This is a genomic window from Caulobacter sp. UC70_42 (genome assembly GCF_044056025.1).
In the GTDB taxonomy this organism is placed as follows: Bacteria; Pseudomonadota; Alphaproteobacteria; order Caulobacterales; family Caulobacteraceae; genus Caulobacter.
In genome coordinates this window covers 2252938-2360686 of the sequence record NZ_CP171994.1, presented here as the reverse complement: position 1 = coordinate 2360686, position 107749 = coordinate 2252938, and the positions used below count along the sequence as shown (strand labels likewise).

Annotated in this window: 109 protein-coding genes and 19 pseudogenes (2 of these 128 running past the window's edge); 49 read left to right on the top strand and 79 right to left on the bottom strand. The window is 68.4% G+C overall.

Going from position 1 to position 107749, the window contains the following annotated elements; all coding sequences use genetic code 11:
- Positions 1–1611, top strand: a pseudogene (locus tag ACHMW8_RS11965) (carboxyl transferase domain-containing protein); it begins 1577 nt to the left of the window's first position.
- 104 nt (positions 1612–1715) lie between these two features.
- The gene (locus ACHMW8_RS11960; protein ID WP_395445665.1) at positions 1716–2483 is read left to right on the top strand and encodes a hypothetical protein; all 768 of its coding nucleotides are present in this window, start codon (positions 1716–1718) and stop codon (positions 2481–2483) included.
- Between the two features lie 11 nt (positions 2484–2494).
- Here the strand turns inward: ACHMW8_RS11960 and ACHMW8_RS11955 are convergent, their stop codons facing one another.
- The 6 genes and pseudogenes from ACHMW8_RS11955 to ACHMW8_RS11930 form a co-directional block, all read right to left on the bottom strand.
- On the bottom strand, positions 2495–3301 hold the full coding sequence (locus ACHMW8_RS11955) for an FkbM family methyltransferase (protein WP_125159105.1): 807 nt from the start codon (positions 3299–3301) through the stop codon (positions 2495–2497).
- Between the two features lie 79 nt (positions 3302–3380).
- Entirely contained in the window at positions 3381–3782 is a 402-nt protein-coding gene (locus ACHMW8_RS11950; protein ID WP_395445664.1) for a VanZ family protein, read from the bottom strand.
- A gap of 123 nt (positions 3783–3905) precedes the next feature.
- Positions 3906–5486, bottom strand: coding sequence for a phosphoglycerate dehydrogenase (serA, locus tag ACHMW8_RS11945; RefSeq protein WP_395445663.1), 1581 nt, complete (start codon positions 5484–5486; stop codon positions 3906–3908).
- Positions 5487–5634: 148 nt separating this feature from the next.
- Entirely contained in the window at positions 5635–6807 is a 1173-nt protein-coding gene (locus ACHMW8_RS11940; RefSeq protein WP_125159107.1) for a phosphoserine transaminase, read from the bottom strand.
- A 231-nt stretch (positions 6808–7038) separates the two neighbouring features.
- Entirely contained in the window at positions 7039–7383 is a 345-nt protein-coding gene (locus ACHMW8_RS11935) for a hypothetical protein (protein WP_395445662.1), read from the bottom strand.
- A gap of 69 nt (positions 7384–7452) precedes the next feature.
- Positions 7453–7781, bottom strand: a pseudogene (locus ACHMW8_RS11930) (hypothetical protein).
- Positions 7782–7947: 166 nt separating this feature from the next.
- Between ACHMW8_RS11930 and ACHMW8_RS11925 the strand changes: the two are divergent.
- Together ACHMW8_RS11925 and ACHMW8_RS11920 are read left to right on the top strand one after the other, a co-directional pair.
- A pseudogene (locus ACHMW8_RS11925) lies at positions 7948–9853 on the top strand (ATP-binding protein).
- 133 nt (positions 9854–9986) lie between these two features.
- Positions 9987–10328: a hypothetical protein gene (locus ACHMW8_RS11920; RefSeq protein ID WP_395445661.1), complete on the top strand. Its 342-nt coding sequence runs from the start codon at positions 9987–9989 to the stop codon at positions 10326–10328.
- On the opposite strand, the gene ACHMW8_RS11915 is transcribed toward ACHMW8_RS11920, so the two are convergent.
- The 18 genes and pseudogenes from ACHMW8_RS11915 to ruvC all read right to left on the bottom strand — a co-directional run bounded on the left by ACHMW8_RS11915 (position 10325) and on the right by ruvC (position 25999).
- Positions 10325–11149: a PhzF family phenazine biosynthesis protein gene (locus tag ACHMW8_RS11915; protein ID WP_395445660.1), complete on the bottom strand. Its 825-nt coding sequence runs from the start codon at positions 11147–11149 to the stop codon at positions 10325–10327. The genes ACHMW8_RS11920 and ACHMW8_RS11915 overlap by 4 nt on opposite strands.
- A gap of 76 nt (positions 11150–11225) precedes the next feature.
- Entirely contained in the window at positions 11226–11810 is a 585-nt protein-coding gene (locus ACHMW8_RS11910; protein ID WP_125159113.1) for a nucleotidyltransferase family protein, read from the bottom strand.
- A complete protein-coding gene (gene thiD, locus ACHMW8_RS11905) occupies positions 11807–12622 on the bottom strand; it encodes a bifunctional hydroxymethylpyrimidine kinase/phosphomethylpyrimidine kinase (protein ID WP_395445659.1) in 816 nt (271 codons plus the stop codon). The genes ACHMW8_RS11910 and thiD overlap by 4 nt, the downstream gene beginning before the upstream one ends.
- A gap of 44 nt (positions 12623–12666) precedes the next feature.
- The gene (locus tag ACHMW8_RS11900) at positions 12667–13023 is read right to left on the bottom strand and encodes a response regulator (RefSeq protein ID WP_125159115.1); all 357 of its coding nucleotides are present in this window, start codon (positions 13021–13023) and stop codon (positions 12667–12669) included.
- Between the two features lie 77 nt (positions 13024–13100).
- Entirely contained in the window at positions 13101–13910 is an 810-nt protein-coding gene (folP, locus tag ACHMW8_RS11895) for a dihydropteroate synthase (protein WP_125159116.1), read from the bottom strand.
- 78 nt (positions 13911–13988) lie between these two features.
- On the bottom strand, positions 13989–15872 hold the full coding sequence (ftsH, locus tag ACHMW8_RS11890; protein ID WP_125159117.1) for an ATP-dependent zinc metalloprotease FtsH: 1884 nt from the start codon (positions 15870–15872) through the stop codon (positions 13989–13991).
- Between the two features lie 78 nt (positions 15873–15950).
- A pseudogene (tilS, locus tag ACHMW8_RS11885) lies at positions 15951–17169 on the bottom strand (tRNA lysidine(34) synthetase TilS).
- Entirely contained in the window at positions 17160–18044 is an 885-nt protein-coding gene (ybgF, locus tag ACHMW8_RS11880; RefSeq protein ID WP_125159119.1) for a tol-pal system protein YbgF, read from the bottom strand. The pseudogene tilS and the gene ybgF overlap by 10 nt, the downstream one beginning before the upstream one ends.
- A gap of 78 nt (positions 18045–18122) precedes the next feature.
- Positions 18123–18689, bottom strand: a complete 567-nt coding sequence (pal, locus tag ACHMW8_RS11875; protein ID WP_125159219.1) for a peptidoglycan-associated lipoprotein Pal — start codon at positions 18687–18689, stop codon at positions 18123–18125.
- Between the two features lie 193 nt (positions 18690–18882).
- A complete protein-coding gene (gene tolB, locus ACHMW8_RS11870) occupies positions 18883–20181 on the bottom strand; it encodes a Tol-Pal system beta propeller repeat protein TolB (RefSeq protein WP_125159120.1) in 1299 nt (432 codons plus the stop codon).
- A gap of 29 nt (positions 20182–20210) precedes the next feature.
- Entirely contained in the window at positions 20211–21026 is an 816-nt protein-coding gene (locus ACHMW8_RS11865) for an energy transducer TonB (protein WP_395445658.1), read from the bottom strand.
- Between the two features lie 7 nt (positions 21027–21033).
- Positions 21034–21552 (bottom strand): ExbD/TolR family protein, encoded by a 519-nt coding sequence (locus tag ACHMW8_RS11860; protein ID WP_395445657.1) that lies wholly within the window; start codon positions 21550–21552, stop codon positions 21034–21036.
- Between the two features lie 4 nt (positions 21553–21556).
- A complete protein-coding gene (gene tolQ, locus ACHMW8_RS11855; RefSeq protein ID WP_125159123.1) occupies positions 21557–22255 on the bottom strand; it encodes a protein TolQ in 699 nt (232 codons plus the stop codon).
- Between the two features lie 175 nt (positions 22256–22430).
- Entirely contained in the window at positions 22431–22898 is a 468-nt protein-coding gene (gene ybgC, locus ACHMW8_RS11850) for a tol-pal system-associated acyl-CoA thioesterase (RefSeq protein WP_395445656.1), read from the bottom strand.
- The gene (locus tag ACHMW8_RS11845; protein WP_395445655.1) at positions 22895–23719 is read right to left on the bottom strand and encodes an FtsW/RodA/SpoVE family cell cycle protein; all 825 of its coding nucleotides are present in this window, start codon (positions 23717–23719) and stop codon (positions 22895–22897) included. Before ACHMW8_RS11845 ends, ybgC begins: the two co-directional genes overlap by 4 nt.
- 7 nt (positions 23720–23726) lie before the next feature.
- A pseudogene (ruvB, locus tag ACHMW8_RS11840) lies at positions 23727–24762 on the bottom strand (Holliday junction branch migration DNA helicase RuvB).
- A 115-nt stretch (positions 24763–24877) separates the two neighbouring features.
- Positions 24878–25496, bottom strand: a pseudogene (ruvA, locus tag ACHMW8_RS11835) (Holliday junction branch migration protein RuvA).
- Positions 25493–25999, bottom strand: a complete 507-nt coding sequence (gene ruvC, locus ACHMW8_RS11830; protein WP_199743594.1) for a crossover junction endodeoxyribonuclease RuvC — start codon at positions 25997–25999, stop codon at positions 25493–25495. Before ruvC ends, ruvA begins: the two are co-directional and overlap by 4 nt.
- Positions 26000–26121: 122 nt before the next feature.
- Here ruvC and ACHMW8_RS11825 point away from each other — a divergent pair, with 122 nt between their 5' ends.
- The 3 genes from ACHMW8_RS11825 (at position 26122) to ACHMW8_RS11815 (ending at position 27892) form a co-directional block, all read left to right on the top strand.
- Complete coding sequence (locus tag ACHMW8_RS11825; protein WP_395445654.1) at positions 26122–27234, top strand: M20/M25/M40 family metallo-hydrolase; 1113 nt, start codon at positions 26122–26124, stop codon at positions 27232–27234.
- Positions 27156–27542 carry a M20/M25/M40 family metallo-hydrolase gene (locus tag ACHMW8_RS11820; protein ID WP_395445653.1) on the top strand — a complete coding sequence of 129 codons (387 nt, stop codon included), beginning with the start codon at positions 27156–27158 and terminating at the stop codon, positions 27540–27542. Before ACHMW8_RS11825 ends, ACHMW8_RS11820 begins: the two co-directional genes overlap by 79 nt.
- Positions 27543–27610: 68 nt before the next feature.
- Positions 27611–27892, top strand: a complete 282-nt coding sequence (locus ACHMW8_RS11815) for a hypothetical protein (RefSeq protein WP_125159130.1) — start codon at positions 27611–27613, stop codon at positions 27890–27892.
- On the opposite strand, the gene ACHMW8_RS11810 is transcribed toward ACHMW8_RS11815, so the two are convergent.
- From ACHMW8_RS11810 to ACHMW8_RS11800, 3 genes and pseudogenes are all read right to left on the bottom strand, one after another.
- Positions 27889–28821 (bottom strand): nucleoside hydrolase, encoded by a 933-nt coding sequence (locus ACHMW8_RS11810; protein ID WP_395445652.1) that lies wholly within the window; start codon positions 28819–28821, stop codon positions 27889–27891. The genes ACHMW8_RS11815 and ACHMW8_RS11810 overlap by 4 nt on opposite strands.
- Positions 28822–28880: 59 nt before the next feature.
- Positions 28881–29844, bottom strand: a pseudogene (locus ACHMW8_RS11805) (phosphoribosylaminoimidazolesuccinocarboxamide synthase).
- Between the two features lie 66 nt (positions 29845–29910).
- Complete coding sequence (locus ACHMW8_RS11800; protein ID WP_125159133.1) at positions 29911–30666, bottom strand: YebC/PmpR family DNA-binding transcriptional regulator; 756 nt, start codon at positions 30664–30666, stop codon at positions 29911–29913.
- 153 nt (positions 30667–30819) lie between these two features.
- Here ACHMW8_RS11800 and ACHMW8_RS11795 point away from each other — a divergent pair, with 153 nt between their 5' ends.
- Positions 30820–31485 (top strand): glutathione S-transferase family protein, encoded by a 666-nt coding sequence (locus ACHMW8_RS11795; RefSeq protein WP_395445651.1) that lies wholly within the window; start codon positions 30820–30822, stop codon positions 31483–31485.
- On the opposite strand, the gene ACHMW8_RS11790 is transcribed toward ACHMW8_RS11795, so the two are convergent.
- From ACHMW8_RS11790 to ACHMW8_RS11770, 5 genes are all read right to left on the bottom strand, one after another.
- On the bottom strand, positions 31482–32306 hold the full coding sequence (locus tag ACHMW8_RS11790) for a TIGR00282 family metallophosphoesterase (RefSeq protein ID WP_125159135.1): 825 nt from the start codon (positions 32304–32306) through the stop codon (positions 31482–31484). The two genes, ACHMW8_RS11795 and ACHMW8_RS11790, sit on opposite strands and share 4 nt — an antisense overlap.
- Positions 32307–32315: 9 nt before the next feature.
- Positions 32316–32936 carry a 5-formyltetrahydrofolate cyclo-ligase gene (locus tag ACHMW8_RS11785; protein WP_395445650.1) on the bottom strand — a complete coding sequence of 207 codons (621 nt, stop codon included), beginning with the start codon at positions 32934–32936 and terminating at the stop codon, positions 32316–32318.
- 253 nt (positions 32937–33189) lie between these two features.
- On the bottom strand, positions 33190–35160 hold the full coding sequence (locus ACHMW8_RS11780; protein ID WP_395445649.1) for an alpha/beta hydrolase family protein: 1971 nt from the start codon (positions 35158–35160) through the stop codon (positions 33190–33192).
- Between the two features lie 76 nt (positions 35161–35236).
- Positions 35237–35563, bottom strand: coding sequence for a cell division protein ZapA (locus ACHMW8_RS11775; protein WP_395445648.1), 327 nt, complete (start codon positions 35561–35563; stop codon positions 35237–35239).
- A 3-nt stretch (positions 35564–35566) separates the two neighbouring features.
- Positions 35567–36034: a hypothetical protein gene (locus ACHMW8_RS11770; RefSeq protein WP_395445647.1), complete on the bottom strand. Its 468-nt coding sequence runs from the start codon at positions 36032–36034 to the stop codon at positions 35567–35569.
- Between the two features lie 214 nt (positions 36035–36248).
- Here ACHMW8_RS11770 and gap point away from each other — a divergent pair, with 214 nt between their 5' ends.
- The 4 genes and pseudogenes from gap to fba all read left to right on the top strand — a co-directional run bounded on the left by gap (position 36249) and on the right by fba (position 40103).
- Positions 36249–37256: a type I glyceraldehyde-3-phosphate dehydrogenase gene (gap, locus tag ACHMW8_RS11765; RefSeq protein WP_125159140.1), complete on the top strand. Its 1008-nt coding sequence runs from the start codon at positions 36249–36251 to the stop codon at positions 37254–37256.
- An 88-nt stretch (positions 37257–37344) separates the two neighbouring features.
- A complete protein-coding gene (locus ACHMW8_RS11760; protein WP_395445646.1) occupies positions 37345–37644 on the top strand; it encodes a hypothetical protein in 300 nt (99 codons plus the stop codon).
- Positions 37645–37679: 35 nt separating this feature from the next.
- Positions 37680–38870, top strand: a complete 1191-nt coding sequence (locus ACHMW8_RS11755; protein WP_395445645.1) for a phosphoglycerate kinase — start codon at positions 37680–37682, stop codon at positions 38868–38870.
- Positions 38871–39010: 140 nt separating this feature from the next.
- Positions 39011–40103, top strand: a pseudogene (fba, locus tag ACHMW8_RS11750) (class II fructose-bisphosphate aldolase).
- Positions 40104–40175: 72 nt separating this feature from the next.
- Here fba and ACHMW8_RS11745 read toward each other — a convergent pair.
- From ACHMW8_RS11745 to ACHMW8_RS11730, 4 genes and pseudogenes are all read right to left on the bottom strand, one after another.
- A complete protein-coding gene (locus tag ACHMW8_RS11745) occupies positions 40176–40847 on the bottom strand; it encodes an NrsF family protein (protein ID WP_395445644.1) in 672 nt (223 codons plus the stop codon).
- A 173-nt stretch (positions 40848–41020) separates the two neighbouring features.
- On the bottom strand, positions 41021–41281 hold the full coding sequence (locus tag ACHMW8_RS11740) for an NrsF family protein (protein ID WP_395445953.1): 261 nt from the start codon (positions 41279–41281) through the stop codon (positions 41021–41023).
- Positions 41223–41585 (bottom strand): annotated as a pseudogene (locus ACHMW8_RS11735) (DUF1109 domain-containing protein); the annotation flags it as partial. The pseudogene ACHMW8_RS11735 and the gene ACHMW8_RS11740, both read right to left, overlap by 59 nt.
- Positions 41586–41661: 76 nt before the next feature.
- Complete coding sequence (locus tag ACHMW8_RS11730) at positions 41662–42201, bottom strand: sigma-70 family RNA polymerase sigma factor (RefSeq protein WP_125159146.1); 540 nt, start codon at positions 42199–42201, stop codon at positions 41662–41664.
- Positions 42202–42405: 204 nt separating this feature from the next.
- Between ACHMW8_RS11730 and ACHMW8_RS11725 the strand changes: the two genes are divergently transcribed.
- The 4 genes from ACHMW8_RS11725 to ACHMW8_RS11710 all read left to right on the top strand — a co-directional run bounded on the left by ACHMW8_RS11725 (position 42406) and on the right by ACHMW8_RS11710 (position 44811).
- Positions 42406–42690: a DUF2282 domain-containing protein gene (locus ACHMW8_RS11725; protein WP_125159147.1), complete on the top strand. Its 285-nt coding sequence runs from the start codon at positions 42406–42408 to the stop codon at positions 42688–42690.
- Between the two features lie 102 nt (positions 42691–42792).
- Positions 42793–43623: a DUF692 domain-containing protein gene (locus ACHMW8_RS11720; protein WP_125159148.1), complete on the top strand. Its 831-nt coding sequence runs from the start codon at positions 42793–42795 to the stop codon at positions 43621–43623.
- Complete coding sequence (locus ACHMW8_RS11715) at positions 43616–44368, top strand: DNA-binding domain-containing protein (RefSeq protein ID WP_125159149.1); 753 nt, start codon at positions 43616–43618, stop codon at positions 44366–44368. The genes ACHMW8_RS11720 and ACHMW8_RS11715 overlap by 8 nt, the downstream gene beginning before the upstream one ends.
- Positions 44365–44811, top strand: a complete 447-nt coding sequence (locus ACHMW8_RS11710; protein ID WP_125159150.1) for a DoxX family protein — start codon at positions 44365–44367, stop codon at positions 44809–44811. Before ACHMW8_RS11715 ends, ACHMW8_RS11710 begins: the two co-directional genes overlap by 4 nt.
- A gap of 149 nt (positions 44812–44960) precedes the next feature.
- On the opposite strand, the pseudogene ACHMW8_RS11705 reads toward ACHMW8_RS11710, so the two are convergent.
- From ACHMW8_RS11705 to ACHMW8_RS11695, 3 genes and pseudogenes are all read right to left on the bottom strand, one after another.
- Positions 44961–45537, bottom strand: a pseudogene (locus ACHMW8_RS11705) (tryptophan-rich sensory protein).
- A gap of 169 nt (positions 45538–45706) precedes the next feature.
- Positions 45707–46186, bottom strand: a complete 480-nt coding sequence (bfr, locus tag ACHMW8_RS11700) for a bacterioferritin (protein WP_125159220.1) — start codon at positions 46184–46186, stop codon at positions 45707–45709.
- Positions 46187–46332: 146 nt separating this feature from the next.
- Positions 46333–46518: a bacterioferritin-associated ferredoxin gene (locus ACHMW8_RS11695; RefSeq protein ID WP_099575957.1), complete on the bottom strand. Its 186-nt coding sequence runs from the start codon at positions 46516–46518 to the stop codon at positions 46333–46335.
- A gap of 131 nt (positions 46519–46649) precedes the next feature.
- Between ACHMW8_RS11695 and thiE the strand changes: the two genes are divergently transcribed.
- The 5 genes from thiE to ACHMW8_RS11670 all read left to right on the top strand — a co-directional run bounded on the left by thiE (position 46650) and on the right by ACHMW8_RS11670 (position 51363).
- Positions 46650–47294 (top strand): thiamine phosphate synthase, encoded by a 645-nt coding sequence (gene thiE, locus ACHMW8_RS11690; protein ID WP_395445643.1) that lies wholly within the window; start codon positions 46650–46652, stop codon positions 47292–47294.
- Between the two features lie 86 nt (positions 47295–47380).
- On the top strand, positions 47381–47803 hold the full coding sequence (locus ACHMW8_RS11685; RefSeq protein WP_125159153.1) for a hypothetical protein: 423 nt from the start codon (positions 47381–47383) through the stop codon (positions 47801–47803).
- Positions 47804–48041: 238 nt separating this feature from the next.
- The gene (locus tag ACHMW8_RS11680) at positions 48042–48842 is read left to right on the top strand and encodes an inositol monophosphatase family protein (protein ID WP_199743587.1); all 801 of its coding nucleotides are present in this window, start codon (positions 48042–48044) and stop codon (positions 48840–48842) included.
- A gap of 68 nt (positions 48843–48910) precedes the next feature.
- Positions 48911–49981, top strand: a complete 1071-nt coding sequence (locus ACHMW8_RS11675; RefSeq protein ID WP_395445642.1) for a glycerophosphodiester phosphodiesterase — start codon at positions 48911–48913, stop codon at positions 49979–49981.
- Positions 49982–50049: 68 nt separating this feature from the next.
- Positions 50050–51363, top strand: coding sequence for a hypothetical protein (locus tag ACHMW8_RS11670; RefSeq protein ID WP_395445641.1), 1314 nt, complete (start codon positions 50050–50052; stop codon positions 51361–51363).
- Between the two features lie 173 nt (positions 51364–51536).
- Here ACHMW8_RS11670 and ACHMW8_RS11665 read toward each other — a convergent pair whose 3' ends face one another.
- Positions 51537–51950, bottom strand: coding sequence for a hypothetical protein (locus ACHMW8_RS11665; RefSeq protein WP_395445640.1), 414 nt, complete (start codon positions 51948–51950; stop codon positions 51537–51539).
- 31 nt (positions 51951–51981) lie between these two features.
- On the opposite strand from ACHMW8_RS11665, the gene ACHMW8_RS11660 reads away from it, so the two are divergent.
- Together ACHMW8_RS11660 and ACHMW8_RS11655 are read left to right on the top strand one after the other, a co-directional pair.
- Complete coding sequence (locus tag ACHMW8_RS11660) at positions 51982–52452, top strand: iron-containing redox enzyme family protein (RefSeq protein ID WP_395445639.1); 471 nt, start codon at positions 51982–51984, stop codon at positions 52450–52452.
- Positions 52453–52457: 5 nt separating this feature from the next.
- Positions 52458–52697 (top strand): DUF2188 domain-containing protein, encoded by a 240-nt coding sequence (locus ACHMW8_RS11655; protein ID WP_395445638.1) that lies wholly within the window; start codon positions 52458–52460, stop codon positions 52695–52697.
- Here the strand turns inward: ACHMW8_RS11655 and ACHMW8_RS11650 are convergent.
- A pseudogene (locus tag ACHMW8_RS11650) lies at positions 52694–54548 on the bottom strand (ABC transporter transmembrane domain-containing protein). The gene ACHMW8_RS11655 and the pseudogene ACHMW8_RS11650 overlap by 4 nt on opposite strands.
- 124 nt (positions 54549–54672) lie before the next feature.
- Between ACHMW8_RS11650 and rpmE the strand changes: the two are divergent.
- The gene (gene rpmE, locus ACHMW8_RS11645) at positions 54673–54897 is read left to right on the top strand and encodes a 50S ribosomal protein L31 (RefSeq protein ID WP_125159158.1); all 225 of its coding nucleotides are present in this window, start codon (positions 54673–54675) and stop codon (positions 54895–54897) included.
- Positions 54898–54981: 84 nt separating this feature from the next.
- Here the strand turns inward: rpmE and ACHMW8_RS11640 are convergent, their stop codons facing one another.
- Positions 54982–55467 carry a YcgN family cysteine cluster protein gene (locus tag ACHMW8_RS11640; RefSeq protein ID WP_125159159.1) on the bottom strand — a complete coding sequence of 162 codons (486 nt, stop codon included), beginning with the start codon at positions 55465–55467 and terminating at the stop codon, positions 54982–54984.
- A gap of 54 nt (positions 55468–55521) precedes the next feature.
- Between ACHMW8_RS11640 and ACHMW8_RS11635 the strand changes: the two genes are divergently transcribed.
- Positions 55522–57741, top strand: a complete 2220-nt coding sequence (locus tag ACHMW8_RS11635; protein WP_395445637.1) for a PBP1A family penicillin-binding protein — start codon at positions 55522–55524, stop codon at positions 57739–57741.
- Here ACHMW8_RS11635 and ACHMW8_RS11630 read toward each other — a convergent pair.
- The 5 genes and pseudogenes from ACHMW8_RS11630 to ACHMW8_RS11610 form a co-directional block, all read right to left on the bottom strand.
- Positions 57733–57831, bottom strand: a pseudogene (locus ACHMW8_RS11630) (hypothetical protein); the annotation flags it as partial. The gene ACHMW8_RS11635 and the pseudogene ACHMW8_RS11630 overlap by 9 nt on opposite strands.
- Positions 57832–57840: 9 nt before the next feature.
- Complete coding sequence (locus ACHMW8_RS11625) at positions 57841–60186, bottom strand: GH92 family glycosyl hydrolase (RefSeq protein ID WP_395445636.1); 2346 nt, start codon at positions 60184–60186, stop codon at positions 57841–57843.
- Positions 60187–60239: 53 nt separating this feature from the next.
- Complete coding sequence (locus tag ACHMW8_RS11620) at positions 60240–60941, bottom strand: aspartate/glutamate racemase family protein (protein WP_395445635.1); 702 nt, start codon at positions 60939–60941, stop codon at positions 60240–60242.
- 48 nt (positions 60942–60989) lie between these two features.
- The gene (locus ACHMW8_RS11615) at positions 60990–61715 is read right to left on the bottom strand and encodes an ABC transporter permease (protein ID WP_395445634.1); all 726 of its coding nucleotides are present in this window, start codon (positions 61713–61715) and stop codon (positions 60990–60992) included.
- Positions 61715–62647 carry an ABC transporter ATP-binding protein gene (locus tag ACHMW8_RS11610; RefSeq protein WP_395445633.1) on the bottom strand — a complete coding sequence of 311 codons (933 nt, stop codon included), beginning with the start codon at positions 62645–62647 and terminating at the stop codon, positions 61715–61717. The genes ACHMW8_RS11615 and ACHMW8_RS11610 overlap by 1 nt, the downstream gene beginning before the upstream one ends.
- A gap of 94 nt (positions 62648–62741) precedes the next feature.
- Here ACHMW8_RS11610 and ACHMW8_RS11605 point away from each other — a divergent pair, with 94 nt between their 5' ends.
- Both ACHMW8_RS11605 and ACHMW8_RS11600 read left to right on the top strand, forming a co-directional pair.
- Positions 62742–63242, top strand: a complete 501-nt coding sequence (locus tag ACHMW8_RS11605; protein ID WP_125159165.1) for a DUF2975 domain-containing protein — start codon at positions 62742–62744, stop codon at positions 63240–63242.
- A complete protein-coding gene (locus ACHMW8_RS11600) occupies positions 63242–63481 on the top strand; it encodes a helix-turn-helix transcriptional regulator (protein WP_099581283.1) in 240 nt (79 codons plus the stop codon). Before ACHMW8_RS11605 ends, ACHMW8_RS11600 begins: the two co-directional genes overlap by 1 nt.
- Here ACHMW8_RS11600 and ACHMW8_RS11595 read toward each other — a convergent pair.
- From ACHMW8_RS11595 to purE, 3 genes are all read right to left on the bottom strand, one after another.
- Positions 63478–63996, bottom strand: coding sequence for a GNAT family N-acetyltransferase (locus ACHMW8_RS11595; RefSeq protein ID WP_395445632.1), 519 nt, complete (start codon positions 63994–63996; stop codon positions 63478–63480). The two genes, ACHMW8_RS11600 and ACHMW8_RS11595, sit on opposite strands and share 4 nt — an antisense overlap.
- Before the next feature lie 89 nt (positions 63997–64085).
- Positions 64086–65171, bottom strand: coding sequence for a 5-(carboxyamino)imidazole ribonucleotide synthase (locus ACHMW8_RS11590; protein ID WP_395445631.1), 1086 nt, complete (start codon positions 65169–65171; stop codon positions 64086–64088).
- A gap of 6 nt (positions 65172–65177) precedes the next feature.
- Positions 65178–65669, bottom strand: a complete 492-nt coding sequence (gene purE / locus ACHMW8_RS11585) for a 5-(carboxyamino)imidazole ribonucleotide mutase (protein WP_395445630.1) — start codon at positions 65667–65669, stop codon at positions 65178–65180.
- A 213-nt stretch (positions 65670–65882) separates the two neighbouring features.
- Between purE and ACHMW8_RS11580 the strand changes: the two genes are divergently transcribed.
- Positions 65883–66596, top strand: a complete 714-nt coding sequence (locus ACHMW8_RS11580) for a GGDEF domain-containing protein (RefSeq protein ID WP_125159169.1) — start codon at positions 65883–65885, stop codon at positions 66594–66596.
- 101 nt (positions 66597–66697) lie between these two features.
- A complete protein-coding gene (locus tag ACHMW8_RS11575) occupies positions 66698–67066 on the top strand; it encodes a response regulator (RefSeq protein WP_125159170.1) in 369 nt (122 codons plus the stop codon).
- A 60-nt stretch (positions 67067–67126) separates the two neighbouring features.
- Here ACHMW8_RS11575 and ACHMW8_RS11570 read toward each other — a convergent pair whose 3' ends face one another.
- The 3 genes and pseudogenes from ACHMW8_RS11570 to ACHMW8_RS11560 form a co-directional block, all read right to left on the bottom strand.
- Positions 67127–67354, bottom strand: coding sequence for a YdcH family protein (locus tag ACHMW8_RS11570; RefSeq protein ID WP_395445629.1), 228 nt, complete (start codon positions 67352–67354; stop codon positions 67127–67129).
- Between the two features lie 59 nt (positions 67355–67413).
- Positions 67414–67903, bottom strand: a pseudogene (locus tag ACHMW8_RS11565) (TIGR02444 family protein).
- Positions 67881–68522 (bottom strand): UbiX family flavin prenyltransferase, encoded by a 642-nt coding sequence (locus tag ACHMW8_RS11560; protein WP_395445628.1) that lies wholly within the window; start codon positions 68520–68522, stop codon positions 67881–67883. Before ACHMW8_RS11560 ends, ACHMW8_RS11565 begins: the two are co-directional and overlap by 23 nt.
- Positions 68523–68651: 129 nt before the next feature.
- Between ACHMW8_RS11560 and ACHMW8_RS11555 the strand changes: the two genes are divergently transcribed.
- The gene (locus tag ACHMW8_RS11555; RefSeq protein WP_125159173.1) at positions 68652–68825 is read left to right on the top strand and encodes a YdcH family protein; all 174 of its coding nucleotides are present in this window, start codon (positions 68652–68654) and stop codon (positions 68823–68825) included.
- A gap of 80 nt (positions 68826–68905) precedes the next feature.
- On the opposite strand, the gene ACHMW8_RS11550 is transcribed toward ACHMW8_RS11555, so the two are convergent.
- Both ACHMW8_RS11550 and ACHMW8_RS11545 read right to left on the bottom strand, forming a co-directional pair.
- On the bottom strand, positions 68906–69619 hold the full coding sequence (locus ACHMW8_RS11550; RefSeq protein WP_125159174.1) for a DUF1013 domain-containing protein: 714 nt from the start codon (positions 69617–69619) through the stop codon (positions 68906–68908).
- A 150-nt stretch (positions 69620–69769) separates the two neighbouring features.
- Positions 69770–70744 carry an NAD(P)H-quinone oxidoreductase gene (locus ACHMW8_RS11545; RefSeq protein ID WP_395445627.1) on the bottom strand — a complete coding sequence of 325 codons (975 nt, stop codon included), beginning with the start codon at positions 70742–70744 and terminating at the stop codon, positions 69770–69772.
- A 75-nt stretch (positions 70745–70819) separates the two neighbouring features.
- Between ACHMW8_RS11545 and ACHMW8_RS11540 the strand changes: the two genes are divergently transcribed.
- Complete coding sequence (locus ACHMW8_RS11540; RefSeq protein ID WP_125159176.1) at positions 70820–71026, top strand: DUF1192 domain-containing protein; 207 nt, start codon at positions 70820–70822, stop codon at positions 71024–71026.
- Positions 71027–71209: 183 nt separating this feature from the next.
- Positions 71210–71719 carry a DUF1465 family protein gene (locus ACHMW8_RS11535; RefSeq protein WP_395445626.1) on the top strand — a complete coding sequence of 170 codons (510 nt, stop codon included), beginning with the start codon at positions 71210–71212 and terminating at the stop codon, positions 71717–71719.
- 6 nt (positions 71720–71725) lie between these two features.
- On the opposite strand, the pseudogene ACHMW8_RS11530 reads toward ACHMW8_RS11535, so the two are convergent.
- Positions 71726–72413, bottom strand: a pseudogene (locus ACHMW8_RS11530) (COQ9 family protein).
- Positions 72414–72598: 185 nt separating this feature from the next.
- Between ACHMW8_RS11530 and rpsU the strand changes: the two are divergent.
- A complete protein-coding gene (gene rpsU, locus ACHMW8_RS11525) occupies positions 72599–72835 on the top strand; it encodes a 30S ribosomal protein S21 (protein ID WP_125159223.1) in 237 nt (78 codons plus the stop codon).
- Between the two features lie 79 nt (positions 72836–72914).
- On the opposite strand, the gene ACHMW8_RS11520 is transcribed toward rpsU, so the two are convergent.
- The 4 genes from ACHMW8_RS11520 to ACHMW8_RS11505 form a co-directional block, all read right to left on the bottom strand.
- The gene (locus ACHMW8_RS11520) at positions 72915–74345 is read right to left on the bottom strand and encodes an ABC transporter permease (RefSeq protein WP_395445625.1); all 1431 of its coding nucleotides are present in this window, start codon (positions 74343–74345) and stop codon (positions 72915–72917) included.
- Positions 74342–75259 carry an ABC transporter ATP-binding protein gene (locus ACHMW8_RS11515; protein WP_395445624.1) on the bottom strand — a complete coding sequence of 306 codons (918 nt, stop codon included), beginning with the start codon at positions 75257–75259 and terminating at the stop codon, positions 74342–74344. The genes ACHMW8_RS11520 and ACHMW8_RS11515 overlap by 4 nt, the downstream gene beginning before the upstream one ends.
- Positions 75260–75297: 38 nt before the next feature.
- Complete coding sequence (locus ACHMW8_RS11510; protein WP_125159181.1) at positions 75298–76254, bottom strand: alpha/beta fold hydrolase; 957 nt, start codon at positions 76252–76254, stop codon at positions 75298–75300.
- Positions 76255–76315: 61 nt separating this feature from the next.
- A complete protein-coding gene (locus ACHMW8_RS11505) occupies positions 76316–77068 on the bottom strand; it encodes a M23 family metallopeptidase (protein WP_395445952.1) in 753 nt (250 codons plus the stop codon).
- Between the two features lie 402 nt (positions 77069–77470).
- Here ACHMW8_RS11505 and ACHMW8_RS11500 point away from each other — a divergent pair, with 402 nt between their 5' ends.
- Positions 77471–77827, top strand: coding sequence for a UrcA family protein (locus ACHMW8_RS11500; RefSeq protein WP_125159182.1), 357 nt, complete (start codon positions 77471–77473; stop codon positions 77825–77827).
- Between the two features lie 159 nt (positions 77828–77986).
- Here the strand turns inward: ACHMW8_RS11500 and ACHMW8_RS11495 are convergent, their stop codons facing one another.
- The 7 genes and pseudogenes from ACHMW8_RS11495 to ACHMW8_RS11465 all read right to left on the bottom strand — a co-directional run bounded on the left by ACHMW8_RS11495 (position 77987) and on the right by ACHMW8_RS11465 (position 83741).
- Entirely contained in the window at positions 77987–79405 is a 1419-nt protein-coding gene (locus tag ACHMW8_RS11495; RefSeq protein WP_395445623.1) for an NAD(P)(+) transhydrogenase (Re/Si-specific) subunit beta, read from the bottom strand.
- A gap of 28 nt (positions 79406–79433) precedes the next feature.
- Positions 79434–79768: pseudogene (locus tag ACHMW8_RS11490) on the bottom strand (proton-translocating transhydrogenase family protein).
- Positions 79769–79795: 27 nt separating this feature from the next.
- Positions 79796–80938: a Re/Si-specific NAD(P)(+) transhydrogenase subunit alpha gene (locus ACHMW8_RS11485; RefSeq protein WP_395445622.1), complete on the bottom strand. Its 1143-nt coding sequence runs from the start codon at positions 80936–80938 to the stop codon at positions 79796–79798.
- A 119-nt stretch (positions 80939–81057) separates the two neighbouring features.
- The gene (locus ACHMW8_RS11480) at positions 81058–81288 is read right to left on the bottom strand and encodes an aa3-type cytochrome c oxidase subunit IV (protein ID WP_125159184.1); all 231 of its coding nucleotides are present in this window, start codon (positions 81286–81288) and stop codon (positions 81058–81060) included.
- Between the two features lie 64 nt (positions 81289–81352).
- The gene (locus ACHMW8_RS11475; RefSeq protein ID WP_395445621.1) at positions 81353–82288 is read right to left on the bottom strand and encodes a glycosyltransferase family 9 protein; all 936 of its coding nucleotides are present in this window, start codon (positions 82286–82288) and stop codon (positions 81353–81355) included.
- A 56-nt stretch (positions 82289–82344) separates the two neighbouring features.
- A pseudogene (locus ACHMW8_RS11470) lies at positions 82345–83269 on the bottom strand (alpha/beta fold hydrolase).
- Positions 83262–83741 (bottom strand): PaaI family thioesterase, encoded by a 480-nt coding sequence (locus ACHMW8_RS11465; protein ID WP_125159187.1) that lies wholly within the window; start codon positions 83739–83741, stop codon positions 83262–83264. The pseudogene ACHMW8_RS11470 and the gene ACHMW8_RS11465 overlap by 8 nt, the downstream one beginning before the upstream one ends.
- A 103-nt stretch (positions 83742–83844) precedes the next feature.
- Here ACHMW8_RS11465 and ACHMW8_RS11460 point away from each other — a divergent pair, with 103 nt between their 5' ends.
- Together ACHMW8_RS11460 and ACHMW8_RS11455 are read left to right on the top strand one after the other, a co-directional pair.
- The gene (locus tag ACHMW8_RS11460; RefSeq protein WP_395445951.1) at positions 83845–84354 is read left to right on the top strand and encodes an RNA polymerase sigma factor; all 510 of its coding nucleotides are present in this window, start codon (positions 83845–83847) and stop codon (positions 84352–84354) included.
- Complete coding sequence (locus ACHMW8_RS11455) at positions 84344–84934, top strand: hypothetical protein (protein ID WP_395445620.1); 591 nt, start codon at positions 84344–84346, stop codon at positions 84932–84934. The genes ACHMW8_RS11460 and ACHMW8_RS11455 overlap by 11 nt, the downstream gene beginning before the upstream one ends.
- Positions 84935–84981: 47 nt before the next feature.
- Here ACHMW8_RS11455 and ACHMW8_RS11450 read toward each other — a convergent pair whose 3' ends face one another.
- The 3 genes from ACHMW8_RS11450 to ACHMW8_RS11440 all read right to left on the bottom strand — a co-directional run bounded on the left by ACHMW8_RS11450 (position 84982) and on the right by ACHMW8_RS11440 (position 88856).
- The gene (locus ACHMW8_RS11450) at positions 84982–86337 is read right to left on the bottom strand and encodes an ABC1 kinase family protein (RefSeq protein ID WP_395445619.1); all 1356 of its coding nucleotides are present in this window, start codon (positions 86335–86337) and stop codon (positions 84982–84984) included.
- Positions 86337–88130, bottom strand: coding sequence for a M3 family oligoendopeptidase (locus ACHMW8_RS11445; RefSeq protein WP_395445618.1), 1794 nt, complete (start codon positions 88128–88130; stop codon positions 86337–86339). The genes ACHMW8_RS11450 and ACHMW8_RS11445 overlap by 1 nt, the downstream gene beginning before the upstream one ends.
- A gap of 63 nt (positions 88131–88193) precedes the next feature.
- Positions 88194–88856, bottom strand: a complete 663-nt coding sequence (locus ACHMW8_RS11440) for a hypothetical protein (RefSeq protein WP_395445617.1) — start codon at positions 88854–88856, stop codon at positions 88194–88196.
- Between the two features lie 306 nt (positions 88857–89162).
- Between ACHMW8_RS11440 and ACHMW8_RS11435 the strand changes: the two genes are divergently transcribed.
- Positions 89163–90635: a sigma-54-dependent transcriptional regulator gene (locus tag ACHMW8_RS11435; RefSeq protein WP_395445616.1), complete on the top strand. Its 1473-nt coding sequence runs from the start codon at positions 89163–89165 to the stop codon at positions 90633–90635.
- Positions 90636–90646: 11 nt separating this feature from the next.
- Complete coding sequence (locus ACHMW8_RS11430; RefSeq protein ID WP_370450253.1) at positions 90647–90739, top strand: hypothetical protein; 93 nt, start codon at positions 90647–90649, stop codon at positions 90737–90739.
- Positions 90740–90755: 16 nt separating this feature from the next.
- On the opposite strand, the gene ACHMW8_RS11425 is transcribed toward ACHMW8_RS11430, so the two are convergent.
- From ACHMW8_RS11425 to ykgO, 6 genes and pseudogenes are all read right to left on the bottom strand, one after another.
- On the bottom strand, positions 90756–91223 hold the full coding sequence (locus ACHMW8_RS11425; protein ID WP_395445615.1) for a hypothetical protein: 468 nt from the start codon (positions 91221–91223) through the stop codon (positions 90756–90758).
- A 300-nt stretch (positions 91224–91523) separates the two neighbouring features.
- Complete coding sequence (locus tag ACHMW8_RS11420) at positions 91524–91853, bottom strand: hypothetical protein (RefSeq protein ID WP_125159194.1); 330 nt, start codon at positions 91851–91853, stop codon at positions 91524–91526.
- 47 nt (positions 91854–91900) lie between these two features.
- Positions 91901–92170: a DUF2312 domain-containing protein gene (locus ACHMW8_RS11415; protein WP_125159195.1), complete on the bottom strand. Its 270-nt coding sequence runs from the start codon at positions 92168–92170 to the stop codon at positions 91901–91903.
- A 75-nt stretch (positions 92171–92245) separates the two neighbouring features.
- Positions 92246–93121 carry an NAD(P)-dependent oxidoreductase gene (locus tag ACHMW8_RS11410; RefSeq protein WP_395445614.1) on the bottom strand — a complete coding sequence of 292 codons (876 nt, stop codon included), beginning with the start codon at positions 93119–93121 and terminating at the stop codon, positions 92246–92248.
- Between the two features lie 23 nt (positions 93122–93144).
- Positions 93145–93763: pseudogene (locus tag ACHMW8_RS11405) on the bottom strand (HAD family hydrolase).
- Entirely contained in the window at positions 93763–93888 is a 126-nt protein-coding gene (gene ykgO, locus ACHMW8_RS11400) for a type B 50S ribosomal protein L36 (protein ID WP_004616427.1), read from the bottom strand. The pseudogene ACHMW8_RS11405 and the gene ykgO overlap by 1 nt, the downstream one beginning before the upstream one ends.
- Before the next feature lie 218 nt (positions 93889–94106).
- Between ykgO and ACHMW8_RS11395 the strand changes: the two genes are divergently transcribed.
- Positions 94107–95405: a lytic murein transglycosylase gene (locus tag ACHMW8_RS11395; RefSeq protein WP_395445613.1), complete on the top strand. Its 1299-nt coding sequence runs from the start codon at positions 94107–94109 to the stop codon at positions 95403–95405.
- Here ACHMW8_RS11395 and ACHMW8_RS11390 read toward each other — a convergent pair.
- Positions 95395–96240: an aldose 1-epimerase gene (locus ACHMW8_RS11390; RefSeq protein ID WP_395445612.1), complete on the bottom strand. Its 846-nt coding sequence runs from the start codon at positions 96238–96240 to the stop codon at positions 95395–95397. The two genes, ACHMW8_RS11395 and ACHMW8_RS11390, sit on opposite strands and share 11 nt — an antisense overlap.
- A 73-nt stretch (positions 96241–96313) precedes the next feature.
- On the opposite strand from ACHMW8_RS11390, the pseudogene ACHMW8_RS11385 reads away from it, so the two are divergent.
- The 4 genes and pseudogenes from ACHMW8_RS11385 (at position 96314) to ACHMW8_RS11370 (ending at position 102058) form a co-directional block, all read left to right on the top strand.
- Positions 96314–97523 (top strand): annotated as a pseudogene (locus ACHMW8_RS11385) (winged helix-turn-helix domain-containing protein).
- Between the two features lie 78 nt (positions 97524–97601).
- Positions 97602–98414, top strand: coding sequence for a response regulator transcription factor (locus ACHMW8_RS11380; protein WP_199743591.1), 813 nt, complete (start codon positions 97602–97604; stop codon positions 98412–98414).
- 2 nt (positions 98415–98416) lie between these two features.
- Positions 98417–99758: pseudogene (locus tag ACHMW8_RS11375) on the top strand (FecR domain-containing protein).
- Positions 99755–102058 carry a CHASE2 domain-containing protein gene (locus ACHMW8_RS11370; protein ID WP_395445611.1) on the top strand — a complete coding sequence of 768 codons (2304 nt, stop codon included), beginning with the start codon at positions 99755–99757 and terminating at the stop codon, positions 102056–102058. The pseudogene ACHMW8_RS11375 and the gene ACHMW8_RS11370 overlap by 4 nt, the downstream one beginning before the upstream one ends.
- On the opposite strand, the gene ACHMW8_RS11365 is transcribed toward ACHMW8_RS11370, so the two are convergent.
- Complete coding sequence (locus tag ACHMW8_RS11365) at positions 102055–102546, bottom strand: hypothetical protein (RefSeq protein WP_125159203.1); 492 nt, start codon at positions 102544–102546, stop codon at positions 102055–102057. The two genes, ACHMW8_RS11370 and ACHMW8_RS11365, sit on opposite strands and share 4 nt — an antisense overlap.
- A 56-nt stretch (positions 102547–102602) precedes the next feature.
- Positions 102603–102752, bottom strand: a complete 150-nt coding sequence (locus tag ACHMW8_RS11360) for a hypothetical protein (protein ID WP_395445610.1) — start codon at positions 102750–102752, stop codon at positions 102603–102605.
- A gap of 566 nt (positions 102753–103318) precedes the next feature.
- On the opposite strand from ACHMW8_RS11360, the gene ACHMW8_RS11355 reads away from it, so the two are divergent.
- From ACHMW8_RS11355 to ACHMW8_RS11330, 6 genes are all read left to right on the top strand, one after another.
- Complete coding sequence (locus ACHMW8_RS11355; RefSeq protein WP_395445609.1) at positions 103319–103699, top strand: RNA polymerase sigma factor; 381 nt, start codon at positions 103319–103321, stop codon at positions 103697–103699.
- Positions 103641–103841, top strand: coding sequence for a sigma factor-like helix-turn-helix DNA-binding protein (locus ACHMW8_RS11350; RefSeq protein WP_395445608.1), 201 nt, complete (start codon positions 103641–103643; stop codon positions 103839–103841). Before ACHMW8_RS11355 ends, ACHMW8_RS11350 begins: the two co-directional genes overlap by 59 nt.
- An 85-nt stretch (positions 103842–103926) precedes the next feature.
- A complete protein-coding gene (locus ACHMW8_RS11345) occupies positions 103927–104751 on the top strand; it encodes a FecR family protein (RefSeq protein WP_395445607.1) in 825 nt (274 codons plus the stop codon).
- Positions 104717–104905 carry a hypothetical protein gene (locus ACHMW8_RS11340; protein ID WP_395445606.1) on the top strand — a complete coding sequence of 63 codons (189 nt, stop codon included), beginning with the start codon at positions 104717–104719 and terminating at the stop codon, positions 104903–104905. The genes ACHMW8_RS11345 and ACHMW8_RS11340 overlap by 35 nt, the downstream gene beginning before the upstream one ends.
- Before the next feature lie 165 nt (positions 104906–105070).
- Positions 105071–107326: a TonB-dependent receptor gene (locus ACHMW8_RS11335; RefSeq protein ID WP_395445605.1), complete on the top strand. Its 2256-nt coding sequence runs from the start codon at positions 105071–105073 to the stop codon at positions 107324–107326.
- Positions 107327–107468: 142 nt separating this feature from the next.
- Positions 107469–107749, top strand: the beginning of a protein-coding gene (locus ACHMW8_RS11330; RefSeq protein ID WP_395445604.1) for a glycosyltransferase family 2 protein. Its footprint extends 559 nt past the window's final position; only the first 281 of its 840 coding nucleotides appear in the window; the start codon lies at positions 107469–107471; its stop codon lies beyond the right edge, outside the window.

The window sequence follows — 107749 nt, the reverse complement described above, 5'->3', positions numbered from 1 at the left end:
TGGAGCCGATGGAGGTCGCGGGCGACCAGGCCGTCGAAGCCGTCGCCGAGGACCTCGAACACGATCCGCCCCGATCTGGCCGACGTGATCGCCCGCCACCGACACACCCTGGACGAGGCCCGCCCCGACGCCGTCGCCAAGCGCCGCAAGACCGGCCACCGGACAGCGCGGGAGAACATCCACGATCTGGTCGATCCGGGCAGTTTCCTGGAGTACGGCGCCCTGGCCATCGCGGCGCAGAAGCGGCGGCGCTCGACCGAGGACCTGATCGCCAACACGCCCGCCGACGGGTTGATCACCGGCGTCGGAACCGTCAATGGCGGCCTCTTCCCGCCCGACAAGGCGCGGACGGCGGCGCTGGCCTACGACTTCACGGTGCTGGCCGGCACGCAAGGCGCGATGAACCACCGCAAGTCCGACCGGCTGATGGCGATCATCGCCGACCAGAAGCTGCCGGTCGTGTGGTTCGCCGAGGGCGGCGGCGGGCGGCCGGGCGACACCGACACGACGGCGGTGGCCGGGCTTGATGTCCCAACCTTCCGCAGCTTCGCCCAGCTATCGGGCCTGGTTCCCAAGATCGCCATCGTCGCCGGCCGCTGCTTCGCCGGCAACGCCGCCATCGCGGGCCTGTCGGAGATCATCATCGCCACCCGTGACAGCAATCTGGGCATGGGCGGACCCGCGATGATCGAGGGCGGTGGCCTGGGCGTCTTCAAGCCCGAGCAGATCGGCCCTTCAGCGCACCAGTGGAAGAATGGCGTCATCGACATCCTGGCCGACGACGAGGTCCACGCCACTGGGCTGGCCAAGCAGGCCCTGTCCTACTTCCAGGGAACGCTACCGAGCTGGACCGCGCCGGATCAGCGGCGGCTGCGGGGCGCGATCCCGGAGAACCGGCTGCGGGTCTATGACGTGCGGGCGCTGATCCATGGCCTGGTCGACGAGGGTTCGTTCCTGGAGCTGCGCGGCGGCTTCGCGGCGGGCATGGTCACCGGCCTGATCCGCATCGAGGGCCGGCCGATGGGGCTGATCGCCAACGATCCGCGGCATCTGGGCGGAGCGATCGACTGCGAAGGCGCCGAGAAAGCCGCGCGGTTCCTGCAGCTGTGCGACGCCTTCGCCCTGCCGGTGCTCAGTCTCTGCGACACCCCCGGCTTCATGGTCGGTCCCGACAGCGAGGACGCCGCCGCCGTGCGCCGGGTCAGCCGCCAGTTCATCGCCGGCGCCAAGCTGCGTGCTCCGCTCTTCACCGTGGTGACCCGCAAGGGCTACGGCCTCGGCGCCCAGGCCATGGCCGGCGGCAGCTTCCATTCGCCGGCCTTCATCGCCGCCTGGCCGACCGGCGAGTTTGGCGGCATGGGCCTGGAGGGCGCGGTCAAGCTGGGCTACCGCAAGGAGCTGGAAGCCGAAACCGATCCCGCCAAGCAGAAGGCGCTCTACGACCAGCTCGTGGCGCGGCTCTACGCGGCCGGCAAGGCGACCAGCATGGCCGCCGCCCTGGAGATCGACGCGGTCATCGACCCCGCCGACACCCGGCGCTGGATCGTGGGCGGACTGGACGCGGCGGCGGGGGTGTCCAAGCCGTGGAGCGTGCGCGTGGACAGCTTCTAGGCTCGCGCCGCGACGAAGTCCGAGCGGAGACGCGCCAGGCGGCCAAGTCTTCAGACCGGTCAAGTTATGCAAGACTGCGGGCTCTCACGATTCGGCGGAGCGGCATGAAGCCGGTACTCATCTTTCAGCCTGGCATGGTCGGGGATCTGCTCTTCGTCCAGAAGATCGCCAAGACCTACGCCGCGACCGGGCGCCGCGTGATCATGCCGGTCCTGCAGAAGCACAGTTGGGTCTATGACGCCCTGGTCATGCCCGCGAACATCGAGACGCCGATCCTCGACACCGAGGCCTTCGACTTCCGCGACGAGCTGCTGTTCCTGAGCGACAAGATCGCCCTCAGCCCGATCGAGGGGCCGAACTATACGTTCCTGTCGCTGTTCTTCAGCTGGCGCTACGCGCCCGAGCAGACGATGGACCTGAAGTATCAGGTGGCCGGAATGGATATGGCCGACTGGGCCGACCATGTGGAGCTGCGCCGCGACCTCGCCAAGGAAGAGGCGCTGTTCAAGCTTCTGGGCCTGGACGATGGCGAGCCCTATGCGCTGCTGAACGAGCATGGCAGCAACAGCCAGATCCAGTTCACCCACAAGGCGCCCGAAAAGGAAGTCCGCCTCCGCCCGATCGAGGGCTACAGCCTGTTCGACTGGAGCACGGTGATCGAGCGGGCGGCGCGCATCGCCACGATCGACACGTCGCTGGTGCTGCTGGTCGAGATCCTGAAGATTCGCGACAAGCCCCTCAGCGTGGTGTCGCGCTATGAACCGCCCAGCTTCCGCATCCAGAACATCCTGAGGCTGGACTGGCTGTTCTATTTCCGCGCCGAGCACCTGACCTTTTCAGAGGGCGCGCCAGGATTAAGCGCACGCGATTGAGCCGCCCGGGCTCAGCCGCCCGCCATCCCCTTGATCTGTTCCGACATCGGATCGTCCTGGTGAACGGCCAGGATGTTGATGCCCATGTAGTAGACGCCGTAACCCAGGCCGATCAGGAACTCGCGCAGCTCGGACTCGTCGGACTTGATCCGCTCGATCATCATCATCGGCTTGCAGGTCGCGATGGTGCGCCGAGCGCCCCGCAGGGCCTCCATCTCCATGCCCTCGATGTCGATCTTGACGAAGTCCAGCCGCGTGAGAGCCAGATCGTCGATCGCCATCATCTGGGTGCTCTGGGCGTTCTCCGCGGAATAGTCGATCTCCTGGCCGATGAATTCGGTGCGCTCGGTCTGGCGGATCTCGAGACTGCCAAAGCTGGCGGGCTTGAAGTAGTCGGGGACCGGGACGTCGATCACCCCGCGCTCGGCGCCGACCGCCGCCCAGATCGCCCGGGCATTGAAGCAGTTGTTCAGCGTGATGTTGCCGGCCAGGGCGTAGAAGATCCGCTCCTGCGCCTCGAAGGCGATGACCTTGCCCCAGCCGGTCATCAGCTGAGCCCACTCGACGGTATGGACGCCGATATTGGCGCCGCAGTCGATGGCCACCACGCCGTCGCCGAAATGGGCGCGACGCATTTCCAGCAGCCTGACGGCGGCGTCCACCTCGTCCTGGTCGAACGACGAGGTCTCCAACAGTTGGTAGCCCACGCCGTAAGCGCCGTTCTGGACGATCCTGTAGTCGTGACGATTGACCAACAGGGAGCCGTGGTTGGTCGACACCAGCACGAAGGCCGTCGGGCGGAGGTTTGACTTTCGCATTCGGCCCCAGGGATAGCCGCCGCGCCGCGATGACGGCGCCGGAATCGACGCCTGACGATAGGCCGAGAATCCTCGGCGTCTAGGGCAGTTGGACTTCGAGCTTGACGGCTTGATCCGGGGCGGGCGACGGCCTGGCGGTCAGGTCACGCAGGATGATCGGTCCAAACAGCGCGCCGATCCCGCAGGCGTCCGCCAGCACGTCGCCCCAAGCCGCGTCTCGGCCGACGAACGCCTGCAGCACCTCGATCATGCCGCCAAAGGCCAGCAGCACCAGGCCGATGCGCCAGAAGCGGCTGGCGGGCAAGGCGGTGATCGCCAGGGCGGTCAGCACATAGAAGACGATGAAGTGCTTGGCCTTGTCCCAGGGGATCAGGCCCATGCCGCCATCGTCGGGCAGCAGGGCCCGCCACAGGGCGAAGGCCGCCGCCGCGACGAAGACCACGAAGGCCAGGACGTTGATCTTGCGATTACGAAACAACATGAGCGGCCTATCGAACGAAAAAGGGGCGTCATCCAGGCGATGCAAGGCTGAAGCCACCTTGGCCAGTCCAGACGCCCCAGTCCTGTCCCGGATCGGTCATCCGGGACAGGCAGGTCGAAGCGCCTAGAACGTCAGCGCGCGCGCTTCCTTCACGTGCGGCAGGGCCTGGATCTTGGCCAGCAGTTCCGCGGCCGGAGCCTGGTCGACGCCCACGAGGGCGATGGCGTCGGCGTCGGCCGATAGGCGGCCCAGGTTGAAGGTGGCGATGTTGACGCCCGCCTCGCCCAGCAGCATGCCCAGCGCGCCGATGAAGCCCGGCTTGTCCAGGTTGTTGATGTAGAGCATGGCCGGCGAGAAGGCCGCGTCCAGCTCCATGCCCTTGACCTCGACGACGCGCGGGGCGCCGGCGATCACCGTGCCGGCGAAGCTGCGCTTGCCCTTCTCGGTGGTGATGGTCACGCGCATCAGGCTGTCATAGGTGGGGCTGACTTCCTGACGGCTCTCCGAGACGGTGATGCCGCGCTCCTTGGCGATGGCCGGGGCCGAGACCATGTTGATCTCGGCCAGCATCGGCTTCAGCACGCCGGCCAGGGCCGCCGAGGTCATCGGCTTGACGTTGAGGTTGGAGACCTCGCCCTCGAAGGCGATGTCGATCGCGGTGATGCCGAAGTCGACCATCTGGCCGGCCAGGGCGCCGATCTTCTCGGCCAGGGCCACGAAAGGCTTCAGCTTCGGCGCTTCCTCGGCCGTGATCGAGGGGCTGTTGAGGGCGTTGGTGACCGCGCCGGTCAGCAGGTAGTCGCTGACCTGCTCGGCGACCTGCAGGGCCACGTTCTCCTGCGCTTCCGAGGTGCTGGCGCCCAGGTGGGGGGTGGCCACGACCTTGTCCGAGCCGAACAGCGGGTTTTCCTTGGCCGGCTCGGTGACGAAGACGTCGAAGCCGGCGCCGCCGACATGACCGCTGTCGAGCAGGGCGCGCAGGGCGACCTCATCGACCAGGCCGCCACGGGCGCAGTTGACGATCAGCACGCCCTTCTTGGTCTTGGCCAGGTTCTCGGCCGACAGGATGTTGCGGGTCTTGTCGGTCAGCGGGGTGTGCAGGGTGATGACGTCGGCGCGGGCCAGCAGGTCTTCGAGCTCGACCTTCTCGACGCCCATCTCGACGGCGCGCTCGGGGCTCAGGAAGGGGTCATAGGCCACGACCTTCATCTTCAGGCCCAGGGCGCGGTCGGCGACGATCGAGCCGATGTTGCCGGCGCCGATCAGGCCCAGGGTCTTGGCGTACAGCTCCACGCCCATGAAGCGGTTCTTCTCCCACCTGCCGGCCTGGGTCGAGACGTCGGCGGCGGGGATCTGGCGGGCCAGGGCGAACATCATGGCGATGGCGTGTTCGGCCGTGGTGATCGAGTTGCCGAAGGGCGTGTTCATCACGACGATGCCCTTGGCCGTGGCGGCCGGGATGTCGACATCGTCGACGCCGATACCGGCGCGGGCGATGACGCGCAGCTTGTGGGCGGCGGCGATGACGTCCTTGTCGAGCTTGGCGCCCGAGCGGATGGCGACGCCGTCATAGTCGCCGATCACGGCGATCAGCTCGTCCTTCGACAGGCCGACCTTGATGTCGAAATCGACGCCGCGGTTCTTGAAGATGTCGACGGCGGCGGGGCTGAGCTTGTCAGCGATGAGAACGCGGGGAGCGGTCATGGAGGATTTCCTTGCGGAGAATGTTTGCGAAAGCCCCCTCCACCGCCGTTCGGCGGTCCCCTTCCCCCAGAGGGGGAGGAAGGATCCTATTCCGCCCCCTTCCGGGGGCGGACGGCCGCGCAGCGGCCAGGTGGGGGCAAGCGTTGTCTTAAGCGGCGGCCAGTTCGGCCGAGACGGTGGCGAAGGCCCAGTCGAGCCAGGGCGTCAGAGCTTCCAGGTCGGAAGCCTCCACCGTGGCCCCGCACCAGATGCGCAAACCGGCCGGGGCGTCGCGATAGCCGCCGATGTCGAGGGCCGCGCCCTCCTTCTCGAGCAGGCTGGCCAGCTTCTTGGCGAAGTCGGCCTGGGCGTCTTCCGGCAGGGCGGCGATCCGGGGATCGACCACCTTCAGGCACACCGAGGTGTTGGAGCGAATCTCCGGCGTGGCGGCCAGGAAATCGACCCAGTCGGTCTTGGCGACCCACTCGGCCAGCACGGCCAGATTCTGGTCGGCGCGGCCCCGCATGGCTTCCAGACCACCGATCGAGGCGGCCCACTTCAGCGCGTCCAGGGCGTCTTCCACGCAGAGCATCGACGGCGTGTTGATCGTCGCGCCCTCGAAGATGTCGGCGGCGATCTTGCCGTTCTTGGTCATGCGGAACAGCTTCGGCATCGGCCAGGCCGGCGTGTAGCTTTCCAGACGGGCCACGGCGCGCGGCGACAGGATCAGGATCCCGTGCGCCCCTTCGCCGCCCAGCGCCTTCTGCCAGGAGAAGGTCACGACATCCAGCTTCTCCCAGTCGAGTTCCTGAGCGAAGGCGGCGCTGGTCGCGTCGCAGATGGTGATGCCTTCACGGTCGGCCGAGATGAAGTCGGCGTTCGGGACGCGCACGCCCGAGGTCGTGCCGTTCCAGGTGAAGACCAGATCCTTGGTCGGATCGACCTTGGACGTGTCGGGCAACTGGCCGTACGGGGCGCTCAGCACCTCGACGTCGGGCAGCTTGAGTTGTTTGGTGACGTCCGTGACCCAGTCCTTGCCGAAGGACTCGAAGGCCAGCAGTTGCACGGGGCGGGCGCCGAGCATCGACCACATGGCCATCTCGACCGCGCCAGTGTCCGAACCGGCGACGATGCCGATCAGGAAGTCGGCCGGGACCTCCAGCACTTCGCGCGTCTGGTCGATGGCGGCCTTCAGGCGCGCCTTGCCCAGCTTGGAGCGGTGCGAGCGGCCCAGGACGGCGTTTCTGAGATTTTCGGGGGTCCAGCCGGGGCGCTTGGCGCAGGGGCCGGAAGAGAACTCGGGGCGAGCCGGGCGGATCGCCGGCTTGGCGAGGGTCGTCATATCGATGTCTCCCATCCTTACAGATGGACTGCATCCCGTTGGGGGGATGTGGCCCGCCGGCGAAGAACCGCGTTTCGGGGCAGATTGCAAGGGGAGATTTTTGCGAGGCGCGCGGCGTTTCGTCCGGTCGCGGCAATTATTTTGCGGCGGCGTCCGAGGCCTTACGCCAACGCCGCGCCAGGATCGAGCCGGCCAGCAGGCACAGCAGGACGCCCAGGCTGACCAGGTTATTCACCAGGGCGTAGAGGTTGTCGTATTTCCGAGCGGCCACGAGATAGAGGCATGCAGGCTGAACTGCACGCCTTGCAGCAGCACCGCAACGCCCAGCCAGCGAGTCGCGTGGCGCACCGCCAGCATCAGCAGGCCTAGGGCCAGCACGCCGTCCAGCAGCAGATAAACCGCCCGGGTGACGCTCTTGTCCGTGATGGAGCCCGCCAGGGCGAAACCGAGGGTGATCGCCAGCACCAAGGCCGCGCCGCTGCGTTCGGGTCGCCCGCCACAGCGCCACGCGACAAAACACGTGGTCGCAAGAAGCAGCCAGCCGAAAAGGACTAACGGTTGCAGGTGCGAGAGCATGATCTGGGCCTCTAACCTAGATTAGAGGCCCAAAGGTATTAAACTATTGCAATGTGCTTTTAACGAGACTTAGACCGCCTCACGGAGGCCCGTCGGAGAAACCAGTTGTTCCTCCTTGATGAAGCCGCCCATGCGCGTGCGGATGCCGACGCGCAGACGAGTTCATCCAGTTGCTTGTGGGCGTCGACGATCGCCGTCCGCGCCGTCGCCAGAGCCTGGACGGCTTCAGCGAACTTGGCGCTGGCGCCGTTCCCGACCGTGGCCGACAGGCCCAGGTCCTTACGAGCCTGGATCAGTTCGGCCATCATTTCCATGACTTCCACCGTGGCCGCGTCCACCGCGGCTTCGGTCGCATACAGCTTGTTGGCCACTCGTTGAGCGACAAAGACCTTTTCCAAACCCGCCTCCTTAACGAAACACTAAGAAGAAAGGTAAATAGAATGTTAAAGCAAAAGCAATGACGAAAATGCGCCCTAGCGTTGTTTTGTCGCGCTACTAGCCCCGGCCCTGGCTCGCGTTGGAAGCGAACCGTTAGGAACCTTGCGGCACACTGTCGCTACGTTGATGAATACCTGGACGTGGGATGAGCAGCATCCGCAATCATAGCGGGTACACACACGCACCGTTGCAAGCGCGCATCGCCGGCGTGGCCCTGGCCACGACCGTGCTGGCGCTGGTGGCGGCATGCCTGTGTTTCATGCTGCAGCAGTGGAGCGTCGCGCGACAGGAAGCCCGCGCCAATCACGAGATCCTGGCCCAGATGGCCGCCGCCGGCGCCGCCGCGCCGCTGGCCGATCACAATATGGTCGGCGTCTATCGCGCCCTGGAAGCCGTCGCCAAGGCCCCCAGCGTGGCGGGCGTGCGCATCACCGACGCCAAGGGGCGCGTCGTCGCCCAACTGGGCGCGGCCAATCCGGCCGACACCGACACCTTGACCCGCCCCATCAAACTCGCCTCGCAGGATGTCGGCACGCTGGTGCTGCTGGCCGAGCATCCGGGCCTGGGTCAGACCCTGGCCCGCGACCTGGCCCTGACCGGCGCCCTGTTCTTCGGCGCGGCCGGTTTGGCGATTCTCCTGGCCAACAGCCTGGCGCGCCGCCTGGCGCGGCCGATGGAGCGCCTGTCGGAAGCCATGCACGAAACCGCCGTCGGGGGGCGCTTCAAGGCCGTCGAGCAGACTGCCGACGACGATGTCTTCCAGAGCCTGACCGACAGCTTCAACCATCTGGTCAGCCGCCTCGAGGCCAACGACCACGACCTGCGCGGCGCCATGGCCGAACTGGTCAGGGCGCGCGACGACGCCAATGCCGCCAACGTCCTGAAGTCGCACTTCCTGGCCAATATGAGCCACGAGATCCGTACGCCGCTTAACGGCGTTCTGGCCATGGCCGAGCTGATGGCCATGGACAAGATGAGCGACACCCAGCGCGAACGCCTGAAGGTGATCCGCGAATCGGGCGCGGTGCTGCTGGGCGTGCTGAACGACGTGCTGGACCTCTCCAAGATCGAGGCGGGGCGCCTAGAGATCACGGACCGCCCGTTCGACATCGCCCAACTGGCCCAGTCGATCCGCGAAACCTACGCGCCCCAGGCCCGCGACAAGGGCCTGGCCTTCGAGGTCGCCGTCGCGCCCGAGGCTCAAGGACTGTGGCGCGGCGACGCCGACCGCCTGCGCCAGATCCTGGGCAACCTGATCGCCAACGCCCTGAAGTTCACCCTGGAAGGCGCGGTCGCCGTCAGGTTCGCCTCGGCCGAGGACGGCTCGGGCCTGCGGATCGACGTGGCCGACACCGGTATCGGCATCTCGCCCGAGATTCTGCCGCGCCTGTTCGACAAGTTCGTCCAGGCCGACAGCTCGACCACTCGCCGTTTCGGCGGCTCGGGCCTGGGCCTGGCCATCTGCCGCGAGCTGGCGGTGCTGATGGACGGCTCGATCAAGGTCCAGAGCCGCGAGGGCCGCGGCTCGACCTTCACCGTCCTGGTCGCCCTGCCCCGCGAGGAGGCCATCACCGACGTCCACTATATCGACGACGATCACGTCCCCGCGCCGGACGCCGCGCCAGCCGAGACGGCCCGCCTGCGCGTACTGGCGGCCGATGACAATCCGACCAACCAGAAGGTCGTCGCCGCCGTCCTGACCCCGCTGAACGCCGAAGTGACCCTGGTCGCCGACGGTCAGGCCTGCGTCGAGGCCTGGCGAACCGGCGCCTTCGACATCGTGCTGATGGACATCCACATGCCCGTCATGGACGGCGTCGAGGCCGCCCGGGTCATCCGGGCCCTGGAAGCCGAACAGGGCCGCGCGCGCACCCCGATCATCGCCGTCACCGCCAACGCCCTGGCCCACCAGGTCGAGGACTATCTGGCCGCCGGCATGGACGGCCACGTGGCCAAGCCGATCGAGGTCACCAAGCTCTATGACGCGATCGAAGCGGCCATGACCGCCGCCCGCCCGGCCCAGGCGGCTTAGGTCGATCCCTCGACACAAGATGAACGGAACATAACGAGCGGCTCAGAACCGCTTCAGGCTCCGCGTGTTTCTCTTAGCTCAACGTCGCTTCCCTCCGGAGCGACGGGACAAGTTTCAGAGAGGAACCGAACCAATGAAAAAGATCCTGATCTCGATCGCCGCGGTCTCGGCCCTGTCGGCCGCCGCCCTTCCCGCCATCGCCTCGGCCCAGCCGATCAACGACCGCCAGGCTCAGCTCGATCGCCGCATCGACATCGGCGTGCGCAACGGCTCGCTGACCCGCGGCGAGGCCTATCGCCTGCGCGCCGAATTGCGCGAGACCGAGCGCCTGGAGCACCGCTATCGTCGCGGCGGCCTGAGCGGCTGGGAACGCGCCGACCTGGATCGCCGCTTCGACCGCATCAGCGCCCAGATCCGCTACGAGCGTCACGACCGTGACTACGGCTATGGCTACGGCCACGGCCCCCGTCGCTAAGAGTTAGGCTCCACCCGGAGCCGGCTTTCCAAGACCGTGAAGCCGCGGCCGCGCAACAGAACGCGCGCGCCGCGGCTTTCGCATTCCAGGTCCCCGCCCCGCCCCGGGTAGGCCTGGTGGAACTTCAGCGGACTGGCGCCCAGCTTGCCCTCGTAGAGCGGCGTCAGGATGCAGTGAGCCGAGCCCGTGGTCGGGTCCTCCGGGATGCCAAAGCCCGGCGCGAAGAACCGGCTGACCACGGCGTAGGGCCTGCCAGGATCGGCGGACGCCACGACCACGACCTGGCCGGGTCCGCCCCTCGCCTCGCCCGCGATCGTCTTGATCAGCCCCAGGTCGGGCTTGAGGCCGCGGACCGTGGCCTCGCTGTCCATCACCGCGACCAGATAGGCCCCAGCCCACACCTCGACGGGTTCCGCGCCCAGAGCCTCTGCCAGTCCGGCCGAGACCTCGGTCCGGCGCGGCGGATCGGCCGGGAAATCCATCTCCAGCCCCTCGCCCGTCCGCCTGACCGTCAAGGCCCCCGAAAGGGTGTCGAAGGTCAGCAATGGAACGTCGACGGAGAGTTCCTCGAACAGGGCGTACGCCGCCGCCAGGGTGGCGTGACCGCACAGCGGCGCTTCCAGGGCCGGCGTGAACCAACGCAGGCCGTAGCGGGCCGGGTCGGCGGTCTTCAGCAGATAGGCCGTCTCGGCCTGGTTGTTCTCGGCCGCCAGGGCCTGCATCCAGTCGGCCGAGGGCCAGGCCTCGAACGGCTCGACCACGCAGGCCGGGTTGCCCTTGAACGGTCCGGCGGCGAAGGCGTCGATGGTCCACTGGCGCATAGCGATCTCCCAAGCTGGACATCGCTGTTATGCGCGGAGAACGCAGGCGGCAAAGGCTTTATTGTCCTCGTGACAATCAGCCTTCGACGGTGATCTCCGGCCAGCGCGCCTTGGCCGAACCCGTCGTGCGCTCCCAGCCGCCCGCGCCCTTCACCCTGAGCGGATTGGGCCGCAGGCGCATAGCGAAGAGGTCGTCCAGACCGAACGGCGCCCAGACGCTCAGGGAGTCGTCACGCTCCAGCCGCACGCCGACGCAGAAGGCGGTGGCCACGAAGCGCTTCAGGGCCGCGGCGCTGTCCTCCAGCGGCGGATAGGGCTCGTCGGCGCCGAACTTCTTCTCGAACCAGAGATGAACCCTCGCCTGGTTACGGACCTCGACCAGGTCACGCAGCGGCGGCTCGAAGGCGGCGGCGACGCGCTGGATGACCACGTCCTCGGCCTCGTAGCTGGTGTCGCTGTCGTCGTGATAGGCGACGTCGTAGTCCTTGATGCCGTAGGCGAGATCGCGGCCGGTCAGGGCGTTCCAGACCGGCTGATAGATCGCGCCGGAGAAGATCATCCAGTCGGGCAGATCGAGCTCCCGGACGGTGCGCAGCACCTCCCAGGTGGTGGGCGTGGCGCGGACGATCTCGCGCAGGCGGTCTTCGAGCGTGTCGGTCATCGGCGCAGCGTCCAGCCGTGGTCGAGGGGTCCGTGGCCGGCGCCGAAGCCGGGCGCGCGCAGCATGGCCTCGTGGACATAGTTCCAGGCCCGGGCGACGGCCGCGTTCAGCGACAGCCCCTGGGCCAGGCCCGTGGCGCAGGCGCTGGCCAAGGTGCAGCCGGTGCCGTGGGTGTGACGGGTCTCGATCCGCTCGCCCTCGAAGGTGGTCTCGCCCTCGGCGGTCATCAGCACGTCGACGACGCGCTCACCCGGCACGTGGCCGCCCTTCATCAGCACGGCCTTGGCGCCCAGGGTCAACAGCGCCTCGCCCGCCCGGCGCAGGTCGTCGGTGGTCTCGACCGACAGGCCCGTCAGGGCGGCGGCCTCGGGGGCGTTGGGGGTCAGCAGGGCCGCGCGCGGAATCATCAGGCTCTTCACCGCGCCGATGGCGGCCTCGGCCAGCAGCGGCGCGCCGCCCTTGGCGATCATCACGGGATCGACGACGACCGGGATCTGGCCCGCGTGATCGATCGCGGAGGCCACGGTCTCGACCACCCCGACGTCGCCCAGCATGCCGGTCTTGATCGCGTCGGCGCCGATGTCGTCCAGCACCGCCCGGGCCTGAGCGGCGATGACCTCCAGGGGGATCGGGTGAACGCCGGTGACGCCCAGGGTGTTCTGCACCGTCACGGCGGTGATCGCGGTGGCCGCGTAGCCGCCCAAGGCGGTGACGGTCTTGATGTCGGCCTGGATCCCCGCGCCGCCGCCGGAATCCGATCCGGCGATGACGAGGACCCGGCCCCGGAAGAGTGTGGGAGGAGCGTCTGACATCCCCGGTGTTTAGGCGGGAAATCGGAAGGATGGGGAGAGGCCCGCTACGCGGCCTGCAATGCGTGCCGCCAAGCTCCCGCCAGCGCCAGCGGCAGGATCGGCTTCTGGACCACGAGGTCGTCGTTCTGCTCGGCCAGGGCCGTGGCGTGGCCAGTGACATAGACCACCGGGATCGGCCCCAGGTGGGCCATGATCATCTTCACCGCCTCGACCCCGGTGCCGTCGACGATGCGGTAATCGGCGGTGATCAGGTCCGGCTTACGGCGGAGGGCCTTGTCGAGCGCCTCCAGCGGGCTGTCGGCGATGTCGACCGTGGCGAAGCCCTGCGTCTTGAGCAGGTCCTCGATCTCCATGGCGATCAGGATCTCATCCTCGATGACCAGGGCGTGACGGGAGCGCATAGCCGCGAAACCTTCGATGAACCGTCCCCGGAATATTTAAGCGCGGTGATTCCCCGACCGGCAAGCGAGACCTGGCCTCAAGCGCCGGCGATCGCCGCCTGGACGTCCAGGGCCTGGACCGTCTCGCGCACGTCGTGGACCCGCACCGCCGCCACGCCGGCCGCCGCGCCGGCCAGGTGCGCGGCCAGGGAGCCGCCGAGGCGGTCCGTGGCCTCGCCCGCCGACGGATCGATCCCGGCGATGAAGCGCTTGCGGCTGGCTCCCAGCAGGATCGGATAGCCCAGGGCCACGAAGCGCGGCAGGGCGGCCAGCAGGGCCAGGTTGTGGGCCACGGTCTTGCCGAAGCCGATGCCGGGATCCAGCCAGATCTTTTCCTTGGCGACCCCCGCGGCCATGGCCGTGAAGGCCCGCGCCAACAGGAAGGCCTCGACCTCGGCGACCACGTCGTCATATCGCGGGTCGTTCTGCATGGTCCCCGGCTCGCCCAGCATGTGCATCAGCACGACCTCGCAGCCCAGTTCGGCGGCGACCTCGGGCGCCTCGGGCGACAGGCGCAGGGCGGCCACGTCGTTCCAGATGGTCGCCCCCGCCCTCATCGCCGCGCGCGCCACGCCGGGCTTCATGGTGTCGATCGAGATCGGGATGTCGCTGGCCTGGCGGATCGCCTCGATGATCGGGACCACGCGCAGGATCTCGTCGAACTCCGAGACCGGGGCCGCGCCCGGGCGCGTGCTCTCGCCGCCTATGTCGAGGATGTCGGCGCCCTGGGCGATCAGACGCCGCGCATGCTCGATCCCATCGGCGGCGCCGAGATACTTGCCGCCGTCGGAGAAGCTGTCGGGCGTGACGTTGACGATCCCCATGACGCGGGGGCGGGCCTGGTTCATGGCGCGGTTCTAGACCTCGCGCGGCCAAGAAAAAGCCGGCCCTTTCGAGCCGGCTTTGATCGTCGAGGTTCGGTCCGCCTAGGCCGTGACGCTGGCGCCCGCGCCCGGGGACAGCGGCACCAGGGACGGCGCGCTGACCGTCTCCTTGTTGCTCTCGTCCTCGTCGCGCTTGGGGGTCTCGCCCTTCATGACGCCGATGATCTCGTCGCCGCTCAAGGTCTCGAACTCCAGCAGGGCCTTGGCCACCGCGTGCAGGTGGTCCAGTTCCTCGGTGAGGATCCGGCGAGCCTCGTCCTCGCCGCCCTTGACCAGGCGACGGACCTCGCTGTCGATCTTGACCATCGTCTCGGGCGAGACGTTCTGGGTGCGGGCGACCGAGTGCCCCAGGAACACCTCGTCCTGGTTGTCGCCATAGGCCACCGTGCCCAGTTCGTCGGAGAAGCCCCAACGGGTGACCATGTTGCGGGCCAGGCTGGTGGCGGCGCTGATGTCGCTGGACGCGCCCGAGGTGATCTTCTCCTTGCCGAAGATCAGCTCCTCGGCGACCCGGCCCGCCATCATGATGGCCAGGCGCGAGGTCATCATGTCGTAGCTCATCGAGTAGCGGTCGCCCTCGGGAAGCTGCATGACCATGCCCAGGGCCCGGCCGCGCGGCACGATCGTGGCCTTGTGGACCGGATCGGCGACGGGGACGCGCAGGGCCACCAGGGCGTGGCCGCCCTCGTGATAGGCGGTCAGCTTTTTCTCGGCGTCGCTCATGGCCATCGAGCGGCGCTCGGCGCCCATCATGACCTTGTCCTTGGCGTGTTCGAAGTCGTGCATGGTGACCATGCGACGGTTCTTGCGCGCTGCGGTCAGGGCGGCTTCGTTGACCAGGTTGGCCAGGTCCGCGCCCGAGAAGCCCGGGGTGCCGCGCGCCAGGGTCTTGACGTCGACATCGGCGGCCAGTGGCACGTTCTTCATGTGCACGCGGATGATCTTCTCGCGGCCGGCGACGTCCGGGTTCGGCACCACGACCTGGCGGTCGAAGCGGCCCGGACGCAGCAGGGCCGGATCCAGCACGTCAGGACGGTTGGTGGCGGCGATCAGGATGATGCCTTCGTTGGCCTCGAAGCCGTCCATCTCGACCAGCAGCTGGTTGAGGGTCTGCTCGCGCTCGTCGTTGCCGCCGCCCAGGCCGGCGCCGCGATGGCGGCCGACGGCGTCGATTTCGTCGATGAAGATGATGCAGGGGGCGTTCTTCTTGGCCTGCTCGAACATGTCGCGCACGCGGCTGGCGCCGACGCCGACGAACATCTCGACGAAGTCGGAACCGGAAATGGTGAAGAACGGCACGCCCGCCTCACCCGCGACGGCGCGGGCGATCAGGGTCTTACCCGTACCGGGAGGACCGACCAGCAGGGCGCCCTTGGGGATCTTGCCGCCCAGGCGCTGGAACTTGGCCGGATCCTTCAGGAAGTCGACGACCTCCTGCAGCTCCTCCTTGGCCTCGTCGACGCCCGCGACATCCTCGAAGGTGATGCGGTTCTTGTTTTCGGTCAGCAGGCGGGCCTTGGACTTGCCGAAGCCCATGGCGCCCTTCGCCCCGCCCTGCATCTGGCGCATGAAGAACAACCAGACGCCCACGACCAGCAGGATCGGCAGCAGCTGGACCACGATGGCCAGGAAGCTGATCGAGCCGCTCTTGAACTTCACGTCGGCGTTCTTGGCCACCATGCGGTTGACCAGTTCGTCGGAGTTCAGCGGCGCGTTGACCGTGAGCACCTTGCCGTCGGCGCCCTTGGCCATGACGGTCTGGCCGGCGATCTCGGCGGACTTGATCTTGCCCGCGTCGACGTCCTTGAGGAGCTGCGAATAGCTTATCTCGCCGCCGCCCTTCGTGCGGGCGTTCTGACTGACGACGAACACGCCCGCCAGCACCGCGACGATCACCAGCCAGATGGCCAGGTTCCGGAAATTCATACGCTTCGTCTTCCCAACGAATAGGTTCTTGACCTCCCAAGATAGGAGGTCACGCGCGCTTGCGCCATGGACGTGACATCAGGTCACGGATTCTTGGTCGATTAGGCCGATCGCGGCCTTGAAACGATCCAGAACGAGCGGACGCGCGCGCGCCCTTCCTTCGGCTGCAAGGTCCGGGCCGTCAAGCGCGGGGCAATACGGCGCCGCGCCAAGGGGGGCGATCAAAGGCAGGCCAGGACGGGCCGGCGTCGGGATGGCGGACAGCGCGGCGCGCTGATCGGGCGAAAGATGGGAGGCTCCGCCCTTCAAGGCGCCGACGGTCAGCGCCTCGGTCCCGGCGGTGACGTCCCAGCGGCCGTCCCAGACGCGGGTCTGGCCCGGAGCGAGGTCCAGCGGGGCAAGGCCGCCGCGCGCGATCTCGCCGGCGTCGCGGCAGATCAGGACGTCGTCCCCCGCCTCGATCCGCGCGCCGGACAGGGTGGCGGCGAAGCTTTCGTCAGAGCCTAGACGCTCTACCAACCGCGCCAGCCGCTCGCCCCTCGGCGGCCTTTCGGTTCCTGCGGCGCACAGCAATGCGGCGGCCAGATGGGCGGCGGCGACGTCGCGCGGCAGGCGAATGGCTCCGGCGCGGTCGACGTGGAAGGTCGGCGGACGGCGCGAAACGGCCTGGGCCGGCGCGGCCTCGGCGACGCCCGACGCCCTGGCCCGCGCCCGGGCATAGCGGAGATCCTCGTTGGCGGGGTCGTCCAGCCAGGTCTCGCCCTGCTCGGCCAGGGCCAGCCGGATCGCGTCGCGGGTCAGGCCCAGCAGCGGCCGCAACAGGAAAACGCCCCGCCCCTCCGGCCAGACCGGCGACGGCGCCCATTCGCGGGGATCGGAGACGGTCGAACCCTCGGCCCGCATCGCTGCGCCCTCAGCCAGATCGCTGGCGGTGTGGCCCAGCAGCAGGACCTTGGCCCCGGCCTCGCGGGCGGCAGTAGCCAGCAGGGCGTGACGCGCGCGGCGGGCCGCGGCGGGCAATCCCGTCGAGGGCTTGTCGCCGGTCCAGGCGAGCGCTGTCGCCGCCGCGCCCAGCGCCCGCGCCTTGGCGACGGCTTCGGCGGTCCAGCGGGCGCTGTCGGGCTGAAGCCGATGATCGACCACCAGCGCCAGCACGGGCCGATCGCCGGCCCAATCCAGAACCGCCTTCAACAGGAAGAGAGAGTCGCCGCCGCCGGAAAATCCGACGGCGATCGGCGCGGAGGAGCCGCGATCGAGCCGCCTGTTCGAGGGCGGCTCGGACCGTCTCTAGGCGCACTTGGCCGCGACGCGGGTCGAGGCCGCGCGCGAAGTGATCTGGGCCGAAGCCTTCGGGTAGCGCTTGGCCAGCTCGTCCAGCGTGCGGCAGGCCTCGGTGGTCTTTCTCAGGGCCACCATCGAACGAGCCAGCTTCAGCGTCGCGTCGGGCGCCCAGCTGGTCTGCGGCCAGCCGCGGATCGCGCCGATATAGGCGCCGGCGGCGTCCGTATAGGCCTCGCGCACGAACAGGGTCTCGCCCTGCCAATAGCGGGCTTCCGGCGCCTTGGCGCTGTCCGGATAGTTGTTCACATAGGCCGCGAAGGCCTGTTCTGCGTTGGCGTAATCTCCGGCCAGCAGCAGATCCTTGGCCTGCTTGAAAGCCACCGCCGGATCGGCCGGCGGCGCCGGCGGCGGCGGGGTTCCACCGGCAAGGGCCATTCCTCCGGTTCCTTGGGCGCCGACCTGGGCCGCCGCGGCGGCCTGCATGTCGGCGATCGACTTCTCCAGCGCGGCCAGGCGCTGCTCCAGCAGATCGGCGCGCGCCTTCTGGTCGGCGGCGGCGCGATTGGCCTTGGTCAGCTCGAAATTGGCGGCCTCGTTCTGGCCGTTCAGCCGGGTCAGGGTCTTCTCCAGATCGCTGACCCGGTCGTTCAGGGCGGCGATCTGGGCGTCGGTCTCGGCCGGCTGGACGACGACGGGCTTGCCGGTGTCGCGCCCCTGGAAGACGATCGACCGCAGCTCGCGCACCACCTTCTCCATGCGCTCGACGCGCTTGACCGAGCGATCGTCAAGCGGATCCTCGGCGGGCAGCGGAGTCTGGGCGACGGCCACGGCGGCGCCGATGGGGCAAGTGGTGGCCAACAGGACGGCGAGCAGAGCGGGTTTCAGCTTCATGACCGTGATCTACCGGTAGGGACTGGACAAAACTAGGGCGGCCTTGCGTTCGCAGGGCCGCCCCGTTGTAGCGCGATGTTAGCGGGCGCCGTCCGTGATGGCCGTGTGGCCGTTACGGTTCTTGGCCCAGGCCTCTTCGCTCGAGCCGGCGTCGATCGGGCGTTCCTTGCCGAACGAAATGGTCTCGATGCGGGCGGCGGCGACGCCTTGGCCGATCAGGAAGTCACGCACGGCGTTCGCGCGGCGGGCGCCGAGCGCCAGGTTGTACTCGCGGGTGCCGCGTTCGTCGGCGTTGCCTTCGATGCGGACGCGGACCTGCGGGTAGCGGTTCAGCCACTGAGCCTGGCCGGCCAGAACCGGCTGGGCGTCGGCGCGGACCGAATATTCGTCGGTGTCGAAATAGACGCGATCGCCGACATTGACGACGAAGTCCTGGACCGAGCCCGGCAGCACGCCGCTCGACACCGGCGGCTGCGGCGGCGGGGTGTAAGGATTGCTCGGCGCGGCCGGCGTCGGCTCTGGCGCCGGCGCGGCGGGCTGGGGCTTCGGACGCGAAGCGCAGGCGGCGAGCGAGGCGGCTGCCACGCCGACGAGCGCCAGTCTAATGGCGCGCTGGGTGTCGAAGCTCATCCAGTTTCTCCTCAGTCTACGAACTCTGGACCTGATCCATACCTGCGCAACGCTTGGAATGGACCCATGAAATGCCTGACCAAGCCTCACAATGATGTCAGATGCTCGTCGGACGATGATGATTCACTTCCGGCGCGAACAGTCCACGGGCCGGAACCTGCGCCTTGAACGCCTGTGCGGCGTTCAGGTTGCCCCATGGATGTGTCAATTAGTCGAGCAGCGGAGACCAAGCCGGATCCGAGCCCGAGCCTCCATAGGCCGCCGGCCGCAGGATCCGTCCGGTGATGTCCACCGTCCAGAGCTTGGGATTGCCGGCCGAGGCCTCGCGGAAGAACATCAGCACCCGGCCGTTCGGCGCCCAGGTCGGGCCCTCGTCCAGATAGCTGGTGGTCAGCAGGCGCTCATCGCTTCCGTCGGGGCGCATGACGCCGATATGGAACTCGCCGCCCGTCTGCTTGGTGAAGGCGATGAAGTCGCCGCGCGGGCTCCAGACCGGAGTGGTGTAGCGGCCGCCGCCATACGAAATGCGACGCACGCCCGAGCCGTCGGTATTCATCACATAAAGCTGGGCCTGGCCGCCGCGGTCGGAGTTGAAGGCGATCTTGGTTCCGTCCGGCGAGAATGACGGCGAGGTGTCGATGGCCGGGTCGGTGGTGATGCGGGTGGTGACGCGGCTGCGCAGGTCCATCAGATAGATGTCGCTATTGCCGGCCTTCTCGACCGAGAAGGCCACCTTGCTGCCGTCGGGCGAGAAGCGCGGGGCGAACACCATGCCCGGGAACTTGCCGACCGTTTCCTGGCGGCTGGTCTCGAGATTCAGCAGGTAGATCGACGAGCCGGTCGGCCGCAGGGCCATATAGGTCAGTTCCTGGCTGGTCGACGAGAAGCGCGGCGTCATCACGATGTACGAGCCGTCCGTCAGGTACTGCGGGTTGGCGCCGTCCTGGTCCATGATCGCCAGGCGCTTGACGCGCGCCAGCTTCGGACCGCTTTCGGCGACGAAGGCCACGCGGGTGTCGAAATAGCCCTTCTCGCCGGTCAGGCGCTCATAGACGGCGTCGCTGATCTTGTGGGCGACCCGGCGCCAGTTGTCGGGCGTCGAGCTGAACTGCAGGCCCAGCAGCTGCTGCTGGCTGAACACGTCCCACAGGCGGAAGTCGACGCGCAGGCCGCCGTCGGCGCCGACCGTGACCTGGCCGTTGATCAGGGCCTGGGCCCCGGTCGCCTGCCAGTCGGGGAAGCGCGGCTGAACGTTGACGTCCTGCAGCTTGTCCGGCACGCCCGTCACGTTCAGCGGCTGGAACAGACCCGAACGCTCGAGATTGCCGGTGATGACCTGGGCGATCTCGGCCCCGCGCGTCGTGCCGGAGAAGGCGGGAACCGCGATCGGCAGCGGCTTGACCGCGCCGGCGTTGATGTCGACCTCGATCTGCGCGGCGGCCGGCGTGACGAAGGCCGCGCCGCCCAACAGGACGGCGGCCATGAGCACCAGGGCTTTCAAGCGCATCGAGGTCTCCTTCTTGATCCTTCCCGGCATCAACGCGAACAGGCCTGTTTTGCGTTGAAGTTCAGGGCGATTTTCTGACCGTACAGGTCGGACGGCAGGTAGGCGAACGGCGAGGCGGCGAACAGCGCGCGGATGGCGCGGTCCGAAGCCGCCTTCACCACGGGATCGGGCGAGGACGTGCCCGGCGACTCCGGCTGACCGACGACCCGGCCGCCCGGTCCGATCACGAACACCACGCGGACATTGACGTTGGCGCCGCCTTCGACCTCGCAGTTGGGGTTCCAGCGGTCCTGGACCTCGCCCTGCAGGCGGCCCAGGGCCGCGGCCGAGAGGCCGGTGGCCGCGCCCATGGCCGGACGGGCCGAGACCGAGGTCTCCGCGCGCGCCGGCCCCTTGGGCGCGTTGGCCGTCGGCTTGCCGGTCGCCTTCTTGGACTTGGCGATCGAGGCCTCAAGCGAGGCGAAGAAGTCGGTGTCGGGCTTCTTCTGAGTCGGGGTCGGCTTGGCCGGCGTCGGAGTCGGCGCGGGCTTGGGCGTCGGGGTCGGCTTGGGCGGCGGAGCCGGCGCCGGGGTCGGGGTCGGCGCGGGCGTCGGGGCCGGCGGCTGCGGCGTGGCTTCCGGAACCGGATCCGGCGTCTGGGCCGTCTGCTCCTCCGGCGCTTCCTCGGCGGGTCGCACATTGGTCGGGCCGTTGGTGACGATGGTCACCGGCACGGACTCGCCGATAGTGATCGGCTTGGATTGCTTCCACGGCAGGCCAAACACGATCAGCGCCGCCACGGCTCCGTGCAGCGCGATCGAGGCCAGCAGGCCCGGAGAGATCTGGGGTTCGCGGCGAGCGCTCATGCCGATCCTACTGAGCCGGCCGCAGGTCGCCCGAGCCCTCCGGCTGAGCGTCCTTCGGGGCCGCGCCCGTGGAGGGACCGCCCGTCTCGGTGATCAGGTTGATCTTGCTGAAGCCCGCGTTCGACAGGCCCGCCATCACCTGGGCGACGACCGCATAGGTCGCTCCGCCGTCCGCGCGGACGAAGATTGGCTTGCTGTAGCCGCTGCCGGCGATGGCGGTCAGGCGCGGCGCCAGGTTCTGGAACGGGATCTCGGTCTCGCCGACGAAGATCTTGCCTTCGCGGTTGATCGACACCGTGATCGGCTCGTCCTGGTTCTGCAGGGCGGCGGCTTCGGTCTTGGGCAGCTCCAGCGGCACGCCGGCGGTCAGCAGCGGCGCGCTGATCATGAAGATGATCAGCAGCACCAGCATCACGTCGACCAGCGGGGTGACGTTGATCTCGGACAGGGCCCCGCGCGAGCGACGGCCGCGACGACGACGGCCCCTGCCGCCGGTCGCGAAGGCGTCGTTGGACGACATCGCCATCGGTCTAGACCCGGTCCGACAGGCGACGCTGGATCGCGGTCGACAGATCGTCGGCGAAGCCTTCCAGGCGACCGGCGTACTTGCCCGCGTCGGTCGAGAACTTGTTGTAGGCGATATAGGCCGGGATGGCGGCGATCAGGCCCACGGCCGTGGCGAACAGCGCCTCGGCGATCGACGGGGCCACGACGGCCAGCGAAGTGTTCTTCGAGATCGCGATGTTCTGGAAGGCGTGCATGATGCCCCAGACGGTGCCGAACAGGCCGATGAACGGGCTGGCGGTGGCGACAATGGCCAGGCTGCCGAGGCCTTCCTCGACCTTGGCGTTCTCGCGGGCGATCTGGGCGTCCAGAATGCGGTCGATGCGGGCGATCAGGAAACCGGCCTGGTTCTCGCTCATCGCGCCCTTGGTCTTGGCGTCGCGCCATTCCTTCAGGGCCGCCTGCAGCATGCGCGGCAGGGCGTGGCGCGGATTGGCGCCGGCCTCGCCCGCGACGTCCTCCAGCGAACGCCCGCCCGAAACCTGCTCCTCGAAACGATCGGCGGCGCGGTTCAGGCCGGCGAAGCGAACCAGCTTGTCCAGGATCACGGCCCACGAGCCCAGAGACGCCAGGATCAGACCGATCATGACGGCCTTCACGACCCAGTCGGCTTGCATGAACAAGGCGAAGAACGAGAAATTCGGGGCGGCTGCCGAGGCGTCCATGCGGGTTTGGCTCCGTTGGGGCGTCTAGAAGAACAATTCTACATTTGGAGCGTGACGGTCGCCAAAACCGGTGTCCACTTTTGGCTGTCACGCTCTAGCACGCGCCGTATGGCATGAAGCGACGCTTGGGTGAAACTATGACAATCGCCGAGCGATCCCGAAAAACGATGTTTGTTTATTCGCCGTCGCGGACCAGCCAGGGCGCCAGCTGGGCCAGCATCTCGGCGGTGGGCCGGCGCGGACGGCCGTCCAGGGTGATGCAGACCGCCTCGGCCCGGGCCTCGATCAGCACCGCGTCGCCGCGTGTCACCTTCTGGGTGACGTACAGCCGCGCGCCCTTCACCCGGTCATAGGTCGTCCGCACCACAAGGGCGTCATCGATCCGCGCCGAGCGCTTGAAGTCCAGGGTCATGTGGATGATCGCGAACGCCGTGTCGGCCTTGGCCAGCGCCGTGTGCGAGATACCGACCATGCGGAAGAAGTCGCTGCGCCCCCGCTCCAGATAGCGCAGGTAGTTGGCGTGATAGACGATCCCCGAGAAGTCGGTGTCTTCGTAGTAGATCCGCACGGGCAACTGATGCTCGCGGCCGGAGAACACGCCGGCCGTCGGTTCAAGGGCGGTGGGTTCGGGCGGGGTGGTCATGGGGACTGCTTAACCGCTGGCGTCGCGAACGTCAGCCCCACGGACATCAACCACCCCAGCACTGGGGCCGCTCCCGCGCCGATCACCGGCGCCGGGTAGTTGGCGATCAGGTTGGCGAGGACGAAGCCCGCCCAGGCGGCGGCGAGGGCCAGGGCGGCGGGGGCGCGGCGGCTCCAAAGCATGGCCATCGGCACTGCGATCAGGGCGACCGTCGCGAGCGAGCCCATCGTGGGCGAGGCCTCGAAGGCCCGGCGGACGACCAGCTCGACGTGATCGACGGCCGGTAGGGGATCGGGCCGGCTCAGCGCCCAGGCGACACCGGCCGCGCCAAGAATGACAAGCATACCGGCGATCCGGCGCTTGGACCTGTCGACCAGGGCCACGGCGCCGAGCGCCAGGGTCAGGGCCAGCACGGACGCCGCATCGGGCTGGGCGGCGAGGACCGCCAGGGTCGCGGCCAGAAGCACGGCGGCGATAGCGTCGAGGCGCTGAGCGGCGGTCCAGGCAGCCAGCGGGACCAGCAGCGAGGCGGCGTGCAGTTGCAGCGGTCCGAGGGCCACCCAGCGGCGGACGCCTTCCATCGAGACGCCGGCGACCAGGATATAGGCCTCGATGGCCAGCGTCAGCGCGAGCACGATCACGGCGGCGACGCGCCCCGGCGGCCGGACGCGCCAGGCGACAACGAGCGCCAGGAGCGCCCCGGCTAAGCCGGCGGCGACCTGGAGGACCATCGCCGAGGACGATCCGCCGGCGGCGCGGATCGCCAGGACCGAGATGGCCAGGGTGGCCACGACCTGCAGCGTGACGGCGGCCTTGCGCATGGCGGTTCTACTCGTCGAACAGGCCGCCCTGCCCCGTCGGGGCCGGCGGCGCTTTCAGGCCAAGGTGCAGATAGGCCTTGCCGCAGGCGACACGGCCGCGCGGGGTGCGCTGGATGAAGCCCTGCTGCATCAGATACGGCTCGATGACGTCCTCGACGGCGTCGCGGGCCTCGGCGATGGCGTAGGCGATGGTCTCGACCCCGGCCGGGCCGCCGCCATAGTGCTCGATCAGGGCGCGCAGATAGCGGCGATCGAGGCTGTCGAGGCCGACCTCGTCGACCTCCAGGCGGGCCAGGGCCAGGCCGGCGGCCTTGCGGTCGATGACGGCCGCGCCGTCGGCGGTGGCGAAGTCGCGGACCCGGCGCAGCAGGCGGCCGGCGACGCGCGGGGTGCCGCGCGCCCGCTTGGCGATCTCGTCGGCGCCATCCTCGGACAGCGGCGCGCCCATCTTGCGAGCCGCGCCCAGCAGCACGTGGCGCAGCTCGGCGGGGGTGTAGAACTCCAGCCGGATCGGGATGCCGAAGCGGTCGCGCAGCGGCGTCGCCAGCATCCCCGCCCGGGTCGTCGCGGCCACCAGGGTGAAGGGCGCCAGATCGATGCGGATAGAGCGCGCCGACGGTCCCTCGCCGATCACCAGGTCCAGCACATGGTCCTCCATGGCCGGATAGAGGATCTCCTCGAACGTTCGACGACAGGCGGTGGATCTCGTCGATGAACAGGACGTCGTTCGGCTCGAGATTGGTCAGGATCGCGGCCAGGTCGCCGGGCTTATTCAGCACCGGGCCGGAGGTGGCGCGGAAATTGACGCCCAGTTCGCGCGCGATGATCTGGGCCAGGGTGGTCTTGCCCAGGCCCGGCGGGCCGAACAGCAGGACGTGGTCCAGGGATTCGGCGCGGCCCTTGGCCGCCTCGATGAAGATGCGGAGATTGCCCTTGGCCTGCTCCTGGCCGACGAACTCGGCGAGGGTCTGCGGGCGCAGGGCGCGGTCGGTGGCCGGAACCTGATCGCCGTGCTGCGGCTCGCCGGAGATGACGCGGGTCATTGACCGGCCCCCTCCGCGCCTTCGGCGCTCCTCCCCCGGAGGGGGATGAAGGATCGGACGCCTTCCGCCCGCCTTCGGTGGCGGACGACCGCAAAGCGGTCAGGTGGGGGGAGCCTCATCGTCCAAGCTCCTGCAGGCCGGCCTTGATCAGAGCCTGGACAGTCGCCTCTTCGCCCAGGCGATCGGCGGCGGCCTCGACGACGCGGCGGGCGTTCACCTCGGCGACGCCCAGGCCCATCAGGGCGGCGACGGCGTCACCGGTCGGCGCGGGCTTGGCGGGCGCGGACGGCGAGCCCGAAGCCGGCGCGCTCGTCAGCACAGGTCCGTCGGTGATCGGCTTGTCCTTGAGCTCGGTGACGATGCGCAGGGCGAGCTTGGGCCCCACGCCGTTGGCGCGGCCGACAGCGGCCTTGTCCTCGCGAGCCACCGCCGACGCCAGCTCGGCTGGCGACAGCACGTCCAGCACCGCCATGGCGGCCTTGGGCCCGACGCCCTGGATCGCCTGCAGCAGCACGAAGGCCTTGCGGTCCTCGCGGGTGGCGAAACCGTAGAGCCGCAGGCCCGCGCTCTCGCTCCACTGGCTTTCGATGTGCAGCAGAAGTCTCCTCGCCCAGGGCCGGCAGGCGCTGCAGCGTGCGGTGGCCGCAGCGGACGACATAGCCGACGCCCATGACGTCGATTAGGGCCTCTTCCTCGCCGACCTCGGCGACGGCGCCGCGCAGACGCCCAATCATGCGACTCTCCGGGCGGTGCGGGCGTGGGCGTGGGCGATGGCCACGGCGAGCGCGTCGGCGGCGTCGGCCGTCGGCGAGCCGGCCGTCGGCAGCAGGCGGGCGATCATGAAGGCGATCTGGGCCTTGTCGGCGCCGCCGGTTCCCACCACCGCCTTCTTGACCATGGCGTTGGAATATTCGGCCACGAGCAGCCCGGCCCGGGCCGGCGCGATCATGGCGGCGGCGCGGGCGTGGCCCAGCTTCAGCGTCGACTGGGCGTTGGTGTTGACGAAGGTCTCCTCGACCGCCGCCTCGTCGGGCCTGTACTGCTCGATCACCGCGCAGATGCCCTCGAACAGGTGCAGCAGACGGTCGGAAAAGGCGGCCTTGTCGTCCGGGGCGATCACGCCGTGAGCCACATGCGTCACCCGCGAACCCAGCACGCTGACGACGCCCCAGCCCGTGCGGCGGAGGCCCGGATCGAGACCGAGGATGCGAATCGCGTTCATCATGTGTTCTCGCACCATCGTCGTTTCCGCCCTTCAGGAAAAGCCCCAGCATTCCTAACGAGCGGTAAACGCCGGCCCTTGCGCGCGGCCGTCAGGCAAGCTCTGTTCGCGCCCAAGCTTCATTGGGGAGAGTACGGATGAAACGGTCGGTCTGGATGATGACGGCGGCGCTTCTGGCCGCGCCGGTCCTGGCGAACGCACAGGTGGCCGAACCGCCCAAGACCGTCCGCCCCGATCAGCTGGCCTTCCGCGACCTCTACAAGGAGCTGGTCGAGATCAACACCACCCTGTCGGTCGGCTCCTGCACCCAAGCGGCCGAGGCCATGGGCGCGCGGCTGAAGGCGGCGGGCTTCCCGGCCGAGGACGTCAAGGTCGTGGTCGCCGACGGCCATCCCAAGGAGGGCAGCCTGGTGGCGATCCTTCACGGGACCGATCCGAAATCCAAGCCCATTCTGCTGCTGGCCCACATCGACGTGGTCGAGGCCAACCGCGCCGACTGGACCCGCGACCCGTTCAAGCTGGTCGAGGAGAACGGCTACTTCTTCGGACGCGGAACGTCGGACGACAAGGCCCAGGCGGCCATCTGGGTCGACAGCCTGGTCCGCCTGAAGCAGGCCGGCTTCAAGCCCAGGCGCGACATCAAGATGGCCCTGACCTGCGGCGAGGAGAGCGAGGCCTATAACGGCATCGAGGACCTGGTGAAGAACCACCGCCCTCTGGTCGACGCCGAATTCGCCCTGAACGAGGGCGCCGACGGCCTGCTGGACGAGCATGACAAGCCGGTCGTGCTGGAGGTCCAGGGCGGCGAAAAGGTCTATCAGGACTTCACCCTCACCGTGACCAATCCGGGCGGCCACTCCAGCCGTCCCGTCCCGGCGAACGCCATCTACCAGTTGTCAGCGGGGCTGGACCGGATCGGCGCCTACGGCTTCCCGCCGCGCTTCAACGACGCCACGCGCGGCTACTTCACCAAGATGCAGGCCCGCGTGCCGGCCGAGCAGGCCGCCGCGATGAAGGCGCTGGTCGCCGACATCAACGACCCGGCGGCGTTGAAGGTCGTGACCGCCGACCCGATGTGGAACTCGATGCTGCGCACCACCTGCGTGGCGACCATGGTCAGCGCGGGTCACGCGCCCAACGCCCTGCCTCAGCGCGCCACGGCCAACGTCAATTGCCGCATCCTGCCGGGCACGCCGGTCGAGGAGGTACGGGCCAAGCTGGCCGAACTGGCGGGGCGCCCGTCGCCGTGACCCTGGCGCACGAGCCCAACAGCGTCTCGCCGCCGCCGCCCCTGACACCGGCCATCATGGGCCCGATCGAGAAGGAAGCCGCCAAGCTGTGGCCCGGCGTTCCCATCGTGCCGATCCTGCTGACCGGCGCCACCGACGGCGTCCACACCAACGCCGCCGGCATCCCGACCTACGGCGTCTCAGGCCTGTTCGGCAGCTCGGACGGCGACGGCATCCACGGCCTGAACGAGCGCATCCGGGTCAAATCGCTCTATGACGGCCGCGACTTCCTCTACGCCCTGGTCAAGGACTACGCGGGCGGGAAATAGACGCCCTCCGCCTCTGGAACCGTCGTCCGATCTCCCTATCTCCGCTCCAGCGTAAAGGGAGACGGACGATGGTCGAGACATCGGACGACGGCATCCTGGCCGAGTACATGGTCAGCTACTGGTCGATGAAGCACGAGAAGCTCGACCGCCCGACCAAGCTTCTCGAGACCCTCTACATAACCGAGCGCTACCAGGCCGGCGAAAACCTTCGCGAGGCGCGTTCGGCCTATGACCACGCGATCTGGAACGGCGTGCCGGTGAGCGAGATGGATCGCCGCCTGGCCGAGCTCGACCAGTTCATGCGCGATCTCGTGCGCGAGCGCGCCGCCCAGTGGGGCCAGCCGCACTAAGCGGCTTCGACGGCGCTCCAGCCGAACAGGCCGCCCAGGATCAGGCGCCTGACGGCGGCGACATCGAGGCTGGTGCAGACCTCGGCGTTGGGCGCGCCGTCGATGCGGTCGACGCGACCCAGGCGATCGCCGTCGACGGCCACCCGCAGGCGCGCGGGCTGGAAGCTGAAGAGCTCGGGCGCCACCAGGCTGGCGGCGGCCACCGCGTCGTGCGGCCGGCAGCCCTCGCCGCCCCAGACCTGTTGATGAAAGGCGATATAGGGCCCTGCCGCCTTGGTCAGGCGCTGGGACAGCGGCGAGCCGCAACAGACCGCTCCCTTGGCCAGATCCTCGGCGGTGATCGACACCTGGTGGGTGACGTCCATCGGCATCAGACGCGGCATGACCCCGGCCTCCAGCGTCCGCTGCAGGGCTTCCGGATCGCTCCAGCTGTTGAAGTCGGCGCCGCCGGCGGCTTTGCCGGCCACCTCGAAGGCGCCGGCCATGATCGTAGGACGCCAGTCGCGGAAGGCGGCGGGATCTTCCAGCAGGCCCTTGGCCAGGTTGGTCAGGGGACCGAGGAACAGGCCCGTAACCTTGCGGCGGGCGGCGAAGGCCAGGAAGTTGGCCGAATGGCCCCGCTCCAGTTCGGGCAGCTTCCAGCGCTGCGAGAAGCCCGCGCCATTCAAGCCGTCGATCCCGTGGGCCGGCCGCATCCGCTCCACCCGGCGTCGAGCCAGGCCCGAGCCGGCGCCGATATAGACCTCGGCCCCGCAGCCGGCGAGACGCAGCACGCCCCGGGCGTTGGCGGCGGCCTGGTCGACATAGGTGTTGCCGAACACGGCCGAGACCGAGACCACGTCCACGGCCTGTCGCGCGCGGGCCAACAGCGCCAGCGCCAGGGCGTCGTCCACGCCGCAATCAGTATCGATGTGAACCCGCAGGACCATGCGACGCAGTCTAGCCGCGCGCCGTGACGAGGAGAAGGCGGCGGAGCGTAGTGAGCTCGCTACCCCGCCAGGTACCGGTCCAAATTCCGCTTCAGCCGCGCCATGACCGGCTCATCGGCCGCCGGGCGCTGGAACGTCTGGCCGGTGATCGTCTCGAAGGCCTCGATATAGACGTCCGAGGTCTGGCGGATCAGCGCCTCGGGAATCTCCGGGATCGGGTCGTTGTAGGGATCGCAGCGCTGCGCCACCCAGGCGCGAACGAAGTCCTTGTCGAAGCTGTCGGGGCGCTCGCCCGCCTCGAACTTGGCCGCGTAGGTCGCGGCCTTCCAGAACCGGCTGCTGTCGGGGGTGTGGATTTCGTCGGCCAGGACGATGGCGCCGTCGGCGTCGAGCCCGAACTCGTACTTGGTGTCGGCCAGGATCAGGCCGCGCTCGGCCGCCAGCGCCTGGCCTCGCGCGAACATGGCAAGGGCGTAGGCGCTGAGCTGCTCCCATTGCGCGGCGGTCAGCAGGCCCTGTTCCAGGATCTGGGCGGGCGAGAGCGGCGCGTCGTGGTCACCGTCGGCGGCTTTGCTGGTGGGCGTGAGGATCGGCTCGGGCAGGCGCTGGTTGGCGCGCAGCCCGTCGGGCAGGGTTACGCCGTACATCTGGCGCTCACCCTTGTTGTAGAGCGTCAGGATCGAGGTCGAGGTGGTTCCGGCCAGGTAGCCCCGCACCACCAGCTCGACCGGCAGCATCTCCAGCCGACGGCCGATCAGCACGTTCGGGTCCCGGATAGGCCAGGACGTGGTTGGGGCAGATGTCGGCGGTGGCGTCGAACCAGTAGCGCGCCGTCTGGGTCAGCACCTGGCCCTTGCACGGCACGGCGCACAGGATCCGATCGAAAGCGCTTAGACGATCGGACGCGACGATCACCCGACGGCCGTCCGGCAGGTCGTAATTGTCCCGCACCTTGCCGCGATAGTGGTTGGGCAGTCCGGGCAGCTCGACTTCAGCCAGGGCGTTTGGGGCGGAAAAGGTCACCGGGGCCTCGTCGCTAGCAATACAAAGCAAGACGGGGGGAGGCCCATCGGACCTCCCCCGGAAACATCAACCCAGCTTGGCCAGGTCTTCGTCGCTGATGTCCTCGTTCGAGTAGACGTTCTGGACGTCGTCGTCGTCGTCCAGCAGGTCGAGCAGCTTCATCAGGGTGGCCGCCGAGTCGCCCGTGACCGGCACCTGCATCTTCGGACGCCAGGCGATCTTGGTGTTCGACGCCGCGCCGAACTTGGCTTCCAGGGCGGCGGCCACTTCGTTCAGGCTCTCGAAAGCGGTGTAGATGGTGTGGCCTTCGCCTTCCTCGCCCATGTCGGAGGTGACGTCGTCGGCGCCGGCCTCGATGGCGGCTTCCATCATGTCGTCTTCCGACGCGGCCTTGGCCGGGTAGGTGATCTGGCCGACGTGATCGAAGTTGAAGGTCACCGAGCCGGTGGCGCCCATGTTGCCGCCGACCTTGGTGAAGTACGAGCGGACATTGGCCGCGGCGCGGTTCTTGTTGTCGGTCAGCACCTCGACGATGATGCCGACGCCGCCGGCGGCGACGCCTTCGTAGCGGATTTCCGAGTAGTCGGCCGCGTCGCCCATCTGCGACTTCTTGATCGCGCGATCGATGACGTCCTTGGGAAGGCTTTCGGCCTTGGCGTTGTTCACGGCCAGACGCAGGCGCGGGTTCATGGCCGGATCGGGCAGCCCGGTCTTGGCCGCGACGGTGATTTCCCGCGACAGCTTGGAGAACAGCTTGGAGCGCGCGGCGTCGGCGCGGCCCTTGCGGTGCATGATGTTCTTGAATTTCGAGTGGCCGGCCATTCGGAGGCTCTGTCTCTGGTCTGAAAAATGAAGTGTGGGCGCTTTGAGCCCCCAGGGGCGGGTTTTGTCACCCCCAAGGGCGCCGGGCCGGGCTTGCGCCTCGTCCCGCCTCGATGATAGTTAGGCCATAACTTAAGTATTAGAGAGCGACCGATGAGCCTGACGCTACACGCCCACCCGCTGTCCTCGTTCTGCTGGAAGGTGCTGATCGGCCTCTACGAGAACGACATCGCCTTCGAGAACGTGATGGTCAACCTGGGCGATCCGGCCGGGCGCGAGGCGTTCCTGAAGCTGTCGCCGATGGGCAAGATGCCCGCGCTGCGCGATCACCTCCGCGACGAGACGGTGCTGGAGACCAGCGTCATCCTCGACTATCTGGACCTGCGCTATCCGGGCCGCGTGCGGTTCGTGCCTCAGGACCCGGACCTGGCCTGGCGCACGCGGTTCTGGGATCGCTTCTTCGACCACTACATCCATCACCCGATGCAGCGCATCGTCGCCGATCGCATCCGGCCGGCGGAGGCGGGCAAGGACCCGTATGGCGTCCGAGAGTCCCACGCCCAGTTGGCCACGGCCTGCGATCACTTGGAAAAGCAACTGGCCGACGGCCCGAACTGGATGTGCGGCGACTTCGGCCTGGCCGACTGCGCGGCCATGCCGGCGCTGTTCTACGCCGACAAGGTCCAGCCGCCAGAAGCCCCATTCGGGGACCGCTGGCCGCTGGGCCTGGCCTATCTGGAGCGCCTGAAGAGCCGCCCCTCGGTCCAGCGCGTGCTGGCCGAGGCCGAGCCATTCTTCCGGTATTTTCCAGAGGCTTAGGCGACTTCCGGGATCGACGGCTGGAGCCGTCCGCCGACGCGGATCGGCTCGACACGCACCGCCAGGCCCGTGCGGTCGTCGGTCTCGACGAACACGCCGCACACCGTCGCCGGCCCCGAGGCCGGCGTGTAGCGCCCGCCGCTGATCTTGGTGGTGAACCGGCGCAGAGGCTCTTCCTTCTGGTTGCCGATCACGCTGTCGTAGTCGGCGCAGGCGCCGGCGTCGGTCTGATAGGCCGTGCCGCCCGGCAGGACCTGGCAGTCGGCCGTCGGGACATGGGTGTGGGTGCCGACCACCAGCGAGGCGCGGCCGTCGCAATAGTGGCCCATGGCCATCTTCTCGGACGTCGCCTCGCAATGCATGTCGACGATCACCGCGTCGGCCACCTGGCCCAGCGGAGCCTTGTCCAGCTCGCGGTCGGCGGCGGCGAACGGGTCGTCCATGGCGTCCATGTGGACACGGCCCAGCAGGTTGACGACGAACACGGTCTTGCCCGAATCCGTCTGGAACAGATGGCTGCCGCGCCCCGGGGCGTCCGACAGGATCGGATAGTTGGCCGGACGGATCAGACGCGGTTCGCGGACGATATAGGTCAGGGCCTCGCGCTGGTCCCAGCTGTGATTGCCCAGGGTCAGGCAGTCGGCGCCGGCCTCGAACAGCTCGCGAGCGGTGTTCTCGGTGATACCGAAGCCGGCGGCGGCGTTCTCGGCGTTGATGATCACGAACTCGAGCCCGAGACGGCGGCGAAGGTCGGGCAGATGGTCGGCCAGGCCGTCGCGGCCCGACTTGCCGACGACATCGCCGAAGAAGGCGAAACGCATCGAAAGTCCTTAAGGAGGGCCTGCGCGGCCCATGTCATTGACCGCGATATACTCTTTTTCGGTGAGAATGGCGTCCAACCTTTGATCGTGGGCCTCGTGCGGCAAATTCTCCACCTGCTGACCGCTGTAGGCGAGGCCTAGGACCATGACCCGCTTGCGGGCCCTGAGCGCCTCCAGCGCCCGGTCGTAGTAGCCGCCGCCTTGCCCCAGCCGCGTCCCGTCCAGCTGGAAAGCCAGCAGCGGGGTGACGACCAGGTCCGGCTGCAGCGCCGGCTGCGTCGGCGGCGGACCGCGCAGGCCGATGGCGTCATGGACCAGCGGCTGTTTCGGATCCCAGAGGCGGAATACCATGCGGCCGGTGTCGGCGTCCTCGACGGCCGGCAGGGCCAGGGTCCAGCCGGCCTCGCGCATCTGGTCGGCCAGGAGGCGTGGCGACACCTCCGAACCGAGGCCGTGATAGAGCGCGGCCACCTTGCCGGCGGGATCGGGAAACAGCTTGGCCAGGGGCTCGCGGGCCACCTCGGCGATCATCCAATCGGCTTCGGGATGCTCGCGCGCCAGCTGCTTGCGCTGATTGCGAAGAAATACGCGCAGGGCCGTCTTGGCGGCGACGGGGTCGACGATGGTCATCGGCCGTTTATAGGGGAGAAAGGTGGCGGCGCCGCGAAGAACCGTGAAGACGTTTCAATCCACTCGAACCTGTCAGTAACAGGTGGGCCCCGTGTTCCCGCAGCCACGGCCACGGGAGGGAACAGGTCCCGATAGAGAGATTAAGGTCCCTGGGAATAGAAATCTTCGACGAGAGCCACAGCAAGACCCGCCGTGGATCAATATAGGGGGTCGGGCGCCCCAGCGATAGAGGCGCCCGCGTCGCAGGCGACGATCAGAGGCCCAGCGACGCCTTCAGGAAGGCGTCGGCCTTGGTCAGCATCTCGGTTCGCGCCGCACTGTCGTCCAGCTGATGGTCCAGCCCCTTGAACTCGACCAACTCGGCCTTGCGTCCCGCGTCGCGCAGCTTGCGCTCCATCAGCCGCGACTCGCCGATGCCGACATTGGCGTCGAGGTCGCCGTGGAACAGCAGCACCGGCGCCTTGATGCGCGCGGCGTTCTGGGCGGGCGAACCCTCGACCACGTGCGGGCCCTTGCCGATGAATTCACTGACCTGGAGGTAGTTGGTGAAGTTCAGGGACTCCGCGCGCAGGGTCTCCAGATCGGTGACCGGCGCGATCGCCACGATGGCCTTGAAGAGGTCCGGATCCAGCACCGCCGACTGCAGCGCCGCGTATCCTCCGTACGACCAGCCGACGATGGCCAGCTTGCCCGGCGCGGCGATGCCCTGCTGGACGAGCCACCGGCCGCCGTCGTTCACGTCGCCGATCGCCGTGCGCCAGGACTGGAAGCCGTTCTTCTGGAACCAGTCCGCGCCATAGCCGCTGGAGCCGCGATAGTTGGGCTGCAGCACGGCGTAGCCTTGGTGCGCGAAGAACTGAGCCAGCCAGTCGAAGCCCCATTCGTCGCGTGCGCTCGGGCCGCCGTGCGGCATGACGATCGCCGGCAGGTTCTTGCCCTCGCCGCCCGGCGGCAAGGTCAGGTAGCCGGGGATCTGCGTTCCGTCGGCGGCCGGGTAGGTCACCGGCTTCACCGTGGCCAGCTTGAACGTCTCAAGCTGGGGCCGGGCGGCGATCAGCTCCCGCAGGCTCCGCGTCGCCTTGTCATAGAGATAGTAGAGGCCCGGATCGCTGTCGCCGCCGGCGAACAGCAGCAGCTTCGACTCGTCGGCCGAGGCGTCGACGAAGGTGACGAGCCGCTCCGGCAACGCCTTGCCCAGCGCCAGGCCCAGCTTGCGCAGCTCGGGGTCGAAGAATTCCGTCTCGCGCTTGTCGGTGACGTAGGAGACCCCGACCACGCGGTTCTGGCGGCCGATCCGCACCAGCCCCGCGACATCGACATCCGGTCGCGCCAGCACCAGCTCGCGGTTCAGCGTCTCATCGAGCGTGATCTTGTAGAGCGCCTGGCGGCCGTCCTTGGCGTCGAAGCCATAGACGACGTTGAGCTCGGGATCGACGGCGTGGGGATTGAAGCCGCTATAGCCGGAGCCGCTCAGCGTCAGCTGGCCCAAGGGCGACCAGTCGCGGCGTTCGGGCTGGCGATAGAAATAGAGGATCTTGTCGCTGGCGTAGCCCGACGACCGCGTCGGCCGAACGCCCATCACCCGGACGGTCCCGCGCCCATCGCCGATATATTCGATGGCGTTGAGGTTTGGCTTCTCGACGGACCGGCGGGCCAGGGTCGTGGTGTCGATGCGATCGACGCCCAGCCCATCGTCCTCGTTGGCCAGATGGGTGCCGGTGGAGCGCTCCGGTACATAATCGCGGGTGATCAGAATTCCGCCTGGCGCGTCGTCGGTCGCCCAGTCGATCACCACGCCGCCGTTCTGCGACATCCGCAGCGATCGGTCGTTGGTCTGGGCGCTGAGCACCTTCAGGTCGCCGCCGTCGCTGTTGATCGCGATCAGGCGCGTGAAGCCCAGCCGATTCTGCGCGTCCCTCACGACGACATAGATCTGGCAGACCAGACGCGTGTTGGTCGACCAGCGGCAACCGGTCAGCCGTTCGGGGCTGCCATTGGAGGCGAGGATCGCCTTGGGCGGGCCGGAAGCGGCCGTGTCGACAATCTCCAGGCGAACGCCGCGCCCGGCGGCCGGCACGACCATCGCCACCTTCTGTCCGTCCGGTGAAAGGCTGATCTGCTGGATGTACTCGCGCGCGCCGAACGCGGCGGGCGTATCGTCCGCCGCACGGGTTTGCCCGCTCAGGATCAGGCCAAGCAGCCCGAACACCGGAACCCATTTCATCGAAGCGCCTCGCAATCGTGCGCTCGACGATAGGCTAGGCATTGCGGATAGGACAACCTTGAGTGTGACGCGCGCCTTACTCGGCCGCCAGCTTCTCGATCTTCTCCGCCGCCGCGTCGAGCGCGCGGATGGCCGCGATCTCGGCCTTCGTGCCCTCCTGATTCAGGCGGGCGATCTCGGCGTTGGCGTGGGCCAGGCGCAGCTTCATGTCCGACAACTCGTCGGCCAGCAGCAGGGCCCCCATCAGGAATAGGCGCGTCTCGCCCAGCTGGCCGACGTCGGAACTGACCTGGCGAACCTGGCGGTCGAACAGCCGCGCCAGTTCCGAGAGATGCGGCTCCTGGCCGTCCTCGCAGCCGACCATGTAGGGCCGGCCGTTCACGTGGATGGTCACCTGGGCCATGTGTCAGGCCTCCCCCCGATCGCGGACTTTGGGATCGCTGACTTTGGGATCGTCCGCCTCGGGCGTGTCGAACAGGTCATCGTCCGGCTCGGGGGTGAGCGTGAGCTCCTCCTGATGTCCGGCCTCGTCATGCGCGTGGTCGTCATTGGCCACGAACTCGTCGCCCAGGGCAGAACGGATCTCCGCGATCGCGCGCCCCAGCGCCGCCGAGGCCTGCTCGCCGGCTTCCTCAAGCGCCTTTTCGCGCTCGCGGGCGGCTTCCAGGTCGGCGACCAGCCGAATGCGCTCTTCATCGTCGAAGAGGCTGGGCTCGGGGGGCGACGAAGACGGGACGGAAGCGACCGCCGCGGCAGCGGCGATCGCGCGCTCGGCCTCGGCCGCCCTGGCCGCCTGGCGCTGCTCAAGCTGAGCCACCGCGCGCTCCAGACGGCGCACGGCCAGGTCGAGGGCCGTACCGTCGGCCGGGATCATCGGCGATTTCCAATCATGCGACGCAACATATAGATGAGCCCCGTCTATGCCAGTCGTCAGGGCGACATTTGGGCGGCGCGGAGCCCATAGCAGCATTTACCGCGGCCGTGTCAGTTTCTAGGCCTTGACTCAGCGCCTTTCCCCCGCAAAACGCGCACCCAAATAGGGAACGCCGATCGAACTCGATCGCGCGGTCATAACAGGAGAACGACCCATGGCTATTCGCGTCGCCATCAACGGCTTCGGCCGCATCGGACGTCTGGTCCTGCGCTCCATTGCCGAGCATGGCCGCCGCGACATCGAGGTCGTCTCCATCAACGACCTCGGCCCGGTCGAGACCAACGCCCACCTGCTGCGCTACGACAGCGTTCACGGCCGCTTCCCGGGCGTGGTCACCTCGGGCGAGGACTGGATCGATGTCGGCATGGGCAAGATCAAGGTCACGGCGATCCGTGATCCCAAGGACCTGCCGCACAAGGAACTCAACGTCGACATCGCGTTCGAGTGCACCGGCATCTTCACCGCCCGCGACAAGGCCGCCCTGCACCTGGAAGCCGGCGCCAAGCGCGTGCTGGTCTCGGCTCCCGCCGACGGCGCCGACAAGACCATCGTCTACAAGGTCAACCACGAGACCCTGACCGCCGACGACATCGTCGTCTCGAACGGCTCGTGCACCACCAACGCCCTGGCCCCGGTGGCCAAGGTCCTGCACGACCTGGTCGGCATCGAGCGTGGCTACATGACCACGATCCACAGCTATACCGGCGACCAGCCGACGCTGGACACCATGCACAAGGACCTCTACCGCGCCCGCGCCGCGGCCCTCAGCATGATCCCGACCTCGACCGGCGCCGCCAAGGCCCTGGGCCTGGTCCTGCCGGCCCTGAAGGGCAAGCTGGACGGCAGCTCGATCCGCGTCCCGACCCCGAACGTCTCGGTCATCGACCTGAAGGTCGTGCCGACGCGCGACACCACGGCCGCCGAGGTCAACGCCGCCCTGCAGGCCGCCGCCGACGGTCCGATGAAGGGCGTGCTGTTCACCACGACCGACCCGCTGGTCTCGTCGGACCTGAACCACATCGCCGCCAGCTCGACGGCCGCCCTGCCCCAGACCCAGGTCATCGAGGGCAAGCTGGTCCGCGTGCTCAGCTGGTACGACAACGAATGGGGCTTCGCGACCCGCATGAGCGACACCGCTCTCGAGATGGCGAAGTTCCTGTAAGCGCTAAAAGACCCCCGCCCTTCCTGAAGGGCGGGGGTTTTGCTTGATGGCGGAAGCTTCGATCGAAATGCCCGCGAGGCCTTGGCTCATGCCACTGACCCTCGCAATAACTGTCTGGCCGGCAGGCTGGGCGGGCGGTCACAGTCTGTTCAAGATCGTCGCCTTCATCGCTCACCAGCAAGGATGCGAGATTTGCTTTCGTCCGACCGACACGACGCCGACACTCTGGAGCTTGATGGCCGGGATCGCATTGCTCGGCGCGGCGATCGTCTGGCTTGTCCTGCTGGGGCGTTGCGTGTTCGCCGCGCTGCGCCGAAGAACTCACAGCTTGGCCCACGTGACGCTTGCTCTAGCGTTGCTTGGCCTCTTCGCCTGGGCTAGCCGCTAGCCCGAACCTTTCGTCCGCCGACCAGGACCAGATCCATGACCTTCCGCACCCTCGACACCGCCGATCTCGCCGGCAAGCGCGCCCTGGTCCGGGTGGACTTCAACGTGCCGGTCGACGGGGGCGCGATCACCGACGACACCCGCCTGCGCGCGGCCCTGCCGACCATCCGCTACCTGTCCCAGCAAGGCGTCAAGGTCGTGCTGCTGGCCCACTTCGACCGGCCCAAGGGCAAGGTCGTTCCGGAGATGAGCCTGGCCTTCGTGGCCGAGCCGCTGTCGGCGCTGCTGGAGCAGCCGGTCGCCTTCGCCTCGGACGCCATCGGCCCCGAAGCGGCCAAGGTCGTCGACGGTCTGGAAAACGGCGGCGTGGCGCTGCTGGAGAACGTCCGCTTCCACGCCGGCGAAGAGAAGAACGATCCCGCGTTCGCCAAGGCCCTCGCGGCCAATGGCGACGTCTATGTCAATGACGCCTTCAGCGCCGCCCACCGCGCCCACGCCTCGACGGAGGGCCTGGCCCACCTGCTGCCGGCCTATCCGGGCCTGGCGATGCAGCGCGAACTGGAAGCCCTGGACGCCGCCTTGGGCAATCCCAAGAAGCCGGTCATCGGCATCGTCGGTGGCTCCAAGGTCTCGACCAAGCTCGATTTGCTGCGCAATCTGGTGACCAAGCTGGACTATCTGGCCATCGGCGGCGGCATGGCCAACACCTTCCTTCACGCGGCCAAGATCGATGTCGGCGCCTCGCTGTGCGAGCCCGACCTGGCCGACACCGCCCTGGAGATCATCGACCTGGCCGGCGCGGCCGGCTGCAAGCTGCTGCTGCCGACCGACGTGGTCGTGGCCAAGAGCGTCAAGCCGGGCGTCCACGCCGAGACCCGCAACGTCTATGACGTCCGCCCCGACGACCTGATCCTGGACGCCGGTCCCGAGACCGTGAAGACCCTGCTGGCGGCCATGGACGCCAGCAAGACCCTGATCTGGAACGGCCCGCTGGGCGTCTTTGAAGTCCCTCCGTTCGACGAAGCGACCGTTTCGGCGGCAAAGCACGCAGCGCAGCTGGCGAAATCGGGTAAGATCGTGGCCGTGGCCGGCGGCGGTGATACGGTGTCGGCTCTGAACCACGCGGGTGTGTCGGCCGACATGACGTTCGTCTCGACCGCCGGCGGCGCGTTCCTGGAATGGATGGAGGGCAAGACGCTTCCGGGCGTCGCGGCTCTGGAACAATAGGACGACGACTTCGTTTGGCGCGGATCATGCAGATCCGCGTCGATCTGACGACGGAATGCCCCGGGCAGAGAACGCAAAAGCGTCACGGCCCCAAGAACAAGAAACGATCCAACCACTTAACGCTTGCAGGAGAGAACTACGTGGCTCGCATCACGCTGCGCCAGCTGTTGGACCATGCCGCCGAGCATGAGTACGGCTTGCCCGCCTTCAACATCAACAACATGGAACAGGGCCTGGCGATCATGGAGGCGGCCGACGCCGTCAACTCGCCGGTCATCATCCAGGCGTCGCGCGGGGCGCGGAACTACGCCAACGACATCATGCTGGCCAGGATGATCGACGCTCTGGTCGACATCTATCCGCACATCCCGGTCTGCATGCACCAGGACCACGGCAACGGCCCGGCGACCTGCGCCACGGCGATCCAGTACGGCTTCACCTCGGTGATGATGGACGGCTCGCTGATGGAGGACGCCAAGACCCCGGCCTCCTACGAGTACAACGTTCGAGGTCACCCGCAAGGTGGTGCAGATGGCCCACAGCTGCGGCGTCTCGGTCGAAGGCGAACTGGGCGTGCTGGGTTCGCTTGAGACCGGCATGGGCGAGGCCGAGGACGGCCACGGCTTCGAGGGCAAGCTCAGCCACGACGAGCTGCTGACCGATCCGGACCAGGCGGTCGACTTCGTCGCCCAGACCGGCGTCGACGCCCTGGCCATCGCCATGGGCACCAGCCACGGCGCCTACAAGTTCACGCGCAAGCCGGACGGCGACGTCCTGGCCATGAACGTGATCGAGGAGATCCACCGCCGCCTGCCCAACACCCACCTGGTGATGCACGGCTCGTCGTCGGTCCCGCAGGACCTGCAGGACGTCATCAACCAGTACGGCGGCGAGATGCCCCAGACCTGGGGCGTGCCCGTCGAGGAGATCCAGCGCGGCATCAAGCACGGCGTGCGCAAGATCAATGTCGACACCGACAACCGCATGGCCATCACCGGCGCGATCCGCAAAATCCTGGTCGAGAAGCCGGGCGAGTTCGACCCGCGCGCCTATCTGAAGCCCGCCAAGGAAGCCATGCGCAAGGTCTGCCAGGCCCGCTTCGTCGAGTTCGGCTCGGCCGGCCACGCCGACAAGATCAAGGCGCTGTCGACGGCGACCATGGCCAAGCGCTACGCCTCCGGCGAGCTGCACGCCAAGTTCGGCGGCGACGCGGCCAAGGCCGCCGCCGAATAGGCGTCGCCGCCTGAAGACGAAGAGGCCTCCCGGATCGCTCCGGGAGGCCTTTTTCGTGTCGGCTGTTGGCCGCTATTCCGCGGCCGCGAGAAAGCGGCGGCGACGGGCGAGCAGCTTGACCGCGCCGGCCCCGACCGCGCCGCTGAGCAGCATGGCCAGGGTGAACCAGAGCCCCACGAACGTGTAAGTCCCCTGCCAGCAGTGCAGGCCGTCGACCGTCGCCGCCACGCCCCCGCAGAACAGGCCGCAGGCGAAGCCGGTGGGCGCGGGCCGCTCCAGGTCGACATCGCGCAGCCCGGCCGCCACCAGCGCCAGCATCGGCGCGGCGATGACTAGGATGTCGCCGAGACAGGCGGCGGCGCTGGGCCAGTCGGGGGCGGTGAGCGCCTCGGCGTCCGCGCCGGACGCCTGGACAGCCGCGGCGATCAGCATGGCGCAGGCCAGGGCCCCCGCCCCGGCCATGGCCCGAAACCCGCCACGGCGCGCGCGCGCCAACAGCGTCGCGGCGGCCAGGGCGCAGAGGGCGACGGCGGCGGGATAGACCGCCTTGATCCAGAAGAAGGTCTGTGTGGCGGCGAGGGGCAAGTCCGGCCGCAGGTCCAGCCAGACCAGGATCATCAGCACGCCGGCCAGGGCGCCGGCGGCGGCGGCCTCGGCCAGTCGCCATGGCAGGGTCGCGGCCGACCAGATAGGCGCGCCGCCTCCCACGCCGCCTATCGGAGCGACAGTGTCATCGATCGTCACGCGCCTCTCCCCACAGAGCCGTATGGCGGTTGCGCCAACGCCTATCGCGTCTCATTCGCGAAAGGCGGGCGCACTTCAGTGGCGGAACGTCGGTTTGTCAATCGACTGGAGGGCGACGACACGAAACTTGATCGTCGCTAGATCTGGCGACGGCGCGCCAAGGCTCGCCCGGCCTACCAACGCAGCGCCCAACGCCCGACCGCCGCGCCGAGGGCGGCTAGGGAAAGCACCCCGAGGCTGTACCAGAGGGCCACGAAGGTGAAGGTGTTCTCGGCGCAGTGCAGCCCATAGACCGTCGCCGCCACGCCGCCCGCGAACAATCCCGTCGCCAGACCCGCCAGGGTTAGCCGGGGTCGGGGCCATGCCGCGCACGACCCACAGGCCCAAGACCAGCATCGGCAGGCCCAGGACCAGGATATTGCGGCTGCAGACATGCCAGGAATGGCCGCGGAGCATGTGCAGCGTCATCTGGATGTCGGGGCTCATCATCGCCTGGACGACGCCCGCGACCACGAACGCCGCCAGGACGGACAGGCCCAGGATCCAGCCGCGACGGCCCGAGCCGCCCGGCCGCGACAGCCGCTCGACGGCGAGATAGCCGGCCACGCCGAGCAGGGCGGTGTAGAGCGCCTTCATCCAGAACATGCCGCCGCGCATGGCGAGCATCAGGTCGTGGCGAGTGTGCAGCCAGGTGAGCACCAGCGCCAGCGCCGCCAGCGCGCCCAGGCCGGCGACCATGGCCAGTCGGCGGGACGGGGCGCGCGTCGCTCCAACATCCGTGGCCCGGGCGTCCGAGACCAGGGCGTCGATCAGGTCATCGGTCCGCACGGCGCATCCTTTCGGCCAGGGCCTTCAACGCCCGGTGCAGGGCGACCTTGGCCGCCCCCTCGGACATGCCGGCCTTGGCGCCCGCCTCGGCCAGGGACAGGCCCGTCAGCTTGACGTCGGAGACCAGGGTCCGCTGCTTGTCGGGCAGGGTCGCCAGGGCGCGGTCCAGTTCGAGGCCGACGCCAGGATCGGGCTCGTCCGCGGCCAGGAACTCGATGTGATCCTCGATCGGCAGGGTCTGTCGGACCTTTCGCCGCCGCCAGTGGTCGATCAGCTTGTAGCGCGCCACCGCATGCGCCCAGGCGGTGAACGACAGGGACGTGTCCCAGGTCGACCGCTTGAGATGCACCGCCAGCAGCGTCTCCTGCACAAGATCCTCCACATCGCCGGGCGCGCCGGACATCCGCCGCGCAAAATAGGCGCGCAGCCGGACGCCGAGAACGGCCAGACACTCGCGATAGGCGGCGGCGTCGCCGTCCAGCCCGCGCAGCATCAGCGCCTTCAAACGGGTCTCGGTATCCGTCACGCCTGCCCCTATTCGCGCGCCATGGACGGATGGTTACACGGTGTCGCGCCGCGCCGGAACCGACCGAAAATAGGCCGCGCCGAAATTTTGTTCGCCGACCGGTGTAACCTCGTCCGGTGTCGCTTCGTATCTCCCCTCGACCGGGCGGCGACAGGCCGCGCCGGCGAGAAACGCCCCTCTAGAAACGCTTCAAGGAGAAACCCCATGAACCGCACCACCGCCACCGCCGCCCTCGCCGCCGTCCTGGCCCTGTCGGCCGGCGTCTCGATGGCCTCGGCCGACGACCATATGAAGGCCAAGGGCGACCAGGAAAAGTGCTACGGCGTCGCCAAGGCCGGCGAGAACGACTGCAAGGCGGGCGCGGGCACCTCGTGCGCCGGCACCTCGAAGGTCGACTATCAGGGCGACGCCTGGAAGATGGTCAAGAAGGGCACGTGCGTCACGATCAAGACCCCGACCGGCATGGGCTCGCTGACGCCGAAGGCGTAAGCGCCACGATCACTTGCCCCCTCCGGATCCACGGCCCTCTTCCCCCTCCGGGGAGGAGCGCGAAGCGCGGAGGGGGTAGGTAAGCCGCTATCGGAAACGCCCATGATCACCGCCGGCCTCGGCCTCAAGCCCCAGCACTACGACGAAGCCCTGACGTGCGACGCCGAGGGGCTGTGGTTCGAGGTCCATCCCGAGAACTACATGTCGGCCGGCGGCCCGCGTCTGGCGGCGCTGGAAGCCATCCGCGAACGCCGTCCGCTGTCGCTGCACGGGGTGGGCCTGTCCCTGGCCGCCGACGCCGATCCGGACCGCGAGCACCTGGCCGCCCTCAAGCGGCTGGTCGACCGGTTCGAGCCGTTCGTCGTCTCCGAGCACCTGGCCTGGTCGACGCATCGGGGCCAGCACCAGCCCGATCTCCTGCCCTTTCCGCGCACCCACGCCGCCCTCGCCCGCATCGCCGCCAATGTCGGCCGCATGCAGGACGCCCTGGGCCGCAAGGTGCTGATCGAGAACCCGTCGCTCTATCTGCCCCTGACCGGCCACGACCTTGACGAGGTCGACTTCCTGAAGGCCCTGGTCGCCCAAACCGGCTGCGGCCTGCTGGTCGACGTCAACAACGTCTTCGTCAGCGCCAGCAACCTCGGCTACCGCGCCGAAACCTATCTGGACGCCCTGCCGGCCGAAGCGATCGGCGAGATTCACCTGGCCGGCCACGCGCCCGATGAAGGCGGCTCTGATCTGCTGATCGACACCCACGGCGCGCCGGTGGCCGAGCCCGTCTGGACGCTCTATCGCCGGCTGATCGACCGAATCGGCCCGCGCCCGACCCTGATCGAGCGCGACGATGATATACCCGACTTCGCGACGCTGATGGCCGAGCGCGACCGCGCCGCCGCCATGCTGGAGCCTGTCCTGGAGAAGGCTCATGCCTGAGCTGCTGGACTTCCAGGACGCCTTCGTCGCGGCCCTCGGTGGCGAGCGCTCGGCGCTGTCGCCCTGGCTCGCGCCCGACGCCGGCGAGGCCGGGCTGTCGGTCTATCGCAACACCATCGCCAAGGGCTGCGTCGACGCCCTGGCCGCCAATTTCCCGACCGTGCTGTCGATGGTCGGCGAGGACTGGTTCCGCGCCGCCGCCGCGCTTTTTGCGCGTGAGGCGCCGCCGACCGGCGCGACCCTCCTGGACTATGGCAAGGACTTTCCCGCCTGGCTCGAACGCTTCCCGCCGGCCCAGGACCTGCCCTATCTGGTCGGCGTCGCCCATCTGGACCGCCTGTGGACCGAGGCCCTGTTCGCCGCCGAGGCGGCGGCCCTGACCGCCGGGGCGCTGGCCGCCTTGCCGCCCGAGGCCCTGGCCGAGACGCGGCTCGCCCTGCACCCCAGCGTCCGCTTCGCCGCCTTCGATGCCGGCCTGCCCAGCCTGTGGTCATCGGCGCGCGCGGGCCATGACGGCCTCGAACTCTCCGACCAAGCCGAAGCGCTGCTCTGCGTCCGCGCCCACGGCGCGGTCCGGCATCGCGTAATCGGTGAGGCCGAAACCGAATTCCTTCGCGCCTGTCGCGAAGGCCAGACCACCGCCCAGGCCGCCGAACGCGTCCTGACCGCCCATCCCGCCGCCGACCTCGCCCCGCTGTTCGCGGGCCTGATCGCCGACGGCGTCTTCCTGGATATCGACCGATGACCGCTGTCGCCCTCCGCGCGCCTTTCGACGCCTTCGCCCGGATCGCCGGCAAGGTTCTGACCGAGGACGTCCTGGCCCTTGTCGCCCGCCTCGGCGTGGCGGCGATCTTCTTTCAGTCTGGCCGCACCAAGGTCGACGGGCTGCTGCACATCAAGGACAGCACCTATTCCCTGTTCGAGACCGAATATCACGTGCCGCTGCTGTCGCCCGACGTGGCGGCGCACGCGGCGACCTATTCGGAGCACCTGTTCTCGATCCTGCTGGTTGTGGGGTTGTTCACCCGACTGTCGGCCCTGGCCTTCCTGGGCATGACGGCGGTGATCGAGATCTTCGTCTATCCCGACGCCTGGCCGACCCACCTGTCGTGGGCGGGCCTGCTGCTGCTCCTGATCGCGCGCGGCGGCGGGCGGTTCAGCCTGGACCAAGCGCTGAAGATCGCTTGAGCTTCCTCGCACCCGATCTTCCCGGCGAAAGCCTGGACCCAGATCGCAGGGCTGTGAGGCGCATGCAAAAACGCCCGCGATCCTCTCCGGAACGCGGGCGCTCTTGCATCTGGGCCCCCGCTTTCGCGAGGGAGAACGGATGCTGGGGCTCAATGAATCGTCGGCATGCGCGGCACGGGCTTGCGCCACAGCTGCGAGGTCAGGGCGTTGGCGATGCCGATCCAGCCGAAGTCGGGGGGCGACCCCGCCGCCGACCTTGCGGGCCTCGATCGCATAGGCCGCCGAAGCCGCCAGAGAGGCCGTCGCCGCGCCCAGCTGTCCGCCGACGCGCTTGGCGCCCAGGCCCAACCACAGGGCGTTGAAGCCCTGCACCAGGCTCCAGATCGTCAGGGCGCGGGTGCGGGCGGGGCTGGCCGGGGCGTTCCAGGTGCGCAGGCCCGACAGGGTCATGGCGATGAACAGCGGCGGCAGAAGCAGGCTGGTCAGCGGCTTGGGCTGGTGAGCCACCGGTTCGTGCATCTCGGCGAACTCGACGGCGTACATCTCGTCGTCCAGCACCCGCTCATGACGGCGGCCCATCACCATGGCCGCGATGATCGCGCCGCCGGCCAGGGCCGCGCCGACGCCGATCTGCGCCGCAGGATGAAGGCCTTCCCGCCTTTCCAGCTCGAACGCCTCGCGTCCAGCCAGGGCGCGTTCCCGCGACTTTCCGTTGGCGACATGCATGGCGGGACTCCCTCGTGAACTCGCAAGGTCAAACAGCCCAGCTGAACCTTGGTTCCAGCGCAACCGGGACCCCGACCCATGATGGCCTGATCCGCGCCGCGCGCCAGCTAAAACCCGTTCGGGTCTCGTGCGACCGATTGTCGTCCGAGACCCGAACGCGAACAGGGGTTTAGGCCGGCAGCTCTCCCACCGCCGACTGCAGGTAGTTCTGCTCGCCCAGCGCCTTGACCAGGCCCAGCTGCATCTCGAGGAAGTCGATATGCTCCTCGGTGTCGCTGAGGATTTCGCGCAGCAGTTCGCGGCTGACATAGTCGCGGGCCTGCTCGCACTGGACAATGCCGGGGATCAGGGTCTCGCGGCCGCCGACCTCCACGGCCAGATCGCTGGCCAGGCATTCCGGCACGGTCTCGCCGATCTTCAGCTTGTGCAGGTCCTGGAGGTTCGGCAGCCCTTCCAGGAACAGGATGCGGTTGATCAGCTTGTCGGCGTGCTTCATCTCGCCGATCGATTCGTCATAGGTGATCTTGCCGAGGCGCTTGAAGCCCCAGTTGTCGTACATCCGCGCGTGCAGGAAGTACTGGTTGACCGCCGTCAGCTCGTTGGTGAGCACCGCGTTGAGCAGTCGGATAATGCCGGGATCGCCCTGCATGGCGGCCTCCTTGAAGTTCACATGTTCGGCCGGAACCTGGGCAAGCCGAAACCGGCTTCAACCTGAATATGTGCGAGTGTCTCGCGCTCTCACGGAAATCCGCGTGAACGCCGGGCGGATCCCTGAATTTGCTGGCGTTCAGGCCGTTACTCGGCCGCGAAGGCGAGCGCTTCGCGATTGTCCTGGATCATCTGGCGCATCTCGCAGACGCACTTGGCGCACTGGGCCTGGCAACCCTTGTGACGGAAGATGTCCGCCGGGCGCGTGGCGCCAGCGTCGATGGCGGCGCGCACTTCGCGCTCGCGGATGCCGTTACAGTTGCAGACGTACAAGGAAGAACGCCCTACCCGATTGAGTGTCATTCTCATCTAGACGCTCACAGCATGTTTTGCAACTGACTCTCACTACGGTTAGCGGTGGCGAGGTGTCGCGGGGCGGCCCGAATTGGCTTAAAGCCCAGCCCATGACGCTCGCCTGCCGCCTCTATCTGATCACCCCGCCCTCCCTGGCCGACCTGACCGCCTTCGGCCGCCAGCTGGCCAAGGCCCTGGAAGGCGGCGATGTCGCCGCCCTGCAGATCCGCCTGAAGGACGCCCCGGACGAGGTTATCGCCGCCGCCGTCGAGACCCTGTCGCCGATCGCCCAGGCCCACGACGTCGCCGTAATCCTCAACGACCGCCCCGATCTCGCCGCCCGCCTGCCGGTCGACGGCGTCCACGTCGGCCAGTCGGACATGGCCCTGAAGGACGCGCGCAAGCTGATGGGCCAGCGGATGGTCGGCGTCACCTGCCATGACAGCCGGCACCTGGCCATGGAAGCCTCGGAGGCCGGGGCCGACTATGTGGCGTTCGGGGCCTTTTTCCCGACGACGACCAAGGACGCCCCAACCACCGCCGAACCCGAGATCCTGACCATCTGGCAGGAGACCATGGAGACCCCGTGCGTGGCCATCGGCGGGATCACCGCCGCCAACGCCGCGCCCCTGGCCACGGCCGGCGCCGACTTCCTGGCCGTCTCGGCCGGGGTCTGGGCCTATCCGGAAGGTCCGGACGCGGCCGTCGCCGCGCTGAACGGCGCCATCGCCAAGGGTCTCGCCGAGCGCGAATAAGGCGAAATAACGACGTTCGCTTGTGACGCGCCGCACACAGGCATAGCTTCCCCGTTAGCGAACAACGATAAATGGGGAGGACGCCGATGAAGCGACTCGAAGTGTGTTTGCTTAGCGTTACGGCCCTGGCCCTTTCGACGGCCCTGCTCTCGACGGGCGCGACCGCCGAGACCTGGAAGCAGGCGCCGGGAGACACAAAATCCTACTACGACGCGGACTTCACCCGCGTGGACCAGGCCACCGGGCTGATCGTGACCCGCGTCGCCGAGGGCAAGCCCAACGGCCCCTACAAGAACTGGCCGCCCACCAAGGGTCCGATCCTGGTCTTCGCGCTCGACTGCGCGGCCGACAAGTGGATGGACCTCGGCATGGACTTCGACGGCTCTCAGGGCTTGCCCAAGGGCTGGCGCAAGGAAGCCAAGATCGACGACATCTCCGGCGCCGTCGGCAAGGCCGGCAAGCTGCTCTGCGAAACCAAGGACACCCTGCCGAAGGTCGAGCTGCCCTAGGCGATCAGAAGGCTTGCCATACCGGCGCCGCAGGCCGGCCCAGGATGGCGAGAAATCGCGTTCGGACGGACGCCAGACGCCCGCCGCGCGACGCTTAACCCTGTCGAATCAACGGCGCCTTGCCTTCGGGCCTGTGGACGACTAGGTTCCGCGCCCGTTCTTTCACACCGTCGACCTACCGCTCCGCCGCCGGACCTTCCGGCAGGCGTCGACGGCATTGCATGAGGATTACACGCCCGTGGCTACGCCTTCCGCCCTCCTGAACGTCATGATCGACGCGGCCCGGAAGGCCGCCCGTGGCCTGGCCCGCGACTTCGGCGAAGTCACGGAACTGCAGGTCTCGAAAAAGGGCGCGGCGGACTTCGTCACCAACGCCGACATCAAGGCCGAACAGACCCTGTTCGAGATCCTGACCAAGGCTCGCCCGGGCTACGGCTTCCTGGGCGAAGAGCGCGGCATGATCGAGGGCACCGACAAGACCCACACCTGGATCGTCGACCCGCTGGACGGCACCACCAACTTCATGCACGCCATCCCGCACTTCGCGGTCAACATCGCCCTGCAGCGCGAGGGCGAGGGCGTCGTCGCCGGCGTCACCTACAACCCCATCACCAACGACCTGTTCTGGGTCGAAAAGGGCAAGGGCGCCTTCCTGGGCGCTGAGAAGCGCCTGCGCGTCGCCGCCCGCCGGAACCTGGACGAGAGCGTCCTGGCCACGGGCGTGCCGTTCGCCGGCAAGCCGGGCCACGGCCAGTTCCTGAAAGAGCTGCACCAGGTCAGCCAGAAGGTCGCCGGCGTCCGCCGCTTCGGCGCCGCCGCCCTGGACCTGGCCTGGGTCGCCGCCGGTCGCTTCGACGCCTACTGGGAGCGCAACCTCAACCCGTGGGACGTCGCCGCCGGCGTGCTGATGGTCCAGGAGTCGGGCGGCAAGGTCACCACGATCGACGACAACGACCACGACGTCGTGCAGGGCAAGTCGATCCTGGCCAGCAACCAGGACCTCTATCCGCAGATCCTCGAGCGGCTGCGGGCGGCGTAGCTTTTCGTGATGGCGAGGGCGTCAAACCCCTCGCCAAACCGTCACATCCCGGCGCTAAATCGCGCGCCATGACCCTGCTCACCCGTCGCGCCATGACCACCGCCGCACTCGCCGGCACGCTGCTTCCCGGCTTCGCCCGCGCCCAAGCCCGGAAGCCCATCGTCATCGGCCACCGCGGCTGCAGCGGCGAGCGCCCCGAGCACACCGCCCTGGCCTACGAGCGCGCCATCGAGCAGGGCGCCGACTTCATCGAGCCGGACCTGGTCCCGACCAAGGATGGCCATCTAGTGGCCCGCCACGAGAACGAGATCGGCGGCACGACCGACGTCGCCAGCCGCCCCGAGTTCGCCGCCCGCAAGGCGACCAAGACCATCGACGGCGCGCAGGTCACCGGCTGGTTCGTCGAGGACTTCACCCTGGCCGAGATCAAGACCCTGCGCGCTCGCGAGCGGCTGCCGCAGCTGCGCCCGGCCAGCGCCGCCTTCGACGGCCAGGCCCAGATCCTGACCTTCGAGGAGGTCGTGGCCATCGCCAAGGCAGGAACCAAGCGCGCCGGCCGCACGATCGGCGTCTATCCCGAGCTGAAGCACCCGACCTATTTCGCCTCGATCGGCCTGCCGACCGAAGACCGCCTGGTCAGCAAGCTGAAGGCGCTGGACCTGAACTCGGCCAGCGCGCCGGTCTATGTGCAGTGCTTCGAGGTCGGGACGCTGAAGAAGCTCCGCGCCAAGACGCCGGCGCGCCTGGTGTTCCTGGTCGACGGCGAGGGCGGCCCGGCTGACCTGCCGAACGTCAAATACGCCGACCTGATCACCGCCCAGGGCCTGAAGGACGTCGCGGTCTATGCCGACGGTCTGGGGCCGAACTGGAGCCTGGTCGTTCCCAACGACAAGCAGATCCTGTTGCCGGCCACCGACATGGTCAAGAACGCCCACGCCGCGGGCCTGCAGGTCCACCCCTGGACCGTGCGGGCCGAGAACTACTTCCTGCCCGCCAGCTTGCGGAAAGGCGCTCCTGCGGACCCGGCCTTCCTCGCCATGCACGGCGACGTCGCGCCAGTGTTCAAGGCGCTTTACGCGGCGGGCGTCGACGGCGTGTTCAGCGACTTCCCGGGACTGGCGGCCGCCGCGCGGGGTTAGCCTGACGCCTCTTGCGGAGACGGCCCTGACCGGTGCAGCGTGCCGGCCGAACGCCCAAGGGAAGCCTCATGAAGATCCGTCACATCGTCTCCACGGCCGCCCTCGCCGCCGCGCTCATGCTGGGCTCGACCGCCGCCGCCCAGCCCGCCCGGACGGCGTCCAGCGAATTGCTGGACCGCGTCGCCGAGGACTTCGTGCGCATGACCCTGGAGGCCGGCGAGCGGGAGCCCGGCTATGTCGACGCCTATTACGGCCCGGTCCACCTGATGGACACCGCCAAGGCCGCCCCGCGCCCGGTCTCCGTGCTGCGCAAGGAGGCCGACCGCCTGATGACTCTGGTGGTCGCCGCCAAGGACAAGCAGCTGTCGCCCGACGAGCGCCGCCGCAAGCTGTTCCTGAAGGGCCAGATCAAGGCCGCTCAGACCCGGCTGGCCATGATCGCCGGCGACAAGTTCAGCTTCGAGGACGAGGCGCAGGGCCTGTTCGGCGTCCGCCCGGTGATCAAGCCGCTGAAGAGCTACGACCCGATCCTGGCCCGCATCGACAAGCTGGTCCCGGGCAAGGGGGATCTGGCCGCCCGTGTCGACGCCTTCCAGAACCGCTACGTGATCCCGACCGACAAGGTGGAAGCGGTGATGCAGGCCGGCATCGCCGCCTGCAAGGCCAAGACCGAGGAGCACGTCAAGCTGCCGGCCAGCGAGCGCTTCGATCTGGAGTTCGTGACCAAGAAGCCCTGGAGCGGCTACAACTGGTACAAGGGCGACGCCCACAGCCTGATCCAGATCAACACCGACCTGCCGATCTACATCAGCCGCGCGCTCGATCTGGGCTGCCACGAGGGCTATCCCGGCCACCACGTGCTGAACACCCTGCTGGAAGAGAAGCTGACCAAGGGCAAGGGCTGGGTGGAGTTCTCGGTCTATCCGCTGTTCTCGCCGCAGTCGTTCATCGCCGAGGGCAGCGCCAATTTCGGCATCGAGCTGGCGTTCCCGGGTAAGGCCAAGACCGATTTCGAGCGCGACAAGCTCTATCCGCTGGCGGGCCTGGATCCGAAGACGGCCGAAGCCTATGGCGCGTTGCAGGACGCCAAGGCGGCGCTGTCCAGCAGCGGCAACACCATCGCGGCCCTGTACCTCTCCGGCAAGATGACCAAGGAACAGGCCGTCCAGGCGCTGATGAAGTACACCCTCTATTCGCGCGGGGGGGCCGAGAAGCGGGTGTCGTTCATCGAGACGTATCGCTCGTACGTGATCAATTACAACATCGGCCAGGACATGGTTCGCGACTACGTCTATCGGGCCGGCAAGACCCAGGACGCGCGCTGGAAGGCCATGGAGCGCGTGATCAGCGAGCCGACCGTTCCGGCGGATCTGCGCAAATAGCCAAGCCTGTGCAATAGCTTGGCGCTCGGCCGCGTCGCTTTGTCGACACAGGAACGCAACCGCCTGGCCGCCGTTTGCCCCCTCGCCGCCGTCTGTTGGCGGCGTAGGGGTCGCCTCGCCGGGCGATCTCTCCTTTACGATCAAGGAGTGTGTCCGTGTACGGTGGCGAACGACTATCCCGCCTGGGCGCGTTCAGCCCACGGTTCCCCGACGCCGAGGCTCTGCACAAGGGCCTGGCCCATTGGAACCACGTCCGCCTGTCCCCGGCCGCGCCTTCCGAGGGCTGGCGCGAGGAGCTGGATGAAGAAATCAGGATGCGCCGCATCGAGGGCGCGTTCATCGAGGCCTTCCGCCGTCACGTGGCGCCGCTGGTCGAGGACGTCCCGCAAGATCCCGACGGCTTCATCGCCTGGTTCGAGGCGCTGAAGGACCACGGCCCTGGTCAGTGGGATCCGCTGTTCGACTGGCTGGAAGGCGAGGCCTCGCTGGAAGACCTCAAATGGTTTCTGACCCAGGAAGCGGCCGGCGAGGCCGGCTTTGACGACCTGGTGGCCCTGACCCAGGTCAAGGTCCCCCGACCGCGCCAAGCTCGAGCTGGCCCGCAACTACTGGGACGAGATGGGCCGCGGCGGCGCCAAGGGCATGCATGGCCCGATGCTGACGCGGACCACCGCGACCCTGGGCCTGACCCCGACCATCGACACCACCCTGTGGCAGTCGCTGTGCCTGGCCAACGTCATGACCGCCTTCGCCACCACCCGCCGCTATGTCTGGCAGTCGATCGGCGCCCTGGGCGTGGTCGAGCTGACCGCCCCGACCCGCGTGGCCTGCGTCGACGCCGGCCTCAAGCGGGTCGGCGTCGCGGCCGAGGCCCGCAAGTACTTCGCCCTGCACGCCCAGCTGGACATCGAGCACTCCAAGGCCTGGAACGCCGAGGCCCTGGTCCCGCTGGTGTCGGAGGATCCGTCGCGCGCCAAGTACATCGCCGAGGGTGCGGTCATGCGCCTGATCTGCGGCGAGCAGTGCTTCGACACCTACCGCGCCCACCTGTGGGCCCACGCCCATCCTCTGGTCTACGCGGCGGAGTAAGATCGATGGCCTGCCTGTTCGAGGTCTCGCCCTATGACGGCGGCTGGTGCGTGAAGATCGGCGACACCGGCGAGGTGCTGTTCTTCACCGGCCGCCGTCGCGCCGTGGCCGAAGCCCACGACCTGGCCCGCGCCTGGCCGACCGGAGCCGAGGTCCGGATCCATGGCCGCTCGGTTGAGGCGCGGTCGTTCGAAGCGTGGTTCGAGGATCCGGCGCAGCCTCTCGGAGCCGTAGCCGGCGCCTAAGCCGCCTCCACCCCGAACTGCAGCCTGGCCAGCCGCGCATAGAGACCGCCCTTGGCGAAGAGCTCGGTGTGCGTGCCCTGTTCGACCACGCGCCCCTCTTCCATCACCACGATCCGGTCGGCCTTCAGCACGGTGGCCAGGCGGTGGGCGATGACCAGGGTGGTGCGCCCTTCCATGGCGGCGGCGAGGGCCTGCTGGACAAGGCGTTCGCTTTCGGCGTCGAGCGCGCTGGTGGCTTCGTCGAGCAGCAGGATCGGCGCCTGGCGGACCAGGGCGCGGGCGATGGCCAGGCGTTGGCGTTGACCGCCCGACAGGGTCTTGGCGCGCTCGCCGACCGGGGTGTCGAAGCCCTGTGGCAGGGCGGACAAGAAACCAGCGGCCTGGGCGGCCTCGGCGGCGGCCCTGACCTCGGCCTCGGTGGCGTCGGCGCGGCCGAAGCGGATGTTATCCATGGCCGAACCCGAAAAGAGCGGCGAATCCTGCCCCACCAAGGCCATGCGGGCGCGAACCTCCGAGGGCTCGGCGTCGCGCAGGTCGACGCCGTCCAGGCGGATCGCCCCGGACTGAGGGTCATAGAACCTCAAGAGAAGCCGCAGGACCGTGCTCTTGCCGGCGCCCGAGGGGCCGACCAGGGCGACCGTCTCGCCGGGCTTCACCGCCAGATCGAAGCCGTTCAGGGCCGGCAGATCGGGACGACCGGGATAGGCGAAGATCACGTTCTCGAAGGCGATCGCCCCCTGGGCCGGAACCGGCAGGGCCTTGGGCGCGGGCGGGGCGGCGATGTCGGGCTTGGCGTTCAACAGTTCGGAGATGCGGTCCATCGCCCCGGAGGCCTTCTGGACGTCGCCCCAGACCTCGCCCAGGGCGCCGATCGCGCCGGCGGCCATCACCGCCAGCATGGCGAACTGGGCGAGGGTGCCGCCGGTCATCTCACCGGCGAGGACCAGGCGCGCGCCGGTCCACAGCAGCAGGGTGACGCCGCCGAAGGCCAGGGTGATGACCATGGCGGTCATGCTGGCCCGGGTGGTGATCCGGCGCACCGAGGCCTTGTAGGCCTCTTCTACCGCGCCGCCGAAGCGCAGCGAGGAGGCCTGCTCGCGGCCAAAGGCCTGCACCGTCTCCAGAGCGTCCAGGCTCTCGCCGGCATAACCGACGGCGTCGGCGAAGCGGTCCTGGGCGGTGACGGTCAGCTTGCGCACGCGGCGACCGACCAGGAACATCGGGGCCAGGATCACCGGCACCATCAGCACGATGAAGCCCGCCAGCTTCGGCGAGACCACCGCCATGTAGCCGAGGCCGCCGACCAGGCTGAGGATGTTGCGCAGGGCGATCGAGGCCGAGGCGCCGACCAGTTGCTCGATCAGCGAGACGTCGGTGGTCAGGCGCGACAGCACCTCGCCCGTGCGGGTCTTCAGGAAATATTCCTGGTCCAGGCCCAGGGTGTGACCGTAGAGCGCGCGGCGCACATCGGCCACGACCCGCTCGCCCAGGCGAGTGATGAAAAAAGAATCGCAAGGCCGTGGCGATCGCCAGCACCATGGCCACCGCGCCCAGGCCCACGAAGGCGCTGTTGATCTCGCTGCCCTCGCCCCTGGCGAACCCATGGTCGATCACCTCCTTGAAGGCGGCGGTCAGGCCCAGGGTCGCGGCCGTCGAGAACAGCAGAAAGAAGCCCGCCGCGATCCCGTCGCCCTTGTGGGCCTTGACGAAAGGCAGCAGGTGGGCGAGCGGGCGGATGTCCTTGCGGCGCGGTCGCCGGGCCTTGGCCTCGGCCATGCCCTGGACCAGTTCAGCCCCCGCGCCGGGGCGGCCTTCGGCCTTTTGGTCGCCGCCGTTCGCGTCAGTCATCAACAGTCCCTTGCCAAAATCGCGCGGGTTCTTTATAGCCGCCCGTCTTCGAGGGCCACCCCGCGCGTGCGCGGAGGGCGCTTAACCCAATTCACACTCGCCGGCTTAGTCGGACTGGATCGCCGCCATGAAACAAGACATTCACCCCGACTACCACTTCATCACCGTCACCCTGACGGATGGCTCGAACTATCAAACCCGTTCGACCTACGGCAAGGAAGGCGCGACGCTGGCGCTCGACATCGATCCGCGCACCCACCCGGCGTGGACCGGCGGCAACGCCCAGTTGATGGACCGCGGCGGCCGCGTTTCGCGTTTCAACGCGAAGTTCGCCGGCTTCACCAAGAAGTAAGAAGCTTAGAGCTTCTCGCCGTAAGGGCGACGAAAAGCCGGCGCCGCGTTTGCGGGCCGGCTTTTTCCGTATCTGGACGGCCCCTCAGTCCTCCGGATCGTAAGGATCATCCCCGCGATCGCGCATCAGGTCGGTCGCCACGAAATCCATGGCGTCCTCGGCGTCCTTGAAGCTCAGCTCCGACACCGTCTGGTCGCGCACCGAGACGCCCGCCTTGTGGGGACTGTCCGGATCGCCGGTGATCAGCGGGTGCCAGCGCGGCAGGTCCTTGCCCTCGTGGATCCGGCGATAGCCGCAGGACAGCGGCATCCACTCCAGATCCTCGATATTGTAGGGCGTCAGCTTGATGCAGTCCGGCACCGTCTTCTTGCGGTTCGGATAGTCCTTGCAGCGGCAGAGATGCGCGTCGAGGAGCTGGCAGTGCACCCGCGTGGGGATGATTTCGCCAGTATCTTCGTCTTCGAAGCGAACGAGGCAGCAAAGGCCGCACCCATCGCATAGGCTCTCCCACTCGGGGACGGTCATCTCGGAGAGCGTCTTCGTCTCCCAGAAAGGTTTGCGTGGCGTCATGGCGCCGTCCTAAACCCGATTTACCTGGCGACCAAATAGAGCCTGACTCAGACCGTGAACGACTGGACCCTTCCGCCGTACAAATTCGACGACAAGGATCCGTCCAAACGCCGGCCGGAGCCGGCCGTCGGCGCGCCTCCCGAGCCGCCCCACGACCCGTGGGCGCAGCCCGAACCGCTGCGGGATCCGTTCCAGCTGTCCCCGCCCCCGCCGCCGTCCCATCAGCCGCCGCCGCCCCCTCCGCCGCCGGAGGAGCCCTTCCGCGCCGATCTTCAGCACCGCGCCGCCAAGAAGAAGGCCCGCAAGTGGGGCTGGATCTGGGGTGTGCTGCTGGTCTCGTTCCTGGTTGGCGTGCTCGCCGCCGGCGGCGGCGCGGCCTATGTCTGGCAGAAGTACCTCAAGGACACCCCGCCCCTGCCCTCGCGCTCGGCGCTGTTCGCGGTCAACCGCGCGCCCGGCATCCGCTTCGAGGACCGCAACGGCCAGGTGATCGCCACGCGCGGTCCGCGCTATGGCCAGCGCATCACCCTGGGGGCGGTGCCCAACTACGTGCCCCAGGCCTTCCTGGCGGCCGAGGACCGGCGTTTCTACCAACATGGCCCGATCGACGCCCAGGGCATCGTCCGAGCCGCCTGGGTCAACTGGCGCGGCGGCAAGACCAAGCAGGGCGCCTCGACCCTGACCCAGCAGCTGGCCAAGGGCCTGTTCCTCACTCCGGATCGGGTGGTCAAGCGTAAGCTGCAAGAGATGCTGCTGGCCTGGAGGCTGGAGCAGGTCCTGACCAAGGACGAGATTCTCGAGCTCTATCTGAACCGCATCTATTTCGGGGCCGGCACCTACGGCGTTGACGGCGCGGCCCAGACCTATTTCGGCAAGCCCGCCAGCCAGCTCACCCTGTCCGAGGCGGCCCTGCTGGCCAGTCTGCCCAAGGCTCCTTCGCGCCTGGCCCTGACCAACGACATGGAGCGCGCCCTGACCCGCTCGCGGCTGATCCTGGCCAACATGCGCAAGGAAGGCTGGATCACCGCCGAGCAGGAAAGCCGCGCGCTGGATGACACCCCGCGCCTGTCGCCGATGGCCCTGCAGGACGAGGGCGACTACGGCTGGGTGCTGGATTACGCGACCACCGAGGCCGTGAAGATCGCCGGCCAGAACGCGCCGGACCTGGTGGTGCGCCTGACCATCGACCCGCTGCTGCAGCGCGAGGGCGCCGAGGTCGTGCGCCAGACCATGGCCACCGAAACCACCCGTTCGGGCGCGCGCCAGGCGGCCCTGCTGTCGCTGTCCGCCGACGGCGCCATCCGGGCCATGGTCGGCGGCACGGACTATGGCGAAAGCCCGTTCAACCGAGCCGTCCAGGCCCGCCGCCAGCCGGGTTCGACCTTCAAGCCGTTCGTCTACGCCGCCGCCGTCGAGAAGGGCGTGCTGCCCACCGACATCCGCGTCGACGAGCCGGTCAGGTTCGGCGACTGGAGCCCCGAGAACTACAGCGGCGGCTATCGCGGTCCGATGACCGTCGAGCGAGCGCTGATCAACTCGATCAACACCGTGGCCGTGAAGCTGGGCCAGGAGGCCGGCGGCGCGGCGATCGGCGACCTGGTCCGCCGCTTCGGCATCACCACCCTGCCGCCCGTCCCCGACCTGTCGGTGGCCCTGGGCTCGTACGAGGTGAGCCTGCTGCAGCTGACCTCGGGCTTCCAGGTCTTCCAGCAGGGCGGCGTCCGGATCGAGCCCTATGTCATCGAAACGGTCACCACCCAGGACGGCCAGGCGCTATTCCAGCATCAGCCTCCCCAGGCCGAGCGCCGCGTCTACGACGTCGGCCACGCCAGCATCATGGTCAAGATGATGAAGAAGGTGGTCACCGAGGGCACGGCCAAGCGCGCCGCCTTCGGCCGTCCGGCGGCGGGCAAGACCGGCACCAGCCAGAACTGGCGCGACGCCTGGTTCGTCGGCTTCACGCCCGACTATGTGACCGGCGTCTGGGTCGGAAATGACGACGAGAAGCCAATGAACAAGGTGGTCGGCGGCGACATCCCGGCCAGCATCTGGCGCCGCTTCATGATGACCGCCCACCAGACCCTGGCGGTCCGCGATTTCGCCTGGCTGCTGCCCGACCCCGCGCCGCAGACCGAGCCGGATCCGCGCAACGGCTACTACGAGACCCTGTCGGCCGAGTTCGCCCGCGCGGCCTCGGAACTGGACGCGGCGGCGAAAGCGGCGGAGACCATGGCGCCGACCGCCCCGCCGCCGCCGGAGCGGCTGCCTTACTAGTTCCAATTCTTGTCCGGGACCCAGGGGTCGGCGCGGTGCGGTCGCCCCTGGGTCCCGGCTCTCCGCTTCGCCACGGCCGGGATGAAAAGCTGGGTTTAACTACCGATACGCCGTCAGCGACGTCGGCCGATCCGCCACCTTCGTCGCCCAGCTCTTGTTCGGCGTGGCGCTCATCGTGAAGACCAGCTCGCCGCCGGCCACGATCTCGTCGTGCTTCAGGAACGCCCGGGTCAGCGGCTTGCCGTTCAGCGTCACCTTCGACACGTACGGCTTGTCGTCCGCCGTGCCCTCGGCGCGCACCGTGAAGCGCTTGCCGTTCGGCAGGTTCAGCGCCGCCTTGTCCACGAACGGCCGGCCGATGGCGTATTCGTTCGAGGCCGGGGTCACCGGATAGAAGCCCAGGCTGGTGAACATCAACCAGGCCGACATCTGGCCCAGGTCGTCATTGCCCGACAGGCCGTCGGGCGTCGGCCTGTACTGGGTCTTGATGATCTGGGTCAGGCGGGCCTGGGTGCGCCATGGGGCGCCGGCGTAGTTGTACATATAGGCCACATGGTGGCTGGGCTCGTTGCCGTGGATGTACTGGCCGATCAGGCCGGCGATGTCCTCGGCGTGCGAATAGTCGATCTTCGAATTGTCGAAGTCGAACATGGCGTCCAGCTTCTTGACCGTCGCCGCGTCGCCGCCCAGGGTCTTGACGATCCCGCCCAGGTCCTGCGGCGCGAACCAGGAATATTGCCAGGCGTTGCCCTCGGTATAGTCCGAGCCGTAGTTGATGGCGGTCGGGTTGAACGGCTCGCGGAAGGTCCCGTCGCTCTTGCGAGCCCGCAGGAAGCCGGTCTTCGTATCGAAGCTGTTGCGCCAGTAGGACGCCCGCTTCTCGAAGGTCTTGGCGACATCGTCCTGGCCCATGTCCTTGGCCATGCGGGCGATGGTCCAGTCGTCATAGGCGTATTCGACCGTCTTGGAGGCGGCTTCCGGCTCCTTGTCGATCGGCGCGTAGCCCAGCTTCATGTAGTCGCCGAGGCCGCCATAGGGGGCGTAGGTGGCGCTCTTGACCATGGCGTCCAGGGCCGCCTTGCCGTCATAGCCGCGGATGCCCTTCATCCAGGCGTCGGCGATGACCGGCACGGCGTGGTAGCCGATCATCGTCCAGGTTTCCTGGCCGTGGAACTGCCAGACCGGCAGGATCCCGTACGGGCTCTCCTTCTGCGAGGCGATCAGCGAGTTGACCACGTCATTGGTGTAGTCGGCCGGCTGGATGAGGGTCAGCAACGGATGCTCGGCCCGGAAGGTGTCCCACAGCGAGAAGGTCGAGTGGAAGGTGAACGGGCGGCCGTCCAGCTTGCCCTCGTGCACCTGGTCGTCGGGGCCCCTGTAACGGCCGTCGGCGTCGGCATAGACGCTGGGGGCCAGCAGGGTGTGGTAGAGCGCCGTGTAGAGCGTCTTCTTCATCGGGGCCGGGGCCTCGATGTCGACCGCGCCCAGGGCCTTTTCCCAGGCGGTCCTGGCGCGGGCGCGCTGGGCGTCGAAGTCGAAGCCCGGCTCGTCGCTGGCCAGGTTGGCGATCGCCCCGTCCTCGCTGACCGACGACAGCGCCACCTTCACGGTCAGCGGCCCGTCGATCTGGCCGAAGTCGAACACCCCGACCAGGGCGCGGCCCTGGACCTGGGCCCGGTCCTCCGGCGTGCGCCCCGGCTGGGCGAAGCCGTTATAGGGCACGTCCTTCTCGGTGTTGCGGAACGACTGCCCGACCAGCGGGCGGTCGAACCTGACGGCGAAGAACAGCTTGCGGCCCGGCGCCCAGCCGCGCGTCTCGCGATAGCCGGTGACCACGCCGTCCGGCGACACCCGCAGACGCGACCACAGCACCTTGCCCGGATAGTTGTAGATCGAGCTGCGCAGGTCGATCAGCACCTGGGCGCGGTCGCCCTTCTGGAAGGTGTAGCGGTGCAGGCCGGTGCGCAGGCCGGCGGTCAGTTCGGCCCGCACGCGGCTGTCGTTGAGGGTCACCGCGTAATAGCCCGGCTGGGCGACCTCGGTGTCGTGGCTGTAGCGCGAACGGTAGCCCGAGCCCGGCTTGTCGGCCTCGCCCGGCTCCAGCTTGGCCTCGCCGGCGACCGGGGTCAGCAGGATGTCGCCGAGGTCCGAGTGGCCCGCGCCCGAGAAGTGGGTGTGCGAGAAGCCCAGGATGGTCGGGTCGCCGAACCGGTAACCGGCCGCGCGGGCATAGCTCTGCTTGAACGGCAGGATGTCGGTGTCGGGGCTCAGCTGCACCATGCCGAACGGCACGACCGCGCCGGGGAAGGTGTGGCCATCGCCGCCCGTGCCGATAAAGGGGTCTATCGAGTCGTAGGATGTTGTGGTCTGGGCCAGGACGGGCGTCGCCGCCAGGATCGAGAGGCTGGCGAGCAGGGCGAGGCCCGACACTGAACAGGGGCGCATTCGGGAAACTCCGCAACTTGAGCGGGGGCACCGTAGCAGCGCATCTCAACTTGTCATCCCAACGCCCGCTCCACCGCCGCCATCGCATGCAGGGCCGTGGTGTCGAACACCGGGACCGGACTGTCGGCCTGGCCGATCAGCAGCATGATCTCGGTGCAGCCCAGGATGATCGCCTGGGCGCCCTGCGCCGCCAGTCGCGCGATCACCGCCTTATAGACCTCGCGCGAGGCGTCGATCACCTGCCCGGCGACCAGCTCCTCGTAGATGATCCGGTGTACGGCGGCGCGGTCTTCGGTCTCCGGGGTCAGCACCGTCAGGCCGTGCTTCTGCTCGAGCCGGCCGCGATAGAAGTCGTGCTCCATGGTGAAGGCCGTGCCCAGCAGGCCCACGGTCGAGAGGCCGGCGGCCTTGATCGCCTCGCCCGTCGGGTCGGCGATGTGCAGCAGCGGGATCCGCACCGCCGCCTCGATGGCGTCGGCCTCGCGGTGCATGGTGTTGGTGCAGAGCACCAGGAAATCGGCCCCGCCCGCCTCCAGCGCCCGGGCGGCGTCGGCCAGGCGGCGCGACAGCTCGGGCCAGCGGCCGGCGTGCTGCAGGCGCTCGATCTCGGCGAAGTCGAACGACCACATCAGCGTCCGGGCCGAGGCGACACCGCCCACGCGCTCGCGCACGGCCTCGTTGATCAGCCGGTAGTACTGGGCCGAGCTTTCCCAGCTCATGCCGCCGATCAATCCGATGAGCGCCTGTTCGGTCATGCGGTCCACCTCCTCGTCTGGAGAGGACCTAGAGAGCCTGGCGCGGGGTTACAACACCTCGCGTCGCGCAAGATGGGCGATGGCCGCGATCAGGGCGACCAGGCCGAGTCCGCCGCCCAGCGCCAGGGCCGTGTCGATGCGCCACGCCTCCCTGGCCAGCATGTTGACCGGCATCTGCCAGGGGAAGAACACCCCCTCCTTGGCCGAGGTCGCCACCACCGAGAAGAAGGTCCCGCCGATGCCCAGCGCCAGGGTCGGCACGAAGCTGGAAAAGCGCACGGCGGTCCAGAACTGAATGGCGATCAGCAGCAGGGCCGCCGCCACGACCTTGGCGTTCAGCAGGGCCAAGCGGGAAAGATCCGGATCGCCGATCGGCGCCACCGCCGGCTTGATGGTCCCGGCCAGGGACATCGCGCCGAAGGTCAGCACCAGGTTCAGGGCGGTCATGATGACGACAATCCCGATCACGCAGACCGCCTTGGCCGCGTAGAGTCGCCAGCGCGGGACCGGCAAGGCGCGCAGATGATCCCAGCTGCGCGGTCCGTGCTCCATATGGGCGACCAGGGCGGTCAGGGCCGTCACGCTCATCGGCAGCATGAAATAGGCCCAGATGCCCGTCGAGGCCTGCAGGAACATCGCCCAGGGCGGGGCCTTGTCGGCGCGCAGCAGGTTGAAGAAGGCGAAGATTGCGATCAGCGACGGCGCGGCCACGGCCAGCACGGCGGCCAGCGAGCGGTTCAGCTTGCGCAATTCGACGGACAGGGCGGCGAGCATCAGGCGGCCTCGACTTGACGGGGGGCAGGAACGGCGACGCGGCGATAGATATCCTCCAGCGACTGGGCGCGGGGACCGATGGCGAAGACCGGGACGGCGGCCTCGACCAGCAGGGCGGTAAGCCCGGCCACGGCCGGGTCGACGGCGTCGCCGGGGTCCAGGGCGACGGTCAGGCTGTCGGCGACGCGGACGTTCAGACCATGGCCGCGCAGCAGCGCTGCGGCTCGCGCATCGTCGCCGGTGCGCAACACGATCTCCGGCGCGAGGTCGGCCTTGAGCCGCGAAAGCTCGCCCTCCAGCACCAGCCGACCGTCATTGACGACGCCGACGTGGGTGGCGGTCTGCTCGATCTCGCCCAGCAGGTGGCTGGACAGCAGCACGGTGGCGCCGGTGCGCTCGGGCAGGCTCTTGAGGAAGCGGCGCATGTCGGTGATGCCGTCGGGGTCCAGCCCATTGGTCGGTTCGTCCAGCACCAGCACCGGCGGCGCGCCCAGCATGGCGCGGGCCAGGCCCAGGCGCTGGCGCATCCCCAGGGAGTATCCGGCGACCTTGCGGCCGGCGTCGGGGCGCATTTCGACGACCTCCAGCACCCTATCGATCTCGCGGGTCGGGCAGCCCAGCGAGGTCGCGGTCAAGGCCAGGTTCTCCCGGCCGGTCAGGTTGCCGTAAAAGCCGTGCGCCTCCAGCAAGGCTCCGACCTTGCGCGCCGCGCCGATCCGGTCACGGGCGACGTCCAGGCCACAAACCCTGGCCGCACCGAATGTCGGACGGATCAGGCCCAGCACCATCTTCAGCGTCGTGGTCTTGCCCGCGCCGTTGCGGCCCAGGAAACCGTACACGGCCCGCTCGGGCACGGTCATAGCGACGCCGTCGACCGCCAGGCGGGGGCCGAAACGACGGGACAGGCCTTCGGTCTCGATGGCGACGGACATGCGGCGGCGCTCACTTTCGTTTAAGTCAGATATAAAGTTGCGAAGCGGTCGCCTTTAAGTCAAGATTAAAGATGCGACAGGTTGGGAGGCCGCCATGAACGCCAAGGACGTCGAGAAATTCCGCCGCATGTGCCGCCAGTTCCGCTGGCTGGCGGTGTTCATGGTCGTCAGCGTCGGCCTGCTGCTGGCCCTGATGGCCTGGGGCTTTCCGCTCCTCTACGCGCTGGTGAAGCACAGGCCGCTGCGGCCGGACATCATGCTGGCGGTGACGATCCAGAACGCGCCGGCCGTCTGCTACCTGTTCGGCGTGTGGTCGATCGGCCGGGCGATGGGCCAGATCGCCAAGGGACGACTGATCCAAGCCGCCCTACCCTCGGCCCTGCGCCGGGTGGGCCTGGCTCTCGGCGTCGGCGGCGTGGCCAGCGTCTTCATCGTCAGCAACCTGATGCGACTGGTCGGCTTCACCAAGGGCAGCTATCTGAACTTCGACGTGGCCGGCATGACGCTGGGCATGATCGGCGGCGCCCTCTTCCTGCTGGGCCGGGTCATGGACCAGGCCCTGGCGGCGCAGGCCGAACTCGACGAGATGATCTGATGCCCGTTCGCGTCACCCTGGACGCCCTGATCGTCGCCAAGGGCCTCAAAGCCCGCGACCTTGCCCAGGAGGTCGGCCTCAGCGAGACCCAGCTGTCCCTGTTCCGCTCGGGAAAGGTCAAGGGCATCCGCTTCCGCACCCTGGCCCGGCTGTGCGCGGCCCTCGGCTGCAAGCCGGGCGACCTGCTGGACTACGCGTTCGACCCGTCCGACCTGACCGCGCCCGACGACGGGGACTAAGGCGCGTCCTGGCCCCACATCTGGGTCGGGCCGGCCACGTCCATCGGCGGCGGCAGGTCGACCATGCGGATCAGCCGAGAGCCCAGTCGGGCGGCGACGGCCTGAGAGCCGAGATCGTCCGGGTGGATCATGTGGGCCACCGACGTCCAGCCCAGATCCTCGAACACGAACTTCAGGCAGGCGCCGGCCGCCTCGGTGGCGTAACCCCGACCCCAGGCCGATCGGTGCAGCATCCAGCCGACCTCCCGCGCCGGCCAGCCCTCCGGCTGCCAGGGACCGGAGCGACCGACCCAGCGACCGGTCGCCTTCTCGATCACCGAAAAAGTCCCGAACCCGCGCAGCGGCCACATGCCGACCACCTGGGCCATGGCGCGCCAGGCGATGCTGCGCGGCACGGTGCCGCCCAGATAGCGCATGCACTCGGGATCGCCGTGGAACTCGGCCCAGCCGGCGTCGAAGTCGTCCTGGACCGGGACGCGCAGGATCAGGCGTTCGGTTTCGAGCGTGGGCGACATGGCGTATCCCCAAGGCCAAGTTTCGTCACTCGACCTTAGGCGCTTCCCGGCGACCGCCAAGCCCCGCAAGGGCGGCGCGCCGCCGCCACCTAGTCCCGCAGCGGCCGCAGCCGGTTCACATGCCCCATTTTCCGCCCCGGCCGAGCTTCGCCCTTGCCGTAGAGGTGGACGCGGGTCTCCGGTTCGGCGGCAAGCTTGCGCCAGGCCTCGACGTCGCCGCCCAGCAGGTTGGTCATCTCGACATGGTGGTGCGGGGCGGTCGGGCCCAGCGGCCAGCCGGCGACGGCGCGGATATGCTGCTCGAACTGGTCGACCTCGCAGCCGTCCTGGGTCCAGTGGCCCGTATTGTGGACCCGCGGGGCGAACTCGTTCACCAGCAGCTTGCCGCCGGCCAGCTCGAACAGCTCCACCCCGATCACCCCGACATAGTCGAGCGCCGTGAGGATCTTGATGGCGATGGTCTCGGCCTGGTCGCGGGTCGCCGGCGTGACCTTGGCGGGGGCCACGGTGCGCTTGAGCACGCCGCCCTCGTGGTGGTTCTCCGACAGGGGATAGCAGGCGATCTCGCCATCGCGGCCGCGGGCGGCGATCACGGAAAGCTCGCGGCCGAAGTCGGCGGGGGCCTCGAGGATGGCCGCGCGCCGGCCGATCTTCTCGAACGCCGCCTCGGCGTCGACCGCCTTCTGGATCCAGGCCTGGCCCTTGCCGTCATAGCCATCGCGGCGGGTCTTCAGCAGCGACGGCGCGCCGATCTTGGCGACCGCGGCGGCCAGGCTCTCGCCGTCCTGAACCGGGGCGAAGGCCACGGTGGGCACGCCGATCTCGGCCAGGAAGCTCTTCTCGACCACGCGGTCCTGGGCGGCGGCCAGGGCCTTGGCGCCCGGCGAGACTATCGCGCCCAGGGCGGCCAGTTCCGCCACCGTGTCGGCCGGAACGTTCTCAAACTCGTAGGTGACGACGTCGCAGGCCTCGGCCAGACGCTTCAGCGCCCAGCGGTCGTCATAGGCGGCGACGATCTGGCGGGCGGCGACCCGGCCGGCGGGCGAATTCTCTTCCGGATCCTGGATGACGACATCGAAACCCAGCCGGGCGGCGGCCTGGGCGAGCATGCGGCCCAGTTGGCCCCCGCCGAGGATGCCGATGGTCGAACCGGGAACGAGGGGAAACTCAGCCATAGGGTCCTAGTCCTCGACGCTCTCGGCGACGCTGTCGGTCTGGGCGGCGCGGAAGGCCGACAGGCGCTGATTCAAGGCCGAGTCCGACAGGGCCAGGATCTGGGCGGCCAGCAGGCCCGCGTTCTTGGCTCCGGCCTCGCCGATCGCCAGGGTGGCCACCGGCACGCCGCCCGGCATCTGGACGATCGACAGCAAGGAATCGAGGCCGCTGAGCGCCTTGGATTGCACCGGCACGCCCAGCACCGGCAGGTTGGTCATCGAGGCCGCCATGCCCGGCAGATGCGCCGCGCCGCCGGCGCCGGCGATGATCACCTTGTAGCCGGCGGCTTCCGCCCCGGTGGCGAAGTCGAACAGGCGCTGGGGGGTGCGGTGGGCCGAGACGACCTTAGCCTCGTAAGCCACGCCCAGGGCGTCGAGCGCGTCGGCGGCGCCCTTCATAGTCGGCCAGTCCGAGCGGCTGCCCATGATGATGGCGACGGGCGGGGGGGTCTGGGTCATCGGCGTCGTCTCTTTTTCGGCGAGCGTCGGAAAGCCGCCCCGTATGCGCCTCCGCCGGCGCCGGCAAGCCCAAAACGACACAAAACGTTCCGTGGCCGCCTTTAGAGTGGGCGCGTCCTTTCGCGCCTGCGGCTTATCGGCGCCCCCAATTGCGTCGAACGGCGTTCCCGTTAACCTTGCTGTAGCTGTGCCTTAACGATTCCCTGTGAAGTCATGAAGATCTCCGGCGCCCGGACCGAACCTTTCGCCGCCATCCGCAAGCGCGCCCTCGCGCGCGCCGGGGCTCAGGTCACGGCGCGCGAGGTGACGGCTCCGGACAGCGCCGCCTTCCTGGGCCTGACGGAAGCCGACATGACTCCGAAGGTCATCGAGGCCCTGCAGACCCTGATGACCGAAATCGACGACCTGCGGAACGAGGTCGCGATGCTGAAGCTGCGTCTCAACGAGGCTCAGGCTCAGGCCGACATGGACGTGCTGACGCCGGTGCTGAACCGCCGGGCGTTCCTGCGCGAGATGAAGCGCGTCTCCGCCTTCGCCCAGCGCTACGGTTCGCCGGCCAGCGTGGTGTTCTTCGACCTCGACAACTTCAAGGCCGTCAACGACCGCTTCGGCCACGCCGCTGGCGACGAGGCCCTGAAGGCGGTGGCCAAGCGCCTGCTGGCCAATGTCCGCGAGAGCGACGTGGTGGGCCGCATGGGCGGCGACGAGTTCGCCGTGCTGCTGGCCCAAGCCGACAAGGAGACTGCGGTGTCCAAGGCCCAGAGCCTGGCCGACGCCGTTCGTTCCGCGCCGGTCGAATTCGGCGAGTGGTCGGCCCCGCTGCACATCTCCTACGGCGTGCGCGAGATCGAGCCCGGCGCGGATCCCGAAGAAGCCCTCGCCGAAGCCGACGCGGCCATGTTCGTCCGCAAGCGGAAGCAAGCCTGACGACAACTCCAGGGAATGCGACCTTATCGCACGGCGACGACCCCCGTCGGTCGCGGTAACAGATCTTCATAGTCTGTTAAGCATGACTGGGCGTGGGACGGATGCAGCGTATTCTGATCGCCGAGGATGACCCTGTCCTCTCGCTGATCTACGAAATCACCCTGACCGAGGCGGGGTTTGACGTCCTGCTGTGTCGGGACGGCCAGGAAGCCTATGAGGCCTTGGACCGGTTCAAGCCCGACCTGGTGATCACCGATCACGCGATGCCGCGCATGAGCGGCGGCGAGTTGGTCAGCGCCGTGCGCAAGGCCCGCCCCGGCGCCATGACCTTGATGGCCTCGGCCGTGGACGCGCGTCTGCTGAAGGACGATCAGCACGCTGACGCGCGGCTGGAAAAGCCGATTACCCCGGGTCGCCTGCTGCGGACCGTCCGCGAGCTGGAAGCGACCGAGACCGAGATCGCCGCCTGACGCGTTCGAGACCGAGGGTCGCCAGACGCGCTCCGGATTTCGAGGCGGCCTGTCCGACCTCTACGCGATGATGTCCGGGGTCAGTTGGTCTTCCAGACGGCCAATCTCGTCCTTGAGCGCCAGCTTCTTGCGCTTCAGCCGGGCGATCTGCAGCATGTCGGGCTGGTAGCGCTCTTCCAAGGCCCGGATAGCGTCGTCGAGATCCTTGTGATCCTCGCGCAGGTCGGCGAGGCGACGTTCGATCGCGATGTCGGTGTCTTCCGACGGATCATCGTCGTTCATGAACATATCTCAGGTGGGCCCCAATAGGGATTTAGATAGCAAAGGCTGACGAGCCGTAAAGGCGCTCAGCACGTGGACTTTTCAAGCGCGGCCGCCAGCTTTTCCAAAGCGGCGCGGCGAGGCGGGTCGCCGGAGGCCGCGGCGGCCGCGACGAGACCGTCCAGCACCGGGACTGACGCGCCCGGAGGACCGCTCAGAGCCTCCAGGCTTTCCATCAGCACCCGCTCGCCCTTGAGCTCGACGGCCTTCACGGCGTCTCGCAAGGCCTCCCTGGCGACGTCATCGACCGGAGGCCGCGAGGGCTTCAGCGCCCGGCGCACGCCGCGCAGGGGCGCGCCGACCTCGGCGTCCCAGGTCCGCATCATCCTGGCGGCGTCCTTCAGGTCGGCCGTCCGCCCCTCCCCGGCCATCCAGGCGGCCCAGAGCAGGTAGGGTACGTTCTGACCGTGGGCGTCCTGCAGGTGCAGACAGGCCTCCGCGACAGGTTGACGCGCATAGACCTCCAGAGCCCAGTCCCACAGCCGCATCGGCGTTAACCCTCCTCGCCTTGAGCATCCTTGCCGGAGAGGGTCTCCCGGATGGTCTCCAGGTCCTCGCCCCAGCGCTTCACCGGCCGCCAGGAGAGGTCGAACAGATCCAGCGCCCGGCCCACCGACTGGTCGACCATCTCGGCGATCGAGGCGGGCTTGGCGTAGAAGGCCGGCAGCGGCGGAGCGATCACCGCGCCCATCTCGGCCAGCTTGGTCATGGTCCGAAGATGACCCAGGTGCAGCGGCGTCTCGCGCACCATCAGCACCAGGGTCCGCCGCTCCTTCAGGGTGACGTCGGCGGCCCGGGTCAGCAGCGAGGACGTTACGCCGGTGGCGATCTCGCTCATCGTCCGCACCGAGCAGGGCGCGATGACCATCCCCAGGGTCCGGAACGAGCCCGAGGCGATGGCCGCCCCAATGTCGCTCACGCGATGGACAAAATCCGCCCGCTCGTTGAGCTCGGCGACCGACTGGCCGGTCTCCTGCTGCAGGGTCAGCACCGCCGACCTGGAGACGACGAGGTGGCTCTCGACGCCCAGTTCGCGGCACGCATCCAGGGTCCGGACGCCGTAGACCACGCCGGAAGCTCCTGAAATTCCAACGACCAGCCTGGGGCGATCCGCGGCCTTCAAAACGTCCGTCATGGTAAATTTTCGTCCGTCTTGGGAGCAAACTCGGCCACGTCAAGCGGAGCCGCTTGCAATCATATGTGATCTGACAGCGCCGCGCAGCGGGTGTTCACTTTCTTCTCCAACAGCAAGGAGCCGAGAGCCATGGCCATCGAATCCCGTATCCGCGAGCTTGGGACCCGTCACGAGGGGCTCGATCGCAAGATCCAGGAGGAGACCAATCGACCCGGTTGTGACGGTACGATGCTTAGGGAGCTTAAGCGGCAGAAGCTTCGGCTGAAGGAGGAGATCGAGGGCCTTAGGGCGCGACTTCACTAGCTGCTGAGAAGCAGCCGAAAAACGAGAGGCCCCGTTCCGGAAGGAGCGGGGCCTCTGCTTTTTCAGCTCGGAAGCGAGGCTTAGTCCTCGTCTTCCTCGTCCACATAGCCCGACGACTGGCCGAACACGTCCTCGGCCTTGAGGTCGCCGCGCTTGGCGCGGAAGTCTTCTTCCTCTTCCTCGACCTCGGGCTCGAACTGGCCGGCCTCCGAGGCGGGGCGCAGGGTCGGGTCTTCCGGCAGGATCCCCTTCTTCAGGTCGTCCTTGGCCTTCTTCTCGGCCGCCTTCTTGACCAGGGCGTCCAGCTCCAGCTGGCCCACCAGGCCCAGGGTCACCGGGTCGATCGGCTTGATGTTGGCGGCGTTCCAGTGCGTGCGGCCGCGGACCTGCTCGATCGTAGCCTTGGTGGTGCCGAGGATCTTCGAGATCTGGGCGTCGGTCACTTCCGGGTGGTGGCGCAGGAACCAGGCGATGGCGTCAGGACGGTCCTGACGACGCGACACCGGGGTGTAGCGCGGCGCCTTCTTCTGGGGCTTCAGCAGCTCGGCGTGGCGGCTGACCTGGGCCTTCATGCGATAGGCGTCGTTGGCCTGGGCCTTGTCCAGCTCTTCGCGGGTCAGCTGGCCGTTGCCGATGGGATCGGCGCCGCGGATGTCGCGCGCCACTTCACCGTCGGCGATGCCACGCACTTCCAGCGGGTGAAGGCCGCAGAAATCGGCGATCTGCTCGAAGCTCAGCGACGTGTTGTCCACCAGCCAGACGGCGGTCGCCTTGGGCATCAGAATGTCGGACATGCGGTCCTCCAGAAATGACGGCGCCCGGCCTTTCGGCCGGGCGGGATGTTGACGAACGCTATAATCCGGTTCTCGGAAAAAGGGAACGGGGATCAAGCAAACGAAAGCAAAGCCAGAGCTTTGCGTGAATCCGCAGTCTAGATTCCGGCGCTAGACCGTCAGCACGACCTTGCCCACGTGCTCCCCGGCTTCGAGGTGGGCGTGCGCCTTGGCGGCGTCCGCGAGCGGGAAGGTCGCGTCGATCAGCGGCCTGACCTGCCCTGCCTCGATCCAGGGCCAGACCACGCGCTCGACCTCGGCCGCCAGGCGCGCCTTTTCGTCGACCGAGCGGGGCCGCAGGGTCGAGCCGGTGATCACCGCCCGCTTCTGCATGATCTTCATCACCGGCACTTCCAGCACGGGGCCGCCGAGGCTGGCGATGTAGACGATGCGGCCGCCCACGTTCAGGGCCTCGAGGTTCTTGTCGAAATAGCTGGCCCCGACCATGTCGAGCACCACGTCGGCGCCGCCGGCCGCCTTGACGATCGCGGCGAAGTCCTCGGCCTTGGCGTCGATGGCGATATCGGCGCCCAGCTCCAGGGCCTTGGCCTTCTTGTCGGCGCCGCGTCCCGTGGCGATGACCTTGGCGCCGGCCGCCTTGGCCATGGCGATCGCGGTTGTTCCGATTCCGGACGTTCCACCGTGAACCAGCAGCGTCTCGCCGGCCTTGAGGGAGCCATGCTCGAACACATTGGCGAAGACGGTGAAGACGGTCTCGGGCAGGGCCGCGGCGTGGACGAGATCCAGGCCTTTGGGGATCGGCAGGGCGTGGCGAGCATCGACCACCGCGTATTGGGCATAGCCGCCGCCGCCCAGCAGGGCGCAGACCTTGTCGCCGACCTTCCAGCGGCCGGAACCGGTCACGACCTCGCCCGCGACCTCCAGACCCAAGGTCTCGGGCGCGCCAGGCGGCGGCGGGTAGAACCCCATGCGTTGCAGGAGGTCGGGGCGGTTCACGCCCGCGGCCGCGACCTTGATCAGGATCTGCCCAGCCCCGGCCTCGGGGCGCTGGACTTCCACCGGCTTCAGCGCCTCGGCCGCGCCCTTGCCGCCTTCGATCGCGATCGCGGTCATCGTTCCGGCCATGCCCGGGGTCCCTCTCATGCTTGCCTTGGACCCTAGGTAGGCGTCAGATGGCCGACGGAAAAGGGAGATAAGCCGATGTTCGAAGAGCCCGCCGAACCTCGCGCCTTCAACGGACACGCCTTGAGCGAGACGACTCACGAGGACCTGGAGGTCTACGGCGTCGCCGAACTGGAGGAGCGCATCGCGGCCCTGCAGGCCGAAATCGAGCGCACCAAGACCCAGCTCGCCAAGAAAAAGGCCGGCCGCGACGCCGCCAATGCGCTGTTTGGTCGCCTGGACTAAGGCTTATTTTAAGGTTTCGGTGAGGTTACTGACGTCTTAAGCGGTCATCCGCCTTCTGACGCTCGTGAGTATGGTCGATCGAAGGGGGTGGGTCGCAACGGGACGGCGCGTTCTGGCACGGGGGTTGCACTCCCTCCGCCAAGCGAGACGTCCTCGCGGCCTTTCGAGGGGCATTGGGTAGCTATGACCGAAGTGAACGCGTTCGCGGACACGCCTTGGCGTGCTGGAGTGATCCAGGACTTCGCGCGATCGGAACTGTTCGACCGCACGTTCGAGGAAGGCATGCAGCTGGTCGAGGAGACCGCCGCCTATCTCGATGGCGCCGGCCGGCATGACAGCAAGATCCTCTCCCGCAACGCCGCCCTGGGCTACGCCACCGAGAGCATGCGCCTGACCACCCGTCTGATGCAGGTGGCCTCGTGGCTGCTGGTGCAGCGCGCGGTGCGCGAGGGCGAGATGCCGCCGGAAGCCGCATGCGCCGAAAGCTATCGCCTGGGCGAGGAGGCCGCGGGCGAACCGCCGGCCGTCGAGGAACTGCCCTTCGGCCTTATGAACCTGCTGCAGCGCTCCGAGCGCCTGTATGAGCGGGTCCGCCACCTGGACCGTCGCATGTACGTGGAATCGCCGAACGAAGAGGCGCCGCGCCCGGTGCAAGCCCACTTCGAACGCCTGGCGGCGGCGTTCGGGGGCTGAGCCCCCCTATTTTCCGTACCGCATCCGAGCCAGGGCCGAGACCATCTCGCTGGCTAGGTCCATTGGCTTGAGACCCGCCTTCCACTTCTCAAAGGCCATGACGTTGTCGATGCGCGCGTCCAGGTGCGACAGCGCCGAGGCGCGGCCAGAGGCCATGTCGACCGCCAGGGTCGAGATCAGGACGCCCGAGAGAATCGCCCGCTTCGAATAGTGGTTCTCGTCGGTCGCCACATCGCCGGCCCACCGCCAGATCACGTCGGCCGACTCCCAGGTCAGCCGCAGGGCCAGCGGCAGGTTGGTGGGAAAAGCCATGAAGGCGGCCAGCGGGCGCAGCACATCGGCATTCTCCTGGGCCGCGTTCGAGGCGGGCGATGACGCCCTCGCGAATCCTCTGGCGTATCTTCAACGTGGCCAGATCGAACGTTCGCAACTTGCCTAGCGCGACCGCGTCATGGCGTCGCGACAGCAGGGCGGCCAGGTCGCGCGGGCCTTCGGGCAGCAGGAGCTGGCCCTCGGCGTCGCTGAAACCCGCCGCCGCAAGGGCGCGACTGACCAGACCGGCGTTCCAGCCGGCCCTCGGGGCCAGGCGAAGGGTCTCGTCCAGCACGCGCTGCTCGGCGGCGTCGGCCCACGAAGAAGCCGTTTGATCGGAAGCTTGGCCGGCGGTCTCGCCGGAGGTCTGAGCGGTTTGCATCATGAATCCGAGTTTATACCGGTGTTTAGGCCGCGTCGCGCATGGACAGCGGCCCTTCGCTCTGCTATCAGCCCCGCCTCATCGCCTGGGAGAACCCCTCTCAGGTTACCCGGTTTTGTTCGCCCGCCCGGCCCCTCAAGAGGGACTTGGGAATATTGGTCGGGCTGTCGAATGGAGAGATACCCCTGGTCCAGATTTTCGTCCGCGACAACAACGTCGATCAGGCCCTGAAGGCTCTGAAGAAGAAGATGCAACGCGAAGGCTCGTTCCGCGAAATGAAGCGGCACGTGCACTATGAGAAGCCGTCGGAAAAGCGCGCGCGCCAAAAGGCCGAAGCCGTCCGTCGCGCCCGCAAGCTGGCCCGCAAGCGCGCCCAGCGCGAAGGTCTGCTGCCGATGCCGAAGAAGCCGGCTGGTCGTTAAGACCAGGCCTCTTCAGCTTCGAAGATTTCGAAAGCCGCGCGGCGATCCGCGCGGCTTTCGTCGTTTTGGGGTCCAGGCCCTACCCCGCCTGCTTCCCCAGGATCAGGCCGATCAGGGTCTTCAGGTTCACCTTTCCCGTCGCCAGGGCCCCCACATGGAAGGCGCGCGTCGAGAAGGCGATGATCGCCGCCACGGTCGCGGCCATCAGAACCGTGGTCCCGACCACCTGAACCAGCGGCGGATCACTGGCGATGCGCGCCGGCATCAGGAACGGCGTGAAGGGCGGAAACCAGGACAGTGCGCTCAGGATCGGCGCGTCTGGCGAGCGGATGGCCTGGCTCATGAACACCACCGGGATGGTCATCACCATCATGATCGGCCCCAGCAGGGTCTGGGCGTCGCGCTGGCTCTCGCAGAAGGCCCCGATGCCCGCGAACAGCGCCGCGTACATCAGATAGCCGCCGACCAGATAGGCGCCGAAATAGAACACCAGGCCCTTGCCCAGCAGCACGGCCGCGAGGTCTCCGGCCAATCCGGGCGCGAAGTTGATCAGAGCCAGCCAGCCGGCCATGGCCCAGATTCCCAGCACGGTCAGGGTCAGGCCCGCCACGCCCAGAATCTTGCCGCCCATGATCTCGGGCACGGAGGCCGACGACAGAAGCACCTCGAGGATCTTGGATGACTTTTCCTCGATCACGCTGTTGAGCAGGATGCTGGCCCCGGTCAGCACCATCGACCACAGCAGCATCCCGGCCGCGAAGCCGACAATGGCTGGCAGACGGTCGCGCAGACTGACCTTCTCGCCCGAAGCGGCCTTGGGCGACAGGCTGTTGAAGGCCGGCTTGAGACCGTCCGCGGCCTTCAGAACCTGGGCCGAGACCCCGGCGCGGGCCAGGGCGCGCTCGCGCATGAGTCCGCTCACGGCCTGGCGCAGGTCGTTCTCCAGCACCGGCGCGCCCAGGTTGCGGCTCCACAGGTCCATGACGATGGCGTCGTCGCGACCGCTGAGGATCAGCACCGAATCGAGGCGCTTGTCGGCGACGTCGCGACGCGCGACCAGCCCCGCCTCACGCGGCGTCGCTGCGGCCTGGGCCTGGGGAGACGCCGGCAGGACGATCGCCTTGGCGCGCGGCGGCTTGAAGCGCGCCGCGGCGGTTGGGTTGAAGGCGGCCAGGGCCTCCCGTCCCGCCGCCTCGCCGCCCCTGGCCTGGGCCTTGCCGACCGCCTCCTGGGCCTTGGGACCAGCCGCCGACAGGGCCGCCGCGCGGAGGGCGCGGGCCGAGGCGCGGCTCTGGTCCTCGACGATCGCCTTGGCGACGGCGGGCCCCAGGTTCTGGCCCGTCAGATCGATGATGGCCAATCGTTCGGGCTTGGCGGTCTTCATCATCATCAGGGGCGCGGTGGCGCTGACGCCGATGACCAGCGGCAGGGCGATGATCGACAGCCAGAAGCCGACGGTGCGGACATAGGCCAGGTATTCCCGGCGGGCGATCTTCAGCAGGCGGCTCATGCCCGGTCTCCCGTCAGGACGATGAAGGCGTCATGCAGGCTGGGCTCCTTGAGCTCGAACCGGCGCAGGGCCAGGTCCCGGGCGAAGGCGGCCTTCAGGGTGTCCTGGCCGGCGCTCGTCTCCGGCAGAACCGCCACGTGACGCCACCCGCCGTCCGGCAGCGGCTCGGACGTCACCGCGCCCAGCCCCGGCAAGGCCATGACCTGCTCGGTCGACAGCTCACCCTCGAGGACCAGCGCCCGGGGCGCGGCGCGGCGGGCCGTCGCCACATCGCCGTCGAACACCTTGCGCCCCCGCGCCATCAGCACGACCTTGTCGCAAAGGCGCTCGGCGTGCTGCATCACGTGGGTGGAAAACAGCACCGTGGCTCCGCGCGCGGCGATGTCGCGGATCATCGTCTCCAGGGCCTGCTGGTTGACGGGATCGAGACCCGAGAACGGCTCGTCCAGCACCACCAGTTCGGGCTCGTGGGCCAGGGCCGAGATCAGTTGGACCTTCTGGGCCATGCCCTTTGACAGGTCCTTGATCGGCCGCTTCATGGCGAAGCCCAGGCCCTGCGCCTCCAGCATCGCCCTGGCCCGCTTGCGGCCCTCGGCCTCCGGCACGCCCTTCAGCCCCGCGAAGAAGGCGATCGCATCGATCGGGGTCATCCGCTTGTAGAGGCCACGCTCCTCGGGGAGGAATCCGATCCGCTCATGGACCCTGGTGGCGTCGCCGGCGCCCAGCACCGTGATCCTGCCCGCGCTGACCGGCAACAGGCCCAGGATCATGCGAATGGTCGAGGTCTTGCCCGCGCCATTGGGGCCCAGGAAGCCGGTGATCCGGCCGGCGGGGACCTCGAAACTGACGTCCTGGACAGCGTGGAAATCGTCATAGGTCTTGCTGACGCCCTCCAGGCTGACGGCGCTGACCATGATGACGACCTCCCCGAATCGACTTCGTGGAAGTTGTATCAGCCCTTCTGGCGAGCGTCGGCCACGAAGGCGACGGCCCGGACGATATGGTCGGCGAAGCGGCGGCCGATCAGCAGGGTGTGGGTGGCGGCCTCGACGTGGTCGATCATGCCATGCTGGGAGGCGCGGGCCGGGGCGGCCTGCAGGTCCTTCCAGCTTTCACGCCCCTTCACAGGTCCGGCGGTCAGCACGGCGACCGGCCACTTCGGATCATAGGCCGGCTGCTCGCCGGCCTGCTGCGAGGCCTCATGCCACAGTCCGACCTCCTCGGCGGAGGTGCGGTTGTGGCGGCCATTGGCGAAGGCCCAGCCCTTCTCGGCCTTGGCGGCTGGAGGCAGGTCGATCTTGTCGCCCAGGCGGGTGTGCACCAGCGGCTTGTAGAGGCCGATCGAAGCGCCGCGCGCGGCCCATTTGGAGATGCTGGCGAAGGCCTCGATGAAGCCCTTCATGCGTGGGTTCTGGGCGGCCTCGGGCGTAGCGGCGTCGATCAGCACGAGGCCGGCGATCTTGTCCGGATTGCGCCCGGCGTACTGGCGCAGGCGCAGGCCGGCCATCGAGTGGCCGACCAGGATGTAGGGGCCCGGCTCGCCCGAGGCGGCGACCAGCTTCTCGAAGTCGGCGACAATGGCGATGCCGTCGCGCGGGCTGGGGCCCTTCGGCGAATAGCCCATGCCGGCGCGGTCATAGGCGCATGACCGCCAGCCAGCGGCGGTCAGGGCCTCCTGCGCGGCGCCCCAGTCGGCGGCGAAGCCGAAGGCGCCGGCCTCCAGCCAGACCACCGGGCGGTCGCTTCGAGGCCCCTCGCAGACCAGCCGCAGCTTGCGTCCAGGCTCGATCTCGACCAGTTGGCCGCGCGGCTTGGTCGCCCCCGAGGCGCTCATCAGCCCGCCGACCGCGACATAGGATAAGAGCAGGAGCGCGAAGCCCGCGACGCCACGGCCGAGAAACTGGATCATGGCGTTCTATGTAGTAACGCTTTGTGACGCGTCGAGAACACGATGCTCTCTGAGCGGAGTTTTATCCCGCGACGCTGGGAATCGAGCCGCCGACCACCGGGATCGTGGCGCGCACGCGCCCGCCCTTGACGCGGGTGACGGTGATCCCGTTCTTGCCGGCCTGGGTCACGCCCTTCGGCCACTTGGAGACGGTGGCGAGGCGCACTTTCCTGGACACCCGACTGGCGGCCTTCAGCGGCAGGTCGTCAGCCTCAGCGAAGCTGCGTCCCAGGAAGAAGCTGGGGTTGAGAGCCTTGTCGCCGTTGCGGATCTCGAAATGCAGGTGCGAACCGGTGGAGCGGCCCGAATTGCCGACATAGGCGACGGTCTCGCCGCGACGCAGATAGACGCCGCGCTTGACGCCCTTCGCCGGCCCGGCGAGGTGGGCGTACATCGTGGTCAGCCCGCCCTTGTGCATGACCTGGACATAACGGCCGTAGGTCGGCGACAGGCCCGTGGCCTTGACCACGCCGTCGGCCGCGACCTTGACCGCCGCGCCGCTGGGAGCGGCGATATCGACGCCCTGATGCAGGCGACCATTCTCTTCCCAGGGCAGTTGGCGCAGGCCGAACGGCGAGTTGACGACCCGGCCGGGCAGCGGCGCGTCGAACCGGTAGGCTGGCGGAGGGGGCTCTACTGCCGGCTCCTCCTCGACGGTCGGCGCGGTGGGAACGATGGCGGGCTTCGGATTCGAGACGGGGGCCGCACGGGACACCCACTCGCCCAGCGCCGCCGCGCCGTTCAGCGCCCCCGCCATCGCCGCGACGCCCAGCATGGTGAAGAAGGCGACGCGCGCGTGCGGCGACTGAACAACCAGGCTCTTGGGGATCAAACCGCTTTCCTCTCGGACATTCGGTCAAGGAGAGGACCGCGCCTCGCGCGTCTAGCTCTCATGCTTGACCTTTCGGGATGGTGAATGGCCGGGGTGTATGAATGTCGCATGGGGCGAAAACAGGGCGCGGCTTAACCATTCGCTAACCATGCCGCGATCGCATCGACATTCAATCAACAAGCGTCATGTAATCGTAAAATATTACAGAAACTTCATTTCATTAAACTCAGGACACTTCTTTAATTGCGCGTCATGAATGAGACGTAACGAGACTTCGCGAACCCTCAGCAATAAACAGTATTCATCGGCGCAGCGAATAGCGCCCAGCCAGAGGGAATACTTCAAATGCGCAAGTTCATCATGAGCCTGACCACCGTCGCCAGCCTGAGCCTCGCCGCCGTGCCGGTGCTGGGCCTGACCCAAGCCGCCAACGCCGCCGAGCGCGAACCGGTCGTCACCGTCTCGTTCGCCGACCTGGATCTGTCGAGCCCGTCGCAAGCCGCGATCTTCAAGGCCCGCATCGACACCGCCGGTCAGGCCCTGTGCCACGCCAAGCAACGCAGCAGCCAAGGCCTGGAAGTTTCGCTGGGCGCCTGTGTCGCCGACGTCCATCGCGAAGTGAACGCTCAACTGCCCAAGCAGCAACGCAAGGCCCTGGCCTTCGCCGCCCGCAGCAACGCGGTCGAGCTGGCCGCCAAGTGAGCTTGAGCACGACCAACCAAAACACCCACTCCCCCACACCCCGCGACAGAGGCTCCAGGTAACCCTGGGGCCTTTGTTTCGTTCGGGAACCGGAAAGAGCGCACGAAAAAGGCCCCAGCGTCACCGCCAGGGCCTTCGTCGTTTCCAACGGTGAGAAGCCTAAAGCCCCTTCACGATGCCTTCGACCATCTTCTTGGCGTCGCCGAACAGCATCATGGTGTTGTCGCGGAAGAACAGTTCGTTCTCGACGCCGGCATAGCCCGAGGCCATGCCGCGCTTGACGAAAAGGACGGTGCGGGCCTTCTCGACGTCCAGGATCGGCATCCCGAAGATGGCGCTAGTCGGGTCGGTCTTGGCGGCCGGATTGGTGACGTCGTTGGCGCCGATCACGAAGGCCACGTCGGCCGTCGAGAACTCGCTGTTGATGTCCTCCAGTTCGAAGACCTCGTCATAGGGGACATTGGCCTCGGCCAGCAGCACGTTCATGTGGCCCGGCATCCGACCCGCGACGGGGTGGATGGCGTACTTCACCTCGACGCCCTCCTCCTTCAGCTTGTCGGCCATTTCGCGCAGGGCGTGCTGGGCCTGGGAAACGGCCATGCCGTAGCCCGGGACGATGATGACCTTGCTGGCGTTCTTCATGATGAAGGCCGCGTCGTCGGCGCTGCCCTGCTTGACGGGACGGCTCTCGACCTTGCCGCCCGGGCCGGCCGCCGCGGCGTCGGCGCCGAAGCCGCCCAGGATCACCGAGACGAACGAGCGGTTCATGCCCTTGCACATGATGTAGGACAGGATCGCACCCGACGACCCGACGAGCGCGCCGGTGATGATCAGGGTGGTGTTTTCCAGCGTGAAGCCCAGGGCCGCCGCCGCCCAGCCGGAATAGCTGTTCAGCATCGACACGACGACCGGCATGTCCGCGCCGCCGATCGGGATGATCAGGGTGACGCCGATCAGCAGGGACAGGGCGAAGATGCCCCAGAAGGCCCAGATGGCCGCGCCGCCGCTGACCACCAGCACCACGACCAGGGCCACGATGGCCAGGGCGATGACGATGTTCAGCAGGTGACGGGCCGGCAGCAGGATCGGCGCGCCGCCCATGTTGCCGTTCAGCTTGGCGAAGGCGATGACCGAACCGGTGAAGGTGATGGCGCCGATGGCCAGGCCCAGCGACAGCTCGATCAGGCTGTTGAGGTGGATATGCCCGTCCTCGCCCACGATGCCGTAGGCGGCGGGCGTATAGATGGCGGCCACAGCCACGAGGCAGGCGGCCATGCCGACCAGCGAGTGGAAGGCGGCGACCAGCTGCGGCATCGAGGTCATGGCGACCTTGCGGGCGATGACCGCCCCGACCGCGCCCCCGACGGCGACGCCGCCCAGGATCAGGCCCAGGGTCACGACGTCCAGCGCGCCCTGGCTCCACAGGGTGGCCAGGGTGGTGCCGACGGCGATGGCCATGCCGATCATGCCGTTACGGTTGCCCGTCTGGCTGGTCACGGGACTGGAAAGGCCACGCAGCGCGAGGATGAACAGCACCCCGGAGACGATGTAGAGAATGGCGGCGAGATTGGCGTTCATGATGTGAGTTCCCCCTGATCCCGTCCGCTCACTTCTTCTCTTTCTTCTTGTACATCGCCAGCATGCGCTGGGTGACCAAGAAGCCGCCGAAGATGTTGACCGCCGCGAAGGCCGCGGCGAGCGTGCCGGCCCCCTTGGAGATCCAGGTCGAGCCGGCGACGGCGCCCCGGCCAGGTCGCTGTTGGCGCCGTGGGCCGCGGCGGCCAGCAGGGCGCCGACGATGATCACCGACGAGATGGCGTTGGTGACGGCCATCAGCGGCGTGTGCAGCGCGGGCGTCACGCTCCAGACGACGTAGTAGCCCACGAAGATGGCGAGCACGAAGATCGCCAGACGGAACACGGTGGGGTCGACGGCTTCCATGGGAGCCTCCCTTCTGTTGCTGTGCGCTTAGGCGGTCTTCAGGTTCGGGTGGACGATCGCGCCGCCGCGGGTGACGACGGCGGCCCGCAGGATCTCGTCCTCGAAATTGGGCTCGAACGCGCCCTCCTTCGTCGTGAACAGGGTCGCCAGCGCCACCAGATTGCGGGCGTAGAGCGCGCTGGCGTCCGTGGCGATGCGGCCGGGCAGGTTGGCGTGGCCGAGGATCTTCACGCCGTTCGACGTGACGACGACCTCGTTCAGCTTGGCGCCCTCGACATTGCCGCCCTGCTCGATGGCCAGGTCGACCAGGATGGAGCCCGGCTTCATCGACGCCACCTGGGCGGCGCTGACCAGCTTCGGCGCGGGACGGCCGGGAATCAGGGCCGTGGTGATGACGATGTCCTGCTTGGCGATGTGCGAGGAGACCAGTTCGGCCTGCTTGGCCTGGTATTCCTTGGACATCTCCTTGGCGTAGCCGCCGGCGGTCTGGGCGTTCTTGAACTCTTCGTCCTCGACGGCCAGGAACTTGGCGCCCAGCGACTCGACCTGTTCCTTGGTGGCCGGACGCACGTCGGTGGCGGTGACCACCGCGCCCAGGCGGCGGGCCGTGGCGATGGCCTGCAGGCCGGCGACGCCCACGCCCATGATGAAGACCTTGGCCGCGGCGACGGTGCCAGCGGCGGTCATCATCATCGGCAGGGCCTTGCCGTAGGCCTCCGCGCCCTCGATCACGGCGCGATAGCCGGCGAGGTTGGCCTGGGACGACAACATGTCCATCACCTGCGCGCGGGTGATGCGCGGGATGAATTCCATGGCGATCGCGGTCGCGCCGGCCTTGGCCAGGGCGTCCAGCGTTTCCTTGTCCTGGTAGGGATTGAGCGCGGCGGCGACGATCGCGCCGCTCTTCAGGGCCGCGATCTCGGCGGCCTCGGGCGCGCGCACCTTGAACAGGACGTCGGCGTCCTTGAGGGCGTCCTTGGCCGTCTTGGCGATCTTGGCGCCGGCCGCCTCGTAGTCGGCGTCCGGATAGGACGCGGCCGTCCCCGCCCCCGCCTGGACCACCACCGAGAAGCCGGCGGCGCCGAGCTTCTTGACGGTTTCAGGCGTGGCCGCGACCCGCGTTTCGTTCGCGCGGGTCTCTTTCGTGACGGCGATAACGGCCATCGGCATACCCCTCCCCAGAGCGCTGTTTGCTCAGCAGCATGAGGCGCTCTGTAGGGGATAGTCTTGCCTCTTGTCGAGGCTCAAGACGCAGCTCAGGGAGAAAATATACCCGATGTCCACCGGTGTCAGTGGGTCGAGGCCGGCTTGTCGCGCAGGAAGAAGATCCCCGCGGCCAGCAGCAGCGCGGCGGCGATGGCGCTGCCGATGAAGCCAGCCGCAGTGCAGAACAGCAGGGTGATGAACAGCAGCAGGGTGGCGACGGCCAGCGAGCCCCACTTCGTCATGTTGTTGAACGCCGCGAAGGTCGCGACTTGTTCGTGAATGTCCATCTCACCGCGGTGATAATCGCCGGCCATGTGTCGTCCTTGGAAGCAAAGAGAGAATACCGAGCCCGCCCGATACAACGGGGGGCGCTAAGGCTCAAGCGTGCGTATTGCCCCAGGCTTCCGATACGAAGCGGGCGCGCACGGCGTCGACAGCCTGGTCGACCGTGATGTCGGAGATTCGCCCCTCGCCGCCGTCCAGGCGCGAGAGCCAGCGAGAATAGGCCGGCACCGGTGCCGTGCCCATCAGGCCCACGCACGGCGTGCCGACGGCGGCGGCCACGTTGAGCGCGCCCGAATCGTTGCCCAGGAACCCGGCCGACAGCGCGATCAGAGCCGCGGACTTGTCGAGCGTCAGGTCGCAGGCCACGACATTGCCCGGCAGATCGCCGATCGCGGCCGTGGCGACCCGCGCCTCGTGCGGACCGCCGACCCAGAACACCGTGCCGAACAGGTCCGAGAGCCGGGACGCCGTCTGGGCGAACCTGTCGGCCGGCCAGGTGCGCGCGGGCTCGCTGGCGCCAATGCCCAGGGTCAGCCAGGGACCAGGCTTGTCGGCGTACCTGGTCTTCACGGCCGCCAGCGCCTCGGGATCCAGCCTCAGCTCCGGCTCCCGACTGTCGACGACCAGGCCGTGGGCCGCCTCGAACGCCGCTAGCTTGTCGAGCCGGTGGGCGGAGCGCATCGACTTGGGCAGGTAGGGGCCCGTGGTCAGGAACCGTTCCTGTCCGTGCCCAAGGCCAAAGCCCCGTCGCTCGGGCGCGCCAGCGAGCGCGGCGGCGATGGCCGGGCGGTCGATCTTTTCCAGGATCCACACCGCGCGCGGCCTCTCGGCCCGGCAGATGCGATAGAAGTCGAGGACTTCGCGCACGCCCTTCAGCTTGCCCTTGTAGTGGGGCGCGTACAGCACGCGCGCGACGCTGGGCTCGACGGTCAGGACCTCGGCGGCGCGGCTGGACGGCCGGGCGACCAGCACGACCTTGCCCTCCGGCGTGGTGGCCGCGATCGCCCGGATCGTCGGCAAATGCCACATCAGATCGCCGATCCCGCGATCGGGCGCATAGACGAGAACGGGCCCCGACGCCTCGCTCAGGACCAGTTCGCCAGCAGTCCACGGAGCCCGGCCACGAAGGCCAGGGGCTGGTCGATCATCACGTGATGATCGGCGTCGGGCAGCGGGAGCAGCAGCACGTCCTTGGGCATTTGCGCCACCATATAGTCGAGCGTCTCGGCATGCATCAGGTTAGATCGCTCGCCCCACATCAGGGCCGCCGGACAAGCGATCTGAGGCAGAAGCTGCCCAAGATCGGGCATCCGGAAATTGTGCCAGAGGTCCGGATCGAACTTCCAGGTCCAGCCGCCCTCCACTTCCTTTAACGAGCGACGGGCGATGAAGTCGGCGATGTAGAGATTTTCGCACGGCTGCGGCGGGGCCAGGCGAAAGCGATTCAGCCCCTCTTCCAGCGTGGCGTAGACTCGGCTGCCCTGCCCCGAGCGCGGCGGCGGGCCCTTCCAGCGCTTTTCCGGCGGCTGGATGCTGCTGTCGGCCATGATCGCCCCGCGCAGGCGCTCGGGATGGCGCGCGGCGCAATAAAGGGTCGGAAAGCCGCCGAAGGAGTGACCGACCACGATCGGCTTCACGCCGCTGGCCTCGAGGCCAGCCGCCTCGAACGGCGGCGAAGATTTCGGTCGCGAACAGTTCGGCGCTGTAGGCTTCGCGCCAGTCGCTCTCGCCCATGCCCGACCACGAGATGGCCGCCACCCGCCAGTCCTGAGCGAAGAACGGCGCGATAAAGCTCCACCAGTCGGCGTGGGCGCCGTTGCCGTGCAGGAACAGCAGGCCCGGCTTGCCGATCTCGCCCCAGGTCAGCAGCTCGATGTTCGCGCCCTCGACCGCGATGGTCGAGCGCTCTGGGGCTTGAGCGATGGCGGCCTTGAACCAGGCCGGGGCGGGCGGCGCCTCGCCGTGGTAGGGGGCCAGCAGCGAGGCTGGCGAGGGTTGATCGTCAGCCATCGGCGCTTTCCGTATAGGCCAGTTCGCCGGGACGCGGCTTGCGGGGACTGAGCGCCTTGAAGACGCCCGTACCGGTGATGAGCGTGCGGTCGCCGGCCCAGATGCGGCCGCGCACGGTGAATAGCAGGTCCTCCTCGCCGATCAGCTCGCCCTCGCCCTCCACCCAGTCGCCCAGCTTGGCGCCCGAGAGGAAGTCACACATCAGCCGCACCGTCACCCAGCTGTAGGACTTCTGCAGCGAGATGATCCGCCCCCAGGCCATGTCGGCGAAGCTCATCAACATGCCGCCGTGGCAGTTGCCGAGGCCATTGGTGTGGTGCTCCTCGACCCGGAACGCCAGGCGCGCCTGGCCGGGGCCTTCGCGATGTTCGAACAGCGGCCCGATCTGGCGGCCGAAGCCGCGCGACCAGTTCAGCTGGCTGAAGCCTTCGGGGATCGCGGCGGTCTGGGCGTCTGTCAGGTCGTCGGACATAAGGTCAGGCTAACGAGCGTTTGAAAAAAGAAAAGCCTTCCGTAAGGACGACACCCTGGCCGGCATCTAACCTTCCGAAACGGGGAGACGAATGGCCAAGGGGATGGCGAGCGACCACGACATCGACAGGGACTTCGCCGCTTGGCTGGGGCCGCATCTGCCGATGCTGCGCCGGACGGCGCGGGCGTTCGCCGCCCCCCGCGACCAGCATGACCTGCTGCAGGAACTGACGGTGGCGCTGTGGAAGGCGCAGCCGAGCTTTCGGGAGCAGAGCGCGGCCGGGACGTTCGCCCATCGGGTGGCCCACAACGCCGCCCTCACCTGGCGACGGAGCGAGACCCGGCGACGACTGCGCGGGGTGTCGATCGAGGCCGAACTGCTGATCCGCGACTCCGGCGATGACCCCCAAGGTCCCCTGCTGGAGCGGCTCTACGCGGCCATCCGCACCCTGGCGCCGGTCGAGCGCTCGCTGATCCTGCTGTCGCTGGACGGCGTGGCCTATGGCGAGATCGCGCGGCTGCACGGGCTGACGGAGAGCAATGTCGGCGCGCGGCTGACCCGCCTGCGCCAACGGCTTGCGACCCAAGTGAAGGAGGACGCCGATGGACTTTGAGCGCCTCGAACAGGTCTGGCGGTCCGAGGCCAACCGCCCCTCCGAAGAGCAGCAGGCCCGACTGATGGAGGAACTGATGAACACCTTGAAGACCCGTCGCAGGACGGAATTCCTGCTGAGCGCCATACCGTTCGCGGCCCTGGCCGTGTTCACGCTCGTCGCCGGCGCGGCCGTGCTGCGCGGCGGCGAGGACTTTCATGGCTGGGCCGGCATGGCGATGCTGGGCGTCTGCTGGATCGTGATGATCGCGGTGTTCTGGAATGGCTTCCGTGCCCGCACCCGCGACACCGGCCAGCCAATGCGCGACACCCTGGCCGGCCTGCTGGCCCGCAACCAGGCGGCGCGACGGAACTACCACGTGTTCTGGATGATGGCCCCGGTGTTCATCCTGCCCATGTGGTTCGCCATCGAGCGCTTGCAGCGCGACGGCAAGATGGACAGCGCGGCGGGGATGCAGGCCCTGGCCCTGTGCGGCGGCGCGCTGGCGGCCAGCTTCGGCTGGAACACCCTGCGGTTCTACTGGGTGATGAAGCCCGAGCAGCGGCGACTGGAGGCGTTGCTCCAGGAATACGAACACTGATCTTGTCCTCCCGGAAGCCTCGCAGAGGCTGTCCGGGAGGACAAGAATTAGAGGCCGACCTCGGAGAGCGCCTTCGCCTGCCGCTCGGCGACGCCGTCCTCCAAGAACCCTTCCAACGACGCCTCGAACAGCGCCCGCCAGTTGTGGCGGGCCCCCAGGTGCAGGAAGGCAGCGCCCAGTCCGATCGCCGCGCGGTCCATGAACACGAACTCGCGCGGAATGGTGATCCCGCCCACCGCCTTCAGGGCCTGGCGCACCTTGAAGGCCTCCCGGCGGCCGTACTCGCCAGGCGGGACATCGTCGGCCACCGTGCGGACCCGGTCGTCCAGCAATGGACCGTAGATGAAACGCGCCCAGACGTTCAGCGTGTCGACCAGTTCATCCGTCAGCCCCTGGAAGCCCCAGGTGCGATAGGCCTCGACCTGCTCGGCGCGGTCGTCGTTGGAGAGGGCGCGATACAGCCGCACCACCCCGGCCACGAAGGTCGGCGGGAACACGCGGATGCAGCCGAAGTCGAGCAGGTTCAGATGCGCCGCCTCCTCGCCGCCGAAGCTGTAGTTCCCCAGGTGCGGGTCGCCATGAATGATCCCAAGATGGGTCATCGGGCTCCACCACGCCTCGAACAACAGGGCGGCGATGCGGTCGCGGGTCTCCTGCGGGGCGCTCTTGAAGGCCAGCAGGCCCTGGCCGTCCAGCCAGGTCATCGACAGCAGGCGGCCGGTCGACAGCTCCGGAACGGGCGTCGGCGTGCGGATGTTTTCGCGCGCGGCGAAGAAGTTTCCGTACACGGACATCATCCTGGCTTCGCGCTCGTAGTCGAGCTCCTCGCGCAGGCGATCACCGATCTCGACGATCATCTGCGACGGGTCGATCGAGCCGTCCATGCGCTTGAACAGGCCGATCAGGGCGCGCAGCTGGCCAAGGTCGCTTTCGACCGCGCTCTGCATGTCGGGATATTGCAGCTTCACGGCGATGGTCCGGCCGTCGTGAGTCGTGGCGCGGTGGACCTGGCCCAGCGAGGCGGCGGCGGCGGCCTCGTGCTCGAAGCTCGCGAACCGGCCCTGCCAGTCCGGCCCCAGCTCGGCCGCCATGCGCCGGCGCACGAACGGCCAGCCCATGGCGGGCGCGTTGGTCTGGAGCTCGGCGAATTCCTTGGCGAACTCCGGCGGCAGCAGGTCCGGCACCGTGGCGAACATCTGGGCCGCCTTCATCAGCGGGCCCTTCAGCCCACCCAGCGCCGCCTTCAGCGCCTTGGCGTTGCGGGCGTTGGCGTCGTCGCCGGCGAAGACGCGGTTGGCGCCGTAGGACACCGCCGCGCCAGACAGCCCCGCGCCCACCTTGGCGAAGCGGGAGAGCCGGCCCGAGAGGCGATCGCGCTCAGGGTCGCGGGCGTCATCCCCCATCAGGTCACCAGCGCCTCGAACTCGTCCACCAGCCGCTCCAGTTGCGCGCAGCCGGCGGCCCAGAACGCCTTGTCGCGCGGGTTCAGACCGAATGGCTTCAGCGCCTCGACATAGGTCCGCGTACCGCCAGCCGAGAGCAGATCCTCATAGAGCGGCGCGAATTTCACGGGATCTTCGCGGCGTTTTTCCATCAGGCCGCGCACCAGCAGGTCGCCGAACGCATAGGCGTAGACATAGAACGGCGCGTGGCAGAAGTGGCTGACATAGGCCCAGTAGTGCTCGTAGCCAGGGTTCAGCTTCACCGCCGGGCCCAGGCTTTCGCCCATCACCTCCAGCCAGAGGCCGCCGATCTGGTCGGGCGACAGCTCGCCCTCCTGGCGGGCGTCATGGAAGCGGCGCTCGAAGCGGTGGAAGGCGATCTGGCGGACCACGGTGTTGAGCCCGTCCTCGATCTTGCCGGCCAGCAGGCTCTTGCGGTCCTCGGGCGAGGCCTCGGCGAGAAGGCGGTCGAACACCAGGCCCTCGCCGAAGATCGAGGCCGTCTCGGCCAGGGTCAGGGGCGTGTCGGCCAGCAGGGTGCCCAGCGGCTGGCACAGGGTCTGGTGCACGGCGTGGCCCAGCTCGTGGGCCAGGGTCAGCACGTCGCGTCGCTCGCCCATGTAGTTCATGAACACGAACGGATGGCGGTCGGCGGTCACGGGGTGGGCGAAGGCGCCAGACTGCTTGCCCGGCCGCGGCCGAGCGTCGATCCACGGCTTGTCGAAGAACACCCGGGCGACGTCGGCGAACTTCGGCGCCAGGTCCTGGAAGCTCTCCAGCACCATGCCTCGCGCCTCGTCCCAGGCGTAGGCGCGCGGGGCGGCGGCGGTCAGCGGGGCGTTGCGGTCCCAATAGTCCAGGCTGTCGCGGCCCATGACCTTGGCCTTCAGGGCGTAGTAGCGATGCGACAGGCGCGGATAGGCCTCGACCACCGCCTGCTCCAGGGCGTCGACCGCGTCGCCGTCGACCTCGTTGGCCAGATGGCGCGACTGGGCGGGGCTGTCATAGCGGCGCCACCGGTCCTCGACCTGCTTTTCGAAGGCCAGGGTGTTCAGCGCCAGGGCCTGGGTGGAGGCGCGCTCTTCCAAAGCCTTGGCCAGGCCGTCCGCGGCGGCCTTGCGCCGCGCGACGTCGGGGTCGGAGAGACGGTTCAGAGCCTCGGGCAAGGTCAGGGTCTCGTCGCCGGCTTTCGCCGCCAGCTTGGCCAGCGTCTCGTCCCACAGCCGCACCCAGCTGGCGACGGCCGGGCTCTTGTCGACGATGAAGCGCTCCAGTTCCGGCGACAGCTCGTGCGGCCGCGAAAGGCGCACGCGACGCAGCCACGGCGCCCAGCGAGCCGCGTCGCGGTGAGCCTCCAGCGCCTTGGCGATCTCGGTGTCTTCCAGCTGGTTCAGCTCCAGCGTGAAAAACAGGCTCTCGGCGGCGATCTGTGAGGAGCGGGCTCGCAGGTCGGATTCGAACTTGGCCCAGGCGGGATCGTCGCGGGCGACGGCCGCTTCGAGGCTGGCATAGGCGCCGACGCTCCAGAGGCCGTTGGTGGCCGCTTCGTAGAGCGTGATCCCGCGATCCAGCAGCACGCCCAGGCGCGCCGGCTCCTTGCGAGCCTCGAGGAACATCCCCTCCAGCGTGGCGAGCTCGTCATTGGCGGCCTTGGCGGCGGCGAGGTCGGTTTCGATCCGGGGGTCGTCGCGGCCGACATAGAGGTCGGCCAGGTTCCATTCGGGCGGGGCGTCGGGCTTGAAAGGGGCGTTCATGGCCTAGCAGATAGGCGCTGCGCCCCCGTCCGCGCAATGCACGAGGACGTCAGGCTTCGGGCGTCAGGCCCTGCCGACGCCTGGCTTGGCCACGGTCGGTTCGGCCATCCAGGCCGCGACGCAGGCGACGAGGTAGGCGACCAGGGGCGAGCCGCCCACGGACAACCGCCCCTCGCCCAGCGGCGAGAGCATCGGCACGACCTGCAGGCACAGCAGGAAGGCGAGGAAGGCCAAGGCCGGCTTCCAGCCCTGGCCCTCCTGGCCGCGCCGCCAGCCCCAGGCCGCGCCCGCCAGGGCCAGTAGGCCCATCTCCAGCACCTCCTCGGGGAGCGGATGGTTCCAGAGACCCAAGCCGACCATCGGCCCATTCCACAGAAGCGGCAGGTCCGGACGATGGACCAGGAAGTCGAGCACCCAGTGCGAGAACACCGTCAGGCCGATGAACACGCCGGCGCGCCTGGGCAGCTTCAGCAGCGCCATCAGCCCCGCCCCGACCGCGACCGACCACAGCACCGCCGCCGGCAGGCTGTGGGTATAGGGCATGTGACTCAGCACCAGGGTGCTGCCCGGCAGGCTGGGATCGACGCTCGCCCTTTCGACGCCGGCCAGGATCAGCCCGCTCCAGGCGATGTCGATGGCCTGGCAGCCCAGGACATAGGTCCACAGTGGGACGCGCGGTTCGGCCGCCCGGGCGGCCAGGGCCGCCGCGTAGTGTCCAACGAACATGCCCCTAGACCTCGTACTGCCTGGCGATCACCTGGGGACCACGATCCTCCAGGCCTGTCGCAAAAGTCCAGCCAGTTCGTCGGCCTCGAACGCGCACCGTCTGTGCTCGCCCGTCGCGCCGCGGACTTCCGGCAAGGCCGGGGCCGGCGCCCGCCACGCCCCCTCCCCGGTAAGGTCCTGTTAAGGCTAAACCTTAAGCTTCGCGACACGTCTGCGAAAGCCGGTGTTTACCCGCGGGCTGTATCACTCTGAACCAACAAGAGCCGTGCTCCATGTGGGCATGGCCGGTTCTGGTGGATATGCCCTATGACCAAAACGGTCCTAGTCGTCGATGACGACCCGACACAACGTCGGTTGATCCAGGCGGTGCTCGAACGCGACGGGTTCGCGGTCGCACACGCCGAAGGCGGCGACGCGGCGATCGCGCACCTGACATCGGGCGCGCCGGCCGACGTCATCCTGCTCGATCTCGTCATGCCTGGCCTGACCGGCCAGGAGACGCTGAAGGAGATGCGCGCCCGCGGCTTCACCCAGCCCGTGATCGTGCTGACCGCCAGCGGCGGCGTCGACACCGTGGTCAAGGCCATGCAGGCCGGGGCGGCTGACTTCTTCATCAAGCCGGCGAGCCCTGAGCGCATCACCGTCTCGATCCGCAACGTCCTGTCGATGGGCGACCTCAAGGGCGAGGTCGAGCGCCTTACCAAGCGGGCCGGCGGCAAGACCACCTTCGCGGATCTGATCGGCGCCTCGCCGGTCATGACCATGGTCAAGCGCATGGGCGAGCGGGCGGCCAAGAGCGCCATCCCCGTGCTGATCACCGGCGAAAGCGGCGTCGGCAAGGAGCTGATCGCCCGCGCGGTGCACGGCTCCTCGGATCGCGCCGGCAAGCCGTTCGTGGCCGTCAACTGCGGCGCCATTCCCGAAAACCTCGTCGAGTCGATCCTGTTCGGCCACGAGAAGGGCTCGTTCACCGGCGCCAGCGACAAGCATCTGGGCAAGTTCAAGGAAGCCGACGGCGGCACCCTGTTCCTGGACGAGGTCGGCGAACTGCCGCTGGACGTCCAGGTCAAGCTGCTGCGCGCGCTGCAGGAGGGCGAGATCGATCCGATCGGCTCCAAGCGCTCGCTGAAGGTCGATGTCCGCATCGTCTCGGCCACCAATCGCGATCTGCAGCAGGCCGTTTCGGCCGGGCATTTCCGCGAGGATCTCTATTACCGCCTGAACGTCTTCCCGCTGGAGGCTCCGTCCCTGCGCGAGCGTCGCGAGGATATCCCGGCCCTGGTCGAGGCGTTCATCCGCCGCTTCAACGTGGAGGAAGGCAAGCGCGTCATCGGCGCCTCGCCCGAGACCTTGCAACTGCTGACCGCCTTCGACTGGCCGGGCAATGTCCGCCAGCTGGAGAACACGGTCTATCGCGCCATCGTGCTGGCCGACGCGCCCTATCTGCAGCCCTACGACTTCCCCGCCATCTCGGGTCTGGCCGCGCCGGTCGAGGCTGTTTCGACCCCGCCCGCGCCGCCGCCCGCCGCCCTGCTGCAAGCCGCTCACGCGGCCATGGCCGCCCCGACGGGCGCGGCCGAGGCGCCCGTGCGGATTCTCGACGACCGCGGTCACCTGCGGACGCTGGAAGACATCGAGCGCGACCTTATTCAGCACGCCATCGACGTCTATGCCGGCCACATGAGCGAAGTCGCCCGCCGCCTCGGCATCGGTCGCTCGACCCTCTATCGCAAGGTTCGCGAGCAGGGCATCGAGGTCGACATGAAGGAGGCCGGCTGATGGCGACTTTGATGATCTTCCGCCCCGTCTCGCGCGAACAGCGCCTGAAGGCGCTGCTGAAGCCGGCGCGCCCGGCCATGTCGGCGAAGCCGGCGCGCGCCTGAGGCGTTCAAGACCGAACTAGTGTCCGGGAGCGGCCAGGCTGAAGCTTGGCCGCTCTTCGGCGTTCTGGGGCGCCTCCTCGATGCGGACCCATCCCGCGCCGGACCGCCGGGCCATACCCTCGATCTCCATCTGCTCCAGCTCTCGTCCGACCTGGGTCGGGGTCACCGGCCGGCTCCAGCGGTGATCCAGCTGACGGGCGATCTCCGCCTCATTCAAGCCCGGCGCCTGGGTCAAGATTATCAGGATCATGTCGCGGGTGGAGCGCCCCCGTCGGCCGCGCTTGCCCGGAGCGGGCGGCGCGAACGGCGCCGGCTCGCCGGCGGACAGCCGCTCGGACATTCCGGCCTGTTTGAGGGCGTCCAGCGCCACGATGATCGCTCGTAGCTCGCCCTCGAACGGCGCCTGGGCGCGCTTCTGAGCCTCAACCATGCGGGTTTCCAGCTCCGCCTTGCGGCGTAGCAGATATTGATAGGTCGTCGCCATTGTCCTTGATCCACGAAGCCGTGGGGTTCGCTCGACGCCGATCCAGGCTATCGCCCGCGTGCGTCGAGGCTGGAGCCGCGACCCGCCCGCGACCCAGAACCCTCACAGCGATGAGTATTTAACTCTTTACAATTATTCACATTTTCGACCGAGATCCTTACCAGGACCTTAACGCGGTTCGACGAACAGTAGTTTTTGGTAAGTCTTTGAGACAAACTTCAGGCTGTTTTTGTCATCTGTTCTCGTGACACCGCTACGCTCGGAATGCGCGCGATAATCCCTGGCTTGATCGGGCCGGGATCAGCCTTCGTCGCTTTCAGGCTCGGGACGGCCGCGCCGCGCGAAGCCCTTGCCGCGCTTCATGGGCTTGGCTTCGCCCTTCGCCTTGCGGACGATTTCCTTCAGCTTGATGGCCTGGTTGCCCGACAGGGCCTGGCCGCGCGCGCCTTTTTCGGGGTCGGCGAAGGCCCGGCCATAGGTCTCGACGCGCTGGGCGACGCTGGTCAGGAACTCACCCTCCCACTCGGAGAGTTCGACACCGGACTTCTCGGCCGCGCGGCGCGCCCGCTTGAGGGCGTTCAGCGCGGCCTTCTTGGCCTGTTCTTTCGGATCGGGCGGCTTGGCGCGCATGTCGCCAGGACTATTCCCGACCCCGCGCGCCAGCGCACCTGAAAAACTTAGATCTCGCCGATGGCCGAGAGGTACAGGTCGAGGATCGCGTCCTCTTCCTGGCGCTTGGCGCGGTCCTGCTTGCGCAGGCGGACCACCTTCTTGAGGATCTTCACGTCGAAGCCATTGCCCTTGGCCTCGGCATAGACCTCCTTCATCTGTTCCATGATCTCGGTCTTTTCGACCTCGAGGCGCTCGACGCGATCGATGATCGACTTCAGCTGACCCTGGGCGGTCGAGTTCAGAACGTCTGCGTGGGGAACGGCGTCGTCGGCCATGCTCAGGTCTCGCGAGAGGCTGGAATTCAGGAGGCGCGGAACCTAGTGCGAACGCGCGCCGCTGGGAAGCGCGATTCAGCGGCCTTCCACACGTCCGCGCGCGATCTCGGCCAGGGCCGCCAGGTCGAGGTTCTTCTCTTCGCCGCCCAGCAGGGATTCCAGGCTGGCCTCGGCCAGATCGGCCAGCGGCATGGACAGGCCCTTGGCCTCGGCGGCGTCCAGGACGAGGCGCACGTCCTTGAGGCCGAGCTCGGCGGCGAAACCCGGCGGGGTGTAGCGGCGCTCGGCGATCATGGCGCCATAGATCTTGTAGATCGGGGCGGCGAACAGGGTGCTGGACAGCATGTCCAGAAGCTCGGGCGCCTCGACGCCATAGGCCTCGCCCAGCGCCACGGCCTCCCCCATGCTCTCGATGGCCGAGACGATCATGAAATTGCCGGCCAGCTTCAGGGCGTTGGCGCGGACAGGATCCTCGCCCAGCGGCCAGACCTTGGCGGCCAGCAGTTCCAGCACCGGCATGGCCACGGCCACGGCCTCGGGCGCGCCAGCGGCCAGGACGTTCAAGCCCCCCGCCTGGGCGACGGGCGGACGGCCGAACACGGGCGAGGCGACATAGCCAAGGCCCAGCTCGGCGTGCAGGGTCGAGAGCTCGGCGGCCAGGGCGGTCGAGATGGTGGCCAGGTTGACGTGGACGACGCCCTTGCGGACCTTGGCCAGCGCGCCGCTGTCCAGCAGCACCTCGCGTATGGCCTGATCGTGGGCCAGCATGGTCAGGACGATGTCGGCGGCGAAGGCCTCATCGACGCTGGCGGCCGGCGTGGCGCCCTCGGCGGCCAATTCGTCGACGACGCCGCGCGAGCGGTTCCACACGGTCACCTGGACGCCCTTGCCCAATAGGTTGCGGACCATGGCCGCGCCCATGGCGCCGAGACCGACGAAACCGACGTTCATGCGAGATCTCCCTGACTTGGGAACTAGAGCAGGCCGTGCCGCTCGACGGCGGCGCGCAGCTGCGCCGGATCGGTGAAGTGGTGGGTGTGGAAGCCGATGTCCATGGCCGCCGCGATATTGGCGGCGCTGTCGTCGATGAACAGCAGGTCGGAGGCCCGCAGCCCCGTGCGCTCCAGCACGATCTCGTAAATGCGACGATCCGGCTTGATCACCTGCTCGTCGCCCGAAACGATCGCGTCGCGGAAATGACCGAAGTGGACCGGCGACATGGCCTGGACCGCAGGCCACTTGCTCTGGGGCATGTTGGTCAGGGCGAACTGCGGCACGTCACGGGCGGCCAGGGCTTCGATCACGGATGCCGTTTCGGGAATCGGCCCCGACAGCATCTCGTGGAACCGCTCGTCCCAGGCCCGGATCTCGGCCTCATGCTCGGGGAAACGCGCGATCAGTGGCGCGGCGTTCTCAGGAAAGCCAACGCCCTTGTCGTGCTCGACATGCCAATCCAGCGTGCAGACATGCCGAAAGGAACCGGTCGAGATCGGCCGGTTCCTTGAACATTTTCGCGTACAGTGCGCGGGGATCCCAGCGCACGATGACGTTGCCGACATCCCAGAGAACGGCTCTGGGACGCGACAAGGTCATTAGCCTTGCTTGGCTTTGAAGCGCGGGTCGGTCTTGTTGATGATGTAGATGACGCCCTTGCGACGCACCATCTTGCAGTCGCGGTGGCGACCCTTCAGCGACTTCAGCGAGCTGCGAACCTTCATGACCGGTCTCTGTACTTCGGCGGAGAGGTTCGGGCGCGCAGAATACGGCCAGAACTTCCGGGGTGTTTCGGAGGCGGTGCGTATAAGTGCGACGCGGACCGGAGTCGATGCGCTCGACGCCCTTTCGCCCAAATGCGCGTGGGGATTTCGCGGGAACTTCACCCGTCTGGCGCGCTTGTGATTGAAGGCTTTACTCGAACCCCGGTAGCTTCCCCCGCATGGCCATCGATCGTCGCGTCTTTCTCGTTCTCCTGCTCGCCGGTTGCGCGGACACCTCTCCACAAGGTCCGCTGACGGCGATCACCCCGCCGCAACCCGCGCCCAAGCCCCATGCTCCGGCCGCGCCGCAGCCGGTTCCGGCGACGCCCGTGCCCGCCGGCGAGCTGGCCTTCGACACCTGGCTGCGGGACTTCCGGGGCCGCGCCATCGCCCAGGGCCTGTCGCCCGCCCTGCTGGACCGCGAGCTGGCTGGCGTGACGCCCGATCCCAAGGTCATCAGCCTGGACAGCCGCCAGCCGGAGTTCTCCAAGCCGGTGGGCGACTACATCAAGGGCGTGATCAGCGACGACCGCGTGGCCGTGGGCCGCCGCAAGCGTGAAGAGCTGACCTACCTGCCGACCATCGAGGCCCGCTACGGCGTGCCGCGCGACATCCTGCTGGCCGTCTGGGCCATGGAGTCGGCGTTCGGCCAGTTGCAGGGCAATTTCGACGTCGTCCGCTCGATGGTCAGCCTGGCCGCCGATGGCCGCCGCCGCGCCTGGGCCGAGGGCGAACTGATCGCCGCCCTGAAGATCATCGATTCGGGCGAGGTCACCCGCGCCCAGCTGCGCGGCTCGTGGGCCGGGGCGATGGGCCAGACCCAGTTCATCCCGTCCAGCTACCGCTCGACCGCCGTCGACTTCGACGGCGACGGCCGCCGCGACATCTGGGGCTCGGACGCCGATAGCCTGGCCTCGGCCGCCAACCTCCTGGCCAAGGGCGGCTGGAAACCCGGTGCGGGCTGGGCCAAGGAAGTGATCCTGCCGGCCGGCTTCGACTATTCGGTGACCGAGGTCGAGAAACAGATTCCCGCCTGGTGGGAAGCCCGCGGGGTGCGCCGCGCGGACGGCCTGCCCTGGACGGCGGCCGACGCGGCCTCGCCGGCCATGCTGCTTCTGCCTGCGGGCGCGGCGGGACCGGCCTTCCTGGCCCTGCCCAACCATTTCGCGATCCGCACCTACAACAACTCGACCTCGTACGCCCTGGGCATCGGCCTGCTGGCCGATCGCTTCGGCGGTGGCGCGCCCCCGGTCACGCCGTGGCCAGTCGAGACCCCGCTGTCGATGTCGGACCGCATGGCCGCCCAGATCGCCCTGGCCCGGGTCGGCTTCAACCCAGGCCCGGCCGACGGCGTCATCGGCGCCGGCACCCGCAAGGCCCTGCGCGCCTGGCAGCAGAGCCAGCAGCTGCCGGCCGACGGCTACATGTCGAACGACATGGTGAGCAGGCTGAAAGCCCAGGCCGGGATCACGCCTTAGCCACTTCCATCCAGATCGACCGGCTCTCGCCGGGCTGAAGCGTCACCATGCCGGTCTCCCCGGCCCCAAACGGGTTGGGGCGGCTGGCGCAGGGCTCGACGCACAGAAAGCCCTGGTCCGGCGGAACATAGACGTGAAGCCAGCGGCACTCCGGAGAGGCGGTGATGGTCGTGTCGGGCTGGCCGGGAGCCCGCAGCACCGCGCGCTGGTCCCAGCCCGTATAGCAGTGGTCGATCAGGTCGTGACCCGCCACGCTCGCCCCCTTCGCCCAGTCCGGTCCCCATACGCCGGCGTGACGCACGGTCGGCAAGACGTCCTCGTCGATCATCCAGACGCCATCATTGGTCGCCGTCAGGGTCTCAGCGTCGCGCGCCGGGAAGTAGGGATGGAAACCCAGGCCCGCCGGCATAGCGTCGGGGCCGGTGTTCGTGACCGACAGTTCCAGGCGCAGACCGGTCTCGCCAACCGCGAACCGCTGCTCGGCGCGGTAGGCCCAGGGCCAGGCGTCCGCCACGTGCTCGTAGGAGAGCAGCGCCTCGCCGCCTTCAGCCTTCTCAACCGTCCAGGCATTGCGCCAACCCTGGCCGTGCAGCGGATGCGGATGGGTCCCGAGGTTCGGAGGCAGCACGACCTCACGCCCTTCGAAGGTGAAGCGTCCGTTCGGGATGCGGTTGCAGAACGGGACCAGCGGAAAGCAGGCCGAGGCCAGGGCGTCGGTCGCGCCGGCCGCCATCGGCCGCAGCACGTGGCGGTCGCCGATCGTGAAGCTGGCGATCGCACCGCCGACCTCTGGCGCGAGCACCAGGCGGGCCGAGCCCCTTTCGATGACGGTCATGAAGGCCGCTCCCTAGAGTGTTAGCGGTCTCACTGCCTTGCGCCCGGTCCCGACGCAAGTTCAACTGGCGCCGATGGTCGAGACCCTCTCCGCGAAGGACGCGCGACGCATCGCGCTGGCGGCTCAGGGCTTCGCGCGGCCCCGTCCCGCCAATCCAGACAGGCGCCGCCTGCTCTCGACGATCGAGAGCCTGGGCGTCGTGCAGATCGACTCGGTCAATGTCGTCTCGCGCTCGCACTATCTGCCGCTGTTCTCGCGCCTGGGGGCCTATGACCGGTCGCTGCTGGAGGCGATGGCCTGGGGCAAGACGCCGGACCTCGCCGAATACTGGGCGCACGAGGCCTCGCTGACGCCGCTCTCGACCCACCCCCTGCTACGCTGGCGGATGCAGGACGCCCTCGACGGCGTCGGGGTCTGGAAGAACGTCGCCGCCTTCCTGCGCAGCCACGCGGACTTCCTCGACCAGGCCCTGGCCGCCGTCGCCGAACGCGGCCCTCTGGCGGCCTCCGAACTGGAGCTGGGCGCCAAGGGCGAAGGCGGCTGGTGGGGCTGGAGCGAAGGCAAGCGGGCCATGGAATGCCTGTTCTGGACCGGCCGCCTGACCACCGCCACGCGCCGCAACAGCTTCGAGCGCGTCTACGGCCTGCCCGAGAAGGTGCTGCCCAAGGCGATCACCGAGAACTCCCACGCCCAGCCGCGCCGAGGCTTGCCGCGAACTCTTGAAGATCTCGGCCCGCGCCATGGGCGTGGCCACCGAGCGGGACCTGCGCGACTACTTCCGGCTCGGCGTGACCGATGCTCGCGACGGCGTGGCCGCGCTGGTCGGCGACGGGACCCTGATCCCGGTCGCCGTGAAGGGCTGGGAGCAGCCGGCCTATCTGTGGCCGCGGGCGCGGCGGCCGCGGGCGGTGAAGACCGCCGCCCTGCTCTCGCCGTTCGACAACCTGATCTGGTTCCGCGAGCGCACCGAGCGGATGTTCGGCGTCCGCGTGCGGCTGGAGATCTACACCCCCGCCCACAAGCGCACCCACGGCTACTACGTGCTGCCGTTCCTGCAGGACGAGGCGATCACCGCGCGCGTCGACCTCAAGGCCGATCGCAAGGCCGGCAAGCTGCTGGTCCTGGCCGCCCACGCCGAGCCTGACGCCGATGACGCGACCGCGGAACGGCTCGCCGGAGAACTGGCGCTGATGGCGTCCTGGCTGGGGCTTTCCGGCGTCGAGGTTCGCCCCACGGGCGATCTCGCGCCCAAGTTGGGTTCGATCATCCGGGTCGCCGCATGAATGCTCGCTCGACCCGACTGTAAAGCATTGTAAAAATGCCGCCTGAAGGCGAGCAACCGGGGGCGGGGCGCGATAACAATGAATAGCTGGTCGCCTGTTCGTCACCCCACCGACATCGGGCGTCCCGCGGCGCGTTCCGCTCCCCCGCGGGACGCGCCACTTCCCAGTATAAGTGAGCGCATGAAAGTCGCCCTGCTCGACGACGACCAAAGCCATAATGCGCTTGTCGCTTCGGTTCTGGATCCTGCAGGCTTTGTCTGCACCAGTTTCACGACGCCCTCGCGTCTTCTGGCCGAGCTGCGCAAGCAGACGTTCGACCTGATCATTCTCGACTGGAACATGCCGGAGCTGTCCGGTGTCGAGACCCTGCGCCTGCTGCGCGAGGATCCGACCACCGCCCCGCCGGTCCTGCTGCTGACCAGCCGCTCGGTCGAGGCGGACCTCGTGGAAGGCCTGAACGCCGGCGCCGACGACTACATCGTCAAGCCGCTGCAGCCCCAGGTGCTGCTTGCCCGCGTCAACGCCGTGGCCCGTCGCATCCACCGGCCGCCGGTCTCGCCCCAGGTCGAGCAGCATGGCCCCTATCGCCTGGACCCAGGCGCCCAGACGGCCAGTTGGGCGGGCCATGTCGAGGCCCTGACGCCCAAGGAATTCCAGCTGGCGTCCTTGCTCTTCAACAACCTGTCCCGCCCCCTGTCGCGCGAGTACCTGCTGCGGCGCATCTGGGGTCAGCGGCCCGATCTGGAGACCCGCACCCTGGACGCGCACGTCTCGCGCCTGCGCGCCAAGCTGCATCTGCGGCCAACCAACGGTTTCAGACTCAGCACGGTCTACGGTTTCGGCTATCGTCTGGAGGCCTGTGATCCCGAGGCGGCGGGCGGGGGAGAGTAGACATGACCAGGGCTGCGGGGGCGGGCCTCCTTTTTTCTGGCCGGGCTGATGCTTGCGAGCGCGGCCAACGCCCAGACCGCCGCGCCGGAGCCGCCGGTGGCCTATGTGGTCAAGCCGGGCGATACGCTGATTGGGCTCGCCAGCCGCTACATGAACCGACCTGGCGACTATCGCGCGGTGCAGAAGGCCAATCGCGTGGCCCAGCCCACCCGCCTGCGGCCTGGCTCGCAACTGAACATCGACCCGAACCTTTTGAAGTCGACGCCGATAGCCGCCAGCCTGTCGGCGTTCACCGGCCCCGTCACCGTCGAGACCAACGGCCAGCGCGCGCCGGCGCGGGTCGGCATGCCGCTGTCTGAGGGCCAGGTGATCAGCACCGGCCCCGGAGCCTTCGCCACCTTCGAGCTGGAGGACGCCTCGCGCGTCACCCTTCCGTCGAACACCCGCGTGCGGATCTCCAAGCTGCGCCAGGTGATGATCAACAACGCGCCCCAGCGGGTGTTTCAGCTGGACCAGGGCAAGAGCACGATCTCGGCCACGCCGACCGAGACGCCGGGGGCACGGTTCGAGGTGCGCACCCCAGTCTCGGTCTCGGCGGTGCGCGGCACCGAGTTTCGGGTCGGAGCCAATGGGGATGGGGCTCAGACGGAAGTCCTGAAAGGCGCGGTCGGCGTCGACGCTGGCCAGGTGGCGACCGGCGGGCCGCCGGTGGCGGCAGGCTTCGGCGTCAGCGCTTCGGCCAGCGGCGTCGGCGGGCCTGTTGAACTCCTGCCCGGACCGAAGATGGGTCCCGGCGGCCAGACCCAGAACGAGGCGATCGTCCGCTTCACCGTCGAACCTGTCCCGGGCGCGGCCGCCTATCGTCTGCTGCTGGCCCGCGACGCCGGCTTCGTGGACATCTTCGCCGAGGCCAGAACTCAGACCACGACCCGCGAGCGCCCCACCGCCGACTTCAGCCAACTGGAGAACGGCACCTATTTCGTCCGCCTGACCGCGATCGACCCGGGCGGCCTGGAAGGCTTCCCGTCCGACTACAGCTTCGACCGCGACCTCAACACGCTGGAAGCCGGCGCGCCGTCCGACAGCCGCGAGGGCAAGCATCGCAAGTTCCTGTTCCGCTGGAGCGCGGCGGGCGACGGCGTGCGCAACTATCGCTTCCAGCTGTTTTCCGACGCCGAGGCCAAGGTCGCGGTCGTGGACCAGCCCGGCCTGACCGAGCCCCAGCTGACCCTGACCGACCTGCCGCCCGGGAGCTATTCCTGGCGCGTGGCCGCCGTGCGCTTCAAGGATGGCGCGGTGACCGAGAAGGTCGGGACGCTGCAGCAGCTGCAGATCGGGAAGTGACGCACGCCGCGCCCCGCGCGCCGCGCCCGAGCGGGCGGCTGCTGTCCTGGCTGCTGCTGGCCATCGTCTCCAGCCTGGTCATGGTGGCCTTCGCCGTCCTGCCGCCCAAGCGGCTGGACAACGTGCTTTACGACATCCTGGCCCGCGCCAACGGCCGGCCGGCCGATCCCTCGATCCTGATCGTCGACATCGACGATCGCAGCCTGGCCCAGCTGGGCGCCTGGCCCTGGTCGCGCGATATCCACGCCAGAATGGTCGACCGGCTGACCGAGGCCGGCGCGCGGACCATCGTCTACGACGTCCTGTTCAGCGAAGCTGGCGACCCAGCCCAAGATCAGGCGCTGGGCGAGGCCATCAAGCGTTCAGGTCGGGTCTACCTGCCGCAGTTTCTGGCCGACGCGGGCGCGGGCGCCCCGCCGCGAGTCGTGGGCTCGGTGCCCGCCATCGCCCAGGGCGCGGCCGGCGTCGGCCTGGCCCATGTTCGCTTCGACGACGACGGCGTCGTGCGCCGCATGGCCCCGTTCGAAATCAGCGGCGTCAGCCTCAGTCCCGATCTCGTCACCGTTGTCCACCGCGCCACCCGTCCGGTCGGGGCGCGCGACGTCACGCGCGGCTTCGACGAGACCCTGCTGATCCCGTTCGCCGGCCCGCCGTCGATCTATCGCCACGTCAGCTTTTCCAGCGTGCTGGCCGGCGAGGCGCCGCCGTCGCTGATCGCCGGCCACACGGTGTTCGTGGGCCTGACCGCTCCGGGCCTGGGTCCCGCGTTCCCGACGCCGGTGACGCCCGACGCCGCCAGCATGACCGGCGTGCAGTTGCAGGCCAGCATCCTGGACGGCCTGCGCAGCGGCCTGATGGTCAAGCCGGCGGGCCCGTGGAGCCGCGCGGCCTTCACGCTCACCCTGCTGTGGCTGCTGATGGTCGGGTTCCTGGTCCTGCCGCCGCGCGCCAACCTGGCGCTGACGATCGGCCTCTGCCTGGTCGGTCTGGCCTATTCGGCGGCGATGTTCTGGCTGGGCCAGATCTGGCTGTCGCCGATCGCCACCGTGCTGGGCCTGCAGATCATCGCCCTGCTCTGGGGCTGGGGACAGCTGGGTCGCGTCAACGACCTGCTAAGCCGCGAACTGGCGCGCGTGCGTGGCATCGTGCGCGGACGCGGGCGCGGAACCGCTCCAGCCGATTTCGAAAGCGATGTCGTGTCGCGCCAGGCCTCGAACCTGGGCGAGGCGATCACGCGCATGGACGACCTGCGCCGCTTCTCGGCCGACGCCCTGTTCAGCCTGCCCGACGCCACCCTGGTCGCCGACGCCCACGGCCGGGTGATCGCCGCCAACGCCGCCGCCCAGGCCCTGTTCAAGCCCAGCCAGATTCAGCTGACGGGCTCGTCCCTGGCCGACCTGATCAACGCTCTGGAGCCGCTGGGTCATCGCTTCGAGCTGGACTGGCCCCCCAACCCGCACCATTTGGCCACCGAGCGGCACGAGCCGATCGACCTGCACCTGCCCGACGGCCGCGCCTTCCAGCTGCAGACCGTGTTCCGCAGGGACGAGACCGACGCGCCGGCCGGCTGGATCGTCCGCCTGGCCGATATCTCGATCCTCACCGCCGCCATGCGCCAACGCGAGCAGGCCCTGCAACTCCTGACCCATGACATGCGCTCGCCGCAGACCTCGATCCTGGCCCTGCTGGCCACGACGCCCGGCGTCCCGACCGAACTGTCCGACCGCATCGCCGCCTATGCCAAGCGCACCCTGGCCCTGGCCGACGGCTTCGTGCAGCTGGCGCGGGCCGAGGTGACCCCGGTTCATCTGGAGCCGGTCGACCTGGCCGACATCGCCGTCGAGGCCATCGACGAGGTCTGGCCGCAATCGCTGCAGCGCAAGATCCGGATCGAGCAGGTCGGCGGCGACACGCCGCTGACCGTGCTGGGCGATCGCGGCGTCCTGGCCCGCACCCTGGTCAACCTGCTGGGAAACGCGGTGAAGTACAGCCCCGAAGGCTCGACCATCACCGTAAGCCTATCGGAACAGCCTTCGGCGAGCGGCCCGACCGCCAATGTCGCCATCGCCGACCAGGGTCCGGGGTTCTCGCGCGAGGAGGCGACCACCGCCTTCAGGCCCTTCCAGCGTTTCGAGCGGCCGGGTCACGACTTCGCGGTCAATGGCGTGGGTCTGGGCCTGGCCTTCGTGCAGGCGGCCGTCACCCGCCACGGCGGCGAGGTCTCGTGCCGCAGCGCGCCGGGCGTCGGGGCGGAGTTCACCGTCCGCCTGCCGCGTCATACCGTTGGGCCGGCGAACTAACCCTTGGTGGAGGGCCGCAGGGCCGCGACCAGCAGGTCCGCGACGGCCGCAGGCTCGTCCTTGCGCACGCGGATGGAGGACCAGGCGACGGTCTTGCCCGTGCCAGCCTCGACCACCGCCAGGGTGACCGTGCGGGCCGGCCCCTTGCCCCGCCACGGCCGCCACCAGGGACGGTCCTCGGCCGGGCTGCGCCAGGCCTTGTCGTCGAGGGGTCCGGCGGCGCTGGAGACGCCGACGCTCAAAGGCGCCACCGCCACGCCGACCTGGACGAGGTAGGCAGGCTTGCCGCCGCCGCTTCCGCCCAAGGCGTCGATCGCCCGCGCCTGGACCGCCTTGGCGAAGGCCGCATCGGCGCCGTCGGCCGAACTGGAATAGGGGGCCAGGCCCTTCAACCCGGTGACGTCGCCCTGCCCCACGGCCCGGGGCGAGGCGCAAGCGCCGAGCAGCGTCAGACAAACTCCGGCCAGCAGAAAACCGCTTGCGCGCATGGTCGTTCGCCCCCGGTGGTTCAGATGGAGAATGATAGCGCCGCGCGCCCCGAAGGTCACGCGAGCCAGGCGCTCAGGGCGCACCAGACCAGGATGATCACCGCCCAGCTCAGCACCGCCAAGACCACGGCTACGACGAACCGGCCGAGGCGAAGGCGACGCGATCGGAACCGGTGGCCGACGGTCGCGGCCGTCGGCGCCGTCATGCTGGACTGCTCCATGCTCCGCGCTCCCCCCATCATTTTTTGTACTTAAACGGCAAGAACTCGGCGCCGGCCAGGAATCCTGGCTCTGATTTTACAATGGATAACATTGCCGACGTTGGTCGCATTGGGAGGCCCCCGCGCGCCGCCACAGAGACCGGCCGTCCCGTCCAGCTTTCCCGGAGCCGGAGGCGCATGGGGGTCTTCGACGCCGTCCTCCCCCAGCTGTTCAGACCGGACAAGGAGTAAGGCGGCCCCATTTCGCTCCAGGATCTCGATACGCCAGAGACGGCGCCGCCTCGCCCCGCCCGCGCCGCGACATTTCGCCACATAAATCCAGGCATTTCCGCCGGTCGTCGGAGACGGCGTCGTTCAGGCCGCGAGGCTTAACCATGAAAACCGCTGATATTTGAGCTTTTGTTGGACTTAGACGACTTCGAAGGTCCTCGTTCCGCCAAATCCTGACTTGAGGATCGCTCGCAACAAACGATCGTCATTCCGCCAAAAAGATGGATAGTGCTCCGCCGTGAAGGGGGTGGTTTTTGGCGGACGTGGGTGATCTTTTGGCCGTGACGGACTCGCACAAGGCCGCGCTGCTGGGCCTGTACGAGGAAAAGCGCGCCAATCTGGTGCGTTTCTTCTCCGCGCGCCTGGGCTCCCGCGCCGAGGCCGAGGACCTGGTCCAGGATCTCTATCTCCGCATCAGTGGCATGGAATCGGTCGGCCCGGTCGACAATCCCTCGGCCCTGCTGCACCGGATCGGCTCGAACCTGATGCTTGACCGCCTGCGCAGCCAGAAGCGTTCGGGGACGCGCGACAGCGACTGGCGCGACGTCACCACGACCGTCGTGGCCGGCCACGAGGTCGCCGACGAACCTTCCGCCGACGAGGTTGTCGCCAGCCGTCAGCGGCTCAGGGCCTTGGTCGAGGCCGTTCGAGGACTTGCCTGAAAAGACCCGTCAGGCCTTCCGGCTGCACAAACTTGAGGGGCACAGCCACGTGGAAACCGCACGACGCATGGGCATCAGCGTCAGTACGGTGGAAAAGCACATAAGCTCCGCCTTGAAGACCCTGACGAGGCGGCTCCGTTGATTTATGCAGGGTCACATGGGGGCCGGGCCTGCACGGCGCCGTCTATTCGCAGGGGGATGATGGATCCTCGTCGGAGCACCACCGGATGAGCCGGTCAGCGCAACATCTGCAAGAGGCGGCCGATTGGCTGACCCGACTGCAGCGGCCGGAGGTCGAAGAGACCGACTGGCTGGCGTTTGACGCCTGGCTCAACGAACCCGGTGCGCGGGAGGCGTATGACGCCATCCAGGCCGTCGACGAGGAGATCTTCCAGCGAGGCGCGGCCGTCCGGGGGGAATTGGCCGAGCCGAAGCGCGCCGCGGCGAAGCGTGCGTTCATGATCGACTGGCGTTGGCTGGGTGGTCTGGGCGCCGCGGGCGCCGCGGCCGCCGTCGCCCTTGTCGTCGCGCCGTGGGGCGAGATCCTGCCGGCGTCCGACACGCTCTACACCACGGCCAAGGGCGAGAACCGCGCCATCGCGCTGGCCGACGGCAGCCACATCGACCTGAACACCGACTCGCACCTGTCCGTGCGCCTCGAGAAGGACGCGCGTCGCGTGACCGTGCACGAAGGCCAGGCCCTGTTCGATGTGGCGCACGACGCCGCCCGCCCATTCCTGATCACCGCCGGCGACGAGACCGTGCGCGTGCTCGGCACCAAGTTCGACGTGCGCCGCCGCGATGGGCAGCTCACGGTCACCGTGCTGCGCGGCCTGGTCGAGGTCTCTACGGGACAGTGGCGACACTCCCGTGCGGCTGCGCCCGGGCCAGATGCTGGAACATGTCGAGGGCGCTTCGGGCGTCAGCGTGCGCGGCGTCGTGGCCGCGGATCAGGTGGGCTGGCGTTCGGGCCGCCTGATCTACCGCAACGAGCCGCTGACGCGGATCGTCGCCGACATGAACCACTATTTCGACCGCCCGCTTCGCCTTGAAGGTGAAAACACGGCCAATCTTCGTTTCTCCGGCGTATTGATCGTGGATGGTCAGGATGCGATGGTCCGTCGCCTGACCAGCCTCATGCCGATTTCGGCGACGCCGAGCGATGATTCGATTGTCCTGCGCGGAAGGCCGTCCGCTCCCGACTGACGTCCTTGACCGGGCCCGACCCTGAATTGGGCTTCGCTCCTGCTCGCCGCCAGTCTTCTGGGTCTGGGCGCCAGCGCGCATGAAGCCGCTGCAGCGGAATCGCGCGTCCGACTCAACATCCGCGAGCCCACCGCCGCCGAAACCCTGATCGAACTGGGCGTCCGCATGGGCGCGACCATCGGCGGCGTTGAGGCCTGCAAGGGCCCCGGCGTCCCACTGGTCGGTGCCTTCAGCTTGCGCGAAGCCCTGGATCGCGTCAGTCAGGGCAAGGGCTGCGCCTACAGCTTCGTCGACGCCCGCACGGTTCGCTTCTCCGCCGCCCGGCCAGCGCCGCCAGCGCCGCGCCCAGTGGTCGCCGCCCGGCCGGCCGTCGTCGCGCCCGAGCCGATCGCGCCCCTGGCTCCGCTGGTCATCAACGCCGGCAAGCGCTCGCCGCGCCTCGGGGCCCTGGCTGGCGGCGTCAGCGTCATCGGCTCGCCACAGCTGCAGGACACCGGGGTGGGCGAAACCGGCTCGGTGGCCCGCCAGACGGCCGGCTTCATGACCACCAACCTGGGCGCGGCGCGCAATAAGATCCTGCTGCGGGGCCTGTCAGACGGCACCTTCACGGGCCGCACCCAGTCGACGGTCGGCACCTATCTCGACGACATCCCGGTGAACTACAACGCCCCCGACCCGGACTTGAGACTGATCGACGTCGACCGGGTCGAGGTGATGCGCGGGCCGCAAGGCGCGCTCTACGGCGGCGGGTCCCTGTCGGGCATCTATCGCATCGTCACGCGCCAGCCGGAACTGGGACGCTATTCGGCCTCGGTCGGCTCGACCATCGCCACCACCGAATCCGGCTCGAACAGCTATCGCGCCGAGGGTGTGATCAACGCGCCGATCGGCCGGGTCTCGGCCCTGCGCGCGGCGGTCTATTACGACGTCGACGGCGGCTATCTCGACGACGTCAACCTGCGCCTGTCCAACGTCGACAAGACCACGCGCCGCGGCGGGCGGGCGGCTTGGCGCGCGACCCTGGGCGACTGGCAACTCAAGCTGAGCTCGGCCCTGCAGAGCGTCTCGTCCAAGGACACCCAGTACGTCACCCTGGCCCCCGGCGGCCCGCGCCGCGCCAATCAGGTGCGCGAGATCCACCGCAACCGCCTGTCCCAGACCTCGGTCAAGATCAGCGGCTCGGGCGACTGGGGCCAGTTCGAGTCGGTGACCGGCTACGTGACCCACCGCTACGCCAGCCGCTACGACGCCACCGTCTCGCTCAGCGAGTTTTCGGAAGAGGCTCTCGAGCTGGGCGTCTACGACGAATCCGCCCGTGTGCGGATGGCGATCGAGGACATGATCTACACCGCGCCGGCCATCGGCCGACTGCGCTGGATGATCGGCGGCTTCCTGGCCACCAGCATCGAGGAAGGCGACGCCGATCTGCGGGCCCGCTCGGGCGCCGTCAGCCGCAGCTACTATGACGAGGATCGCAAGGACCGGTTGAACGAGTACGCCCTTTATGGCGAGGCGACCTACGACCTGGGCGGCGACTGGAAGGTCGCGCTGGGCGGACGGGCGTTCAAGACCACGGTCCACACCCGCTCCTACGTCCTGGCGCCCCCACCGGGCCAGACGCGCGACCTGGACCGCGCGGCTTCGTTCAGCGGCTTTTCGCCGAAGATCTCGATCCAGCGCGACCTGGCGCGTGGCGGCATGATCTACGCCCTGAGCTCGGAGGGCTATCGCGCCGGCGGCTTCAACTCAGGGGGCCTGACAAGGCCATCCGAGGCGCGGCGGGTGTTCCGGCCCGACCATCTGCGCAACTACGAGGTCGGGGCGACGCTGAATCCGCTCGACGGTCGGGTGAGCCTGCGGGCGGCGCTGTTCTATGACGACTGGCGCGACATCCAGACCGACCAGTACTTCGCCTCGGGCCTGTCCTACACCGCCAACATCGGCGACGGCCGCAACCGCGGCCTGGAGATCGAGGCGGGCTGGAAGGCGACGCCGCGCCTGACCCTGAAGGCCAATGCTCTCTTCAACGAACCGAAACTGACCCGGATCGCGCCCGGATACGGCATCACCGACAGCGCCAGCCTGCCCGGCGTGCCGGATGTCTCGTTCGGCAGCCTTGTGACCTATCAGCGCCCGATCGCCGCCGCCACGCTGATGCTAACGGCCGAGACCAGCTACATCGGCGAGTCCCGGCTGACCTTCGACCCGCGCTTCTCGCCGACCATGGGCGGCTACTATACCGGCAAGCTGTCGGCCCAGGTGATGACCGACCGCTGGCGCGCGGCCGTGTTCGTCAGCAATCCCTGGAACAGCTCCAGCGACACCTTCGCCTACGGCAACCCGTTCAGCTTCGGCCAGGTCCGTCAGGTGACGCCGCAACGTCCGAGGACGTGGAGCCTGGCCCTGTCGGCCAACTTCTAGCCGCCCCCGCGCCCGGCCGCGCGGGTAGCTTGTTGCAAAACTTACTTATTTGTCATCCCCGGAGGCTGGGGGCGCTGTCGCGCGGCGGCGTCTTCCTATCGAAGCGACCGCGGGGGCGTGGTCATTCGACCGAGGACATGTAATGGCCAAGCTTTCGGCCCTGCTCTGCGTGCACAACGAGGAACAACGCCTGCCGGCGGCCCTTGCGGCGCTGTCGTTCTGCGACGAGATCGTCGTCGTCGCCGACCGTTGCAGCGACGGCACCGAAGCCATCGCCCGCCACTACGGCGCCACGGTCGTTTCGGGCATCTTTCCGATCGAAGGCCCGCGCAAGCACGCCGGCATCGCCCGTTGCACCGGCGACTGGATCCTGGAGCTGGACGCCGACGAGGGTGTCGACCCCGCCTTCGCCCAGGAAGTCCG

Bases quoted from the DNA above. Each gene is read 5' to 3' on its own strand.
- ACHMW8_RS11960 (WP_395445665.1), top strand. From the start codon at position 1,716: ATGAAGCCGGTACTCATCTTTCAGCCTGGCATGGTCGGGGATCTGCTC.
- ACHMW8_RS11955 (WP_125159105.1), bottom strand. From the start codon at position 3,301: ATGCGAAAGTCAAACCTCCGCCCGACGGCCTTCGTGCTGGTGTCGACC.
- ACHMW8_RS11950 (WP_395445664.1), bottom strand. From the start codon at position 3,782: ATGTTGTTTCGTAATCGCAAGATCAACGTCCTGGCCTTCGTGGTCTTC.
- serA (WP_395445663.1), bottom strand. From the start codon at position 5,486: ATGACCGCTCCCCGCGTTCTCATCGCTGACAAGCTCAGCCCCGCCGCC.
- ACHMW8_RS11940 (WP_125159107.1), bottom strand. From the start codon at position 6,807: ATGACGACCCTCGCCAAGCCGGCGATCCGCCCGGCTCGCCCCGAGTTC.
- ACHMW8_RS11935 (WP_395445662.1), bottom strand. From the start codon at position 7,383: ATGCTCTCGCACCTGCAACCGTTAGTCCTTTTCGGCTGGCTGCTTCTT.
- ACHMW8_RS11920 (WP_395445661.1), top strand. From the start codon at position 9,987: ATGAAAAAGATCCTGATCTCGATCGCCGCGGTCTCGGCCCTGTCGGCC.
- ACHMW8_RS11915 (WP_395445660.1), bottom strand. From the start codon at position 11,149: ATGCGCCAGTGGACCATCGACGCCTTCGCCGCCGGACCGTTCAAGGGC.
- ACHMW8_RS11910 (WP_125159113.1), bottom strand. From the start codon at position 11,810: ATGACCGACACGCTCGAAGACCGCCTGCGCGAGATCGTCCGCGCCACG.
- thiD (WP_395445659.1), bottom strand. From the start codon at position 12,622: ATGTCAGACGCTCCTCCCACACTCTTCCGGGGCCGGGTCCTCGTCATC.
- ACHMW8_RS11900 (WP_125159115.1), bottom strand. From the start codon at position 13,023: ATGCGCTCCCGTCACGCCCTGGTCATCGAGGATGAGATCCTGATCGCC.
- folP (WP_125159116.1), bottom strand. From the start codon at position 13,910: ATGAACCAGGCCCGCCCCCGCGTCATGGGGATCGTCAACGTCACGCCC.
- ftsH (WP_125159117.1), bottom strand. From the start codon at position 15,872: ATGAATTTCCGGAACCTGGCCATCTGGCTGGTGATCGTCGCGGTGCTG.
- ybgF (WP_125159119.1), bottom strand. From the start codon at position 18,044: ATGAAGCTGAAACCCGCTCTGCTCGCCGTCCTGTTGGCCACCACTTGC.
- tolB (WP_125159120.1), bottom strand. From the start codon at position 20,181: ATGCGCTTGAAAGCCCTGGTGCTCATGGCCGCCGTCCTGTTGGGCGGC.
- ACHMW8_RS11865 (WP_395445658.1), bottom strand. From the start codon at position 21,026: ATGAGCGCTCGCCGCGAACCCCAGATCTCTCCGGGCCTGCTGGCCTCG.
- ACHMW8_RS11860 (WP_395445657.1), bottom strand. From the start codon at position 21,552: ATGGCGATGTCGTCCAACGACGCCTTCGCGACCGGCGGCAGGGGCCGT.
- tolQ (WP_125159123.1), bottom strand. From the start codon at position 22,255: ATGGACGCCTCGGCAGCCGCCCCGAATTTCTCGTTCTTCGCCTTGTTC.
- ybgC (WP_395445656.1), bottom strand. From the start codon at position 22,898: ATGACCACCCCGCCCGAACCCACCGCCCTTGAACCGACGGCCGGCGTG.
- ACHMW8_RS11845 (WP_395445655.1), bottom strand. From the start codon at position 23,719: ATGCGCAAGGCCGCCGTCACGCTGCAGGTCGTGGCCACCCTGGCCATC.
- ACHMW8_RS11825 (WP_395445654.1), top strand. From the start codon at position 26,122: ATGAAACGGTCGGTCTGGATGATGACGGCGGCGCTTCTGGCCGCGCCG.
- ACHMW8_RS11815 (WP_125159130.1), top strand. From the start codon at position 27,611: ATGGTCGAGACATCGGACGACGGCATCCTGGCCGAGTACATGGTCAGC.
- ACHMW8_RS11810 (WP_395445652.1), bottom strand. From the start codon at position 28,821: ATGGTCCTGCGGGTTCACATCGATACTGATTGCGGCGTGGACGACGCC.
- ACHMW8_RS11800 (WP_125159133.1), bottom strand. From the start codon at position 30,666: ATGGCCGGCCACTCGAAATTCAAGAACATCATGCACCGCAAGGGCCGC.
- ACHMW8_RS11795 (WP_395445651.1), top strand. From the start codon at position 30,820: ATGAGCCTGACGCTACACGCCCACCCGCTGTCCTCGTTCTGCTGGAAG.
- ACHMW8_RS11790 (WP_125159135.1), bottom strand. From the start codon at position 32,306: ATGCGTTTCGCCTTCTTCGGCGATGTCGTCGGCAAGTCGGGCCGCGAC.
- ACHMW8_RS11785 (WP_395445650.1), bottom strand. From the start codon at position 32,936: ATGACCATCGTCGACCCCGTCGCCGCCAAGACGGCCCTGCGCGTATTT.
- ACHMW8_RS11780 (WP_395445649.1), bottom strand. From the start codon at position 35,160: ATGAAATGGGTTCCGGTGTTCGGGCTGCTTGGCCTGATCCTGAGCGGG.
- ACHMW8_RS11775 (WP_395445648.1), bottom strand. From the start codon at position 35,563: ATGGCCCAGGTGACCATCCACGTGAACGGCCGGCCCTACATGGTCGGC.
- ACHMW8_RS11770 (WP_395445647.1), bottom strand. From the start codon at position 36,034: ATGATCCCGGCCGACGGTACGGCCCTCGACCTGGCCGTGCGCCGTCTG.
- gap (WP_125159140.1), top strand. From the start codon at position 36,249: ATGGCTATTCGCGTCGCCATCAACGGCTTCGGCCGCATCGGACGTCTG.
- ACHMW8_RS11760 (WP_395445646.1), top strand. From the start codon at position 37,345: ATGCCACTGACCCTCGCAATAACTGTCTGGCCGGCAGGCTGGGCGGGC.
- ACHMW8_RS11755 (WP_395445645.1), top strand. From the start codon at position 37,680: ATGACCTTCCGCACCCTCGACACCGCCGATCTCGCCGGCAAGCGCGCC.
- ACHMW8_RS11740 (WP_395445953.1), bottom strand. From the start codon at position 41,281: ATGTCTGCAGCCGCAATATCCTGGTCCTGGGCCTGCCGATGCTGGTCT.
- ACHMW8_RS11725 (WP_125159147.1), top strand. From the start codon at position 42,406: ATGAACCGCACCACCGCCACCGCCGCCCTCGCCGCCGTCCTGGCCCTG.
- ACHMW8_RS11720 (WP_125159148.1), top strand. From the start codon at position 42,793: ATGATCACCGCCGGCCTCGGCCTCAAGCCCCAGCACTACGACGAAGCC.
- ACHMW8_RS11715 (WP_125159149.1), top strand. From the start codon at position 43,616: ATGCCTGAGCTGCTGGACTTCCAGGACGCCTTCGTCGCGGCCCTCGGT.
- ACHMW8_RS11710 (WP_125159150.1), top strand. From the start codon at position 44,365: ATGACCGCTGTCGCCCTCCGCGCGCCTTTCGACGCCTTCGCCCGGATC.
- bfr (WP_125159220.1), bottom strand. From the start codon at position 46,186: ATGCAGGGCGATCCCGGCATTATCCGACTGCTCAACGCGGTGCTCACC.
- thiE (WP_395445643.1), top strand. From the start codon at position 46,650: ATGACGCTCGCCTGCCGCCTCTATCTGATCACCCCGCCCTCCCTGGCC.
- ACHMW8_RS11685 (WP_125159153.1), top strand. From the start codon at position 47,381: ATGAAGCGACTCGAAGTGTGTTTGCTTAGCGTTACGGCCCTGGCCCTT.
- ACHMW8_RS11675 (WP_395445642.1), top strand. From the start codon at position 48,911: ATGACCCTGCTCACCCGTCGCGCCATGACCACCGCCGCACTCGCCGGC.
- ACHMW8_RS11670 (WP_395445641.1), top strand. From the start codon at position 50,050: ATGAAGATCCGTCACATCGTCTCCACGGCCGCCCTCGCCGCCGCGCTC.
- ACHMW8_RS11660 (WP_395445639.1), top strand. From the start codon at position 51,982: ATGGGCCGCGGCGGCGCCAAGGGCATGCATGGCCCGATGCTGACGCGG.
- ACHMW8_RS11655 (WP_395445638.1), top strand. From the start codon at position 52,458: ATGGCCTGCCTGTTCGAGGTCTCGCCCTATGACGGCGGCTGGTGCGTG.
- rpmE (WP_125159158.1), top strand. From the start codon at position 54,673: ATGAAACAAGACATTCACCCCGACTACCACTTCATCACCGTCACCCTG.
- ACHMW8_RS11640 (WP_125159159.1), bottom strand. From the start codon at position 55,467: ATGACGCCACGCAAACCTTTCTGGGAGACGAAGACGCTCTCCGAGATG.
- ACHMW8_RS11625 (WP_395445636.1), bottom strand. From the start codon at position 60,186: ATGCGCCCCTGTTCAGTGTCGGGCCTCGCCCTGCTCGCCAGCCTCTCG.
- ACHMW8_RS11620 (WP_395445635.1), bottom strand. From the start codon at position 60,941: ATGACCGAACAGGCGCTCATCGGATTGATCGGCGGCATGAGCTGGGAA.
- ACHMW8_RS11615 (WP_395445634.1), bottom strand. From the start codon at position 61,715: ATGCTCGCCGCCCTGTCCGTCGAATTGCGCAAGCTGAACCGCTCGCTG.
- ACHMW8_RS11610 (WP_395445633.1), bottom strand. From the start codon at position 62,647: ATGTCCGTCGCCATCGAGACCGAAGGCCTGTCCCGTCGTTTCGGCCCC.
- ACHMW8_RS11605 (WP_125159165.1), top strand. From the start codon at position 62,742: ATGAACGCCAAGGACGTCGAGAAATTCCGCCGCATGTGCCGCCAGTTC.
- ACHMW8_RS11600 (WP_099581283.1), top strand. From the start codon at position 63,242: ATGCCCGTTCGCGTCACCCTGGACGCCCTGATCGTCGCCAAGGGCCTC.
- ACHMW8_RS11595 (WP_395445632.1), bottom strand. From the start codon at position 63,996: ATGTCGCCCACGCTCGAAACCGAACGCCTGATCCTGCGCGTCCCGGTC.
- ACHMW8_RS11590 (WP_395445631.1), bottom strand. From the start codon at position 65,171: ATGGCTGAGTTTCCCCTCGTTCCCGGTTCGACCATCGGCATCCTCGGC.
- purE (WP_395445630.1), bottom strand. From the start codon at position 65,669: ATGACCCAGACCCCCCCGCCCGTCGCCATCATCATGGGCAGCCGCTCG.
- ACHMW8_RS11580 (WP_125159169.1), top strand. From the start codon at position 65,883: ATGAAGATCTCCGGCGCCCGGACCGAACCTTTCGCCGCCATCCGCAAG.
- ACHMW8_RS11575 (WP_125159170.1), top strand. From the start codon at position 66,698: ATGCAGCGTATTCTGATCGCCGAGGATGACCCTGTCCTCTCGCTGATC.
- ACHMW8_RS11570 (WP_395445629.1), bottom strand. From the start codon at position 67,354: ATGTTCATGAACGACGATGATCCGTCGGAAGACACCGACATCGCGATC.
- ACHMW8_RS11560 (WP_395445628.1), bottom strand. From the start codon at position 68,522: ATGACGGACGTTTTGAAGGCCGCGGATCGCCCCAGGCTGGTCGTTGGA.
- ACHMW8_RS11555 (WP_125159173.1), top strand. From the start codon at position 68,652: ATGGCCATCGAATCCCGTATCCGCGAGCTTGGGACCCGTCACGAGGGG.
- ACHMW8_RS11550 (WP_125159174.1), bottom strand. From the start codon at position 69,619: ATGTCCGACATTCTGATGCCCAAGGCGACCGCCGTCTGGCTGGTGGAC.
- ACHMW8_RS11545 (WP_395445627.1), bottom strand. From the start codon at position 70,744: ATGGCCGGAACGATGACCGCGATCGCGATCGAAGGCGGCAAGGGCGCG.
- ACHMW8_RS11540 (WP_125159176.1), top strand. From the start codon at position 70,820: ATGTTCGAAGAGCCCGCCGAACCTCGCGCCTTCAACGGACACGCCTTG.
- ACHMW8_RS11535 (WP_395445626.1), top strand. From the start codon at position 71,210: ATGACCGAAGTGAACGCGTTCGCGGACACGCCTTGGCGTGCTGGAGTG.
- ACHMW8_RS11520 (WP_395445625.1), bottom strand. From the start codon at position 74,345: ATGAGCCGCCTGCTGAAGATCGCCCGCCGGGAATACCTGGCCTATGTC.
- ACHMW8_RS11515 (WP_395445624.1), bottom strand. From the start codon at position 75,259: ATGGTCAGCGCCGTCAGCCTGGAGGGCGTCAGCAAGACCTATGACGAT.
- ACHMW8_RS11510 (WP_125159181.1), bottom strand. From the start codon at position 76,254: ATGATCCAGTTTCTCGGCCGTGGCGTCGCGGGCTTCGCGCTCCTGCTC.
- ACHMW8_RS11505 (WP_395445952.1), bottom strand. From the start codon at position 77,068: ATGCTGGGCGTCGCGGCGATGGCGGGGGCGCTGAACGGCGCGGCGGCG.
- ACHMW8_RS11500 (WP_125159182.1), top strand. From the start codon at position 77,471: ATGCGCAAGTTCATCATGAGCCTGACCACCGTCGCCAGCCTGAGCCTC.
- ACHMW8_RS11495 (WP_395445623.1), bottom strand. From the start codon at position 79,405: ATGAACGCCAATCTCGCCGCCATTCTCTACATCGTCTCCGGGGTGCTG.
- ACHMW8_RS11485 (WP_395445622.1), bottom strand. From the start codon at position 80,938: ATGCCGATGGCCGTTATCGCCGTCACGAAAGAGACCCGCGCGAACGAA.
- ACHMW8_RS11480 (WP_125159184.1), bottom strand. From the start codon at position 81,288: ATGGCCGGCGATTATCACCGCGGTGAGATGGACATTCACGAACAAGTC.
- ACHMW8_RS11475 (WP_395445621.1), bottom strand. From the start codon at position 82,288: ATGTGGCATTTGCCGACGATCCGGGCGATCGCGGCCACCACGCCGGAG.
- ACHMW8_RS11465 (WP_125159187.1), bottom strand. From the start codon at position 83,741: ATGTCCGACGACCTGACAGACGCCCAGACCGCCGCGATCCCCGAAGGC.
- ACHMW8_RS11460 (WP_395445951.1), top strand. From the start codon at position 83,845: ATGGCGAGCGACCACGACATCGACAGGGACTTCGCCGCTTGGCTGGGG.
- ACHMW8_RS11455 (WP_395445620.1), top strand. From the start codon at position 84,344: ATGGACTTTGAGCGCCTCGAACAGGTCTGGCGGTCCGAGGCCAACCGC.
- ACHMW8_RS11450 (WP_395445619.1), bottom strand. From the start codon at position 86,337: ATGGGGGATGACGCCCGCGACCCTGAGCGCGATCGCCTCTCGGGCCGG.
- ACHMW8_RS11445 (WP_395445618.1), bottom strand. From the start codon at position 88,130: ATGAACGCCCCTTTCAAGCCCGACGCCCCGCCCGAATGGAACCTGGCC.
- ACHMW8_RS11440 (WP_395445617.1), bottom strand. From the start codon at position 88,856: ATGTTCGTTGGACACTACGCGGCGGCCCTGGCCGCCCGGGCGGCCGAA.
- ACHMW8_RS11435 (WP_395445616.1), top strand. From the start codon at position 89,163: ATGACCAAAACGGTCCTAGTCGTCGATGACGACCCGACACAACGTCGG.
- ACHMW8_RS11430 (WP_370450253.1), top strand. From the start codon at position 90,647: ATGATCTTCCGCCCCGTCTCGCGCGAACAGCGCCTGAAGGCGCTGCTG.
- ACHMW8_RS11425 (WP_395445615.1), bottom strand. From the start codon at position 91,223: ATGGCGACGACCTATCAATATCTGCTACGCCGCAAGGCGGAGCTGGAA.
- ACHMW8_RS11420 (WP_125159194.1), bottom strand. From the start codon at position 91,853: ATGCGCGCCAAGCCGCCCGATCCGAAAGAACAGGCCAAGAAGGCCGCG.
- ACHMW8_RS11415 (WP_125159195.1), bottom strand. From the start codon at position 92,170: ATGGCCGACGACGCCGTTCCCCACGCAGACGTTCTGAACTCGACCGCC.
- ACHMW8_RS11410 (WP_395445614.1), bottom strand. From the start codon at position 93,121: ATGAACGTCGGTTTCGTCGGTCTCGGCGCCATGGGCGCGGCCATGGTC.
- ykgO (WP_004616427.1), bottom strand. From the start codon at position 93,888: ATGAAGGTTCGCAGCTCGCTGAAGTCGCTGAAGGGTCGCCACCGCGAC.
- ACHMW8_RS11395 (WP_395445613.1), top strand. From the start codon at position 94,107: ATGGCCATCGATCGTCGCGTCTTTCTCGTTCTCCTGCTCGCCGGTTGC.
- ACHMW8_RS11390 (WP_395445612.1), bottom strand. From the start codon at position 96,240: ATGACCGTCATCGAAAGGGGCTCGGCCCGCCTGGTGCTCGCGCCAGAG.
- ACHMW8_RS11380 (WP_199743591.1), top strand. From the start codon at position 97,602: ATGAATAGCTGGTCGCCTGTTCGTCACCCCACCGACATCGGGCGTCCC.
- ACHMW8_RS11365 (WP_125159203.1), bottom strand. From the start codon at position 102,546: ATGCGCGCAAGCGGTTTTCTGCTGGCCGGAGTTTGTCTGACGCTGCTC.
- ACHMW8_RS11360 (WP_395445610.1), bottom strand. From the start codon at position 102,752: ATGACGGCGCCGACGGCCGCGACCGTCGGCCACCGGTTCCGATCGCGT.
- ACHMW8_RS11345 (WP_395445607.1), top strand. From the start codon at position 103,927: ATGAGCCGGTCAGCGCAACATCTGCAAGAGGCGGCCGATTGGCTGACC.
- ACHMW8_RS11340 (WP_395445606.1), top strand. From the start codon at position 104,717: ATGAACCACTATTTCGACCGCCCGCTTCGCCTTGAAGGTGAAAACACG.
- ACHMW8_RS11335 (WP_395445605.1), top strand. From the start codon at position 105,071: ATGGGCGCGACCATCGGCGGCGTTGAGGCCTGCAAGGGCCCCGGCGTC.